Origin of the sequence: Cupriavidus sp. CuC1, assembly GCF_044627735.1 — a bacterium.
GTDB classification, from domain to species: Bacteria; Pseudomonadota; Gammaproteobacteria; order Burkholderiales; family Burkholderiaceae; genus Cupriavidus; species Cupriavidus ulmosensis.
Genome location: NZ_JBIUHC010000020.1, coordinates 1 through 90,919, shown reverse-complemented (window position 1 = coordinate 90,919; position 90,919 = coordinate 1). Strand labels below are relative to the sequence as shown.

Here is a 90,919-nt window from a genome sequence, read left to right as displayed (position 1 = left end):
GAGGCTTCCATCGCTTTCCTCGTAACTCACTTGAAGATAAGCAAATAATGCCTTATTTTTTAACACAGTAGTACTAGGAACGACGTCATCGCGGCAACGATGGCGTGCCGCAGATCCGGCGCTCCCACCGGTCCTTGACCTTGGCCTCTTCGACGGTCTGCCACTGCATATTGCTTGGCTCGTCGGCCCCGCAATGACAGAGAGGGATGACGTGGTCGACCACGTAACCCGGGCATGGCCCGGAGCGGGCACCATTGGCTGGGCAGGGATTGAGCCGCTTGAATTGCGCGACGGCGGTATGGTTGCGAGCGATTCTCCCTGACTCGTCCCGCAGCGCCGGTGAGCACGAACTTGGCGCTGGTGGCACTGCGCAAGCGAAGAGGAGGACTGGCAGGAGAAGAGCCAGCAGACGGCCATTCATCGCGTGGTCTCAAGTAGCGCGTATTGAGCACGGAGCCGCCCGCCATCAGTGTGCCGCGAAGTTCTCGACTGTAAACTTCACGAGGGCCTCGCCCGCCTTGGTAATCGCTTCATCGAACTCGCCGCCAAAGAAGCCGCTGCCGATCCGGCCCTCGACCTCGGTCTTTGCAAGCTCAGTGTCGGACGCGTCGAGGTAGCGGACCATGATAACCAGCGATCCTTCGCCGGCATTGCCTATACCGCCCCAAAACCAGCGCTGGAACTGGCTCCCAGGGTTGTGGGAGATGAAAGTGTAGACAATGCGCAAGTCACCTCCGCGCTTGAAGGCGTCTTTCTCATACAGCCCCGTCTCGACCACGGATCGGAATTTTTCGGTGACGGCCGCTGGCACTGTCACCGTCGCCTTGTTCTCGACGAGCTCGGCCCGCTGAAATTGGTTGGGTCGCTTGATGGGCTCGATGACCAAGGTTCTCGCTGTCCCGCACCCCACAAGGAGCAGCACGAGGCAGATAATCTGTAAGCGCTTCATTGGCGGATTCCCCTCTATGAAACTGCCCGCTGCGAGGCTGCAAATGACGGACGATCAGCCGACAGTAAGCAGTAAGCAGTAAGCAGTAAACACCTGGGGAGCGCGGTCGAGTAGATGGGTATGTGCGCCAGCGCACGTAAAGCAGAACACCCCCGCCCATGCGCTCGTCATCGAGCTTGCGACACGATAGCCGTGGCCCTCCCGACCGTCGAGGCGAAGGAAACAGGCTGTGGTGACCCAGACGGGCGCGACGCTCTACCGACTGGGGCTGAATGCGCGGGTAATCGCGGCGCTCAATCAGTGAGGCGACATGGCTCAGCGACCACGGCCACCTCGGCCGCCGTGGCGTCCCCCGCCATGACCACCGCCGCTGAAGAAAACCGCACCGCCATAAAATCCAGGCCACCAACCGTAGTTGTAGTAGGGGCCGTAGGGGTAAGCGGGATAGTAAGGCTCATAGGGATAGGCGCCGTAGGCTGGGTAGCTGTAGCCATAGCCATAGCCATCATAAGCAGGCACTACCACGCAGCCGGTCAGCAACAAGGCCGCACAGATTGTGAAGTTTCTAACACAGGCGCTCATCGCCGCCTCCTGGCGCGTTTGAGCAGTTAGACAAGAATTTCCACTGGCGATTCCGAGCGTGAGCCGATCCGGCGGCGACGGGTAAAGCGTGTGCAAGCCATTCCCGTATTCTGAAGTCCGTAAGCAACAAAAAGCCCGCCGGTGGCGGGCTGGTTGCCTACCCCTACTTCTTGTGGTGGACCAAGCGGTCCCACCAGTAGTGAAGCGGGTGCGCGTGTTCAGGGTAGAGCGGCGACTTGTGAAAGAACTCAGCCCTGACGGCGAAAATGTACAGGGCAACAATCACGGCCGCCAGGATGAATGCGGCAAGCATGGTGACCTCCTGACAGAATGACGACCTACCTTGTATTTTAGGCCGCGGCCAACAGGCCGGGAAAATCACGCGTCGAGCAGCCCCGAGCCGATTGCCCCATCGTGGCGGACAGGTATGTCATCCGCCACTCCTGTCCGGGTTTGACGGCGCCTTGCCAACCTTGGGCAATCGTGGCAAAGAAGGCACTCAGACAGGGGTAGCGACGAGCTAAAAGTGTATGAGATTGTGTATGCATCGATGAAATCCGACCCCAACCCTTACCTGCCTTGGTCTTCCAGTCAGTTTTCGATTCCTCTCTTCTGCACCATAAGATTCAAGCACTTAGCCCAACCTGTCCGGTTGGGCTTTGTTGTTTCTGGGGTTCATGTAGCCACCATGCAGCCATCGGTACAGGATTTTCGATCCATGTAGCTAGCGCGTGGCCAGCCTCAAACCCGCCCCCCTTGAAGCGATCCCGTCGAATCTTAAGGGAAGCGGTTACCTTCGGATACGCTCGCCTTTTCATTACATCACGGATAGCGAAGTCGTACATCGGCTTCGAAGAAGCCATCCTTGCAGGAACATGCCGGTCCCATATTTGTCCGGATTCCTGCGCCGCCATTCCTTGGTACCATCCAGCCGCGGACTCGCACGTGCCAAGGTGCGCGCGTCGCTCCCTGCAATGCAATCCATGGAGATCATGCTGTGCAATACAAAAAGATGCTGGCAGCAGTGGCCTGCCTGATATCAGCGGCTTGCACGACGCCCGCGCCATCCGCCAGCCGACAGATGTCGACCTATGACAGCAACACCGAATACACGGTGGAGTACGTCGCGGACGGTTTCACCCTCATGGTCAACTATCGCTATCCGCAGTTCTTCGTGCGCTCCAGCGCGGCGGAGGCGGCATGCAAGTCAGCGCTGACCAGCGTGGCCAACAGCCTGGCCGAGCGCCGGCAACGGCAGCTCGAGCCAGTCAACGAGCAACGCATCCAGGTCGCCACCAGCAGGACCTGGTCTGGCAAATTCGCCACCTGCTCTGCCTCCGCGCCGATAGCCTGGAAGCGCTGACACCGGGGCGACAGGCCCGTTTGGGACGGCACCCAGCTCATAGGTATGCGCACCCGAGGGCAGCCCTCTGGAATGGCGTCAATGCGTCGACGATGGAGCGCTGCAGATCCTGCGCTCCCGTCTGTCCTTGACCCTGGCCTCCTCGACGGTCTGCCATTGCAGATTACCTGGCTCGTCGGCACCGCAATTGCAAAGAGGAATGACGTGGTCGACAACGTAACCGGACTAAGGTCAGGCCGAGCGCCGCGGTGAAGGAGTGCGGCGAAAGTTCATGCCCTTGTCGAAGGTCGGTGCGACACGCTACGGGCTGAGCCTGAATGAGCGCGACACGGCTCAGCGGCCACGGCCACCTCCGCGGCCGCCGTGGCGTCCCCCGCCATGGCCACCGCCGCCGAAGAAAACCGCACCGCCATAAAATCCAGGCCACCAACCGTAGTTGTAGTAGGGGCCATAGGGGTAAGCGGGATAGTAAGGCTCATAGGCGCCGTAGGCCGGGTAACCGTAGCCATAGGCATCATAAGCAGGCACTACCACGCAGCCGGTCAGCAACAAGGCCGCACAGGTTGTGAGGTTTCTGATACATGTGCTCATCGCGGCCTCCTGGTGCGTTTGACCAGTTAGACACGAATCTCCGTTGTCCTAGATCGCCATCCATCTTCACTCGCTCTCAGCGCAAGACGCTGGCAAAGCGGCCACGCGTTCCCCCACACAGCCCGCGTTACGTAACGCGTAACACCGCCGCGCCATCCTCCCCGCGCGGCGGCCCACAGCGCCCGCCCCCGCCCCGCCCTAGCCAGATCGCCCGCAATCCCTTATCTGGCACCGCTTCCAGCCTGATCGTACCCACCTCGCGCCACGACTGCAGCGCGCCAGCAAGCGCCATCGGCCCTATGGCACGGCGATTGCGCTAGTCCTTGTCATTCACGCGCGAGCGAGCAGCGCCGCGCTGGATCCGGCCAAGCATGGCGCGCCCGTCCGGCAGGCGGGTGCACATGCTGCAGGCCAGGCGAAGCACGACAACAACGACACGGCAGGCAACGCGTGCGCATCGACGGCACGGCGCCATGCCGCTGCTACGCGGGAAACCCTGTCGACTGCCCCATGGACCGACTGGGGCTTGCATGACGGGCAACGACGAATGGGGAATCAAATGACATCAGTTTTCAGCAGTGAAGAGTTGGACGCGTATTTCTCTTCGTACGCCGGCATGGAGGGAGGGAACATCGGCGCGGCTGTCTGGATATGCGACAAGGAGCCGCACCTGCTTGCGTCTTCGCCGGGTGCCTCGCTGGTACCGGTGCATGAGCCGCCTGCCTGGGACAGCGCATTCCGCGAGCGCCACCGGCACGACATGCCGCGCTGGCAAACGCACCAGCGCCTCGCCCGCATCATGGCGGCGACGCGCGCGGCAACGCTGCGTGAAACCATGCCGGGGCTGGACTGGCGCGGCTACTTCGACCAGTACCTTTACGCGCCGCACGGCTGGGAGTTCAAGGTCAACCTCTACCCCCTGCCCAAGCCGCAGCAGATGGACCTCTCGCAGATCGAGGCCTTTCGTCGCAACCCGTGCCTCAGCCCGAGCTGGCGCTATGTGGAATTCTGCCGCCAGGGTGGGCGCTTCCGCTTTATCGCGGAGCAGCGCCGGCGCATGCGCCCCAAGGTGATTCTCTGCACTGGAAAGGCCGAGGAGGAGGAATTCCTGCTGGCGTTCGGCTTCCAGGGCGTGCCCTGCTCGGAGCATCACCTGCAGCCGGCGGACCTGGTCAAGACACTGCGCGTGTATTCGCACGAGGGCACCCACCTGGTCATCTGCCCGAAGGTGGGCGGGCCGACCGGCATCAACTCGGACACGCTGCTGGATGCGATGGGCGCCTTCCTGTCGGTCTGGCTCGACGCATCGGATTTTCCGGACATGCGCGTGCAAGGCATGCGTGCTGAGCCATCCAATTGCACCGCGCACCTGGCCTGGTGTGCAATGGCGCACGGGCAGGCGAATTCGGCCAGCGCGTCTCCCGCATGACCCGAGCGCCGCGGCGCACCCCTGCCCGCATCGTCGAACGCGTGTTCGCCTGATCGCGCTATGTCCTGGGCTGCCGCCTGGCAGCCGCCAGCGGCATCTAAACCCTCCCCCCTGCCTGCGCAAGCTCGCGGAACGTCCCGTGTTACCGGGACGTTGACATTCGCTTGCCCTCCAATCCCCTCCATAGGCTTACGGCATTCGATTGATTGAATAGCCCGCGCCGAAGCACCAGACTGGTAACACGACAAATATAACGCCGGCCCGCCAATCCAATTGGCCGCCGGGATCGATGACGAACCGGCCGCGCAGTAGACGGCACGCGTTCGCACTTGCCACGCAACCGGGGAACACCATGCACACCGCCGCCACCTAGGGCCGCCGGCGCCACGCCGGACTCGCGCAGGATGGCTGCGCCCACGCGCCGATTCGCGTCGCGTCCAGCCAGCTCCCAGCCAAGACAATCGACAAGGAAGCGGCCATGGATGCTTATCCAGTTCCTGGCGCGGCGAGGTATCGCCTTTTTCCGCGCAAGCTCCTGATGGTGTTTGCGCTAGGCGCATCCCTGTGGGCCGTCACCGCCCGCGCGGATGACAGCACACCGCCAGACACGCCGGCAGATTCGGCGAAGGCTACGGCGACGCCCGCCTTCAGCCCGCAGGTCTGGCTGAACGCCGGGTTTTTCTCGTACCACTTCAATCATGCGGCGCACTACAACGCGGCCAACTGGGGCGTGGGCGCCGATGTCCGCGTCACCGAGGATTTCACCGTGTCCGCGGGCGAATACCGCAACAGCATGCGCCACCACTCCACCTACGCCAGCGTCACCTGGCAGCCCTTGCATCTTGGCCCGGTGCGGATTGGCGCGACGGCGGGCGCGGTGCGGGGGTATCCGGATGTCAATCATGGTGGCTGGTCGCCGATGGCGGCGCCGGTGATCAGCATCGAGTACGGGCGCGTGGGTGCGAACCTGCTCTATGTGCCGACGATGCGGGGAAAGGTGGATGGCTGCATCTCGCTGCAGATCAAGATCCGGGTCTGGTAAGCGATTCCCGTGACGCAACGGCGGGGGGCAAGAAAGGCCGGGCAAAAAAAATAGCGCCACATGCGAGAGCATGCAGCGCTACGGAAAGAGGACCAAGGGATTAGGCCCTCATCGGGAATACCACCCCCGGGGAGAGAGCGGTATCTGGTTACTGTAGCGAGCGGGCTCGCTTCGACCTATCAGCCATTTCCTAATGCACGCTGAGAAATTTCCGCAAATCCCTTCCGGCCCGGCTTATGGCTTGAACGTATCGCCCAGCACCACGCCTTCACGGCGCGGATCGGCCCCGCCGACCAGCGCCGTCGACCCGCCCACGGTGGTGCGGATGATGGCGCTCAGGCCGCTCGACTGTGCCGTCACGTTGACCACGTGGCCGAGCCCGCGCAGGCCCTTGACCAGCGGGTCGTTGTCGCCGGCCAGGCCGCCGGCCGGCTTGGTGGCATCCACGTTGGGATGCTCGCCACCGACCATCATGCCGCTTGCGGCGCTGTTCGAGCCACCGAAGTCGATCATCGACACGGCCTGCTGCGCGTCCATCTTCCAGTCCAGCACGCCCACCAGGGTCTTGGCTACGTACTGGATGATGCTGGCGCCGCCCGGCGAGCCGGTGGTCATGTAGAAGTCGCCGCGCGAGCCGTCGGCGTTGCGCTTGAACACCAGCTTGGGCGCCATCGAGCTGCGCGGGCGCTTGCCCGGCTGCACGCGGTTGGCGATGGGCGTGCCGCCGGCATCGGCGGGGGCCGCGTTGAAGTCGGTCAGCTGGTTATTGAGCAGGAAGCCGTTGGTGAAGTGATACGAGCCGAGGCCCGCTTCGATGGTGGTGGTCATCGAGACGACGTTGCCGTACTTGTCGGTCAGCGACAGGTGCGTGGTGCCGTGCTCGTTGATGATCGACGGCGCGAGCGGCACGGCGCCGAGGTCGCCCGCGGCGACCGGCAGCGTCATGGAACCCACCGTGCTGATGAGGTCCGCCCGCTTGCGCAGGTAGGGCTTGTTCAGCATGCTCTCCCAGCTGCCGCCCGGCAGGCCGATGAAATCCGTGTCGGCCACGTACTTGTTGCGGTCGGCATAGGCCAGGTTGCCCGCCTCGGCCATCAGGTGGACGCCGAGCACGCTCGGGCGGCCGCCGTTCTTGTCCATGTTCGACGGCGCGTAGCGCGACATCTCGTAGTTCTCGATAATGCCCATGATCTGCGCCACCGCGATGCCGCCGGAGGACGGCGGCGGCATGCCGCAGATCTCGTACTCGCGGTAGGTCGTGCAGACCGCCGCGCGCTTCTTGGCGACGTAGCTCTCCAGGTCGGCCACGGTGGTCACGCCCGGCGTGGCGGTCCCACCGTACGTGGTCTGAATCTTGTTGACGATTGCCTGGGCGATCGGGCCATTCTTGTAGAAGGCGTCGGCGCCGCCGGTGGCGACCGCGCTGAACACATTGGCCAGCGCCGGGTTCTTGATGATGGTGTTGACCGCGCGCGGGGTGCCGTCGGCGTTGAGGAAATATCCGGCCATCTCGGCATCGCGCTTGATGCTGGGGGCCGTGACCGGGTTGCTGACCGCCGAGGCGATCGCGGCAGCCATGCGGGGCGGAATCGGGAAACCATCGGTCGCCAGCTTGATGGCGGGAGAGAACAAGTCCTTCCAGGCCAGCTTGCCGTGCTCGCCGTGCGCCAGCTCCAGCACGCGCAGCGTGCCGGGCGTGCCGATGGAGCGGCCGCTGTGCGTCGGGTTGGGCGCCGGCAGGGTCTGGTCGGCGGCGGACTTCCATTGGATATAGTTGCCGTCGGCGGCGGCCGGCGCCATTTCACGCCCATCGTAGGCGGTGACCTGCTTGGTGGCCGCGTCGTAGTACATGATGAAGGAGCCGCCGCCGATGCCGGACGATTGCGGCTCGACCAGGTTCAGCACCATCTGCGCCGCTACCGCGGCGTCCACCGCCGTGCCGCCGTTCTTCAGCACGTCGCAGGCGGCCTTGGTCGAGACCGGGTTGTTGGTCACCGCCATATAGGTCTTGGCGTAGACCGTGTTCTTCGGTGCATAGCCGGTGGCGATTTCCGGGGCGTTGGGGTCGCCCGGCAGCACCACGGCTTCGCCGCCGGTGGTGCCGTTCAGTTCGCAGCCTGCGACTACAGCGGGCGTGGTCGATGCCGGGGTGGTAGCGATGGGATCGTCGCCGCCGCAGGCACCCAGGGTCAGCGCCAGCGAAGCGAGCGCGATGGCGCTCAGCCGGGTCGGGGTGAAGCAGGTGGCGACCGGATGCATAGGCGAGGTCACCGCTTCGTGAGCAGTCTTTGGCATGTTCTTCCTGTCTTATGTTGAGGCTTCAGAAAATCGACGCTTCCCTCGTCGATCGCCGCAATCGCTGTTGATGGGGAGCGGTTGTGACGAAGAATCAACATAGACCTGCCATTTGCGATACTGAATAGCTACATGTCTGAATTTACAGACAAGTGAACGTGGTTCATACTTGGGAGTGCTGCAAGATGCGCATCAAGCCGTCGGCGGCATTGCCGCCGCCTCCCAAGTCACTTCCCGTCCACCCCAAGCAGCGCAACCGTGCAGGCCAGTCCGTCCATGCGTCCCGCCGCATCGATCGCGCTTTCCAGTTCGCTGAAGGCAAAGGTCTCCACCTGCACGGCATCCAGCGCTAACTGACCCGAGGCTGCCAGTGCCACCAGGGCGAGGTAGTCGGCGCTCTCATACATGAAATGGCCGATCAACTCCCAGTTATTGCGCAGCATCTCGCCATAGGGAATCGGCAGCGGCACCTGCATGCTGCCCATCAGCACCAGCCGCCCGCCACGCCGCAGGCTCTTGAGCGCCGCGAGCGTGGCGCTGGCATCGCTCGCCTGCCCGACCATATCGAAAGCCAGGTCGACCCGGCCGCCCGCGGCGGCTCGGATCGCTCTAGCGTCCGCGTCGGCATCGCCATGCAGGATCACCGGCACCACCCGGCTGCCACCGAGCGCGGCCAGCCGTTCCAGCGGCGCCGCGCGCCGCCCCAGCGCGATGACCCTGGCCGCGCCCATGGCGAGCGCCGCCATCACCGCCGCGCTGCCGAAGTACCCGCTGGCGCCATTGATGGCTACCGTCTCCCCCGCCTGCAGCCTGCCGCGGCGCAAGCCGCCGAAGGGCACGATGAACTTGGCCAGCGTCGCCAGCCGCGCGGCGCTCAGGTGCTCCAGCCCGTGCAGCGGGATCAGGGTCGAGGCCGGCAACTCGGCCAATTCACGCAGCGTACCGTGGGGGAAAGCAGCGAGCATGGCGGCGCTGCCAGCGCTGATGCCGGTCAGGCCGACCAGGATCTGCTCGGGCTCCGGCCCGGCTTCGCTGCTGCGCCAGAGCGGATTCACGGCGACCCGCTGGCCAACCACCAGCGATTGCACGCCCTCGCCCACTGCGGCGATACGGCCGATGCCATTGGTGCCGGGGCTAAAGGGCCCCGGCGGGTACGCGTAGGGCAGCGTGCCTTGCAGGTACGCACGGGTGTAGCTCAAGAGCGGCACCGCCTCCATCCGCACCACAACCGCGCCCGCGCGCGGCTGCGGCGCGGGCACATCCCGGAGTGCCAGGGCTTGTCCGGGCTGGTCGAGCATCCAGGCCTTCATGTTGATCTGGTTCAGGGCCGGGTTCGGGTCCGGCTTCAAATTCATGTCCTGGTCCATGTCGTTGTCCTCCGATGAAATGGCACGCCGATGCGCGAGCACGATTGCACTCTAGGCACCGCCGACCTATCTTTTAAATCAATTACTGATATCCGACCTATCAAAATGATTGATCTCAGAGGCATCGACCTGAATCTGCTGGTCTCGCTGGATACGCTCCTGGCGGAATGCAATGTCACGCGGGCCGCGGCACGCCTGCACCTGACGCAGCCCGCGGTTTCCACCCAGCTGGCGCGCTTGCGGCATGTCTTTGGCGACCCGTTGCTCATCCCCACGGAAACGGGCCGCGGCATGACGCCGACGGCGCTGGCCATCGCGCTGGCCGAGCCGCTGCATGCGGCCCTGAAGAACCTGGAATCCGTGGTGCGCCACCGCGCGGCGTTCGACCCGCTGACGGATACGCGGCGCTTCGTGGTGGCGGCTAGCGACAATGCCATCGCCGTGCTCGGGCTACGGCTGATGGAGAGCTTGTCGGGAATGGCGGGCCAGGGTGTGCAGATGGCGTTCGTAGCGGCGGATCCCGCCACCATCGGCGCCAGGCTGGAGCTTGGCGAGGTGGACCTGCTGATCGGCTCCGAGCGGATGGTGGCGCCGTCGATGAAGGCGAGGAAGCTGCTCGACGAGCGCTTCGTGATGGTCCAGCGCAAGCACCATCCGCGCGGCAAGCGCCCGCTGGACCTGGATGCGTATTGCGCACTGGATCACGTGCTGGTGTCGACCAGCGGCGGCAGCTTCCACGGCTACATGGATGAGCAACTGGAGGCGCTGGGGCGGCGGCGCAAGGTGGTGCTATCGGTGCAGACCTTTACCCTGGTGCCCGAACTGCTCAGCCACAGCCACTACGTGGCCACGTTGCCCCGCCGGCTGGCGCAACGCTACGGCGACCGGCTGGACGCCTTTGCACTGCCCGTCGAGGCGAACGGGTTTTCCCTGTTCGCGGCATGGCACCCGCGCAACCACGCCGACCCGGCGATCCTCTGGCTGCGCGAAAGGATCGCCGGCGTGGCAGATGCGGCCGGGGTGGATTGAAGCGCGGCTCAGGCGGCCAGCACCTCGGCCTCGAGCATGCTGCTGATGGCGGCTTCCAGGGTCACCAGGGCGGCGGTCTTGGGCAGGCAGCAGCAGATGCCGTAGCCCATCTCCGGCGGCGGCATGTGCAGCCACATATTGTCCGACAGCAGCAGCACCCGCTGGGCGGGCAGCATGCCGCGCAGCTTGCGCAGCAGGCGCCAGCCGCTGGTCACGTCCTGCGGCATGCCAAACACCAGCAAGCCGGCCTCGCGGATCGTCGTTCCGTGCATCGAGAGATCGTCGGGATCCGCGCCATCCACCTGTTCCACGCCTGGCATGCTCTCCAGCATGCGGGTCAGGCCGAGGCGCAGCAGCGCACATTCGTCGATCACCACCGCCTTGAGCGGCGCGGTGCCGTGCGACGCCAGCGGCAGCCTGGCAACCTGCCGCGTCGACATGGCCGATGGCACGCCCGACGAGACACCTCGCGAGGTGATGCTGTCTACGCCTGCCCGGCTGGTGAGTGCCATGTCCATGATTCCTCCCTTTGTTTTTGGAACGGCGCCAGCGGGGACGCCTGACAGGGTACGGTGCAAGGCACGTGCCAGCCGCCGGCGCGGGCCCTCGCGCGGAGCGGGGCAGGCCGCTCGGCCTTACTGGGCAAGGGATTGCCGCTTGCGCGGGAAGCGGGCGCCACGGCCCCGGAGAGGCCGCGGCGTGTTACGCGTCACGTAACGTGTTCCGCGTACTGTTCCGCATACCGTTCCGCATCACATTGCGCATCTCGTTGCGCACGGCGGATGCAAAACCGCCGCGCAAAAGCGCGGCGGCGGGCGTGTGATGGGAAGCAGGGTGGCTCAGACCAGCGCGATGCGGTCCTCCACCAGCCGGATATGGCCGCCCGGCTTGTCCTCCATGATCTTCATCGACTTTGGCCCGATATGCAGGCTGCACCCGCCGTGGATACGCCGGCTCACCTCGATCACCGCCTCGGGAGACGGCCGTAGCTGCTCGGCAAGCTTGGCCAGCCTGGCGTCGAGTGCAATCGAGTCGCGGGTGAGCTTGAACAGCGTGGCGCGCGCCTTCTCGCGCAGGTCGCCGACGGCTTTCTCGGGATTCTTGGCGAAGAAGCTGACCAGCTGCTGCACCTTGGCCTGCTCGGTCTCGAGCTGGCGGCGCTGGGCCTCTACCTCGGCCTTCTCGGTCTCGGCATAGGGATTGGTGCCCACCTGCACGGTGGTGGCGGTGCCTGCGGAGGCGCCAAGCGTGGCGGTGCGCACGGCCAGTTGCGCACGGCAGCGCCCGCCGGTGATGTTGCCCTGGCCATCCTTGGGGCTGCCGGCAACGATGCTGCGCCCGGCGGCGACGTCGCTCTGGCGGATACCGCTTTCAACCTTGACCTCGGTGCCGGCCTCGACCACCGCGCTTTCGATGAAGCGCGCATGCACAGAGCCCTTGCAGGTCACCCGCGCCAGCGCGACGGCGCTGTCGGCGCCCTGCTGCGCGGCCTGATGCGTGCCCTCGGCCTTGCCGATGATGCCGCCCTTTACCACCACATTGCCGCCCGCCTCCACATGGGCAGCCTCGATGGTGCCGCTGACGATGACATCGCCGGTCACGCGCACGGTCATGCCGGTCTTGATATCGCCGTTGACGCGCAGCGTGCCGTCGAAGGTGATGTTGCCGGAGTGCATGTCCACAGCTGCCACATCGACCACCGGGCTCACCGATGCGCCCTGCGCCAGCAAGGCCGGCGAGCCTGAGATCGTGGCCACCAGCACCTCGGGATCGGCGGGATCGGGCGCCACGCCGGTCAGGCCGTCCGCGAACGGCGGATCGGCGGCCGGCACGGCGGGCACGACCTTGCCGAAGACATCGACACCGTCGCTGCCCTGGCGGGCCGGGATGCGCCGCATCAGCGGCGTGCCGGGATTCACCAGCAACAGCGTGCCCAGGTCGCGCAGGTCGATGCGGCCGCTTTCGTCCTCGGCCACCAGCGGCTTTGGGGGGGCCAGCAGGCTCTCGAAGCGCGCGGGCGTGCCGGGCAACGGCGCGCGTCCCGTGGCAATCTCCAGCCCATCGCAATAGCCCGCCTCGACCGCTCCGCGCAGGGCCACACTGTCCGGTTCGGCTTTGACGCCGCGCTCGGCCAGCGCGGCACGGATTTCGTCCCGCGTCACCTCGCGCCCGCCCTGCGGCGGCAGCAGGTTGAGCCGCACGCTCAGGTTGTCGCTGCTGACGCTGAGATCGAAATAGCCGTCCGTCAGCTCGCCGATCAGCGCCTCCACGGATGCCCCCTCGGTGGCGCGCTGGCATTGCGCGAGAAAGGTGCCGATCGCGGCGGTGTCCAGTTTCGCGTCTGCCCAGCCGCCACCGGCCAGCGCCTCTTGCAGCGCGGCGCGGTCCGGTGCCATCCGGCCCGGCGTGACGGCATATGCCGCGCGCAGCTGCCTGGCGCTGTCATCCAGACTGACCTGCAAACCGCCGGCCGCTGTGTCTTGTCCCCGGTCTTCCATTCGGTTGTTCCCTTGATGGATCGTGTCCGGACGTCTCCGCCCCGTCCTCGGGTCGTCCGCAATCCCGGCCTCGGCGGTGCCGCGCCGCCGCTGCGCAATGGCGCGGCCGCCCGGTGCCCGTGGCCTGCCAGGCAGGCCCTTGAAGCCGGGGATGTCATTGATGCGCCGTGGGATCTCAGCCCCTTCTGACGCACACAACACCATCGGCCAGTTCGCGGAAAACTTGAGCCGCCGCGCCCGCCCCCAACCCACCCTCAGGGCAAACCCCGGGCGAAAAATGTACACTTCTGCCCATTGACGGAACGCCGCGCCGCAACACCAGGGGATCACAGATGATTGTGCGAGACCGCCCATCGGGACCGAGGTTGTTCCTGGTCCTGCGAGGCTCGATCCTGTCACGCATCTGGCGCGTGCTGCTGGTGAATTTCCTGGTAGCGGTTGCCGTCACCATCAGCCACGGTGCGTTCTTCCAGCACAAGGTCACGCTCACGGCCATCCCCTTCACGCTGATCGGCCTGCCGCTGGCCATCTTCCTGGGCTTTCGCAATACCGCCGCCTACGACCGCTTCTGGGAAGGCCGCAAGCTGTGGGGCGAGCTGGTGGTGCGCAGCCAGAACCTGGCACGCCAATGCTTCAGCCTGATCGCAGACAACGTGCCCGACAGCGCCGGCCATAAACCGGCGGGCCTCAACGACGCGCGCGTGCGCATGATTTCCCGCACGATTGCCTATGCCTACGCGCTGCGCAACCGTTTGCGCGGCACCAGCGCCGCCACCGGCCTGGACCCCGCCTGGCTGCGCCCGGCGGAGCTTGCCGAGCTGCAGCGCAGCACCAATGCGCCCGCCTTGCTGATGATGCGCATGGGCGAGGACCTGGGCCAGTGCGTGCGGCAGCACCGCGTGGAGCCCTGCCTCGCCGCCGGCATCGACGGCACCTTGTCGGCCATGGTGGCCACGGCGGTGGCGTGCGACCGCATCCACAGCACGCCCATCCCTTTCTCGTACACGCTGCTGCTGCACCGTACCGCCTACCTGTATTGCTTCTTGCTGCCGTTCGGGCTGGTGGATACCATCGGCTTCGTCACGCCCGTCGTGGTGGCCATCGTGGCGTACACCTTCTTCGGCCTGGATGCGCTGGGCGATGAACTGGAAGAGCCGTTCGGCACGCGCGCCAACGACCTGCCGCTCGATGCGCTCTGCCGCACGATCGAGATCGGCATGAAGGAAGCGATGGGCGAAACCGAGCTGCCACCGCCGCTCGAACCGGTGGATTACTGCTTGCTTTAGGCGGCCTGGCAAGACTGCGCCAGCGTGCGCCGGTTGCGCCACTCGCCCGAGCAAGCGCGACTTTCGGTAAACTGCCGCTGTACCGGCGCAGCGTCGTCCGGCTTTGGCGCACGCCTCACCGCTTTTCCCCAGGTTCCAGACATCCCAGATGGCCCAGAAGTCCCCGGCGTCCAAGACGCCCGCCGCACCGGCGTCCAGCCCCCACGAAATCCGTCCCGGCCAGTCCATCGAGCTGCTCAAGGCGCTGCATATCCTCACGCGCGACGGCAAGATGAACCAGGACAGCCGCCGCAAGCTCAAGCAGGTCTACCACCTGTTCCAGTTCATCGAGCCGCTGCTGCAGGATCTCAAGCAGGATCACCCCGACGTGACGCTGGTCGACCACGGCGCCGGCAAATCCTACCTCGGCTTCATCCTGTACGACCTGTTCTTCAAGGAGCGGCTCGACCAGTCGCACATCTACGGCATCGAGACGCGCGAGGAGCTGGTGCGCAGCTCGCAGGAGCTAGCCAGCCGGCTGGGTTTCAAGGGCATGTCGTTCCTGAACCTGTCGGTGGCGGACTCCATCACGTCGGATCAACTGCCGCCCACCATCGACATCGTCACCGCACTGCACGCCTGCAACACGGCCACGGACGATGCGATCCGCTTCGCGCTGGAAAAACGCGCCAAGTACATCGTGGTGGTGCCATGCTGCCAGGCCGAGGTGGCCGGCGTGCTGCGCAAGCACAAGGGCCAACTGCTGGCCGGCAATCCGCTGACCGAGATCTGGCGCCATCCGCTGCATACGCGCGAGTTCGGCAGCCAGGTGACCAACGTGCTGCGCTGCCTGCAACTGGAGGCCCACGGCTACCAGGTCAGCGTGACCGAACTGGTGGGCTGGGAGCACTCGATGAAGAACGAACTGATCATCGCGCAGTACAAGGACCTGCCGCGCCGCCGCCCGGCCGAGCGGCTGGGTGAAGTGCTGCGCACGCTGGGACTGGAAGAGATGGAATCGCGCTTCTATACGCAGGACCATGCTGGCGAGCCGGCAGCCGCGGCTGCCGGCTGAGGCGTTCCCGAGCCCGCCTCCACGCGCCGCCGATGCGGCGCGTTTTTTATTGCCCGGCCTATTACCCAGCCTATTACCCAGCCTATTACCCAGCCTATTACCCGGCCTATTGCCAGATTTATTGCCCGCCGGCCTCGGTCATCAGCCTGCGCCAGCCGTCATGGCCGAGGCGGCGCATGGTTTCCTGGTTGCGCTCGTAGATGTCCGACGCATCGGGAAAGGCCGCCACGGCCCGTGCGATGCTGTCTTCGCGCAGCAGGTGCAGGATGGGGTAAGGCGCGCGGTTGGTGTAGTTCTCGATGTCGTCCGGCTCGCTGCCGCCGAACTCGTAGTGCGGATGGAAGCTCGCAATCTGCAGGACGCCCGCCAGGCGCAGGCTCTTGAGCAAACGCTCGGCGAAGTAGAGGAAATCGTTGTAGTCGAGAAACTCCGCCAGCGCATGCGGCACGATCAGCAGGGTCGTGTCGATCTCGGCGGGGTCGGCCTCGGCCAGCATGCGCAGCTCGGTCTCGAGATCGGTCAGCACGCCCTCGGTATCGGTGGCATCGCTCACCGCATAGCGGATCTGCCGCTTCACGTGCACAGCCTTTGCGAAAGGGCACAGGTTGAGGCCGATCACCGCGCGCTCCAGCCATTGCTGGGTAGCGTCTATGACGGACTGGGTGGATGGCGAAGCGGTGGGCATGGCGATGAGTGGCGGCGCTAAACCGCTATTTTAGCCTCCCGCCCAGGCACGCCAAAGCCGCTCAGCGCCGCGGCCCGTAGATCTGCTTGGCCAGCGCCTCGGCCTGGCGCATGGCCGCATCGCGCTCGGCCGTGCCCAGCTTGCCGCAGACGTACTCCAGGTTGGCGGTATCCAGGTCGGTGACATGGCGCTCGCCGGACAGCACGATCACCTTGCGCCACATGCAGGCCTTGACGCGGTCGCGCTCCAGCCCGAGGCAGCCGGACTGCAGGCAGTACGACAGGTTGCGCTGCGACAGGAAATCACCCTTCATCGCCTTTTCCTGCAGCCCTTGCGCGGTCTCCTGCGCGAGCGCTGGCTGCATGGCGGCCAGCAGGCTCAGTAGCACCGGCACGAGGGCGCGCGCGGCGGATCGAGGCAATGAGAAAGTGGACGACAGGGACATGGACAGATGCAGCAAACCGGTGGCGCGCGCGAAATAGGCAAAGGGGCCATCTTAGCAGCCCCCCGCCTGAGCCCCGGCGAAGGGCCGACCTATATAATCCGATCCGCCGCAGGCAGCATCTCCACGCGGCCAGCATTCCCCGATCGACTGCGTTTCCCCGGATTCAAGCCATGCCCTCTTCCACCGCTTCCGCCTCCACCGCCAGCGTCGCCGTCATCGGCGGCGGGCCGGCCGGCCTGATGGCGGCCGAAGTGCTGGCGGCGCGTGGATTGCGCGTGGACGTGTACGACGCCATGCCCTCGGTCGGCCGGAAATTCCTGATGGCCGGCCGCGGCGGCATGAACCTCACGCATTCCGAAGCGGCACAGCCCTTCCTCGGGCGCTATGGCAAGCGCAGCGCGCAGATCGCGCCGCTGCTGGCTGGCTTCGATCCGCAAGCGCTGCGCGACTGGGTGCACGGGCTCGGCATCGAGACCTTCGTCGGCAGTTCGGGCCGCGTCTTCCCCACCGACATGAAGGCCGCGCCGATGCTGCGCGCGTGGCTGCATCGCCTGCGCGAAGCCGGCGTGCAGTTCCATATGCGGCATCGCTGGCGCGGCTGGGAGGATGCATCGGGCAAGCTGCGCTTTGCCACGCCGGATGGCGAGCGGCTGGTTCATGCCGATGCCACGGTGCTGGCGCTTGGCGGCGGCAGCTGGGCGCGCCTGGGCTCCGACGGCGCATGGGTACCACTGCTGGCAGCACGCGGGGTGGACATCGCCACTTTGCGCCCCGCCAACTGCGGCTTCGACGTAGCCTGGAGCGAGCACTTCCACACGCGCTTTGCCGGCCATCCGTTGAAAGCCGTGGCCCTCGGGCTGCGCGACCGCGATGGCGTGGAGCACTATCGCCAGGGCGAGTTCGTCATCACCGCCGGCGGTATCGAGGGCAGCCTGGTCTATGCATTGAGCGCGCCAATGCGCGACCTGCTGGAAGCCACCGGCGCGGCTACGATCCATCTCGACCTGGCGCCGGGCCTGTCTGCCGAACGCGTGGCCGAAGCGGTGCAGCGCCCGCGCGGCGCGCGCTCGCTGTCGAGCCACCTGCAGAGCAAGCTGGGCATCACCGGCGTGAAGGCCGGGCTGCTGCGTGAGTGCTTGTCAAAGGAGGAATTTGCCGATCCCGCGCGGCTGGCGGCGGCGATCAAGGCGCTGCCCTTGCGCCTGCTGCGCGCGCGCCCGATCGATGAAGTGATCAGCAGCGCGGGCGGCGTCGCGTTCGAGGCGATGGACGCGCATCAGATGCTGCGCGCCGTGCCGGGCGTGTTCTGCGCCGGCGAAATGCTGGACTGGGAGGCGCCCACCGGCGGCTACCTGCTGACCGCCTGCTTTGCCAGCGGGCGCGCGGCCGGGCTGGGGGCTGCGGCCTGGCTGGAAGCTGCCAGGCCTGCCGCAGGCTAAAACCCGTTCAGCCCGCCTTGCCGTTGACGATGCTCAATGCCACGGCCTCGGCCACTTCGATGCCATCGATGGCCGCGGAGTAGATGCCGCCCGCATAGCCGGCGCCTTCGCCGGCCGGGTACAGGCCTTCCACGTTCATGCTCTGGTAGTTATCCTTGCGGCGGATGCGCAACGGCGATGACGTACGCGTTTCCACGCCGGTCAGCACCGCGTCATGCATGGCAAAGCCAGCGATCTTCTTGTCGAGTTCGGGCAGCGCTTCGCGGATGGCTTCGATGATGTAGTCGGGCAGCGCGGTGGACAGGTCCGTCGGCGTGACGCCCGGCTTGTACGAAGGCTCGACCGAGCCCATCGCGGTGGAAGGCCGGCGCGCGATGAAGTCGCCCACCAGCTGGGCCGGCGCATTGTAGTTGCGCCCGCCAAGCTCGAACGCGCGCTCTTCCCAGTGGCGCTGGAAGGCGATGCCGGCCAGCGGGCCGCCGGGGAAATCCTCCGGCGTGATGCCCACCACGATGCCGGCATTGGCGTTGCGCTCGGCACGGATGTACTGGCTCATGCCGTTGGTGACCACGCGGCCCGGCTCCGAGGCCGCGGCCACCACCGTGCCGCCCGGGCACATGCAGAAGCTATACACAGCGCGGCCGTTGCTGGCGTGGTGCACCACCTTGTAGTCCGCGGCACCCAGCAGCTTGTTGCCAGCGAACTTGCCAAAGCGGCTGCTGTTGATCATGCCCTGCGGGTGCTCGATGCGCAAACCCAGCGAGAACGGCTTGGCCTCCATGAACACGCCGCGCTCGTGCAGCATCTCGAAGGTGTCGCGCGCGCTGTGGCCGACCGCCAGGACGACGTGGTCGGCCTGCAGGTACTCGCCGTTGGACAGCGTCAGGCCGCGCATCTTGCCGCCCTCGATGTCGACGTCCTCGACGCGGGTCTCGAAGCGGATCTCGCCGCCGAGCGAGAAAATCTCGGCGCGCATCTTCTCCACCATGCTCACCAGGCGGAACGTGCCGATGTGCGGGCGCGCGAGGTAGAGGATGTCTTCCGGCGCGCCGGCCTTGACGAACTCGTCAAGCACCTTGCGGCCGTAATGCTTCGGGTCCTTGATCTGGCTGTAGAGCTTGCCGTCAGAGAAGGTGCCGGCCCCGCCCTCGCCGAACTGTACGTTGGACTCGGGGTTGAGCACGCTCTTGCGCCACAGGCCGAAGGTGTCCTTGGTGCGCTCGCGCACTTCCTTGCCGCGTTCCAGGATGATCGGCTTGAAGCCCATCTGCGCCAGGATCAGCCCGGCCAGCAGCCCGCACGGGCCCATGCCGATCACCACCGGGCGCAGCGTGGTGCCCGGCGCGGGCGCCTGCGCGACGAAGCGGTAGGCCATGTCCGGCGTCACGCTCCAGTTCGGCTTGCCGGCCATGCGCTTGATCGCCGCGGCTTCGTCCTTCACCGCGATATCGATGATGTAGGTGAGCTTGATATCGGAACGCTTGCGGGCATCGTGCGCGCGGCGGTACACGGTGAACCCGGTCAGGCCATCGGCCTTGACGCCGAGCTCGGCGAGGCGGGCGAGGACCACGGCCTTGAGATCGCTCTCGGCATGGTCGAGCGGGAGTTTGACTTCACTTAGACGTAGCATGGGAACCTGGAATTCTGCGGCCGGTGGGTCGGCCCTGGAAGGGGCGCTGACTGCACTCTGGTTGAGCGTCGGGCTGGCCGGACCGCAATTTTATCGTTTTTAGGGCCAGGGTCCGCATTCTCTGCCACGAGACCGCTAAATTGTGAGATCTTCCGCACCCCGGCAAGGCATTACCGTGCCCAACGCCAGCGTGCCCAACAGAACAGAACAGACCAGGAAGGAAGCAAGATGATCGACGCACTAGTCAGCGGCCGGCTCCACGGCCACGCCAGCGAGCGTACCGGCCAGGGCGGCAGCCAGTACGTGACCGCCAAGCTCAAGGCCGCGATCAACGATGGCGACACCGTCATCGTCAACGTGATCGCGTTTGCCGACAAGGTGCGCGCAGGCCTGCTGGCGCTGGAGGATGGCGAGTCGGTGGCGCTGTCGGGTAGCCTCACGCCCAAGGTCTGGACCGACAAGAACGGCGACACCCGGCCCGCCCTGGACCTGGTGGCCCATGCCATGCTGAGCGCGCACGACCACCAGGACTGACCGCCCCAAGGCGGCTGTCCCGGCCAGGCAGCCGGTCGGCTCGACCATCATCTTCATGCGCCCGGCGAAGAAGGCCATGGCCTCGACCGGCTCTGCGTCGCTGACCGTGACCACATCGTCCACCAGGCGGCGCAGCACCGGGAAGGTGAGGTCGCCAAGGTGCTGGGTCTGCGCGCCGTCGGCCAGCGTGGCGGGCACGTCGATATGGACGATCCCATCGTGTTGCTCTCCATGGATTCATGCCTGCGCCAGCCGCAGCCAGCGATTCCACCAGGGCCTTGCCGCGGGGGCCTGCAGCCGCAGCAAGGCGGCCTGACGGGCTAGCACTTCTACCCAGCCCGGCGACAGCGCCACCACGCTGCCGGCCGGCAGGCGGCGCGGCTGGCGCCAAACGGTGCCGGCCAGCCAGCGCGGCGCCTCGGTGAGTTCGATTTCGCCCTCCAGCACGCAAAGGGTCGTGCCGGCCTTGGCATGGAAGCGCAGCACGCGGCTGCTTTCCAGGTCGAGCGCCTGGGCTTGCGGCTCAGCGCCAGCCAGCATGGCGCGTGTAGGCTGTACAGGCTGGACAGTGGGGATGGTCGGGTCTGAACGATAGCTTTGCATGATGCCGGCTCCCTGGCTTTGACAGGGTTCCAGACTACCGATGCGGGCCGGGCCAAAACAGGCACACGCCAATGGCTTGTGAACCGTAACAGAGGCATGACAGACCATCTGTTACGATACAGAAGCCCCCTATCTGTATCTGTTGCGCCGGCCGCCGCCGCGTCACCATGCCGCATGGAATCCGTCCCGCTCTACCGCCAGCTTGCCCAGCACTACCTGCACGCCATTGAAACCGGCGTCCTGAAGCCGGGGGACCGCGTGCCCTCCGTGCGCACGCTCATGGAGCTGCACGGCGTGAGCCTGTCCACCGCGCTGCAGGCCTGCCGGCAGATGGAAAGCGATGGCCTGCTCGAGGCCAGGCCGCGCTCGGGCTACTTCGTGCGGCACCGCCGGCACAAGCCGCTGGCGCCGATCGAGGAGCCGGTCGCCGCGCTGCCGGACCCCGCGCAATACGTGGGCATCCATGAGCGCATTTCCGCCATCACCGCGCGCGGACGCCAGCAACCGGTCGCGGTGAACTTTGCCGGCGCCTGCGGCGCGCCCGCGCTGTACCCGGCGGAAGGCCTGCGCAATGCGGCGGCGCGCGCGCTGCGCCTTCACCCGCAACTGTTCGGCAGCGCGGCCGACGCCGGCGGCCATCCGGCCTTTCGCGCCGTGCTGGCGCGCAACGCGCTGCTCTCGCGCATCACGGTAGCGCCGGAAGATATCCTGGTGACCCACGGCTGCACCGAGGCGCTCAACCTCGCGCTGCGCGCGGTGGCGCAGCCCGGTGACGTGATTGCCGTGGAGTCGCCCACCTATTACGGCCTGCTGCAAATCCTCGAAAGCCTGGGCATGCGCGCGCTGGAGATTCCCAGCAGCCCGCAGACCGGCATCTCGCTCGAAGCGCTGGAGCTGGCGGCGCAGACCTACGACAACATCCGCGCCGTGGTGGTGGTGCCGAACCTGCAGAATCCGCTGGGCAGCATCATGCCGGACGCCAACAAGGCGCAACTGGTGGCCTGGTGCGAGGCACGCGCCATCGCGCTGATCGAGGACGACTGCTTCTGCGCGCTGGCGGACAGCGACGCGCCGCTGGCCGCCCTCAAGGCCTGGGACCGCAGCGGCGGCGTGATCCATTGCGCCTCGCTGCACAAGATCCTGGCGCCCGGCATGCGGCTGGGCTGGATCGCCGCGGGCAAGTGGCAGGCGCGCGTGGAAATGCTCAAGTACAGCCAGTCGCGGCCCAATGAGTTGCTGGCGCAGATGGCGGCGGCCGAGTTCATGGGTTCCGGCGCATTCGAGCGGCACCTGCGGCGCCTGCGCGAGCAATTGCGCAGCCAGCGCGCGCAGGTGGTGCAAGCGATTGCCGCCGAGTTTCCAGCGGGCACGCGCGCCTCCAACCCGAACGGCGGCCTGCACCTGTGGGTCGAGCTGCCGGGCTCGGTCCCGTCCGAGGCCGTGTTCGACCAGGCCATGGCGGCCGGCATCCGGGTCGTGCCCGGGGTGATGTTCTCCAACTCCAACCGCTTCGACCATTTCCTGCGGCTCAATTGCGGCACGCCGTTCACGCCGGAGATCGAGCGGGCGTTGCGCAAGCTCGCTGCGGTGGTGGCGCGCCTGGCGGACAAGCCATAGCGGCCGATGCTGGATGGCTGGCGACGGGCCTGGCGCGCCACATCCGTCGCCTCGCGCCACCATTCGCTCCTAGCATCGCGCCGTTCATCGCAGCGCGCTAGGCGGCGGCGGACCGGGCCGGCATCCTTGCGAACATTGCCGAAACCGGCAGGCCGCGCTCCAAGGAGAACAAGATGCCGCACCCCTCCCTCCCGCTCGCCATCGAGACCGTGGGCTCCGCCCTGCGCCTATGCACCGCCCGCCGCGCCGACCCGGCGCATCGCGTGGCGCGCACCGATGCCAGAGCTGGCCAGGACACCAAAGACAATGCCGCACGCACGGAGCATGACCAGGGACAAAGCAGGCTCACCCGGCTTACCGATACCATCGGCCGGGTTCCTGTCCAGACCTTGACTGAGATGACTCATGCCAACTCCGCTGCCAGCGGCAAGCTCGATGAACTACGCACCCTGGCCTTGCACCTGACCGCCGGCTCGCTGTTGCAGGCGGCCACGCTGCAATTGATCGCCGAGCAGGAAAACGCGCAGCACCGTTACGCCCCCGCGCGCATCGCCGAGCTCTCCCGCCGGGGCTGACGCGCCGGCGGGCGCCGTGTGTGGGTTTTTACGCCACACGCTATCCATTCCCTCCCCTGCTGCCCTATGCTATCGCTCGTAGCGAGCATGGCGGCGGCCCCGGCAAATCCGAGGCGGCACAAAGCCAGCCGCGCCACACGCGTGCCAGCCCTGGCCCGCGCCGAACAGGATTGGGATGGGGATAGGGATTGGGAAAAGACGCATTGATGGCAACGACCGACACGCAGCGGATCGATAACGAATACAAGGCCTTGTTCCAGCTGGCGCCAGTCTCGTTGTGGCTGGAAGACTTCAGCGCCGTGCGCGAACACTTCCAGGCCCTGCGCGCGCAGGGCGTGACCGACCTGCGCAGCCACCTGCGCGCCAATCCGGAACAAGTCGCGCGTTGCTCGGCACGGATCCGCGTGCTGGACGTGAACCAGCGCACGCTGGACCTCTTTCGCGCCGCCGACCTCGCCGATCTCGTCAATAACCTCGACACCGTCTTTCGCGACGATATGTTCGACCAGCACGTCGAGGAACTCGGCCAGCTGTGGGACGGCGGCTTGCGCTTTTCCAGCCAGACCGTCAACTACACGCTGGAAGGCAAGCGGCTGGACATCCGCCTGGATGCCACCGTCATGCCCGGCTTTGAGGCAAGCTGGGAACGCGTGCTGCTGTCGATCGAGGACATTACCGCGCGCGTGGCCACCGAGCGCGGGCTGCGCCGCAGCGAGCAATACGCGCTGGGCCTGTTCGAGCATTCGCCGGTCTCGCTGTGGGTCGAGGATTTCAGCGCGGTCAAGGTACTGCTGGATGAAGTCCGCGGTGCGGGCATCACGGACTTCCGCACCTTCCTCAACGTGCATCCGGATTTCATTTCGCGCTGCATGCAGGAAATCCGCGTGCTCGACGTCAACCAGCAAACCCTGCTGATGTTCAGCGCGTCAACCAAGGCAGAGCTGCTCTCGCGCCTGGGCGATGTGTTCCGCGACAATATGCGCATCCAGTTCGCCGAGCAGTTGATTGACCTCTGGAACGAGAAGCTCTGGCAGCAGCGCGAAGTCATCAACTATGCGCTGGATGGCCGGGCCGTGGACGTGTTCATGCAGTGGTCGGTGTTCCCCGGCTGCGAGGCGGAATGGGACCAGGTGCTGGTGTCGCTGACCGACATCACCGCGCGCAAGAAGGCCGAGGCCTATGTCGAGTTCCTGGGCAAGCACGACGTGCTGACCAAGCTCTACAACCGCGCCTACTACGAAGACGAGCTCGCGCGGCTGGGACGCAAGGGCCCGTGGCCGGTCAGCGTGATCGCGGTCGACCTGAATGGCCTGAAGCAGGTCAACGATCAGCTCGGCCACGGCGACGGCGATGCGCTCCTGCGCCGTACCGGCGAGGCGCTGAAGAAGGCCGTGGGCGATCAGGTCTGCGTGGCGCGGGTCGGGGGCGACGAATTCATGGTGCTGCTGCCGGCGCGCGACGAGCGCGGCGTGGCCACGGTGGTCGAGCAGATCCACCAGGTGGTGGAGCTCAACAACCAGTTCTATCCGGGCACCGCGCTCAGCCTGTCGATCGGCACGGCAAGCTGCAGCGCAGGTGAGCGCCTGAGCGATGCCGTCAAGCTGGCCGACACCCGCATGTACCAGGCCAAGCGCGCCCATTGCGAGGCGCTCGACGACGAGCTGGAGCGGCGGCGTCGATAGCCAATCGCCGATGTGCAAATGAAAGGGCCGGCATCAGCCGGCCCTTTCATTTTGCACGTTACAGCGTTAGAGGTACACGATCAGCGCCACGCCAGCGGCGATCAGGCCAAACTTGACCACGTAGTAAGCCGGCCGGCTCCACGCCTTGAAACGCCGGCGATACTGGCCGCCGAGCCAGACAATGCGGAACAGGCGGTTGATCATGCCGGTCTGGTCGGACTCTTCATTGGGCGAGCTCGCCGCGGTCATGACCTTGCGGCCCAGCCAGCGGTTGATCTTGCCGGCCCAGCCGAAGCGCATCGGACGCTCGATGTCGCAGAACAGGATCAGGCGGTTGCTGTCGCTCTTGTTCTCCGCCCAGTGCAGGTAGGTCTCGTCGAACACCACGCCCTCGCCATCGCGCCAGCTATGGCGCTCGCCGTCGACCTCGATAAAGCAGCGGTCGTCGTTAGGCGTGGCCAGGCCCAGGTGATAACGCAGCGAACCCGCGAACGGATCGCGGTGCGGGTTCAGCTTGCCACCGGGCGGCAGCTCGGCGAACATCGCCGCCTTCACGCTCGGCAAGCCACGGAGCAGCTCCACCGTGCGCGGGCACAGGACCTCGGCCGAGGGATGGCGGGCTTCGTACCATTTCAGGTAGAAACGCTTCCAGCCGTACTTGAAGAACGAGTTGAAACCGGCATCGTCGTTCTTGTCGGCGGCCTTGATCTTGCGCATGGCAGCCAGGGCCAGGCCTTCATCGCGAATCTCCGGCCAGGCGGCGCGGATTTTCTCGAGTTCGGGAAAGCGCTCGACGGGGATGTAGGGCGTGCGCGGCACGCCGGAGAATACATACATGAAGCAGTTGACCGGGGCCACCAGGGCCGAATGGTCGAGCAACTGGCGCCAGATGCGCAGCCTCACCTTGCCGCGGAAATGCACGTACAGGATCGCTCCCAGGTACGCCGCGACGATTATCCACTTGATCACCCGAAATCCTCCATATCAGCAGTACCGCGCGCAGTCGCTTACGCGGGCAACGCGACGGTGTCGGGGGCGAAAACCCGTAGTGTATCGAAATGGGAGGCGCCCTGCTGGATGATAACGATGCACCACATGTCGATCCATCACTTCGGATCGGCGGCACAAGCGGCCGGAGCCGCCTGCGGGCGGACTCGGCTCAGGGCGTGCCGCGGGATTGCCGGGCGATGCGGTCGATCAGCGCGTTGGCGTCATCCGGCAAACCCTGCAGCGTCAGCAGGCGCGCGTTAAGCACCATATTCTCCAGCACCAGCTTGGCGGTGGAGGCCCACATGGTAGCCAGCAACGCGTCCACCGGCATGCCGGCCGTCTCCATGGCGCTGGAGCGCTGCGCCACCAGACGGCACACCAACGCGCGCAGCGTGGCGTCGTCGAAGGGCAGATCGGCATAGTCGATCGGGTCTTCCTTCTCGACTTCCACCATCAGTTGCAGCAGCATGTCTTCGGTCATCGGCAAGCTCCCAGGAAGGCTTCAAGGGTCGGATGTTCCTGTTGATGACGCTAATCCTCGGCCCTTGCGTTGTCAATGCGCTGGCCGATCGGCACTAGCGCAATGACGCAATGACAACAGACAAGAAGGCCGGCCGCCCGCGGTTGGGACATCCGATGACTCAGGGTAAGCGATAGACAGGTCCCATCGATCGGCACTGAACAAAGCGTGTAAGCTCCAGTCTGATCATTACTACCAACCAAACACTAGAGTTCATGACCGAGCGTTTGTTATCTGCCATGCGTCAATATGCATGGTTCGGTGGTGTCAAGCACCACGTGGTCCAAGGTGTCGAAGCACTGGCCACCTTGCTCAAATCTCCCGCAGTCGCAGCCCGCGCAGTGGCTGCCATCGTCGCAGAAACCGAACAGGGCGTGCAGGTGTGGGTGTCCTACTTCGGCAAGCCGATGGACCCGCATACCCAATACGTATTCTGGCCGATGCAGCGTGCGCTCAAGCCCGCGCGACGACGCGTAGCCATGGTCCCGTTACCGCCGCAGCATCGGGATCGCCGTTAGCCTCGTTGCACAGTGAATCGCGAATGGCTGGCCGATGCCGGCGATTCGCGAGTATCAAGCCTCGGCATCCCGCCTCAACATCCCCTTCCCCGCTTCGCCCCCTCCCCCCCGTCTTCCTCATTCCCCACGTCGCCGCTCACGCGTCGGCCCAGCGTCGCAGCAGGTTGTGATACACGCCGGTCAGCCCCACCACGGCCGCGTCCTTGTGTCCCAGGGCCTGGCCGACCCGCTGGATCTGCGTATCGAGCTCGAACAGTACCGAACGCTGGCCCTCGTCGCGCACCATGCTTTGAATCCAGAAAAATGACGACACGCGCGCGCCGCGCGTAACCGGGCTGACATGGTGCAGGCTGGTGGCCGGGTACAGCACCATGTGCCCCGCTGGCAGCTTCACGCGTTGCTGCCCGTAGGTATCCTCCACCACCAGCTCGCCGCCATCGTAGTCTTCCGGCTCCGTCAGGAACAGCGTTGCAGAGAGGTCGCTGCGCACGCGGAAGTTGGTGCCGCGCAGGTGGCGGATCGCGTTATCGATATGGTTATCGAACGCATGCCCGCCCTCATAGCGGTTGAACAAGGGTGGATAGACCTTGAGCGGCAGCGCGGCCGAGATAAAGAGCGGATTGGCGCCCAGCGCGTCCTGGATCAGGTCGCCCACCTGGCGCGCCACGGGCGAGCCTTCGGGCAGTTGCAGGTTGCGCTTGGCCAGGGCCGACTGGTGACCGGAAGTGGCGTTGCCGTCGGTCCATTCCGCCGCGTCCATCCAGGCGCGGCATTGGGCTACCTGCGCCTTTGTCAGCACATCGGGGATCTGCAGCATCATGATTTCGATTACCTCGGCAAGACAGTTGGCCAGGAGCACCTTGCCGTGCCCCAGGCGAGCGCCGATTGTAAGAGAAAGCCCGCGCTCTTACAAATAAGAATCATTATCAACATCCACGTGCCTTGACCTGACGCAAGCCCTGCGCGAGGGAGCCGCCCTGTAGGCCGCGTGCCGACATGCGTCGGACATGCGGCCTACTACAATGGATTGCACCCAGCCCATTTTGCCAAGGAGACGGAAATGCCCGAACCGGTACACGACGAAGCGTTGGTCAACCTCTACCTCGAGCAGATTTCCGCCCTGTCGATCAGCGCCTTCGACGGCGCGGATGTGAACGAGGAACTCGGACAGGTAGTGCGCGAGGCCGTCGATCAGTGCGGCGCGAGCAAGACTGCCCCGGAGGGTAATAACCTGAGCGTACTGATCGAGCGCTTGACGGCGCGGTCCGAGGCAGCCGAGCGCGAAGGCCAGCCTCAGGTGCGCGACACGTTTTCGCGCGCGGCCGAACTGGCCCGGGCGCCGGCCTGAATCTCTGGCGAGCGCTGTGCGTGCGCGAGCCAGCGTGACAGTGAGCCTCCCGGCGGATCACAATCTCAAATTGCTATCGCCCGGCACCCGCCGGGCGCGATCCGTTGGTGAACCAGAAACTCCATGCACCGCGCCTTGCTCCGCTTGTTGTTAGCAGTGACCGTGCTGTGCGTGGGCGCGTGCGCCGGCTTTCCTTACTACGACCCCTACGACAGCTACACCCCCTACAACCCCTACGATACCTATGGGTTCTACGACGGCAGCGTAGTCTATCCTCCTGGCACTTACGGCTACGGGTACGGGTACGACTACGCACTGCCCTACTACGGCGGGTTCTACAGTCCCGCCTTCTACTACGGTTACGGCAGCTATCACGGTTATCGTGGCTATCGCGCCTATGGCTACTATCGCGGCCCCGGCTACCACGCGGGCGGGCCGCGATATTACGGCGGCTATCCCCACCATGCCGGCATGGCGCACGGCTACTACCATGGGGGCGGCTGGGGAGGCACGGGGGGAGCGCGAGGCGGACGCAGCGGAGGTGGAGGCGGCCGCGGGCGACGCTGAACAGCACGAGCCAGGGCGCACGCAATGCGAACTTGTCCCGGGCAATGCACGGGTTTCGAATCTTTGGAAATTTGCAGAACTTGGCCAGAACGGCCCGGAGGCTAGGTCTCGGAAGACCGGAAAGGGTCTTTGGTTGCGGGGGCAGGACTTGAACCTGCGACCTTCGGGTTATGAGCCCGACGAGCTGCCAACTGCTCCACCCCGCGTCCGAGAGGCCGGATTATGGTGGATCCTGCCGCGCATTGCAATCGCTTTGTGACGCCATCGTGAAAGGAGCCGCCACAGGACCCTGCCTTGAGCCCTGCTTTTGGCCCGCCGTCAAGCGCACCGGCCTGCGCGCGCCTCACCGTCTTCCGGCTCCAGCATGTCTTTCAGGTAACGGTTCACCTGATCCAGCGCTTCGAGCTTGGTCTCGAAGGACGCTATAACCCGCAAAGCGGCGCCTTCGCCGGCATGCACTACGGCGCACTTCCGCCTTTCCCGCAAGCAAAGGCGACACGCCCACTAGTCCGTCACCGGCCCCACGAGCTTGTCCACAAGCTGATAGGCAGCAGCAAAGGCCGCGACTTCGGCAGCGTGCCGGGTAGCAAACTGCGCGCCGTCGCCTGACAAGCGCTCGATGTCGCCGGCATCGGACGGATCCGCACCCTCCTGGCAAACGCGCACCTCGTACCCCCACTGGGCAACCTTGCCCAACGCCGGGATGCCGTTGCCTCCCGGCTTCGATACAAGCACATAGACGTCCATGCCCCGATACGCCTCCACCCGCCAGTCCGCATTGCTCATTGGATCCTCCCTGATTCTTGCCGCGAGCATGAAGCATAGCGCCTGGCGCCCTGCGCCCTCCTGAACCAGCCTATGCCGCCGGCCTCAGCCCCGCAAGACGGCACGCGCCTACATACCATGGCGCGCAGCGCGATAGCGCACGTCGCGCAAGGGGCCATCCGAATCCTCGAGGCAATGCCGGACAAACGTTAGCTGCCGCTGCAGCCCGGCGCCAGGCCCGGCCCACATCGCGCGGCCCAGCAGGTAGCTCACCGCAACCTCCTGCCAGGACGCCATCTGCGCGAAGACCTGCGACGCGGCCTGCTCGATCACGGCCCAGGCCTGCGCTTCGGTTTGCATGCCGCAGTCGTAGGCGGCCCGCGCGACATGAATCGCCCGGCTCATGTCCCAGGCCAGCACGCCGCGCGCCAGGTCGACCCGCGAGCCAAGCAGGCGGCTCGCGCGCAGGTCCGGCATGGCGCGCTCGAGATTGTCGATGCAGCGGGCCAGGCGCACCGGATCGAAGCGATCATCGAGCAGCACGATCTCCCGCTCGCGCGCCGCGCGCGGCACCGAGAACAAGATCCGGCAAACCTGCGGATACAGCGCGCGATGCCCTTCCTCGAGCAGCCACGCCAGCGTGCCCCGTGCCTCGCCTGCGGTATGGATATGCCAGTCGGTAGCCAGCAAGCCCGCCTGCGTGCGCGGATCCACGCCGGTGGCAAGGGTGCTGACGTTAAGGGTCAACCGCGCATCGTGCAAAAGGCCCACCAGCAAACTGCGCGTGCGCTCGCCGGTGGCTGGCGCTGGCTTGCCCTCGAGCGCCTGACTACAGGCGCAGCCTTGCGAGCCAGGCCGGCGCTTCGCCGCTGACGGCAACGCGGTTCGCGGCATGTCCGGCTTGCGCCAACGGCATGCGGCACCGGCCACTACGGCGAGCACGGCGGCACAGACAAACCACGGCAATGATCGCATCGCAAGACTCTCCAGAGGAAAGCGCGATCGCTCCGCCCGGCAGGTCGGGAAACAGCAGCAAGAGAGCGATCCGGTTATGAACGCGCACGGATGCGCACCGGAACAAAGATTAGCGGCAGGAAGCCCGGCGCACGATGAGACAAGTCTCAATCGCGGCCATTCCCGTCGACGCGCGGCGGAACGCCGTAGAATGGTCAGACCCGGATCCGGAAAGCAGGCGGATCCGGATCAGGAGCCGAAAGCGGAAGCGGAAATGAAAAAGAGCTTCCATTTCTGGAAGCTCTTTTCGCAATGAGTGGTGCGGCTGGCAGGATTCGAACCCACGACCCCTTGGTTCGTAGCCAAGTACTCTATCCAACTGAGCTACAGCCGCACTCGAGAAAGAAATTATAACGTACTTTTGAAGTTTGGGAACCCCCCTGCCCCACTTTTTTTGCTTTTCCCTCCGGCAGGCCGCCGCTTCCTATAATGACAGCCCCGTAGATGTGATCGGATCATGAACAAGGCATTTGTCAAAGAGTCACCCGGCGACGAGGACGACGACCTTCCCGAAGGCGCCGCCCCGCTGCCACCCGGCACCAAGAACTACATCTCGGCGCAAGGCTACCAGCGCCTGCGCGATGAACTGATGAACCTGATCGACGTGGCGCGCCCGGAGGTGGTCCAGATCGTTTCATGGGCCGCGTCCAATGGCGACCGCTCCGAGAACGGCGACTATCACTACGGCAAGAAGCGCCTGCGCGAGATCGACCGCCGCATCCGCTTCCTGACCAAGCGCCTGGAGAAGGCCGAGGTGGTGGATCCCTCCCTGCAGGGCGACAACGACCAGATCTTTTTCGGCGCCACGGTCACCTACGCCGACCAGGCGGGCGAGGAAACCACCGTGACGATCGTCGGCACGGACGAGGTCGACCTGGACAGCAACCACGTGAGCTGGATCTCGCCGATCGCGCGCGCGCTGCTCAAGGCGCGCGAAGGCGATACCGTGCCCCTGCGCACGCCGGCCGGGGTGGAGCAGATCGATATCCTGAAAGTCTGCTATCCCAAGAGGCAGGCGGAGCCGATCGCCGCCGCGCGAGCCGAAAAGCACTGAGCCCGGCTCGGCCGGGCTCAGCGCATGCGTGCGGGACGGCAGCGTCAGCCGTCGTTGCGGTCGCGGAAGATGCGGATGACGTCGGGGTTGCGCCGGAGCGCCCGCATCACGTTGGCAAGGTGCAGGCGGTTCTGCACCTGGATGATGAACTGCATGTAGGTGGCCTCCTGGTGGCCGCCTTCCTGCTGCTCCATCGCCACGTGCGCCACGTTGGCGTCCGCGGAGGTCAGGTCCGCCGCCACGCGGGCGACGATGCCCTTGACGTTGCGCACCATCACCTTGATCGACACATCGAAGGAGCGCGTGGTCTTCTTCGCCCACATTACGTCGATCCAGTGCTCCGGATCCTTGCTGTGCAGGCGCTTGGCCACCTTGCAGTCCTGCACGTGGATCTGCAAGCCCTCGCCCTTGCCCAGGTAGCCGACGATGGAGTCGCCGGGAATCGGCCGGCAGCATGACGAAAAGATCATCGACATGCCTTCGTCGCCGGTGATCGGCACCGCCGGGGCTTCTTCGCCGGAGAAGGTCTGCACGGCCGCCAGCAGCGCGCTGTCGACATCGCCGGAGAGCTCCTGCAGCAGGATCTCCATGCGCTTGGCCACCACGGCCGGCACGCGCCGCCCCAGCGCCAGGTCGGCGAAGATGTCTTCCTTGTGCTTGTTGCCGGTCCACTGCACCATGCGGTCCCACACCGACTGCGGCAGCGCCCTGAGCTCGATGCCGAGCTGTCGCGCCGACTGCTCCAGCAGGCGTTCGCCAAGCTGGATGGCTTCGTCGAGCCGGGTGGTCTTGAGGTAATGGCGAATGGCCGCGCGCGCCTTGCCGGTGCGCACGAACGCCAGCCAGGCCGGATTGGGCTTGGAGTACGGCGCCGTCACCACCTCGACGATATCGCCGCTCTTGAGCTCGGTGCGCAGCGGTAGCAGCTCGTTGTTGATCTTGACCGCCACGCACTGGTTGCCGAGGTCGCTGTGCACGGCATAGGCGAAATCGAGCGCGGTGGCGCCGCGCGGCAGCGCGCGGATATGCCCCTTGGGCGTGAACACATAGACCGCATCCGGGAACAGGTCGATCTTGACGTGCTCGAGGAATTCCTGCGAATCGCCGGTCTGGCTCTGGATATCGAGCAGCGACTGCAGCCACTGGTGCGCCTGCTGCTGGATATCGTTGGCCTGGTCGGCCTGGTGCTTGTACATCCAGTGCGCGGCCACGCCGGCTTCCGCGATCTGGTGCATGTCGCGGGTGCGGATCTGGAACTCCACCGGCGTGCCGAACGGGCCCACCAGCGTGGTGTGCAACGACTGGTAGCCGTTGATCTTGGGAATGGCGATGTAGTCCTTGAACTTGCCCGGCATGGGCTTGTAGAGCCCGTGCAGCGCGCCCATCGCCATATAGGTGTGCATCTGGGTTTCCACCACCACGCGGAAACCATACACGTCGAGCACCTGCGAGAACGACAGCTGCTTGTCGTGCATCTTGCGGTAGATGCTGTAGAGCGTCTTTTCACGCCCCGACAGCTCCGCCACGATGCCGGCATCGCCCAGCGCCTTCTGCGCGGTTTCGAGAATGCGCTTGACCACTTCGCGCCGGTTGCCACGCGCGGCCTTGACCGCTTTTTCCAGCGTGGCATAGCGGAACGGCGAACCGACCTTGAAGGACAGTTCCTGCAGTTCGCGGTACGTGGTGTTGAGACCGAGCCGATGCGCGATCGGCGCGTAGATCTCCATGGTTTCGAGCGCGATCCGCCGGCGCTTTTCCGGCGGCACGAAATCGAGCGTGCGCATGTTGTGGGTGCGGTCGGCCAGCTTGACCAGGATCACCCGCACATCGCGCGCCATCGCCAGCAGCATCTTGCGGAAGCTCTCCGCCTGCGCCTGCTCGCGGCTCTGGAATTCGAGCTTGTCCAGCTTGGTCAGGCCATCGACCAGTTCCGACACCTTGGGGCCGAATTTTTCCGCCAGCTCGCTCTTGGTGATGCCCTGGTCTTCCATCACGTCGTGCAGCAACGCCGCCATGATGGACTGGACATCGAGCTTCCAGTCGGCGCACAGCTCCGCCACCGCGACAGGATGCGTGATGTAGGGCTCGCCGCTCTGGCGATACTGGCCAAGGTGAGCCTCGTCCGAAAACTGGAAGGCTTCGCGCACGTGCGCCTGGTCCGCCGGCTTGAGGTAAGCGAGCTTTTCCATCAGCCGGGTGATCGAGATCACCTGCTGGCGCGGGGGCACTGCCGGTTGCGAGGTCGGGCCGAAGAAGTGACGGTAGGACTGCGCCAGCACTGCGTCGATGAAGAGCGCGTCGCCCGGCGACGCCTCGCTCAGCTCACTTTCGGCCGCTGCCTGGGCGGCTCTTGCCTTGCCTGCGCCCATCGCGGGCGCAACGGCCCGCTCGCCAACCACATCGTTGCCAAGCGGATCGGGAAGATTGGGAGCGCCGGTACGCGCGGTCACGCTCGACTGACCGGGCGCGGCGCGCTTGCGCTGAACGGGTGGCACTGCATCGCCACTCGCCTCACCAGGGGCTTCTCCGCGCGATCGCGCCGGCGTGGCCGTGGGGCTTGCCGTCGCGACAGGGGAGGAAGGCTGGGAGGAAGACATGTGGGCGGCTTCTGTAATCTGGCTGGTTAAGCAAGTACGCGAACAGGTACGTTAGCAGAGTCTCAATGCAAAGGTACGCGTTGCTAGGACTGGCCACCGCCGCCCGTAAATCAGGTCGGTACCTTCTTGAGCATCTCGATGCCGATCTGGCCCGAGGCGATTTCACGCAGCGCCACGACCGTGGGCTTGTCCTTGGCCTCGACCTTGGGAGTGTGACCCTGCACCAACTGACGGGCCCGGTAGGTCGCCGCGAGCGCGAGCTCGAAACGATTCGGGATGTGTTTCAGACAATCTTCGACGGTAATACGCGCCATATCAAATCCACCTCGGGACAAAACCTTATGCGATGCCGGCTATTTTACAGCACGCGGCAAGAAACGTTCCCGCCGCGCTCCGACTCAATGAATACCGAGCTCGATGAAGAGGTCGGCATGACGCGCTTTTTGCGACGAAAACCGCAGACGGGTAGCACGTATGACGCTGCGCAGCTGTTCGAGCGCCTGCTCGAAAACCTCGTTGATGATGACATAGTCCGACTCGGACGCGTGGGCCATCTCGCTGCCGGCTGCCAGCAGGCGGCGCACGATCACGTTGGGCTCGTCCTGGCCGCGCTTTTTCAGGCGTTCTTCGAGCGCTTGCAGCGACGGCGGCAGGATGAAGATCTCCATGGCGTTGGAAAAGCGCTGGTGCACCTGCTGCGCGCCCTGCCAGTCGATTTCCAGCAGCACATCGTTGCCCTGGGCCATCTGTTGCTCGATCCACACCCGCGAGGTGGCGTAGTAGTTGCCATGTACTTCCGCCCACTCGAGGAATTCGCCGCGATCGCGCGCCGCGCGAAAGGCGTCCACGGTCGTGAAGTGGTATTCGCGGCCATCCTGCTCGCCGGGACGCGGCGCGCGGGTGGTATGCGAGATGGACAGGCGAATGGCCTGGTCCTGCGCCAGCAGCGCGTTGACCAGGGTGGACTTGCCGGCGCCGGAAGGCGCCACCACCATGAACAGGTTGCCGGGGTAGGCGGTGTCGATGGCGACGTGGGACGACGTTTCACTCATGATGATTATTCTAGGTTCTGAATCTGTTCTCGCATCTGCTCGATCAGCAGTTTGAGTTCCATGGCGGCATCGGCCAGTTCTTTGGCCGCTGATTTGGAGCCAAGCGTGTTCGCTTCGCGGTTGAGCTCCTGCATCATGAAATCGAGCCGCTTGCCAACCTGCCCGCCCTTCTTGAGGATATGGCCGGTTTCGTTCAGGTGGGCCTGCAGGCGCGACAGTTCTTCGGCGATATCGATGCGGATGCCGTAGACCGTGGCTTCCTGGCGGATGCGCTCGCCGATTTCGTCGCGGCTCATCGAGGGCATGCCGCCGGGCGCGACCAGGTTGAAGGCCTCCTGCAGGCGCTCGGTGAGCTTGTCCTGGTGGTGGGCGATCAGTTGCGGGATGGTGGGCGTGAGGCGCTCGACGATGGCCAGCATGGATTCGATGCGCTCGTCCAAGGTGGCCTTGAGCGCGTCACCCTCGCGGCGGCGCGCTTCCAGCAACTGGCCCAGCGCTTCCTTGGCCGCGCCCGTCACGGCCTCGCGCAGGGCGTCCTGCGACAATTCGGGTTCCACCAGCACGCCTGGCCAGCGCAGGATCTCGCCCATGCGCAGCGAGCCCGCCTCGGTGAAGGTGCCCGCTACCGTGGCCTCGATCGAGCGGATCTGCGCCAGCAAGGCATCGTTGAGCGCCAGCGTGGTGCCGCCGGCGCCGGCATCGGCGCGCTGCAGGTTGATGCGGCATTCCAGCTTGCCGCGCGACAGCTTCGCCATGAGCATTTCCCGCAGCGCCGGCTCGAAGGCTCGGCATTCTTCGGGAGCCCGGAAAAACAGGTCGAGGAATCGCGAATTGACCGTGCGGAACTCCACCGAAACGGATGCGGTCCTGCCGGTGGGCGCGCCCTGCGCGTCCGTCAGCGGCGCCTGGCGCGTCGCCAGGCCGTAGCCTGTCATGCTGTGGATCATTGAGTAGTCTCGTGAAATGGCCATCTGGCCGCTTGGGTTCAAACAGCCTGGGGAGCCGGCAGCCCCGCAACCACGCTGGTTGAACGCCGAAAAGAGAGGCCAAAATGGCCGCTATTGTGTTCTTTACAAGTCATCGATTAGTCAGGACAATCCGGAGGCAATCAAGGTCCCGAATCCTATGACAGAGCCAAAGGGCGCATCACCTCCAAAGAGCGCACCGCTGCCCATCGGCACGCTGCTGTCCAACTATCGTATTGTAAAGAAGTTGGCCAGCGGGGGGTTCAGTTTCGTCTACCTGGCTACCGACGAGACCGGTTCCCCTGTCGCGATCAAGGAGTACCTGCCGTCGTCGCTGGCACGCCGCAAGCCCGGCGAACTGATCCCCGTGGTGCCCGAGGAAAGCGCGGCGTCGTTCCGGCTGGGGCTCAAGTATTTCTTCGAGGAAGGCCGCTCGCTGGCGAAGATTTCGCATCCCAGCGTGGTGCGCGTGGTGAATTTCTTCCGCGAGAATTCCACCGTCTACATGGTGATGAACTACGAGCTGGGCAAGACGCTGCAGGAACACATCCTGCACGCGCGCCAGCAAGGCCGCGCCAAGGTGCTGCGCGAACACTTCATCCGCAAGGTCTTCCACGACCTGATGAGCGGCCTGCGCGAAGTGCATATCCACAAGCTGCTGCACCTGGATATCAAGCCCGGCAACATCTACCTGCGCGAAGACGAATCGCCCATCCTGCTGGATTTTGGCGCCGCCCGCCAGATCCTGACCATGGAAGCGGCGCGCTTCCAGCCCATGTACACGCCGGGCTTTGCCGCGCCGGAACTGTACGGCAAGCATTCCGAACTGGGGCCGTGGACCGACATCTACAGCCTGGGCGCCACGCTCTATGCCTGCATGGCCGGCATGCCGCCCCAGGAGGCCAACCAGCGCGAGAAGGACGACCGCATGGCGGACTCCATCACGCGGCTGCGCGCCAGCTATACCAACGGCCTGGTTGACCTGGTCGAATGGTGCCTGCGCCTGACCCCGTCCGAGCGGCCGCAGAGCGTGTTCCGGCTGCAGAAGGAGTTGCGCGAACAGACCAATGCACTGGGCGAGCAGGCGGCCGCGCCCGCCGCGGCCGCCGCCGCCGAGCGCCCCCTCGCAAGCCGGTTCCTGACGCTGCTGCGCAAGCGCGAGGAACCTGCCGCGGCAATCCAGGCCAAGGAGGCCGGCTCGAGCGGCGAATAAAGCACAGAAGCGCCCTCCATGCGCCGTGTGCAGACCTCCTCCCTGCGCCACCCTCTGCCACCCTCTGCCACCATTAACAACTATGATGAGAACCGTCGCCTCGCGGCCCGCCCGCACGCTGTGCCGGTGGGGCGCGCAGATGGCGCCGCCGTCTCTCAAGAACTGACCCCCTACAGCCATCATGCGATTCTCCGTCTACCAGGAAAGCAGAAAAGGCGGCCGCCGCATCAACCAGGACCGCATGGGTTATTGCTTCACGCGGGATGCCCTGTTGATGGTGCTGGCCGATGGCCTGGGCGGCCACGCGCTAGGCGAAGTCGCCGCGCAACAAGCCTTGCAGACCCTGGCACGCCAGTTCCAGGCACAGGCCCGGCCCTCGATCCGCAATCCTGCCGATTTCCTGCAGGACACCATCATGCTGGCCCACCGGGAAATCCATCGCTACGCCGAAGCCAACCAGCTGGCCGACGTCCCGCGTACCACCGTGGTCTGCTGCCTGGTCCAGAACGGCCAGATCCACTGGGCCCACGCCGGCGATTCGCGGCTCTACCTGGTGCGCAAAGGCAATCTGCTGACCCGCACGCGCGACCACTCCAAGATCGAGAACCTGCTGCAGCAGGAGCGCGTGCTGCCGATGGAGGTGGCCAACCACCCCGAGCGCAACAAGCTCTACAACTGCCTCGGCTCGCCCAACCTGCCGCTGATCGATATCGGCGGCCCGCTGCGGCTGGAGCCGGGCGACGTGGCCCTGCTGTGCTCCGACGGGCTGTGGGGCAGCATCGAAGAGCAACTGCTAGTCGAGAAGGTCACCAGCCTGTCCGTGGTGCATGCCATTCCGGACCTGATCGAGCAGGCACTGCACAATGCCGGCGACGGCGCCGACAACACGACCGCCATCGCCATGATGTGGGAACTCGACGCCCAACTGTCCAATGAGGACTCGGTCGCCACCGAGACCCTGCCGCTCAATACGTTCACCACCTCGATCCTGGAGAACAACGGCGGCGATACCGACCTGCTCTCCGAGGAGGAGATCGAGCGCTCCATAGCCGAGATCCGCGCGGCGATCGACAAGACCAGCAATTTCATGCGCTGAGCCCGCGCAGCCGGCCCCGCCCCTGAAACCTGGGCGACCCCGGGCTAAAGTACCGCCCGCGCCGCAATGGCGCGGGAATTCGCGGTTCCCTGCGGGGGAATTGATGCCGGACGCGCACGCGCCGCCCTGCGGCGTTAAAATCCGGTCCTGAACCGATTCCCGAGAAAACCCTCACATGCGATCCAGCGGACGCGCAGCCGATGCGCTGCGCCCTATTACCCTGACCCGCCACTACACCCGTCACGCCGAAGGTGCTGTCCTGAGTGCCTTTGGCGATACCAAGGTGCTGTGCACCGCCAGCGTGCTGGCCAAGGTGCCCCCCCACAAGAAGGGCAGCGGCGAAGGCTGGGTCACCGCCGAGTACGGCATGCTGCCGCGCGCCACCCACACGCGCTCGGACCGTGAAGCCGCCCGCGGCAAGCAGACGGGGCGCACGCAGGAAATCCAGCGCCTGATCGGCCGCGCCATGCGCTCGGTGTTCGATCTGTCCGCGCTGGGCGAATTCACCATCCACCTGGACTGCGATGTGCTGCAGGCCGATGGCGGCACCCGCACCGCGGCCATCACCGGCGCCTTCGTGGCCGCCCATGACGCCGTCTCCGCCATGCTGCGCGAAGGCCAGATCAAAGCCAGCCCGATCCGCGACTTCGTTGCCGCCGTGTCAGTCGGCATGGTGGATAGCGTGGCCGTGCTCGACCTGGACTATGCCGAGGACAGCAACTGCGACACCGACATGAACGTGGTGATGACCGGCAGCGGCGGCTTTGTCGAAGTGCAAGGCACCGCCGAAGGCGTGCCGTTCAGCCGTGCCGATCTCGATGCCATGACGCGCATCGCGGAGCAAGGCATCGCCGAACTGGTGGCGCACCAGCGCCGCGCGCTGGGCCTGGCCTGATACGGTGAACGCGATGCAACGCCTGGTCCTCGCCTCCAACAACCCCGGCAAGCTCGGCGAGTTTGGCGCGCTGCTGGCGCCGCTCGGCTTCGAGGTGATCCCGCAAGGGGAGCTCGGCATTGACGAGGCCGAGGAGCCCTTCGCCACCTTCGTCGAGAACGCCCTCACCAAGGCGCGCCACGCCAGCCGCCTGTCCGGCCTGCCCGCGCTGGCGGATGACTCCGGCATCTGCGTCGACGCGCTGGATGGCGCGCCGGGCGTCTACTCGGCGCGCTACGCGCAACTGGTGGGCAAGCCGAAGTCCGATACCGCCAACAACGCGCACCTCATCTCGCAGCTGGCCGGCAAGCTCAATCGCCGCGCCTACTACTACTGCGTGCTGGTACTGGTGCGCCATGCCGAGGATCCGCGGCCGGTGATCGCCGAGGGCGTGTGGGCTGGCGAGGTGGTCGACGCGCCGCGCGGCAATGCCGGCTTTGGCTACGACCCGCACTTCCTGCTGCCGCACCTGGGCAAGACCGCGGCCGAGCTGAGCGCCGAGGAAAAGAACGCCGTCAGCCATCGCGCGCTCGCGCTCAAGGCGCTGACCGAGCGCCTGCAGGCCAGCGACCCCAAGATTGGCTGCCCATGATCCCGATCGTTCCCCTGGCGTCCACGGGCGCCAGCGTTGGCGCCCCCGCCGACACCAAGTCATTGTGGCTGCAGCCGGGCCAGCTCGCGCTGCCCGCCTCGCCCCCGCTATCGCTTTACGTGCATATCCCGTGGTGCGTGCGCAAGTGCCCGTACTGCGATTTCAACTCGCATGCCGTACCCGGCGCGGCGGACAGCCACGACATCCCGGAAGACGCCTACCTGGACGCGCTGCGCGCCGACCTGGAGCAATCGCTGCCGCTGGTATGGGGCCGCCAGGTGCACACGGTCTTCATCGGCGGCGGCACGCCCAGCCTGCTGTCGGCCGCGGGCATGGACCGGCTGCTGTCGGATATCCGCGCGCTGTTGCCGCTGGACGCCGACGCCGAGATCACGATGGAGGCCAACCCCGGCACCTTCGAGGCAGAGCGCTTCGCCAGCTATCGCGCCAGCGGCATCAACCGCTTGTCGATCGGCATCCAGAGTTTCAACGACCGCCATCTTGCCGCGCTTGGCCGCATCCACGGCGGCGCCGAAGCCCGCGCCGCGATCGGCATCGCGCTGGACAACTTCGAAAACGTCAACCTCGACCTGATGTACGCGCTGCCTGGCCAGACGCTGGCGGAATGCGCCGAGGACCTGGAAACCGCGCTGTCGTTCAACACCACGCACCTGTCGCTCTACCACCTGACGCTGGAGCCGAATACGCTGTTCGCCAAGTTCCCACCGGCGCTGCCGGATGACGACAGCGCGTATGAAATGCAGGACCTGATCGAAGCGCGCACCGCGCAGGCGGGCTACCTCCACTACGAAACCTCCGCCTACGCCCGGCCGCATCGGCAAGCGCGCCACAACCTGAACTACTGGCGCTTCGGCGACTACCTGGGCATCGGGGCCGGCGCGCACGGCAAGCTGTCATTCCCGCACCGGGTGCTGCGCCAGATGCGCCACAAGCATCCCGCCACGTATATGGCGCAGGCCATGGCCGGCAACGCGGTGCAGGAGCAGCACGATGTCGGCGCCGCCGACCTGCCCTTCGAGTTCATGCTCAACGCGCTGCGCCTCACCGACGGCGTGCCGGCCAGCACCTTCTTCGACCACACCGGCCTGCCGCTGCACACCATCAGCCGCGACCTGGCTGCCGCCGAAAAGAAGGGCCTGCTGGAGGCCGATCTCGCCACCATCAAGCCCACCGAGCTAGGCCGGCGCTTCCTGAACGACCTGCAGGAGATGTTCCTGAAAGGTTGATCTCGACGTCACGCCGCGCCCAGCAAAACGGCCACCCGAGGGTGGCCGTTTTGCTGGCGGTTTGCTCGCGTACTGGCCGCGCAGCGATGCCGCTCAGTACGGCGTCGCCATGTCGTTGGCCACCTGGACCCGGGAGCCAATGCGCAGGTTGCTGACATCGCGCTGCGTCACGGTAGCCATGCGGCCATCGTCCAGCCGCACGTTGACGCGATAGACGGTCTGGGTGCTGCTGCCGGCACGCTTCTCGATCTGGTTGCCCGCCACGCCACCCACCACCGCGCCGCCGATGGTTGCAACGGTATTGCCGGTGCCCCCGCCGATCTGGTGGCCCAGCAAGCCGCCGGCCACGCCGCCGATCACGGTGCCGAGCAAGCCCGAGCTGTTTTGCTGCGTCGTCACGGGCTCGATCGATTCGACCCGGCCATAAAGTACCGAATTCGCGGGTGCCTGGTAGGTGCTGGTGCCCGGGGGCGGGGGCGGTGCCTGGTACGCTGCTTGCTGCGGCGCACCGTAGCCACCGCCATAGCCACCACCCGGCGCCGCGCAACCCGCCAAGCCAACCACCGCGGCGGCCGCCGCCACGCTCAACAGAGTCTTGCCGTTCATTGCTTCTTCTCCTCGATTGACTGCTACTACATGGAACAGGAGGGAGCGCCCGCATGAGCGCGATTCCCCCTCACGCATGATAGGAGCATGAAACCGGATTTAAGGTTCCGCCGTGTCCGACAGACACCGACAAGCCCACAGGCATCTTCTCATGCCACCCACGTCGCGCGGCCTTGCTATAATGCGCGGCGCTGGCCATTTCGCCAGCGTCAAAGCAGCACGCAGCACGGACGGGGGCCTTCCCGGTTCGCGCTACAATGCCTGCTCTTCCTTTCGGAACCCTCCCGGAAGCGTGGCCGAGTGGTTTAAGGCAGCAGTCTTGAAAACTGCCGATGGGGTGACCCATCCGTGAGTTCGAATCTCACCGCTTCCGCCAGCACTACCCGCAAAGCCTTTATTTATAAGGGCCTCAGCCGGGACAGAGTTACTACCCACACTGCTACCCACATAGCGAAGGCTATTTTTTGCCGCGCTTTCGAGCGGGCAATTGGTCGATAGCGGCTTGGCGAGCCCGTTGACGGCTTTCCTCTTCCAGGTTCAAGCGTTCTACTAAGCTAAGCCGGCGAGTTGCCTTGCGGTCCACGGTGTAGCTGTAGTCCACGTACTCGGCCCCTGGGTCGACGTAGTAGTGGCGCCCGACCTTGACCGGCGGCGGGTAGATCTTCCCGGCCTTGATCCACAAATGCGCGTTTCGGATTGCTGGCGGCGGGTCGAAGTTCAATGCCAGCCATTTGTCGAGGCGAAGTTTCATATTGGCTGCTCCCCTTTCCGGGACGTCCATGCGAAGCTGCAGATGTGAGCCGTGGTCAGTTGCTTTCGCTACTTGTCGATGCGGTGGACCAGGCGGGGCCTCGGAATCAGTCCGTCTTCGGCATATTCCGCATTCTCGTCCACATAGTACGACCGTCCAGCCTTGACAGGAGGGGGATAGATCTTTCCGGTTCGCGCCCACAAGCGCAGGGTATCGATATGGGGCGGCGGGTCGAAGTGGCGAGCGGCCCAGGCTTTGAGTTTGATTCGCATCGGTGGCTCCAAGTCGCAGGATCGCGCGAATATCCAGGGCCGATACTATCCGGCTTTGGGACTGGAGACGGTGACCAACCCCGCGCCAAAGAAAAAGCCCGCAAGGCGCGAACCGTGCGGGCGTTCAATGCAGGTGGGACTATCTATTGCGGTCTACCCATGGGGCAGCAAAGCCTAGCGAGAGCGTTGGAGATCGGCCGCCAACGTGATCGACTTGGAGTAGAGCACTTCGGACATTAACTCAATCCCGCCCAAGAGCGCAGCGCGCGTGTTTGTCGTCAGGGGGAGGCGGCCCGGGTTGCTCGAGATATTCTCCTCCACCGTTGATACAGCAAGAATGCGTGCCGTGGCGCAAATGGCATCCAGCCCGGCGAGGATCTTGGACAGGTCCACTGCGGGCGGGCCAGTCACCCCGGCGTCGGCAGCTTCGGTCTCGGCGAGGTCATGCATGCGGTCGTAGTAGGTGGACTCGCTCATTGCAGTTCTCCCGACAGTTGACGCAGATCGGAGGCCAGGTCCGTGGCGAGCCACAGCACGTTGTTCTGGATCTCCGCTGAGTAGCGCGTGAATTGATCGTGCCCTTCACCGGAGATGAGAAAGAGCAGTGCGTGAAGCTGAGCGGCCTTCTTGCCAATGAAGTTGGACAGGGGGAGGCTTTCAGTGCAGGTGGAGTAGGCAGGCGTGAAGTTTGAGGCTTCCGTGTCGTGAGGGGAGGTAGATGCGGCTAGTGTGTTCATTGCGCGCCTCCCGCAACCAGTTCGTCAAAATCATCGCGCAACATGTCAAACATGACGCGCAGGTTCTCTTTGCTGTGGTCGGTCAACAGCTCAAAAGCCTCCCGGCCATCGGCGAACATGAAGTTGGCCAGCGCACTCAATTGGGCCACCACGGCTGGCAGGCGAACGTTAGGGGCGTTCATTGCGCACCTCCCGCCACCGCCAGTTGCTGAAGCCCAGCATTGAGCCGGTCGAACGCTTGACGCAACTCGGCCTTGCATTGCTCGGTCAGCGAGTCGAAGGCGTCGCCGTCTGGGTCGAACATGAACTCGGCCATGTCGGTCATTTGCCGAAGGACGACGGGAAATTGATCGGGGTTGGATTGCTCAGAACGAGCGGGGGTACTAGCACGCATTGCGGCCTCCTTGGACGGTGTACAAACCCGCGTCCTACCGGCCAAGATAGGGGTGGCGGGCGCATGGCGGGGTTGGCCGACCGGCGTCCAAGGGAACCGGCATACCCGAAGGTATCCCCACCAGCACCCGCCGTTGAAAACGGCGCGCGAAGGCGAGCACGCACAAAAAAAGCCGCGAGGCGGCTTGTGCGCCTTGGAACAGTCGAGCGGCCAAGCCCGGTCGTTGCTGTTTCAACGACGGCGCCAGCATAGCACTGCTGTTCCTTCAACTCAACACGGATTGTGCGCCAAGTCGAAGGCGGAGTGCATCGGGGAAGGCTGCCGGACCGTGCGCTACCACACTCAGCCCGCGCGGAGACAGTCATGGCTTGATCTCCAGGATCAGATACGACTTGGGGTTGCTCGGGTCGGTCATGACCAATCCTGTGCCGGCGCGGATGGCATACCTTCCCTGGCCTGCATGCATGAGCGACGCCTTGGGCAGTTGGGACACGAACTGCGCGAGCGGGATGGCCGTCTTGCCGGAATAGACCACCCCACCTGGCACCTGCGGCGCGAGGTCGGCAGCCTTGATGGCGGCAATGCGATCGTCAAAGGTGTCCTCTTGCATGCCGTACGGAAGTGGGATCTTGCTGCCGTTCTTCGTGATGATGCCGCCGGTTGCCAGGTTCACTGCATACTTGATGCCGTCCTTCGTGTCACCGGAGGCGGTGAGCCCGGTCTTGATCAGATAGGCAGCGTCGATCCACTGATCCTCCACCTCCTTGGTTGCCCCAGCCCCACGAATTTTCTCGGCGATCTCGGCGCGCCAGCCGGTCTCCTTCATGTTATCGATCTTGACGATGCCGTCCCTCAGTGCCTGCTCCCCCTTCAGGATCCACTCGGAGGTGAGTCTGCCGGTTGTCGTGTGCGAATTGGCATAGGCCATGGCCATTCCGAGCGTCTTGTCCTTATCGCCCATCTGCTTGGCCAGGTCGGAAACGCGGTCCATGTTCCCTGCTGAAGCACCGAGAGAGCCAAGCGCGGATGCCTGTTGATCCAGTGGCAGCGCACGGATGATCTTGCCAGTCTGTTGCGCCTCTTCCGGCTGCAGCGGGGACTCTCGCCGGCCAGTCCACCGCTCCACTACATTGATGGCGCCCATCCGCTGAGCAACTAGCTGTTGAGCTGATGGCACATCCGTGATCTGAACCAGCGGCGCGCGCTCAATTACGCCTCGCTCTTGAGCCGCCTTCCATGGGTTCTGCTTAGCGTCACTGTCAATCGCAGCGTCCATCCTATCCATGCGGTCCAGCAAACTCTGGGTCGCCGGGTCGGTCCCCTGGCCCTTTGTCGCCCCGGGCGCGCGCATGCGCTCGAGTTCGGCTTTTCGCACCGGTGAGGACAGCGAGGCAAACCGCGCCAGCTCGCCCTGCGATTTAACCAATTCCTGCACCGCTGGCGCATAGCCGGTGCCCGCTGCGATATCCGATAGCTGGCTTATGTAGTCGAGCGAAAGATAGCGCCCGCTCAAGGCGAGGTCTGAGGCGGCCTTGTAGGCGTCCCCAGCCTTGTCCTCGCGCGCTTGCTGCTCACGTATCGCCTTCTCCTGCGCACGGTCACCAGCCGCCTGTATGCCGTTCTCGTAGCCGTAGGCCTTGGTGATCAGCGCCGAGCGCTTGGCCGGGTCGAGCATATCGCCGTGTTCGCCTGCTATGCGCTCCCGCAAGGTGCGAATGGCACTGATATCGCCGGCTTGCGCAGCGTGCTCCAGCGCGCCCGAGGCAGCGGAGTAGGGAAGCTCCTTGTGAGCATACTCAAGAAGCTTGTTCCGCAACTCGGGCCCCACATCCGGCATGGTTTGCACGATGGAATTGAGCGCAATCCCAACCTTCGTTGGCTCCCTGTTAACGAAATTGATCCATGTGTCGATTGTGTTCTTGGTGGTATTTACCCGGTCGTTCTTCGTCGCATTAGCCTCGAACGCAATGGCTTGCGGGGCGAGTTGCTTGAAGAGCGAATTCAAGCTCTGCTGTCTATACTGCCGCTCAAGTGGCGTCTGAGTATTCGACAGTGAGTCGTCCTGATACTTCTTGAAGGCATCCAAGAATGTCTGCGTGTAACCGGTGGCTCCGCCGACCGCGCTCGCTTGACTATCCTTCATCCACTGGGACCAATGAGAGTAGTCCTGCGCATCATCATTCCCGGCGCGCACCTTGGCGTTCTGTTCGGCCTGCTCGCGCAGTATCTTGGCCTCGACCGTCTCCTGAGTAGTGATCCCCTGCCCTACTTGCTGCAGGCCCTGGCCGACGTTCTGGAGCGCCTGGCCGATGGATGGCGAAACCGGATTGCCCTCGGCGCGCGGAAGCGGTGCGCCGCCGCCGACATTGATCTGCTGGTTATAGAGTGGAATTTGCATGGTGTTCAGTTCTCCAAGTGAAGATGCAGTAGCGGCGGCGAGGACGTCTCCGGCGCTTCGTCCCCCAGGTGCAAATGGATTTGCAGCGCCGGCCGCGGCCCACCTTCTTCCCTATAAAGTCCGAGGTGCTTCTCCAGCGCGGTGAGCGACGCGGCCTTGTCGGAGAGCTTGAGCTTCGTGATCTTCCCGCGTTCAGCCTCGAAGCCGGCCACGGCAGCCGCGGTGTCGTCGTCAAGCTGATGAATGCCCAGCGGCTTGCCCTTCGCGTCAACCAACTTACGCGGATCGAGGAACGCCAGCCGGGCCCGCTCCAGCAACACGCGCTCCGCGGTGATCTCCAGCTTGTTGAGCAGCCTGCCCATCTTGGCGTCGATGGCGGCCTTGATGAGCGGACTGGCCAGCATGCGCGCCGCTGTGACGTGCGCAGAGCCCTTTGCATAGCCAGCACGCAAAGCAGCCTGCGTTGCATTTGAGTCGGCCAAGTACTCGGCGACGAACCTTTCTTGTTTCGGAGTCAGTTTCTTCATTGCGATTCCCTCGGTAGATCACGGCCTCGCAGCCATTCCATTACCCGTTTCACTTCCATCACCTCGTCCAGGTCGTAAAGAATGCGCCGGCCCTGACGCACAGGGCGCGGCCGGTAGGTTTTCTCACGCGTGCGACCGATCAAACCGTTGATGCTCAGATTGAGCAGATCAGCAGCTTCTTGGCGACTGATCAGCATGTCGTTACCTCTTACCGCGGTACAGGCGCGCAGCGTGCTCGATGATCTGGCGCACCACGACCGGATGCGAACCCGCTCCGCTTTCGTCCAACATCCGGCGCACTCCGGGGCGGGCCTTGTCCAGTTCGTCCACGAACCTGCGCCCGAGCGCGACCATCGAATCCGTGTTCGCACCGTAGGCTTGGTTAAGTTCCGCCATCGTCTTTTGTCCCATCAGGCCAATGTCCGCATCCTGGCGGGGCTGGGTGGCGAGCTGCGCCACGGCGCCGAAGATCTGTTGCGCGATACCCGCGGGCATCTTGCCGACGTGGAATACTTCCTGAGTCCACGCCAGTTCCTCGATGGACATGACGTCCGGGTTAGGCAGTTCGAACCGATAATCGAGCGGCTTCTCAGGCGGCCCGAAGCCGGGGTCCAACTGAACGCCTGCGAACGGGTCGACAACGGGCCCAGCAGCCTCGCGGTGGCCCTGCTGAGGTGTAGCCGATGGGGTAGCAGCCTGCTGCCAGCTCGTGAGGGCTGCATCGGCCTGTTCGCGCGTCATCTCACCGCGTGACACGAGGTCGTCTGCCCTTCGCCTCATGAAGTCGTCCGCCGCAGCGGCCTGACTCGGTGTCTGTGGTGGCTCTTGGGCGTTCAGGGCAGCCACGTCTGCCGCAATCATTGCGTCGGCGTCGGCCCTGGTGGCCGTGCCTGCAGCCACCGCGCCGTCGGCGAGCGTTCGAATCTCTGCTTCGTTCATCATGAGGTCACCTTTTCAGCTTGAATGCGTTTCGCCATGAGCATCACGCACAGGTCGTCGGACACATTCACCAAATCCGGCCTGGTGCGAGCCACGTGCGCCGACGATGCCCCGCCTGGCGAGCTCAATCGGCCATCAGTAGCGCCGAAGAGGTACATCTCGATCGCAGTACCCAAGCCCGCCTGCGTCATCATGAGCGGCCGGGAATCGGGCTTCGCGGGCAGGGATTGATAGGCCTGCTCGGTCAGCTCCAGCAATTCCCCGAACCGGTCGGCAACTTGATCCAGCAATCGCTGCAGTTCGGTGGCCTTCTCGACGCGACGTCGCAGCAAGCGATGCGCGATCTCCCATCGCATGTCCAGGTCGCCTTGTGCCCTTGCCAGTTCGGCGGCGGTCAACTGCGCGCGGGCAGCAGCGAGCGCGGCGCGAACATCAGCCACATTCGCCTCCGCTTCCGCCACCCTGTCGCGCGACTTCTGCAGCCCCGTGTCATCGCTCCGGCTCAGAAGCTCCATCGCCTGTGCGTTGTGGCGATCTGACTCCGCCACCGCGGCTGCCTCTGCCGACTTCAGCTCGGCCTCCAACTCGGTCACGCCGACTCGGATCTGATCGACGGTTTGCGGATCACCGGAAAGCAGCTCTCGAATGCGCTCCATGAGGGACATAACTCTCTCCTAAAAGGGTAAAGGTGGGGGTAGATGCGTGGGTAGGACACTAAGCGGCATGCTCGAATCTCCCGCAAGCCCGCTATGGGTAAGGCTTTGCTGGATACACGTAGACGGAAGCAGCGTCCGTCGAACTTCATTGGACCTGCCTGTATGGGTGGGGCCTCCCCATGACCAAGCCCGAGCTGATGCGCCGCCGCCAAGCATCGACATCCGCTCTTGCGTCGCGAAAGGGAAGCCCCATGGAAACATTGCGCCCGCCTGATCAGTGAAGATTGCGGCACTTATTGCGCGATCGGCCAGGCTGCATTCGCGAGCCCTTGGCTTCGATGACGCGGCTGTAGCTCTGCACCCCAGACGCCGGCACGGGGACCGTCGACGAGGCCGGCTGCTCAAGCAGCGCGCGATAGCGGATCTTGAGCGCAGCGATCTCGGCATCGACCGCCAACCGCATGATCTCCGACAGCACGGACGGGTCGAGCGCAGAGCCTGGTGCTCCGGTGACAGGATTCTGCGGCGCTGGTACGGCCACGGCCCCTGCCTGCCTGCGACGCGATTCCTTAGCTTCTCTTAGCCTTTTGCTCATCGCGTTGCCCCTATGCCAGGTCATCGAGCGAGTCGTCCAACGGATCGCGGCCACCGCGAGGCATTTCTGCCTGCCCCGGCTTTCGCTCGCCCGCTTCTGCGGCCGCCTTTCGCTTGCGGGCGACGTGATAGGCCATGAGGACCTTCTGCGCGACCATGCTGACGCTCGGCCTCACCGAACCGTCGCGGGCCTGGTACGTGCCGATCTTGAGCGTCCCAGCAAGCGAGACGCTATCGCCATCGTCAAGCGCGAGAAGCGCCGCCTTGGCCGAGTCGCTGAAGGCCACGACGTTGACGAACAGCCCTTCGCCTTCTCCGTCTGCTGCGCGGACATTTGCGGAAACGAACGTCTTACCGGATGACGACCGCCGTTCCTCGGCCGCCTTGAAGAGCTTTCCGCCTACCAGGGCATCAATCATTTCCTTCCTCCATGAGGTGCATTTCCGGGACGGACACAGGGCGAGACACAAGGACACACCCTCTAAAGAGGTGGTGTGTCTCCTGTGTCTTGTGTCCTGAGACACATTTGTGACCCTGTGTCCGGTTGTGTCCGTTGTGTCTTTTCATCATTTCACCCATAGCCAACCGTCATTCAGGGCGTACACCCCGCGGGCCATCATTGCCTCAATCGCCCGTCTGGCAAGGGGTTTACGGCGTTTAACCTCGCACGTCAGGGCCTCGCCCGCGCACTGGATCGCGTCTTCCAAGAGGACACAAGGACGGCCGAAGGGGCTGTGTCCTTTCCCGAAGTTGGAGGACACAACTAGCCGTTTTTTGATGGCCTCAAAAACGAGCTGTTGTGTCACCCCTTGCGGCTGCGGCGGTACCCATTTCTCGGAGTCTTCGGCGGCCTCGACAACGCAGCTGGTAACCGGCTCGCCGTCCTCTTCCTTGCCCAGTTCGACCGGAACCAGCTTGAAAGCCTGCTGCTCGCCATCCTCGCCATCCTTGGACTTGGCAAGGGACCACTCGCGGCGGCTGTCTGTCCGCGCTACTTCGATGGCAGCATCTAAGGCCGCATACAGGCTGCTATGCCCGCGCATTCCCTTCGAGCCATCCTTTCCGGTGTGATGTACGAGCAGGACTACGCCACCAATGCGGCGCTGCAAATCCTTGCAGGACTCGATAAGCTCGCCCATGTCCTTGCTGGAGTTCTCGTCGGCCCCCGGCGCGGCGCGGTTCAGTGTGTCGACCACCAGCAAGCCATCACGGCCACCAGCGGCAAGTACAGCGGCGGCGAGGTCGGCAATGTCCTCTGTTTGACGCAGGTCGAGAGGCTGCGTGATGAAGCGGAGGCGCCTCGATAGCGCTCGCCCGTTGTGCTCGCCCCACGCCTGGGCACGTTTGCCCATGCCGCGCTCGCCTTCCAGGGCGCAATACGTGACAGGCGCAGCAGACACCCGCCGCCCGAACCAATCCGGCGCACCGTCTGCGATGGCGGCGCACAGGTCCAGCGCCAGGAAGGATTTGCCCGAGCCAGACGGGCCATACAGGGCGGCCAGACCATCGGCAGGCAGCACACCACGCACCAGCCAGCGCAGCGGCGCCGCGTTCATCAAGTCGCCGGCTGATTGAAGTCGGTAGCGCATGGGCGGCGTCTTGGCGGCCTGCAGCAGTTCTGCCAGGGCTTCGCTATCGTGCTCTGCCTCGTAGTCGTTGGCGTCGTAGTTGTCAGGCTTGTCCGCGGGCAACTCCACCCACGCACCGCCGACTTCGCGGGCGATGGCATCGGCTTTGTCCTCTTTGCCACGGTCCGCCACGAACACCAGGCGCGCATCGGGGAAGCGCTCGCGCAGCACACGGCCCACGGCAGGGAAACGACCGCATCCAAACGCGACGACGGCCGCGGCGTGATAGTCGGCACGCGCCACGGACCACGCTTGCCCAATGCCCTCGCAGACGTAGATGCGGCCATCGGCAGTGATTTCCCCGACCACGAACAGACCAGAGCCAAAGGATGCGCCCGGGGCGTTCAGCTTGTCGCCAGTGCCCGGAGGTGGGATGTATTGGACCGTGAGCAGTTCGCCATCCAGCGAGCGAACCGGCACGGCCAGGCAACCGGCTACAGCCTGGCCCCTGATGGTCAGAGGGTCACCCTGGGGGACGATGCGCAGCCCGTCGGGCGTGCCGCGCTTGGCTGCGATGTAGGGATGCTCTGCCCCGGCAGGCGCGTAGCCTTCAAAGGCCGCAGCAAGGTCAATGCGGGGCTTCTGCTCGGCCTGCGGCTTCGCTTGCGCTGCGGGCTTAGGATTCAATGCGCGCGCCGCCTGCGTGCCGTTCTGATGCGTCTGCGAGTCGTGCCAGCCAGCCGCCTGCGCCATGTGAAACAGCGTCGCGGCCTTGATGCCGCCCTCGGGCTTGATGCCGCGCCAGACGGAACGGGCTTCGCGTTCACCGCAGTAGTTGGCGCCCGTCGCACACCAGTCGATCCATGTGGATTCGTCCAAGCCGGCGCTATGGGCGGCCATACCGGCACGAATCCACGTGGAACGGTCACAGGACGCATCCAAGTGGAACAGCGCTGATCGGGCGCGATCGATCTCACTTAGCATGCCGCGCCCTTATGCTGCGACGAGCTTGCGGGACTCTTCTATGCGCTCGTCTACCCACCCCTGCACGACATCAGACGGCCATGCAACAGCGCGCTCTCCGATGCGGATCGGAGGCGGGAATTTTCCTTCGGCGATGTCTTTGTAGATCGAGGCGCGCGACCGGCCAGTAGTGGCGATTACTTCCGGAAGGCGCAGCAAACGGCGATTTTGGTTCATGTTCAATCTCCTTAGAGCGCATCGGCGCTAGCGAGAACATGAACAACAGTTTGGGTAGATGACCCCCAATAGAAAATGACCGTACACGTGCAGCGCCTAGGCGCTCGTCTGCAGAACCTATGCGCTGCACGTGTAGGGCTTAGAAATCCCCTTGAATCCACCCCCTCGCTGTAGATACCGCCACGTTGTGCTTGGGTGCCTCGGCTGCTGCACACGCGTCCTTCGTCCGGTATTCGCCGGATTTCCAAGCGGCGCGAACGACCTCTTTCGCAGAGCGATTTTTTTTGTGCTTCGCGTTTGCCATATGCGCCACGCGCTGAGCGACTGCATCCTTCTTCTTCTCGTCATATTCGGCCTGGATTTTCGCCGCCACGCCGATTTGCGCTATGCGCAAGAGTTCCAGGATGGTATGCAGTGAATAGCTCTCGTGACCGGTAGCCTTCTCGATTGAATCGAACGTGGCAAAGTCCGATTGAAGCTCAGCCCACAGAGATGCGGCAACTTCCTGGGCCTCCACGAACTGACTCAGGCCGGCCACGGCTTCTGCCATCTCAGCCTCAGTAGATGGTCCAGTGCAGTCGACGGTCAGGTGATTCGGACCGACCGACGTTCTAACGATTTTTCCCATTGCGCCCTCACGCAAAGACCCTTGAGAGGAGTCGCGCCAGCCGGGTAAGGGGGCCCGGTCTTCGGGGATCAGCCTAGGCGCGACAAGCCATTATGTCGCAGATCCGCTGCAGGCCGGCGTCAAGCCGCAGCGGCGCGAATTGGAATTACTGCCGCGCCCTTGCCCGAGCTGGCGCAGTGCTTCGCCCATTCGTTCATGAGTCGGCGGCGCTTCTCGAACAAGTCGCCGCGGCGGTAGGCGGCCTCTACCTTGTCGCCAACGGCGTGGGCCAGAGCTGCCTCGGCGACTTCGCGCGCGTAGTTGGTGCGCTCGGCAGCCCAGTCGCGGAACGTCGACCGGAAGCCGTGTGAGGTCAAGTCTTCCCGTTCCATCCGCTTCAAGAGCGCGAGCATGGCCATGTTCGATAGAGGCTTGTCAGCCTTTCGGCCGGGAAACACATAATCGCCCGTGCGCGTCGCCTGCGTTGCCGCGATGACCTTGAGCGCCGCCGGTGAGAGCGGCACGCGGTGCTCGCGCTTGCCCTTCATCCGCTCGGCCGGTACGGTCCAAACCTTCGCCTCCAGGTCAAACTCTTCCCACCTGGCGCCGATCACCTCGCCGGTGCGCGCCGCGGTCAGGATCAGGAATTCCAGCGCGAGCGCCGCGATACCAGCTTCCGCGCGCACCGCCTGCACGAACGCGCCCATCTCGTCGTAAGGCAGCGCAGCATGATGCTTCACCGCGCGCACCTTCGATCGCGCCGGCAGCAACGCCTCAAGGTGCCCGCGCCACCGGGCCGGATTCTCCCCCCGCCGTAAGCCGCGGACCGTCGCCCAGTCGAGAATCGACTCGATACGGCCACGCAGGCGGCTGGCCGTCTCCGGCTTCTCGTTCCACATCGGTTCGATGACGCGCATCACCAGAGCCGTATCGATACTCTGGACGGGCAGCGTGCCGAACACGGGCTGGGTGTACGTGGCAATGGTGTTCTCCCACTGGCTGACGTGCTTGTCGTTCCTCCAGCCCGCTTTGTGGGCACCGATGTAGGCCGTGGCGCAAGCGTCAAACGTCATCGCCTTGGCGGCCTCCAGCCGGCTTTCGTCCCGGACAGCCTTGCGGGCCTCGATGGGGTCGATTCCGTCCACCAACTGCCGGCGGCATTCTGCTGCCCTGCCCCGCGCGTCGGCCAGGCTCAGCGCATTGAGCGAGCCCAGCCCCATCTCCCTGGCGCGACCCTGCAACTTGAACCGGAAGATCCAGGACTTCGTGCCGGCCGGCGAGACTTGCAGATAGAGTCCTCCGCCGTCCGCGTGGTATCCCGGCGCCTTCAGCTTGGAGACCCCTACTGCCGACAGCGTATGAATGGTGCGCCCCGCCTTGGTTGCCATGCTCTACCCCCATCTCTACCCACACTCGATTGCTGGATTCTAGTGGCAGCAAATGGATGTTGCAAGATGCGATATGCCGCAAAGCACCGCTACACAAGGGGTTCAGGAAGCCTCTTAGGATGATGCTAGAAGAATTTGGATGCCAGTTTGGCGGACACCGCTTCCGCCAGAATTTTTCTCCGCGGCGCAGCCGTTGCTCCGTTGCTTGTGGGAATTATCCTCACAACGATTCAGACGCTTCCCGACAGTACTGCAACCCGTTACGCGATAGATTGGCGGCTCCCCCTCAAGACATCGCCACACGGAGCCGCAGTGCTAGACCTTATCGTAATGACCCTTGGCATCGTGGCGCTCGCGCTGATCATCCACAAGTGCAGCCATCTCGGCTGAATCGGTCTGCACTGCGCGGTTCATCCTGGCTCGGCCGGCGCCGTCAGCAAGCGATACGCCTGCTCCTGCGTAATGCCCAGCCGGTAGTGCCGGGCCAGCATGCGCGCGAAGTGATGTGCGGCGCCCGGCTCGCAGTGCCTGAGTTGCTCGCGGTAGGCCTCCAGCTCGAAACGCAGCCGCCAGCGCGGGCTCGCCAGGTAGAGCACGCCCATCAGGCCGCACCAGCGCCAGAACTGCCGCACATGCACCTTCTCATGCTCGATCAGCGCGTGGCTCACGCCGGGCCGCACCAGGATCAGCGGCCCCGGCGCGAAGCCGTCGAACCCGCGCGGAATCAGCCATCGGGACCTGGTCTCGATCAGCAGGCAGAGGGGCGATTTGCAAAAGCGGATCATGGCCGGGGTCGAAGGCGCGCATCGATGAACATAAACCAAGCCTATCAGGTCGCGCCGGCCCGCGCCTGAACCCAAATCCGCCCGTCCGCACCAAATAAAAACGCCCCACCGCCGGCGGGGCAAAGAGCAATGCGTGGGCGCAAGCCGCGCTTAGTCGATGCTGATCTTGCCGGCTTCGATCACGCCCTTCCAGCGCTGGAGTTCCTGCTTCTCGAACTGTTCGAACTGCTCCGGCGTATTGGCGACCACCTCGAAGCCGTTCTCGGCCAGCTTCTGGCGCATCTGCGGCTCGCCCAGCGAGCCGACCAGCGCGGCATGCAGCCTGGCCTTGACGTCCTTGGGCAGCCCGCGCGGCGCGGCCACGGCTTGCCACGAATACACGTCCACATCCTTCACGCCGCCCTCCGCCATGGTGGGCACGTTCGGCAGCACCGCCGAGCGCTTGTCGCCGGTCAAGGCCAGCGCCTTGAGCTTGCCGCTGCGGATATGCTGGAGTACCGCGTTCACGTTCTGGAACGAGACGTCCACCTGGCCGGCGAGCAGGTCGGAGATGGCCGGCGCCCCGCCCTTGTAGGGAACGTGAAGCCCGTCGGTGCCGGATTTTTGCCAGAACAGCGCGGCCGTCAGATGGTCCGACGAACCGGCGCCGGAGCTGGCGAACGCCACCTTGCCCGGATTCTTCTTCATGTACGCGACCAGTTCCTGCAAGTTCTTCGCGGGGAAATCAGGCTTGGTGACCAGCACGTTGGGCGCGCGCACGGCCACCGTCAGCAGGTCGAAGTCCTTGGCCGGGTCATAGCCCAGGTTCCTTTGCAGGAACGGGTTCACGGCATAGACGCCGATCGATGCCACCAGCAAGGTGTAGCCATCGGCAGGCGCGCGCTTGACCATGGTCGCGCCGATGGCTCCGGTTGCGCCCGGGCGATTGTCGATCACGAACGGCTGGCCCAGTTTTTCATTGAGCGGCACCGCCAGCATGCGCGCGATGGTGTCGGTGGAGCCGCCCGCGGGGAACGGCACCACCACGGATACGGCCTTCTGGGGCCATGCCGGCGCGGCGGCCGCGGTGCTGGTCACGGCGCCTGCGGCGGCCAGTGCCATCATGGTGGCCAGCATGGCCGCGGCAAGCCGGCCGAACTTGCGCCGCGCGGGTGCGGCAAGCGTGCCGGCGGTAGCGGGCCGGGCGTATGGTTTGTTCATGGTTGTCTCCTGGTTTTTGCTGGTTTTTTCGTTGGCTTCTAGTATTCGTGCCGGGCCAGGGATGCCGCTCACCGGACCATGCAGGGCGCCTTGTTGTTGAAGGTCCAGCCCGGGATCAGGAACTGCATGGCGACGGCGTCGTCGCGCGCACCCAACCCCATGTTCTTGTAGCGCTCGTGCGCCAGCGCCAGTTGCTCCATATCGAGCTCGACGCCCAGGCCCGGCTCGGTCGGCACGGCCACCTTGCCATTCTCGATCTTCAGCGGCGCCTTGGTCAGGCGCTCGCCGTCCTGCCAGATCCAGTGGGTGTCGATGGCGGTAACGCGGCCCGGCGCGGCGGCGGCCACGTGGGTGAACATGGCCAGCGAAATATCGAAATGGTTGTTGGAGTGCGAGCCCCAGGTCAGGCCCCACTCGGCGCACATCTGCGCCACCCGCACCGAGCCCTGCATGGTCCAGAAATGCGGATCGGCCAGCGGAATGTCCACGGATTGCAGGCGCACCGCGTGGCCCATCTGGCGCCAGTCGGTCGCGACCATGTTGGTGGCGGTGGGCAGGCCGGTGGCGGTACGGAACTCGGCCATGATCTCGCGGCCCGAATAACCGTCCTCCGCGCCGCAAGGATCTTCGGCATAGGCCAACAGGCCATGCTTGTCGCGGCACAGGCGCACGGCTTCGGCCAGCGACCACGCGCCGTTGGGGTCCAGCGTGATGCGCGCCTTGGGGAAGCGCTCGGCGAGCGCCAGGATGGCTTCCATCTCTTCGTCGCCGCGCAGCACACCGCCCTTGAGCTTGAAGTCGTTAAAGCCATAGCGCTCATAGGCAGCCTCGGCCAGCCGTACCACGCCCTCGGCGTTCATCGCGGCTTCATTGCGCAGGCGGAACCAGTCGTTGTCGGCCTCGGGCTCGCTGCGGTAGCCGAGCGTGGTGCGGTTACGGTCCCCGATATAGAACAGGTAGCCCAGCATCTCCACGGCATCGCGCTGCTGGCCTTCGCCCAGCAGCGCGGCCACCGGCACGCCCAGATGCTTGCCCAGCAGGTCGAGCAGCGCCGCCTCGAGCGCAGTGACCGCGTGAATGGCGATGCGCAGGTCGAAGGTCTGCAGGCCGCGGCCACCCGCGTCGCGGCTGGCAAAGGCGGTGCGCACGCGATTGAGCAGCGCCTGGTGGTTCCCGATCGACTGGCCGACGAGGAGTTCGCGCGCGTCGTCCAGCGTCTGGCGGATGGCTTCGCCGCCCGGCACCTCGCCAACGCCGGTATTGCCCGCGCTGTCTTTCAGGATGACGATATTGCGGGTGAAGAACGGACCGTGCGCGCCGGACAGGTTCATCAACATGCTGTCGTGGCCGGCCACCGGCACTACGGTCAGCTCGGTGATCACGGGGGTGCCTGCCACGGGCGCGGCGGAAAGGGACGATTGGGCCATGTTGAACTCCAGCGGGAAGAGCGGCTCGCCGCGTTGGCTGCCGGCCCTTGCAGTTGTCTCGGTTTGGATGCGCCGGCTGCTGCCGGATCCTGGTGTGCGGTGCTTCCCAGTTCCCGATGCGGCTGCTATAGCCCATGTAGCGGGAGACACCTGTTATCGGTCGTCATATGACTTACGACGCAGTATAATGAGGCCATTGCGATCCGGTCAAGCCCCAGCCCATCACCATGTCAAACCCGATGTTTGCCTCCACCCCCCCGCTGCGGCGCCGCGGCCGCACGCTTGCCGAAGAGGCGGTGAGCAACCTGAGCGAGCGCATCCAGCAAGGCCAGCTCAAGCCGGGCGACAAGCTGCCGACCGAGTCCGAGATCATGGCCGCGCTCGGCGTCAGCCGCACCGTGGTGCGCGAAGCGCTGTCGCGGCTGCAGGCCAGCGGCCTGGTGGAAACCCGCCACGGCATCGGCACCTTCGTGCTGGCGCGCAGCGCGGAGAACGGCTCGCCGTTTCGCATCGATCCCGCCACCATGGGCACTGCCATGGACGTGCTGGCCATGCTGGAATTCCGCGTCAGCCTGGAAGCCGAGGCGGCCAGCCTGGCAGCATCGCGGCGCAGCGACGAGCAACTGACGGCAATGCGCGGCGCGCTCGATGAGCTCAAGCGCACGGCGGCGGGCGGAGACGATTCCGTCGGTGCCGATTTCGAGTTCCACCTGCTCATCGCGCGCGCCACCGGCAACCGCTACTTCACGGACATCATGGGCCACCTCGGCACCATGGTGATCCCGCGCAGCCGGCTGCATGTCAGCGCCCAGGAGCGGGAGCAGTACCTCGAGCGCGTCAATATCGAGCACGAGAATATCTTTGACGCCATCGAGCGGCGTGACCCCGAAGGCGCCAAGGCTGCCATGCGCATGCACCTGACCAACAGCCGCGAGCGGCTGCGCAAGGCATCGGCGGCGGTGGAAGCCGGCTAGGGCCGGGCTCCCGCATCATCCCGGCGGAGTCCGGGATTTCTTGCTTGCCCGACAAGCGCCTCGTGTTGTAGGATGTCTTACAATAATGCACAGCGAGGCCATATCCCCATTTATGCGTCCCGCGTGTTCGCCCGGGGCCACATCAGCGCCGCCTCAAGCGCAAGCTACGGCGCGCTCCCACTTGATCGCAGTTGAAAAGCAGGAAACGCTCATGACCATTACCGGCGAAATGCTGATCGGCGCCAGCGCTGTGCGCGGCACCACCAAGATCCTCCATGCCACCAACCCGGCCACGGGTGAAGTCCTGGCACCGGAATTCCATGGCGGCGGCGCCGCCGAGGCCGAGCGTGCCTGCGCGCTGGCCGAAGCCGCATTCGACACCTACCGCAACACCTCGCCGGAAACCCGCGCCAGATTCCTGGAGTCGATCGCCAGCGGCCTGGAGGCCCTGGGCGATACGCTGATCGAGCGCGCCCACGCCGAGAGCGCATTGCCCATCGCGCGCCTGCAGGGCGAGCGCGCCCGCACCGCTGGCCAGCTGCGCCTGTTCGCCAGCGTGCTGCGCGATGGCCGCTGGCAATCCGCCACGCTCGACTCAGCCCTGCCGGAACGCACGCCACCGCGCCCCGACCTGCGCCTGCAGAAAATCGCGGTTGGCCCGGTGGCGGTGTTCGGCGCCAGCAATTTCCCGCTCGCGTTCTCCGTGGCGGGCGGCGATACCGCGTCCGCGCTGGCGGCCGGTTGCCCGGTCGTCGTCAAGGCGCACTCGGCCCACCTCGGCACCTCCGAGCTGGTCGGGCGCGTGATCCAGAAGGCCGTGGCCGACGCAGGCCTGCCCGAAGGCGTGTTCTCTCTGCTGGTAGGCGCGGGCGTTGCCGTGGGCACGTCCCTCGTCGCGCATCCGTCGATCCAGGCAGTAGGCTTCACGGGCTCGCGCAGCGGCGGCCTGGCGCTGGTGCACACGGCCAACAACCGTCCCCAGCCGATCCCCGTCTACGCGGAAATGAGCAGTATCAACCCGGTGTTCCTGCTGCCGGCAGCCCTGGCTGCCCGCGGCGCGCAGATCGCGCGCAACCTGGTGGATTCGCTGGTGATGGGCGTGGGCCAGTTCTGCACCAACCCCGGCCTGCTGCTGGCGGTGGAAAGCCCGGCGCTGGACATGTTCCGCCAGGGCGCGATTGCCGCGTTGGCGGAGAAAGCCGCCGCCACCATGCTGACGCCCGGCATCAGCCAGGCCTATGACAACGGCGTGGCCCAGCTCAGCGATATCGAAGGGCTGCGCCGCATCGGCAGCGGCCAGGCCGCCAGCGGCCCCAACCAGGCCCGCCCCGCGCTGTTCGAAACCACGGCGGAGCGCTTTCTTGCGGACCACCGCATGGAAGCCGAAGTGTTTGGCCCGTCCTCTGTGCTGGTCGTCTGCCGCAATCACGCGGAAATGCTGGCGGTTGCGCGCCGCCTGGAAGGCCAGCTCACCGCCACCGTGCAAGCGGATGCGGCGGACCGTGCCGAAGCCGGCAGTCTGCTGACCGTGCTCGAGCGCAAGGCCGGGCGCGTGCTGTTCAACGGCTATCCGACGGGCGTGGAAGTATCGTACGCGATGGTGCACGGCGGCCCGTTCCCCGCCACGTCCGACACGCGCGCCACCTCGGTGGGCGCATCCGCCATCGAGCGCTTCCTGCGCCCGGTGTGCTACCAGAACGTGCCGGCGGAACTGCTGCCGCCCGCGTTGCAGGATGGCAACCCGCTGAACGTGTGGCGCCTCACCGACGGGCAGCTGGCCCGCGGCTGAGTTCGCATACGCCGCGATAAGAAAGCCGGAAATTCCGGCCCCAGACTGCTGACAAAGCCGGCTCTGCGTTGTCGTGCTCCCCTCTCCCGCGCGCGGGAGAGCAACCGTGTCGAGTGGGGGCGGGGGAGAGGGCGGGTCTTGGATGTGGCGTTGGCTCTCGGATGCCTACTTGTTCACCATCCGTGCTGCTTCGCTGCAAATTCAACTGCTTAACGTCAAAATCGGCTTTTCTCTCCCCGGCCCTCTCCCCCTGAGGGGAGCGGGAGAGACAGCCGTCGTCATGGCGCGCGGCTTTGGCCCGTTCGCGGCTTCGGCTAATGCTCCAGGTTTGTCAGCGAGCTGGGGCCGGAAATTCCGGCCCGCTTTCTCTTTGGCACTTGCCATGCGCTACGCCGCAACGCGCTCGATGGCAGCCGGCGCCTGCGGCGGCTGAATCACCGGCGCGTTCCCGCGCGAGCGGCCCGAGCTGAGATAGTCGGCGATCGACTCCTGCGTGACTTCGCCAAGGTAGACGCCATCGGCATCCACCACCGGCAGCCAGCTGGTGTTGTGCTGGTACATGCGCGAGAGCACGATGCGCAGGTGCTCATCGAACGCCGCGGTCGCCATGAACGGCCGCATCGCGTCCGCGCACACGCCCTGCCCCGCGCGCGCATCGCGCCGCGTGACGTAGCCCAGCGCGCGCTGCGCGTCGTCCACCACCGGCAGGTGACGCACATCGGCCTCGTCCATGATGGCGAAGGCCTGCGCCAGCGGCATGCCGGGGCTGCAGGTCTGCGCCATGGTGGCGGCATCGCCGGCGCGCACCAGCAGCAGGCGCTTGAGCGTGTTGTCGTGGCCGATGAAGGCTTGCACGAAATCGTCGGCCGGACGTGCCAGCAGCGCGTCGGGATGATCGAACTGCACCAGCTTGCCGCCGCGGAACACGGCCACGCGGTCGCCCAGCTTGATGGCCTCGTCGATATCATGCGAGACCATGATCACGGTCTTGCCGAGCTGGCGCTGCATCAGGAAAAACTCGTTCTGGATGCTCTCCCGGTTGATCGGGTCCACCGCGCCGAACGGCTCGTCCATCAGCAGCACGGGCGCGTCCGCCGCCAGCGCGCGGATCACGCCGATGCGCTGCTGTTGCCCGCCCGAGAGTTCGCGCGGATAGCGCGTGAGCATCTTGTTGGGATCGAGCTGCACCATCGACATCAGCTCGCGCGCCCGCTCGCGGCAGCGCTTCTTGTCCCAGCCCAGCAGGCGCGGCACCACCATGATGTTCTCCTCGATGGTCATGTTGGGGAACAGGCCGATCTGCTGGATCACGTAGCCAATCTTGCGGCGCAGCGTGACTTCGTCCACACGGGTGGTGTCCTCGCCGTCGATCAGCACCCGGCCGGAGCTGGGTTGGATCAGGCGGTTGATCATCTTGAGCGTGGTGGTCTTGCCGCAGCCCGAGGGACCGAGGAACACGCAGATCTCGCCCTTGGGCACCGTGAGCGAAACGGCATCGACGGCGCGCACTTCGGCGCCGTCTTTTTGCTTGAAGGTCTTGGTGAGTTGGTCGAGTTCAATCATGTTCAGCGAATTCCTTTCGGTGTCAGCGCCCGCTGCAACCACTGCAGGCAGGCATCGGCCACGATGGCGAGCACGCTGACCAGCACCGCGCCGATCGCCAGCTTGCTCATGTTGCTCTGGTTGATCGCTTGCAGGATCAGCACCCCGAGGCCACCCGCGCCGATGATGGCGGCAATGGTGGCCACACCGATATTCATCACCACGGCGGTACGCACGCCGCCGAGGATGACGGGCACGGCCAGCGGCAGGTCCACCAGCCGCATGCGCTGCCAGGTGGTCATGCCGATGCCGCGGCCGGCTTCCTGGATGCCGTCGTCGACATTGGTGAGCGCTACGCAGGTATTGCGCATGATCGGCAGCAGCGAATAGAGGAACAACGCGGTCACCGCCGGCACGTAGCCAAGTGCGTGGCCGAAGCGCGCGAAGATCGGGATCATCAGTCCGAACAGCGCGATCGACGGCAAGGTCAGCACGATGGTGGCCAGCGTCAAGAGCGGCGTGGCGAGAAAGCGGAAGCGCGCGCACAGGATGCCCAGCGGCACGCCGACGACGATCGCCAGGCCCACCGCTGAGCCCACCAGCGCCAGGTGCTGGCCGGTGAGCTTGAGCAGGGTCGGCCAGCTGTGTTGGAGGTAAGTCAGCAAGTCCATGCGGCCCTCCTCAGATCAGGCCGTGGCCGCGCAGGAATTCCTGCGCCACCTTGTCGACCGGTTGCTGGTCGATGTCGACCTTGTAGTTCATCTCGGTCATGGTCGCGTTGTCGAGCTGGGCCGACAGCGCGTTGAGCAGGCCCGCGAGCTCGGGATGCGCGTCCAGTGTTGCCTTGCGCACCACGGGTACCGCGTTATAGGCCGGGAAGAAGTGCTGGTCGTCTTCCAGCAGCACCAGGTCGAAGCCCTTGACGCGGCCGTCGGTGGTGTAGACCAGGCCCAGCTCGACCTGCTCGTTCTTCAGCGCCGTGTAGACCAGGCCGGGATCGAGCTGGATCACGTCGCGGCGCGAGAACGGCAGCTTGTAGAGCGTCTTGAGCGGTTCCAGCCCGTCGGGACGCGCGGCAAACTCCATGTCGACCGCGAACGGATGGGCGGTGCCCTCGCCGGCGGCGCGCATCTTCTCGGCGAAGGCCGACAACGTGGTCACGCCAGCGGCTGCGGCGCGCCTTCTCGGCATCGCCAGCGCATAGGTGTTGTTGATACCGGAGGCGTCGAGCCATATCAGGCCGCGCGCGGCGTCGAGCGTCTTGACGCGCGCATAGCTTTCCTCGGCGCCGAGCTTTTCCTCGACCTTGTTGAACACGATCAGCGCCGTGCCAGTGTAGTCCCACACCACATCGAGCTGGCCGCTTTCCATCGCCTGGCGCATCAGCGTGCTGCCAAGGCCCGCGGTCAGCTCGGTGGCGAGGCCTTTGGCCTGCAGGTACTGCGTGGTCATCGACGACAGGATCATCTGCTCGGTGAAATTCTTGCCGCCGACGCGAACGGTGTCGGCGTGCGCCGGCAGCGCCAGGGCTGCCACGGCGGCGAGCACGGCCACGCTCGCCAGCATGCGTGCGTGGCCACGGGCCGCGCGGCCCGCGTGGGCCAGCGCGCTTGTGATGAAATGCATCGGGTTCTCCTTCATGTTCTGTGCGCCCATCTGTGCCTTAGCGCGCCAGCCCGCGGCGGCGCAGGTAGCAATAACCGGCGGCGGCGAACAGGCCGTCGAGGGCGAGTGCCAGCAGCGCGGTGGCCGAGGCGCCCAGCAACAGCAGGGGCTGGTTGTTCAGGTAGATGCCGGGGAAAATCAATTCGCCCAGGCTGTTGGCGCCGATCAGGAAGGACAGTGGCACCGTGCCGACATTGATCACCAGGCTGATGCGCACGCCCGCCAGGATCACCGGCAGCGCATTGGGCAGCTCGACGCGGAACAGGCGCTGCGTGGCGGTCATGCCAAGGCCGCGCGCGGCCTCGATCAGTGCCGGGGAGACGCCGCGCAAGCCCTCGCAGGTATTGCGCACGATCGGCAACAGCGAAGCCAGCCACAGCGCCAGGATGGCGGGACGCTCGCCGATGCCAAGCACGGCCAGGGCCAGCGCCAGCACCGCCAGCGACGGCACGGTGTTGCCGATATTGAAGATCTGCATCAGGCGGTCGGCCCAGCGGCGCATGCAGGGCCGGCTCAGGCCGATGCCGGCCGGGATGCCGGTGGCCAGCGCCAGCGCCATGGACCACGCCACCAGGCGCAGGTGGTCGGCCACGTCGTACCACAGGCGGTCCTGATATTGCAGGATGGCATCCACGCCGATCCACGTGACCAGACCGGCCAGCGCGGCAAGCGTGAGACATCCCCAGGCCAGCGCCTGTACGGATTGCTTGGACATATTCCCCTCTGTCCGCATGCCGAATGTGGGCACGAAACGCCACATCCGGATTGACGGACGAACTAAGCGGGCTCGGGCGGGTGCAAATGGGGGCCGCCGGCCCTGACTAGATTGCCTTGCCCGCCATGACCGGCAGATGAGCCGGTGGACGGACGCCGGGTTTCACGCTGTAGAGCGGGAAACCCAATTGAAGGGACACCGTGCCAGTAAAGGCGGGAGTCCCGGGAGCGGCGCAACCCGCTGCAAGGTGCAGGAACGGGAGGCCAGTGGCAGCGCAAATTTGGTGGTTCCGACGCGCCGCCGGATCAATCGGCCGGTGCCACGCTTGGGAAGGCAAGGGGTTGGGGCGGCACTCGAAAACGCCTACCCGGGCCCTGCCTGCCCGACACGCCGACATGATTACGCGGCATCGGATGACAACGAGAGCGCTATTATACCTATTTTCATCGATCTTGTCTCCATCACGCTCCCCTTGCGTTTTCACGCCGTTTTCTGGCTGCCTTTATCAGGCTTCGCCTGACATCTCGGCGCCACGCGCGTTGTTCCAAAAATGACACACCGAGCGAGGTCGACCGTGCCATGGGCAGAACAATCTTTTGCCCGGATGCCCTCTACCGGTTCTGGCCCAAACCCTTAAATTACGAGGGTAGCCTTTGGGGCCGCGCGCCATTGCCGCCACCCCCAGCCAACAGGAGATCGATCATGGAACAACGCACTACCGCCCCCACCGTCCCAGCCACCGCCACGGAAACCGTGCAGCGCTCGCGCGCGGTCGATCGCGTGGTGCGCGGCATCGCCACCTCGGACGGCGCCGGCGTCAAGCTCACCCGCGTGCTCACTCAGAACCTGCAGCGCCGCCTGGACCCGTTCCTGATGCTGGACGCGTTCGGCACCGATAGCCGCGACGACTACATCGGCGGCTTCCCCGACCACCCGCACCGCGGCTTCGAGACCATCACCTACATGCTGGCCGGGCGCATGCGCCATCGCGACAGCGCCGGTAATGAGGGCCTGCTGGAAAACGGCGGTGCGCAATGGATGGTGGCCGGCGCCGGCGTGGTGCACTCGGAGATGCCCGAGCAGGAAGACGGCCGCATGGAAGGCTTCCAGTTGTGGCTGAACCTGCCCGCCGCGGACAAGATGACGGCGCCCTGGTACCGCGACCTGCCGGCCTCCGCCGTGCCCACGGTAGCACTGCCGGGCGGCGCTACGGTGCGCGTGCTGGCGGGCGCCTCGCACGGTGTGGCTGGCGCAGTCACGCGCCCGGTCACGGAGCCGCTTTACCTGGACGTGTCGTTGCCGGCGGGGCAGACCTTCTCGCAAGCGCTGCCACAAGGGCATAACGCCTTCCTGTACACCTATCGCGGCGAAATCGCGGTCGGCACCGGCAACAACGCCGCCGTGCTGGAAGCGCAGCGCATGGGCGTGCTGGACAATGCCGCCGGCGCCGACGGGGTCAACGTCACGGCCACGGCCGATGCACGCTTCCTGCTGATCGCGGGCAAGCCGCTGGGCGAGCCGATCGCGCAATATGGGCCGTTCGTGATGAACACCCAGGAGGAGATCTACCAGACCCTGGCCGATTTCCGCGAAGGCCGCTTCAACCAGATCGCGGTCAGCAACGGCGCCTGACACGCCGCAAGCCATCGGGGGCGGCATCGCGCCGCCCCCGTTCCGGCATAGGCCGGGGCGTCCTGCCCCGGCCACCGATTTCCTCCCCTTCCACGCTCCTTCCGCCCCTCCCGCTTTCCGCAAATTTCTCGCCGGTTTCGCGCCCATCGGCCATGCTGGCCGCCCTCGGCAGCCCAGCCGCCCACGCCCCCGCCCGAAACGCCCGGCATGCGACTTGCAACCTGCTTGTATCCGTTGCGGGGCCGAGAAAACTGGCCTGATCAGGTCGTCCAAACCCCGCACACTTATATAATCCAAGGTTAATAAACGGCATCACCGACCAGTGATGGTTGCTGCAATGCGTAACGGCGATCCTGCCCCACGCACTGCAGGAGGTGCTGCCTGATACGAACATTGATCCACGTTGCTGCCATAACAACCCGAGCCGCCTCAGTGACCTTAAGCACAACCCCAAGGCTGGCGCTTGCCCATATCAGCAAGCGCTACCCCGGCGTGACCGCCAACGACGACGTGTCCCTCGTCGTCGCCCCCGGCGAAATCCACGCCGTGCTCGGCGAGAACGGCGCCGGCAAGTCCACCCTGATGAAAATCATCTTTGGCGCGGTCAAGCCGGACGCTGGCGACATGCACTTCAACGGTGCACCCGCCGCCATCCATAATCCGCACGACGCACGGAACCTGGGTATCGCGATGGTGTTCCAGCACTTTTCGCTGTTCGATACGTTGACCGTGACCGAAAACATCGCCCTTGGCCTGCCCCGGGGCAGCAAGGCGGGGGCCGGCAGCCCGCACGCGGGCACCAATATGAAGCAGCTGGCCGACCAGATCCGTGAGACTGCCCAGCGCTATGGCTTGCCGCTGGAGCCGAACCGCCATGTGCACACCTTGTCGGTGGGCGAGCGCCAGCGCGTGGAAATCGTGCGCGCGTTGCTGGCCAAGCCGCAACTGCTGATCCTGGACGAGCCGACCTCGGTGCTGACCCCGCAGGCGGTGCAGACGCTCTTCATCACGCTGCGCCAGCTCGCCGCGGAAGGCACCAGCATCCTGTACATCAGCCACAAGCTCGACGAGATCCGCGAGCTGTGCCATAGCGCCACCGTGATGCGCATGGGCCGCGTCACCGGCGTGTGCGATCCGCGCCAGGAAAGCGCGGCCTCGCTGTCGCGCCTGATGATCGGCGGCGAGCCGCCGCGCGAGGCGCGCGTGCAGACCGAGCCAGGCGCCTGCCGGCTGGCGGTGCGCGAACTCTCGCTGCCGCGCGCGCATGCGTTTGCGACGGAGCTCTCCGGGATTTCGCTGGACCTGCGTGCCGGCGAAATCGTTGGCATCGCCGGCGTGTCCGGCAACGGCCAGCAGGAATTGCTGGCGGCGCTGTCGGGCGAGGACGTGCGCGCCGCGCGCGACGCCATCACGCTGGATAACAAGCCGGTGGGCAAGCTGGACGCGCGCCAGCGCCGCCGCGCCGGGCTGGCCTTCGTGCCGGAGGAGCGCCTCGGCCGTGGCGCCGTGCCCGGCATGAGCCTGGCCGCCAACATCCTGCTGTCGCACCAGTCCGCGCCCTATGTGCGGCGCGGCATGATTTCGCCCAAGGCAGCTGCCAGCCTGGCGCAAGCCGTGATCGGCCGCTTTCGCGTGAAGGCAAATGGGCCCGACGCGCTGGCCAAGAGCCTGTCGGGCGGCAACCTGCAGAAATTCATCGTCGGCCGCGAGATCGAAAGCGGCCCGAAGGTGCTGATCGTGGCCCAGCCCACCTGGGGCGTGGACGTCGGCGCAGCGGCACAGATCCACAACGAGCTGCTGGCGCTCAAGGCCACCGGCTGCGCGTTGCTGGTGGTGTCTGAAGAGCTGGATGAACTGTTCGCCATCTGCGATCGCCTGCACGTGATCGCCAAGGGCCGGCTGTCGCCGTCGATCCCCACCCAGGACGCCACGCGCGAGCAGGTGGGCCTGTGGATGAGCGGCCTTTGGGAAGGTGGCCCTGGCGGGCGGCGCGAACAAGAGGAGGCCTTGCTCCATGGCTGATTTCCTCCTTCGTTCGCCGGTATCGCTGGCACCGCGCGGGCTGCCCTCGCGCCGCATGGCCTATGCCTCGCCCTTCATCGCGCTGGCCTTGACGCTGGCCTTCGGCGCCCTGCTCTTCCTGCTGCTCGGCAAGGATCCGGTCGCCGCGCTCAAGGTGTTCCTGGTCGACCCGCTCAAGGACCGCCGCGCCATTGGCGAGGTACTGCTCAAGACCGTGCCCCTGGTGCTGTGCGCGCTCGGGCTTTCGGTGTGCTACCGCGCCAATATCTGGAACATCGGTGCTGACGGCCAGCTCATCGTCGGCGGCATCTTCGCCGGCGCCACCGTGCTGTACTTCGACGTGCCGGGCAATGGTGTGAACGGCACCGTGGTGCTGGTGCTGGCCTCGCTGGCAGGCGTGGCCGGCGGCATGTTCTGGGCGTCGCTCACCGCCGCGCTCAAGGACAAGTTCAACGCCAACGAGATCCTGGTGTCGCTGATGCTGACCTATATCGCGCAGCAGTTGATGCTGTACGTGGTCAACGGGCCGCTGAAGGATCCCAACGGCATGAACTTCCCGCAGTCCAAGGTGTTCTCCTCCGAGTTCCTGCTGCCTAACCTGATGTCGGGCTCGCGCCTGCACGCAGGCTTTGTGGTGATGCTGGTGCTGGTGGTGCTGATGACCGTGTTCATCTTCCGCAGCTTCGCGGGCTACCGCCTGCAGGTGGGCGGCACCGCCCCGGCGGCGGCGCGCTATGCCGGCTTCTCGGCGCGCCGCTCGCTGTGGAGCGCGCTGATGATCTCCGGCGGCACGGCCGGCCTGGCGGGCGCGTTCGAGGTAACCGGCCCGATCGGCCAGCTGCTGCCCTCGATCTCTCCCGGCTACGGCTTCACCGCGATCATCGTGGCCTTTGTGGGCCGCCTGCATCCGGTGGGCACCGTGTTTGGCGGCATCGTCATGTCGCTGTTCTATATCGGCGGCGAAATGGCCCAGTCGCGCCTGGGCCTGCCTTCGGCGCTTGGCTCGGTGTTCCAGGGCATGCTGCTGTTCTTCCTGCTGGCCAGCGATACGCTGATCGACAACCGCCTGCGCTGGCGCGCCAAGGCCGCCTGAGCGAGAGCCCACAAGACATGGAACAACTAGCCCCTCTTATCGCCACGGCGATCAACGCCGGCACGCCGTTGCTGCTGGCGGCGCTTGGCTTGCTCATCAACGAACGCGCCGGCGTGCTCAACCTGGGCGCCGAAGGCATGATGCTGGTGGCCGCGGCGTTCGGCTTCATGGTCGGCTACCAGACCCAGTCGCCGCTGATCGGCTTTGCCGCCGGCGCGCTGGCCGGCATGCTGATGGCCACGCTGTTCTCGTGGCTGGCGCTGGTGCTGGCCACCAACCAGGTGGCCACCGGCCTGGCGCTGTCGATCTTCGGCACCGGGCTGTCCGCCTTCATGGGCCAGCGCTTTGTCGGCTTTGCCATGCCGTCGCAGGCCAAGTCGATTCCCTGGCTGGCCGACATTCCCTTCTTCGGGCCGGCCTTCTTCCAGCAGCACTGGATGGTGTATTTCAGCTTGTTCCTGTGCGGCGCGATCATGTGGTTCCTGTTCCGCACGCGCGCCGGGCTGACGCTGCGCGCGATTGGGGAGTCGCCGGAATCCGCGCATGCGCTGGGCTACCCGGTGCGCCTGATCCGCTTTGGCGCGCTGCTGTTCGGCGGCGCCTGCTGCGGGCTCGCCGGCGCCTACCTGTCGCTGGTGTACACGCCGATGTGGGTGGAGAACCTGGTGGCCGGGCGCGGCTGGATCGCACTGGCGCTGACCACCTTCGCCACCTGGCGCCCGGGCCGCGTATGGGCCGGGGCGTGGCTGTTCGGCGGCGTCACCATCCTGCAGTTTTACCTGCAGGGCATTGGCGTATCGGTGCCGTCGCAGATCCTGTCGATGCTGCCGTATGCGGCGACCATCGTCGTGCTCGCGCTGATCTCGCGCAACCCCGCGTGGATCCGCCTGAACATGCCGGCCTCGCTTGGCAAGCCGTTCCGCCCCGGTGCCGCCTGACCGATCCTGTTGCCGTGCCTGCCCGGCGCCGTGCCGGGCAGCGCCGCGTTTTCGTTTTTATTTAGTTTGTCAAAAGTCCGTCAGAGACTCCAGGCTTAAAGCCCTCGTTGTTCAGAGCCACAGTTGCAACCTTAGTCAAAACATCGGTACTCAGTACCCCGGTCATTACAAGGAGAAATCATGATCGTCACGCGCAGGAAAACCCTTGCCGCACTGGCTGCCACCGCCGTGCTGGCTCTCGCGGGCTGCGGCAAGAAAGAAGCCGAAAAACCGGCGCAAAGCGCGGCTGGGGCCTCCGCTCCCGTCGCCGAGCAGAAGGCCGAGCCGCTCAAGGTCGCCTTCGTCTACATCGGCCCGGTCGGCGATGCCGGCTGGACCTACGCCCACGACGCCGGCCGCAAGGCCGTGGAAGAAAAGTACGGCGACAAGGTGAAGACCTCCTTCGTCGAGAACGTGCCCGAATCCGCCGCCGATGCCGAACGCGTGTTCCGCGACCTGGCCGCGCAAGGCAACAAGCTCATCTTCGGCACCACCTTTGGCTACATGGAGTCGATGCTCAAGGTCGCCAAGGAATTCCCGGACGTGAAGTTCGAGCACGCCACCGGCTTCAAGACCGCCGAAAACCTCGCGCAATACGACGTGCGCACCTATGAAGGCGCTTACCTGGCTGGCGTGGTCGCCGGCAAGATGAGCAAGACAGGCAAGATGGGCGTGGTGGCATCGGTGCCCATTCCCGAGGTAATCCGCAACATCGACTCGTTCACCCTGGGCGCGCGCAGCGTCAATCCCAAGGCTACCGTGAAGGTGGTGTGGGTGAACAAGTGGTTTGATCCGGGCAAGGAGCGTGAAGCCGCTACCACGCTGATCGGCCAGGGCGTGGACATGCTGATGCAGAACACCGACTCCGCCGCCGTGGTGCAGACCGCGCAGGAAAAGGGCGTGTACGCCTTCGGCTGGGACAGCGACATGAGCAAGTTCGGCGAGAAGGCCCACCTGGCCGCCTCGGTGATCTCGTGGGGCGTGTACTACAACAAGGTGGTCGGCGACGTGCTGGCAAACCAGTGGAAGAACAGCACCACGTGGTGGGGCGTCAAGGAAGGCATGATCGACCTGAAGGGCTTCAACGCCGTGGTGCCGGATGACGTGAAGGCACTGGTGGAAGAGCGCAAGAAGGGTGTGGTCGACGGCTCCGCGCCGATCTGGAAGGGTCCGCTCAAGGACAATACCGGCAAGGAGCAGCTGACCAAGGACCAGGTCGCCGACGATGGCTTCCTGCATGGCATCAAGTTCTACGTGGAAGGCGTGGAAGGCAAGATCCCGGGCTGATCGCCAGTAGCGCTTGAAGCAGTTGCCGGCAGTCCGCACTCGCGGGCCTGCCGGCACGGTGGCGGGGCGATTCTCCGGCCCCGCCACCTATCCTGGATGCCCTTCGCGTCACCCCTCCCCTGCCTGAAATCCCCGCGGAACTTGAAGCGCCCAAGATCGGCCCAAGCTATCTGCGAGTGGCGCAATCGGCCACGCCGTTTGATCGCGCTTCATCGCGCTCGATCACACTAGTGGCATTTGCGATAAGTGAAGGAGGCCTCTCATGTGGAAACGATTTTCAGCACTGTGGACCCTGGTGCGGCGCGATGGCCGCCTGCTGTGGTACGCGCTGCGCCATCCCGACGCCCCGCGCTGGCTGCGCCCGGCCGCCTTCGGCCTGGTGCTCTATGCCATTTCGCCGATTGACCTGATTCCCGACTTCATCCCTGTCGTGGGCCTCATGGACGACGTGGTGTTGATCCCGCTAGCAGTGCACTTCATCCTCAGGTGCCTGCCGCCGCATGTGCTGCGGCAGGCCGAGGCGCGCGCCGGCGCCCAGACGGTGCGAGCCCGCTAGCCCCGCCGGGCAGGCGCGCACCAGGCTCAGGGCAGCAGGACGGTCGTGCCGGTGGTCTTGCGGCCTTCCAGGTCGCGATGCGCCTGTGCCACATCCGCCAGCGCATAGCGTTGGCGGACTTCAATCTTCACCCGGCCGCTGGTCACCATCTCGAACAGCTCGGCCGCCATCGGCTCCAGCAGTTCACGGTGGACCACATAGGTCATCAGCGTCGGCCGCGTGATGCGCAGCGAGCCCTTGTTGCCCAGCACGGACAGATCGAACGGCGGCACCGGGCCGGATGCGTTGCCGAACATCACCATGGTGCCGCGCGGTTTCAGGCAATCCAGCGAGCCGTTGAAGGTGTCCTTGCCAACCGAGTCGTAGACCGCGGCGACGCCCTTTCCGCCGGTAATTTCCTTGACCTTGTCGACGAAGGATTCGCGCGTGTAGACGATGGTGTGGTCGCAGCCATGCGCGCGCGCCAGCGCGGCCTTCTCATCACTGCCGGCGGTGCCGATCACGGTGGCGCCCAGCGCCTTGAGCCACTGGCTGGCGATCAGGCCAACGCCGCCCGCGGCGGCGTGCAGCAGCACGGTATCGCCGGCCTGCACGCGGTAGCTGTCACGCACCAGGTATTGCGTGGTCAGGCCCTGCAGCATCATCGCCGCGCCCTGCTCGAACGAGATGGCATCCGGCAGGCGCACCACGATATCGGCCGGCATGACCCGCACCTGCGCATAGGCGCCCGTGGGACGGCCGGCATAGGCAACACGGTCGCCCACGCTCAGGTGCTTCACGCCATCGCCAACCGCCTCCACCACGCCGGCGCCTTCCATGCCGAGGCCGGCCGGCAGCGGCTGCTTGTACAGCCCGGTGCGGAAATACACGTCGATGTAGTTGAGGCCAACCGCCTCGTGCCGCACGCGCACCTCGCCGGGGCCGGGATCCCCGACCTCGACGTCGACCCACTGCATCACCTCCGGGCCGCCGGTCTCGAAAATGCGGATGGCCTTGCTCATGTCTCGCTCCTTTCCAGTTGATGCGTTGTTGGTATGTGTTGATGCGGAAGTACGCCGGCTGAAGCGGCTTACTCCGGATACAGCCGCCGCAGCTCCGCGATCAGCAGATCCGCGGTGGCCACATTGGTGGCGCAGGGCACGTTGTGCACGTCGCAGGCGCGCACCAGGGCATTGATATCGGGTTCGTGCGGTTGCGGCGTCATCGGGTCGCGCAGGAAAATCACCACGCCCACGCGGCCTTCGGCCAGCTGCGCGCCAATCTGCAGGTCGCCGCCCCACGGGCCGGAGAGCATGCGCGTCACCGTCAGGCCGATTTCGTCGCTCAGCCGGCCGCCCGTGGTGCCGGTGGCGAGCAGTTCACAGCGCGACAGGAAATCGCGATGGCGGCCCGCAAAGGCCACGATGTCGTCTTTCTTGTGGTCGTGCGCAATCAGCGCAATACGAGGGGGAGTCATCGGCATCATCCTGGCCAATCAGAGAAAGGCCGGGCCGGCATGGCCCGGCGGGAAAACGCCCGCGGCGCGGCACGGCTGCCAGGCCGCCCGCGCGCCGCGGATTGGGTGCGGCAGTCGTTCAGAACGTGCCGGGGTAGGCGCCGCCGTCGAGCAGCACGTTCTGCCCGGTCATGTACGCGGCGTGGCGGCTGCACAGGAACGCGCAGGTGGCGCCGAACTCGGCCGGCTCGCCAAAGCGGCGGCTCGGGTTCTGCGCGGCGCGGCGCTTCGAGACTTCCTCGATCGACAGGCCGGCCTGCCTGGCGCCGCCTTCCATGGTCTTGTAGAGTCGGTCGGTATTGAACGGGCCGGGCAGCAGGTTGTTCACCGTCACGCCGTGCTGCGCCACTTCGCGCGCCAGGCCGGCGACAAAGCCGGTCAGGCCCGAGCGCGCGCCGTTGGACAGGCCGAGCACATCGATCGGGGCCTTCACGGCGCCGCTGGTGATGTTGACGATGCGGCCCCATTTGCGCGCGATCATGCCGTCCACGGTGGCCTTGATCAACTCGATCGGGGTCAGCATGTTGGCGTCGATCGCCGCGATCCAGGCGTCGCGGTCCCAGTCGCGGAAATTGCCCGGGGGCGGGCCGCCCGCGTTGTTGATGAGGATGTCCAGGTCGCCCAGCTTGGCGACGGCTTCCAGCGCCAGCTTTCGCCCTGCCGGGGTGGTGATGTCGGTGGCGACCGCCATCACGCGCCGGCCGTGGCGCGCGCGCAGGTCCGCCGCCGCCTTTTCCAGCGCCTCGGCGCCGCGCGCCACGATCACCACATCCACGCCTTCGGCAGCCAGCGCGTCGGCGCAGGCAAAACCGAGGCCCTTGCTGGCGCCACACACCAGCGCATGCTTGCCGCGCAATCCTAGATCCATCTCATCGACTCCTTGTGTCATCGAGGCGGCCACCCGCCTGCTTGTTGTCCTGCGCATCCATCGCGCTGCCGCCGCGCCCTGCTGCCCTGGCAGTGCCTTTGCCGCTGCGCGCCGACAGCAAATATATCCCGCCCATGACCAGCGCGCTGCCGGCGAGCTGCACGCCGGTGATCGGCTCGCCCAGCAACCAGAAGCCCAGGAACAGGGTCGAGACCGGTCCGAGCATACCCGCCAGCGATGCCATCGGCGCGCCGATGCGCGCCACCGCCACCATCGTCAGCGACACCGGCAGCACCGTGCAAAACACCGAATTGGCAAGCGAAAGCCACATCACGGGCGCAGGCTGCAGCAACTCCGCCAGCGGGCGGCGCAGCACCAGATATTGCACCACGCAGCAGGCGGTGGAAACGCACATCGCATAGGCTACCAGCCGCAACGAACCGATGCGCTGCACCAATTCGTCGGACGCGATCAGGTAGACGCCGTAGGTCAGTGCGCTGCCGAGCACCAGCGCGGCGCCGAGCCACACCTGGCCGCCGCTCACGTCGAGATCATGCGCGAAAACCAGCACGATGCCTATATAGGCCAGCGCCAGGGACAGCCACTGCCGCATGCTGATGCGCCGCTTGAACAGCACGGCGCTGGCCAGCAGCACGAAGGACGGCGTCAGGAACAGGATCAGCCGCTCGAGCCCGGCCGTGATGTATTGCAGGCCGAGGAAGTCGAGGAAGCTGGACAGGTAGTAACCGATGATGCCGAGGAACACGATGCGGCCGCGATCGGCCCAGGACAGCGCCGGCAGGCGCCGCGACTGCCACCAGCCGATCGCCATGAACAGCGGCACGGCAAACAGCATGCGCAGGCTGATGACCATGACCGCATCGACCTGGTAGCGGTACATCAGCTTGGCGACGATCGCCTTGCCGGAAAAGAGGATGGCGCCGACGGCAGCCACGGCCAGGCCGGCGCGCTGCGATGCCGGCTCGGTGGCAGGCAAGGAGCGGGAAAGTTGGGATGCAGACAAGGGAGAAGCCGGATAGTGGGGCCCCGCGCCGCTGGACGCGGGCGGCCCGCCAGGGACGCGAGCCATTGTATTCGAAAAGAGGCAATTGCATCCGATGCGCATTGTGCTGCGTACAGGTGTTGGGCGACGTGCCCCAACCTTCCCTTTGAAGGAACCATCATGCAACGCGGCTTTCGCTATGTGGGATGGCGCACCTTCACGCCGTGGCCGCCCGGCTAAGCTCTGCCCAGTAGAGTCGCGCGCTGCGGGCCGCCGTGTGCCGCCCGCAGCCCTGGCGAGCCGGAACCGGGAGACTGGTCGTGGATGGCACGGACCGAAGCAGACAATACGATGTGCTGGACCTGATCCGGGCGCTGGCCGCGGGCCTGGTCTGCCTTGGTCATATCCGGGCGCTGGTCATCGTCGACTATGGCGCGAGCGGCCCGCATGGCGGTGCGGCCGGCGTAGCGCTGCAGCTGTTCTACGCGCTTTGCAGCGTCGGCCACGAATGCGTGATCGTGTTCTTCCTGCTCTCGGGCTACCTGGTGGGCGGCACCGTGCGCCGCAAGATGACGCGTGGCGACTGGTCCTGGCGCAGCTACCTGGCCGACCGCATGACACGGCTATGGATCGTATTGCTGCCCGCGCTGCTGCTCGGCCTGTTCTGGGACAGCGCAGGGATCCACCTGGCGTGGGGACCGTTCTACCAGGGCACCGAGGGCAACGCGGTCCAGCAGATCGGTATCTCGCAGAACCTCGGCGCCGGGGGATTTGTTTGCAACGCAGCCTTCCTGCAGACCCTTGCCTGCCAGACCTACGGCTCCAACGGGCCGCTGTGGAGCTTGGCCAACGAGTTCTGGTACTACCTCTGGTTCCCTGCGCTATACGGCGCCTGGCACCTGCGCCGCACGCCGCAGGTGTTGCTGTGCGTATTGGCGGCGCTGGTCACGATGGGGTTGTTCCACGGCCTGGTCGAAGGCTTTTTGTACTGGCTGCTGGGCGTGCTGGCGCAAGCCCTGGAGCCGCGGCTGGCGAAGGTGGCGGCGATCGCTCGGCGCAGGTGGCTGGTGCTGCCGGCGTTGCTGGTTTTCCTCGCCGCCATTGCGCTCGCCAAGCATCGGCCATACGCCGACGCCGCTGTCGCGCTGGGCTTCTTCGTGCTGCTGCTGACCGTGTTGTCGACGCGCATCCGTATCGGCCCCGCTGGCTTGTCGCGCCTGGCTACGGTGGCGTCCGGGTTCTCATACTCGCTCTATCTCACGCATTTCCCGCTGGCCCTGTTCATCGCCGCGGCCCTGGTCAAGGTCCGCCAGCCCGTCGGCGCCGGCAGCCTTGGCCTGGTGGCGCTGATCCTGGTGGGCTGCTATGCCTATGCCTTCGCCGTGTACTGGGTATTCGAGCGCAATACGCGGCGCGTGCGCGACCTGCTTGGCCGCCCGGCGCTGCCGGCGGCGGAGCGCGGGCAGAATATCTAGCGCGAGCCGCCACGCTCTTGCCTCGCTTGCCAGCCTGCCCTGAGGGCAACCCTGGCAGCCATCCTGAAACTGCCGTAAGCTCGCCGGTCGGCGCGTCACACGCGCGCCGCATAAGAAAAACCAGGAGCATTCATGACGGCAGCACCCCTCGCTACGCTTTCCTCGCGCATTCACGTTCCAGTCGACAAGCAAACCGCCGCCCGCCCGCTGATGATGGCCGCCGCCGCGGTTGCCGCGCTCGCATGCGGCTGGCTGCCATCGGTCGCCAACGCGGCCGAATACCCCGTCAAGCCGATCCGCTTCATCGTGCCTTACGCCGCGGGCGGCACCACCGACCTGGTGGCGCGCACAGTCGGCCAGAAGGTGGCGGAGAAACTCGGCCAGCCCGTGGTGGTGGAGAATCGCCCCGGTGCGGGCGGCAATATCGGCATGGAAGCGGTCGCCAAGGCCGCGCCGGACGGCTACACCATCGGCTTCGGCGCCATCTCGACCAATGCGCTGAACCCGCATATCTACAAGCACGTGCCGTTCGACCCGCGCAAGGATTTCACCGCGGTCAGCCTGCTCGGCACCTCGACCATCGTGCTGGAAGTCAACAACAGCCTGCCGGTGAAGAACGTGGCCGAACTGGTCAGCTACGCCAAGGCCCATCCCGGCCTGACCTACGCCACCGCGGGCACCGGCACGTCCATGCACCTGGCGGGCGCGATGTTCTCGCAGATGACGCAAACGGGCCTGACCCATGTGCCATACAAGGGCAGCAGCCCGGCCATCAACGACATGCTCGGCGGCCACGTGCAGGTGATGTTCGACAATCTGCCCGCCTCGCTGCCGCACATCCAGGGCGGCAAGCTGCGCGCGCTGGCCGTGGCCGGCAAGAGCCGCTCGCCGGCGCTGCCGAATGTGCCAACGCTGGCCGAGGCCGGCCTGGCGGGCTACGCCGTCGAGCCGTGGTTCGGCGTGTACGGCCCGGCCGGGCTGCCCGCGCCGGTGGTGCAAGCGCTCAATGCCGCCTTCGTCGAGGCGCTGGGCAACGTGGACGTGAAGGACAAACTGGTGCAAGCGGGCTTCAACCCCAAGGGCTCGAGCGCGGCGGACCTGCAGTCGCTGACGCTGTCCGAGTACGAGAAATTCGGCAAGGTCGCCAAGAGCGCCAGCATCTCGGTGGATTGAGCGCACGCGGGGCTGCGCGCTTGCGGCGGGAGGATCGCCGGGGGCGGGCAGCACCGCATCCATTACAATCCGGCTGCAACGGGCCCTCGCGCCCACTCCAGCCGCCTACCCGCCATGAAGCAAGATCCCCGTTTTCCCAAGCTGTACATCCTCGATCACCCGCTGATCCAGCACAAGCTCTCCCATATGCGCGACAAGGACACCTCCACGCGCACGTTCCGCGAGCTGCTGCGGGAGATCACACTGCTGATGGGCTATGAAATCACGCGCGACCTGCCGCTGACCACGCGCCGCATCGAAACGCCGCTGGTGGAGCTGGACGCGCCGGTGATCGCCGGCAAGAAACTCACCATCGTGCCGGTGCTGCGCGCCGGCGTGGGCATGAGCGACGGCCTGGTCGAGCTGATTCCCTCGGCCCGCATCGGCCATATCGGCGTCTACCGCGACGAGCAGCACCGCCCGGTGGAATACCTGGTGCGCCTGCCCGACGTGGAAGACCGCAGCTTTATCCTGTGCGACCCGATGGTCGCCACCGGCTACTCCGCCGCGCATGCGGTGGATGTGCTCAAGCGCCGCGGCGTCAAGGACGATGCGATTACGTTCGTGGCGCTGGTAGCAGCGCCGGAAGGCGTCGAAGTGTTCCAGAAGGCACACCCCGGCGTGAAACTGTTTGTCGCCTCGCTGGACAGCCACCTGGACGAGCACGCCTACATCATCCCGGGCCTGGGCGACGCGGGCGACCGGCTGTTCGGCACCAAGAACTGAGTGTTCCCTGCCTGTCCGGGCCTTCGTCTGCGCCCGGCTTGACCGGCCTCAATCCCGCCGGCCGCGGCTCTCCCTAGACTATCGGTATCGGCAGAGGCACACCGTCCGGTGTGCCTCGCCTGACCTGGGAGACCCACATGGCAGCCTTGAAGATCCTGTTTTCGACCCCCACCGGGCTGATGAGCCTGGCCGTCATTGCCTTCATCATCGGCATGGGCTGGTTCTTCATCCGGCTGTTCCTGCGCTAGATGCGGGAAGACGAGGCAGCGGCGCGACGTCGCTGAGCCCTCCCCCCGCCTACTTCTTCTTGCCCGAGCCTAGCAAGCTGCCCAGCACGCCGCGAATCAGCTCGCGCCCGACCTGCGAGCCCACCGTGCGCGCAGCCGACTTGGCCATCGACTCCAGGATGGAGTCGCCACGCCCGGTCTTGCCGGTGCCCTTGGTCAACCCGCCGAAGATCTCGCCCGCCTGGTCCAGCCAGCCGCCGCCCTGCGCGGGCTCCGGCTGGCCTGCCGTGGGCACGGGCGCGGGTGCGCCGCTGCCGGCAGCGGTGGGAGAAGACGCAGGAGCGGCGGCACGGCCCTTGAGCTTCTCGTAAGCCGACGCGCGATCGATGGTCTGCTCATAGGTACCCGCCACCAGCGAGCTGGCCAGCAACTGCTTGCGCTCGTCGTCGGTGATCGGGCCGATCCGGCTGCCGGGCGCCAGCACCCAGGCGCGCTCGGTGATGCCGGGGATGCCTTTGGCGTCGAGCAGCGACACCAGCGCCTCGCCCACGCCGAGCTCCCCGATCGCCTTCTCCAGATCCAGCCCCGGCTTGGCCCGCATGGTGGTGGCCGCCACCTTGACGGCCTTCTGGTCGCGTGGCGTGAAGGCGCGCAGCGCATGCTGCACCCGGTTGCCGAGCTGGCCCAGCACGGTATCGGGGATGTCGACGGGATTCTGCGTGACGAAATACACGCCAACGCCCTTGGAGCGGATCAGCCGCACCACCTGCTCGATCTTGTCGAGCAGGGCCTTGGGCGCGTCGTTGAACAGCAGGTGCGCCTCGTCGAAAAAGAACACCAGCTTGGGCTTGTCGAGATCGCCCGCCTCGGGCAGTTTCTCGAACAGCTCCGACAGCAGCCAGAGCAGGAAGGTGGCGTAGAGCTTGGGCGAATTCAGCAGCTTGTCGGCAGCCAGGATGTTCACCACGCCCTGCCCGTTCTCGGTCTGGATGAAGTCATCCAGGTTGAGCATGGGCTCGCCGAAGAACACGTCGGCGCCTTGCGACTCCAGCGCCATCAGCCCGCGCTGGATAGCCCCGATCGAGGCCGCAGAGATATTGCCGTATTCGGTGGTGAACTGCCCGGCGTTGTCGCCCACGTACTGCAGCATGGCGCGCAGGTCCTTGGCGTCGAGCAGCAGCAGCCCACTGGCGTCGGCGATGCGGAAGACCAGGTTGAGCACACCCTGCTGGGTGTCGTTGAGCTCCAGCATGCGCGACAGCAGCAGCGGCCCCATATGTGAGACCGTGGCGCGCACGGGATGGCCCTTTTGCCCGAACACATCCCACAGCGTGGTGGGGCAGGCGCCCCACACCGGCTCGGGCAGGCCGAGCTCGGCCAGGCGCGCTTTGAGCTTGTCGGAGAGCTTGCCCGGCTGGGAAATGCCGGTCAGGTCACCTTTGACGTCGGCCATGAAGACCGGCACGCCCAACCGGGAGAAGCCCTGGGCCAAGCTTTGCAGGGTCACGGTCTTGCCGGTGCCGGTGGCGCCGGTGATCAGGCCGTGCCGGTTGCCCATCTCGGGCAGCAGGGCAAGTTCCAGCTCGGCGTTCTTGGCGATGATGATGGGTTCGGCCATGGTCTCTCTGGTTGGCAAGCCGCGCGGCGCATTCGCCGCGACCGTCCCCGCCTTTCCCGGCGGCTCCCGTGATCGGGAGGCCAGCGGCGGCGGGGCCGCGTGATAAAATGCTGGGCTGATTATAGCCAGCCCCCAGGCCGGCTCACAGACACATAAACCACCCGGCGCGCCGCCAGCGAGCATCCGTTGCCCGCCCGGCACAGCCGGCGCGCAACGCCAAGGCACGCGCGTCAAACATTTTCCGCTGCGGAGAGAATCATGGCCGGTCACTCAAAATGGGCCAATATCAAACACAAGAAGGCCGCGGCTGACTCCAAGCGCGGCAAGGTCTGGACCCGCCTGATCAAGGAAATCACCGTCGCCGCGAAGCTCGGCGGCGCTGATCCCGACTCCAACCCGCGCCTGCGCCTGTCCATGGACAAGGCGATGGATGCGAACATGCCCAAGGACAACATCCAGCGCGCCATCCAGCGCGGCGTGGGTGGCCTGGAAGGCGCCAACTACGAAGAAATCCGCTACGAGGGCTACGGCCTGGCCGGCGCGGCGATCATCGTCGACTGCCTGACCGACAACCGTACCCGTACCGTGGCTGAAGTGCGTCATGCCTTCTCCAAGAACGGCGGCAACATGGGCGCGGAAGGCTCGGTGGCGTTCATGTTCACCCATTGCGGCCAGTTCCTGTTTGCCCCCGGAACGGCCGAGGACAAGCTGATGGAAGCGGCGCTGGAAGCCGGCGCCGACGACGTGGTCACCAACGACGACGGCTCGATCGAAGTGCTGTGCCCGCCCAACGATTTCGGCGCGGTCAAGGCCGCGCTGGAAGCCGCGGGCTTCAAGGCCGAGATGGCCGACGTCACGATGAAGCCGCAGAACGAAGTCAGCTTCACCGGCGACGACGCCGTCAAGATGCAAAAGCTGCTCGACGCCCTGGAAAACCTGGACGACGTGCAGGAAGTCTTCACCAACGCGGTGATCGAGGAGTAAGGCGGGGATCGGGTAAGACCTCGCCTCACGGCGGCAGCGCGGCTCGATAAGCCATTGCTGCCGCTTTTCGCATTTCGCATGCGTCATTTTTTCTGGCAGTAGATCATGAAAGTATTGGTTGTCGGCTCGGGTGGTCGTGAACACGCGATGGCCTGGAAATTGGCCCAGTCGCCCAAGGTGCAGGTGGTGTACGTGGCGCCGGGCAACGGCGGCACCGCGCTCGACAAGCGGCTGCAGAATGTTCCCCTGACCGATCCGGCAGTGCTCGCCGCCTTTGCCGAGCGCGAAGGCGTGAGCTTCACGGTGGTCGGCCCCGAGGCGCCGCTGGCGGCCGGCATCGTAGATATCTTCCGTGCCAAGGGCCTGCGGATCTTCGGCCCGACGCAAGCGGCGGCCCAGCTGGAATCCTCCAAGGATTTCGCCAAGGCTTTCATGCAGCGCCACGGCATCCCGACCGCCGCCTACCAGACCTTCAACGACGCCGCCGCGGCCCACGCGTATATCGACGCGCAGGGCGCGCCGATCGTGATCAAGGCCGACGGCCTGGCCGCCGGCAAGGGCGTGGTGGTTGCCGCCACGCTGGAAGAAGCGCACGCCGCGGTCGACATGATGCTGGCCGACAACCGCCTCGGCGACGCCGGCGCGCGCGTGGTGATCGAGGAATTCCTCGAGGGCGAGGAAGCCAGCTTCATCGTGCTGGTGGACGGCAAGAACGTCCTGGCACTCGCGACCAGCCAGGACCACAAGCGCCTGCTCGATCACGACGCCGGTCCCAATACCGGCGGCATGGGCGCGTACTCGCCGGCCCCGGTGGTCACGCCCGCGCTGCATGCACGCGCGCTGCGCGAGATCATCATGCCGACCGTGCGCGGCATGGAAAAGGACGGCATCACCTACACCGGCTTCCTGTATGCCGGCCTGATGATCGACAGCGAAAGCAACCTGAAGACGCTGGAATTCAACTGCCGCATGGGCGACCCGGAAACCCAGCCGATCCTGGCGCGCCTGAAGACCGACCTGGTCGATGTGATGGAGCACGCCGTCAACGGTAAGCTCGACGAGATCGAACTGGACTGGGACCGCCGCACCGCGCTGGGCGTGGTGATGGCCGCCTTTGGCTATCCCGATGCCCCGCGCAAGGGCGACACCATTACCGGCATCCCGGCCGAGACCGACGACAGCGTGACCTTCCACGCCGGCACCACGCTCAAGGATGGTGTGCTGCTGACCACGGGCGGCCGCGTGCTGTGCGTGGTCGGGCTGGCCGATACCGTCAAGGCGGCGCAGCGCGCGGCTTATGGCGCGGCCGAGAAGATCCACTTCGATGGCATGCAATACCGTACCGACATCGGCTACCGCGCCATCAAACGGTAAAGGGCGAATAGATCTACTGCGCGGCCCATGGCGAGCCCTGCGGTGCTCGCCATGGGCCGCTCGCTACGATTTCTTCGCCCCTTTCGACACGCCGGAACAGAATTCCCCGAATCCGGCCAAGCGTTGCCTCAGCCAGTACAATCATGACATCGCTATGACGGCCGGGCAGGTTGACTGACCTGCCCGGCCGTCACCGCTCCGGCCCACCCGCCCGCATACCATGATCGATTCCCAGGCAGTCCGTGCCTATCTGCTCGGTCTGCAAGACCGTATCACCGACGCTGTCGCCGCCATCGACGGCAAGGCGTTTTCGACCGATGCCTGGGAGAAGCCGCCCACCGAGCGCCTGCGCGGCAGTGGCCGCACCCGTATCCTGGAAGGCGGCGCCGTGATGGAGCGTGCCGGCGTGGGCTTCTCGAATGTGCGGGGCGATGCCCTGCCGCCGTCGGCCACCGCCAACCGGCCTGAGCTGGCCGGCCGCGGCTTCGAGGCGATGGGCGTCTCGCTGGTGTTCCACCCGCGCAACCCCTTTGTCCCGACCGTGCATATGAACGTGCGCTGCCTGCTGGCGGTGAAGGAAGGCGCCGAACCGGTCTGGTGGTTCGGCGGCGGCATGGACCTGACGCCGTATTACGGCAACGCTGGCGATTGCACGCACTTCCACGCCACCTGCCGCGACGCCCTCGCCCCCTATGGCGATGACCTCTATCCGCGTTTCAAGCAATGGTGCGACGAGTATTTCTTCCTCAAGCACCGCGGCGAAGCGCGCGGCATTGGCGGCATTTTCTTCGATGACTTCTCCGCGCTCGGCTTCGAGCGCAGCTTTGCCATGATGCAGTCGGTCGGCGACGCCTTCCTCGACGCCTACCTGCCGATCCTGCAGGCGCGCAAGGACATGCCTTATGGCGAGCGCGAGCGGGAGTTCCAGGCCTACCGGCGCGGCCGCTATGTGGAGTTCAACCTGGTGTTCGACCGCGGCACGCACTTCGGGCTGCAATCGGGCGGACGCAGCGAGTCGATCCTGATGTCGATGCCGCCGCTGGCCAGCTGGCGCTACGACTGGCAGCCCGAGCCGGGCAGCGCGGAGGCCGCGCTGTACACGGACTTCCTGCCAGTGCGCGAGTGGGCCTGACGGCAACCCCATGGCACACCACATCGCACGATCGCTCACCGCCAACGCGGCAGACGCAGCAGGCTCGACCAAGAGCAACCGCCCCTACCGCCTCGGCATTCTCGGCGGCACCTTCGATCCGCCCCACATCGGCCACGTTGCACTCGCCCGCCTGTGCATCGAACATCTCGAGCTCGACGAGCTGGTCTGGATTCCGACCGGCCAGTCGTGGCAAAAAGGCGACGACGTCACCCCTGCCGCCGATCGCCTCGCCATGACCGAGCTGGCCGCGCAGGCGTTGTCCGACACCCGCGCGCTGGTCCATGCCAGCCGTATGGAAGTCGATCGCGCCGGCCCCAGCTACACCGTTGATACCGTGCATGAACTGCGCGAGCACTATGGCCCCAACGCCTCGCTGGCGTGGCTCATGGGCGCCGACCAGTTGCTGCGCCTGCACACCTGGCATGGCTGGCAGGAACTGTTCGCGCACGTCCACCTTTGCGTGGCGACACGGCCCGGTTTCGACCTCGGGGAACTGGACGGTCCGGTGCGCCAGGAGCTCGCAGAACGGCGTGCGTCCACCGACCTGATACAATCCATGCCCTCCGGCCGCATGTGGATCGACCAGACGCTAGCCGTCGACCTCTCCTCCACCGCCCTACGCCAACGCCTGGCTGCCGGACAACCGGCAGATGACCAGCTGCCGTCCGGCGTGGCACACTACATCGCGAGCCGCGGCCTGTATCGGCCGACGCAGTTGGATCTGCCCATCCCGGCCCGCCCCCAAACCGATCTCAGCTGAACTGAAAAAAGCACCATGGATATTCGCAAACTGCAACGCGCCATCGTCGACGGCCTCGAAGATGTCAAAGCGCAGGACATCAAGGTGTACGACACCACCCACCTGACCGAGCTGTTCGACCGGGTGGTGATCGCCAGCGGGAGCTCGAACCGCCAGACCAAGGCGCTGGCCGCCTCGGTCCGCGATACCGTCAAGGACGCCGGCGGCCATATCGTTGCGGTGGAAGGGCTGGAAACGGGCGAATGGGTGCTGGTCGACTGCGGCGACGCCGTCGTCCACATCATGCAGCCGCAGCTGCGCATGTATTACAACCTGGAAGAACTCTGGGGTGACAAGCCGGTACGCCTGAAGCTGTCCACGGCCAAGAAGGGCCTGGCCAAGGCCAGCGAGCCGATCGACGGCGAAGACGAAGACGAGGCACCGGTCGTGCGCACCGCGCGCCGCGCCACCGGCCTGCGCCCGGCACTGGCCCGCCTGCCCGAAGGCATGAAAGAGCCTTCGCCGCCGCTTGGCCACGAAGATACGGACCCGGACGCCATCGCCACCAACCGCGCCCCGACCGTGCAAAAACGCCTGACCAGCGCGCTGGGCTCGGCACCGGCACGCAAGGCACCGGCCAAGACGGGCGCACCGCGCAAGACCGCAGCCGGCACCGGCGTGGCACGCAAGACCGCCACCAAGACGGCTGCGACCAAGACTGCCACCAAGGCACCGGCCAAGACGGCGGCCGCGAAGGCTCCGGTCGCGCGCAAGCGCACCACCCGCTCGGCCTGAGCCGGACCGGCCCGCTTCCCGCCATGCAGTTGTTGATCGTGGCCGTTGGACACAAGATGCCCGGCTGGATCGAAACGGGATTCGCGGAGTACGCGAAGCGCATGCCGCCCGAGCTGCGCATCGAACTACGCGAGATCAAGCCCGAGACGCGCTCCTCGAGCAATAACGCCACCACCGTGATGCAACGCGAGGCGGCCCGCATCGAGGCGGCGCTGCCCAAGCAATGCCGCATCGTGGCGCTCGACGAGCGCGGGCGTGACCTCACCACGGTGCAGCTCGCCGCCCAGCTGGGCGACTGGCAGCGCGAAGGCGGCGACGTCGCCTTCCTGATCGGCGGCGCCGACGGCCTCGATCCCGCCCTGAAGGCCCGCGCGCAAACCCTGCTGCGCCTGTCCAGCCTGACCATGCCGCACGGCATGGTGCGCGTGCTGCTGGCAGAGCAGCTCTATCGCGCCTGGTCGGTCACCCAGAACCACCCCTACCACCGCGCCTGAAACCAAGCGCGCCTGGGTCACGCACCGGGCGAGGCCGCGGGTACAATGCGACCGAAGCGGCGCATGCGCTGCAGCCGCATTTGGCATGCCCTATCCCCGGATCCTTCCCGACTGCCCTGCCGTGACCCATACCTTCCTCTATCTCGCCTCCCAAAGCCCGCGCCGGCGCGAGCTGCTGACCCAGCTTGGCGTCGCCTACGAACTGCTGCTGGCCGACGGCGATGAAGACGCCGAGGCGCTGGAAATCGTATTGCCTGGCGAGAGCCCGGACGACTACGTGCAGCGCGTGTGCGCCCTCAAGGCCGAAGCCGCACTGCGCCGGCGCGAGCGGCGCGCCCTGCCCGACGCCCCCATCCTGACCTCGGACACCACCGTCTGCCTGGGCGGCGAGATCCTCGGCAAGCCCGCCGACGACGCCGATGCCGCCCGCATGCTTGCCGTCCTGTCCGGGCGCACCCACCGTGTGCTGAGCGCGGTAACCGTGGTCTCTGCGCTGGGCCAGCGCCATGCGCTGTCGGTTTCCGAGGTGAGCTTTCGCACCATGACCGCCAACGAGATCGCGGCCTACGTCGCCAGCGGCGAACCGGCCGGCAAGGCCGGCGCCTATGGCATACAGGGCCGCGCCGCCGAGTTCGTCGAGCGAATCGACGGCAGCTATTCGGGTATCATGGGTTTGCCCCTGTTCGAGACGGCTTCGCTGCTCAGACAGGCCCATCTGCGGTTCTGAGAACCCCGCCGCCGCCCATCCGTTCCCGCTTCAGGCTGCTGCCACCCTGGCCACGGCAGCGCCCACGGGAGGCATGGCAGCACAATGCGGACAACCACCTGGCCGGTCAGCCGGCGACGAGTTTCATCCACTATGACTGAAGACATCCTCGTCAACATCACACCGCAGGAAACACGCGTGGCCATCGTGCAGCAGGCCGCCGTGCAGGAACTCCACGTCGAGCGCACGCTGTCGCGCGGGCTCGTCGGCAATATCTACCTCGGCAAGGTCGTGCGCGTGCTGCCCGGCATGCAGTCCGCCTTCATCGATATCGGGCTGGAGCGCGCCGCCTTCCTCCACGTCGCCGACATCTGGCACCCGCGCGACCCGGACAAGAACGCCAATGCCGCGCCGCTGGCCATCGAGAAGACGCTCTACGAAGGCCAGGCCCTGATGGTCCAGGTCATCAAGGATCCCATCGGCACCAAGGGCGCGCGCCTGTCCACGCAGGTCAGCATTGCCGGGCGCACCCTGGTCTACCTGCCGCAGGACCCGCACATCGGCATCTCCCAGCGCATCGAGGGTGAGGTCGACCGCGAAGCCCTGCGCGCCCGCGTGCAGGGGCTGGTGCCGGCGGATGAGCGCGGCGGCTTCATCGTGCGCACCATCGCCGAGGAATCCAGCAACGAAGAGCTCGGCAACGACATCGCCTACCTGCGCAAGATCTGGGCCTCGATCCGCCAGAACGCCACCACGCTGCCCGCGCCCAGCCTGCTCTACCAGGACCTCAACCTGGCCCAGCGCGTGCTGCGCGACTTCGTCAACGACGCCACCAACGTGATCCAGGTGGATTCGCGCGAGAACTTCCAGAAGCTGGTCGAGTTCGCCCAGGAGTACACCCCCGCGGTGCTGCCGCGGCTGTCGCACTACACCGGCGAGCGCCCCGTCTTCGACCTCTTCAATATCGACGCCGAGATCGAGAAGGCGCTGTCGCGCCGGGTCGACCTGAAGTCCGGCGGCTACCTGATGATCGACCAGACGGAGGCCATGACCACCATCGACGTCAACACCGGTGGCTACGTCGGCGCGCGCAACTTCGACGACACGATCTTCAAGACCAACCTGGAAGCGGCGCACACCATCGCGCGCCAGCTGCGGCTGCGCAACCTGGGCGGCATCATCATCATCGACTTCATCGATATGGAGAACACCGAGCATCGCGACCAGGTGCTCTCGGAGCTCAAGCGCGCGCTGTCGCGCGACCGCACCCGCATCACCGTCAACAGCTTCTCTCAGCTCGGGCTGGTGGAGATGACCCGCAAGCGCACGCGTGAATCGCTGGCGCACGTGCTGTGCGAGCAGTGCCCCGTGTGCACGGGCAAGGGCCAGGTCAAGACGCCGCGCACGGTCTGCTACGACATCCTTCGCGAGATCATGCGCGAGTCGCGCCAGTTCAACCCGCGCGAGTTCCGCATCCTCGGCTCGCAGCACGTGATCGATTTGTTCCTGGAAGAAGAAAGCCAGCACCTGGCCATGCTCGGCGACTTCATCGGCAAGCCGATCTCGCTGCAGGTGGAATCGACGTTCCACCAGGAGCAGTACGACATCATCCTGATGTAATCGAGGACAGCATCAGGCGCCGCCCGCGGCCGCCTGATGCTGCGCAGCCCCCTCATTCAGGAGTCCCCGGAACAGGCGCGCCAGGTTGGGCGGCCCAGCGCTTCCATCACTTCCGGCTTGTTCGAAAAATACTGGTGGAGTGCCGATGCTGATGCCGGCCACCTCGGCGATCCGGCTGGCGCTCAAACCCTCCAGCCCCTCCTGCCCCTCCGTGTCCAGGAGACGGATGGTCGACTCAAATATGCGTTCCAGGTTCTCCAGGGACCGCGGCTCGGCTGGCTGGAATATGTCCTGAATACGCCGTCCGCGCACCGGGTCCATCACGCCGCCAACGTCGAATACCTGGATGCCAACTTCGGCGGCGTGCTGATCGTCTTCGACAGGCTCTTCGGACAGGGCCACACCACCGAAGCGCTTCGCCGTCAGGTCGCTCTCTTCGGCACCCTTGCCTCGGCGGGCGGCGGCGCTGCGCCGAAGTAGCAAGAGCGGTGCGCGTGCGCACGCTTTCCTCTCGCCTTCCTTGCCCTATCCGCTATAAATATGGAGACAGGTGCCGGCATTCAGATTGCCTCGCGGGCGCCGGGCGCAAGGAGTCACCATGAAGAACAAGCGCTTGCTGTTGTGGCCGTTAGCTGCCGTCTTGGCGGCATGCACGGTGACACTGCCTCCTCCCTCCCCGCCAGCTGCGCGCGTACCCGCGACACAAACTGCCCCCGCCCCCGTGGCGCGGGAACGCGCCACGCCCATTCCACCGCACGACATCGATATCGCCGCCGATTGCCAGCGTACGGAGGAAGACGGCTTTCGCGAGGATGCGCATATGCGGGTGGCCAGCAACGATGTGCGCAGCCTGAGCTGGAAGCTGTGGGTGGGCCGGCATGGCTCCTGCCATTTCGATCTCACGGAGTTCCGCCAGGTGCGCAAGACCCCGCATATCGAACTGCGGGCGATCGATGGCAGCGGCTGCACGCTGATGGTCTGGCAGGACCCGCGGCGCGTCACGCTGGCGCATGCGCATTGCGAGCAGCATTGCACCCCGGGCATCTATGAGCAGGCCTGGCCGGTGCTGTTCGACCCGCGCAGCGGCGCGTGCGCGCAGATCCGCTAGCGCTGCCCGGCTGGTGACGGCAAGCGCGGCTCAGCGCTCGCGCAGGCGCGCGGCCGCGCGTGTCAGTGGCTTGGCCAGCACGGTGGTGGCCAGCGCCATCAGCAGCAGGCCGGAGAAGGCCGTCATGCCGATCAGCCCTGCCTCTAACAAGATGCCCAGCACCACCACTTCCATCAGGCCCTTGGTCTGCACCAGCGCGCCCAGCATCCAGGCCTCGCGCCGCGGCAGGCCGGCCAGGCGCGCCGGCAATGCGGTCCCGACCACCTTGCTGGCCACCGCGACCACGGTGCACAGGCCGAACACCAGCAGGGTCTCCTCGCCACCCATGGCGATGTCGGTACGCAGCCCGGTCATCAGAAAGAAGAACGGCATCAGGACCACTACGGTGGCAGGCTCGAGCTGGCGCCGGAGCTCGCCGGCCGCATCGCGCGGCAGCACGACGCCCGCGAGGAAGCCGCCGAGGATGTAGTGCAGGCCGATCGATTCGGAGATCAGCGCCGAGCCGAAGATCAGCACCGCGACCAGCGCCAGGCGCGCATCAACGGCGGCCATCCGCGGCAGCATGCGCGCCAGCAGCGGACGTACCAGCCACAGCATCGCACCGACGTAGGCGAGTCCAAGCAGCGCCAGGCGCAGGAAGTCGTAGGACGACGAACGGCCTGCGCTGGCGAGGATGGCCGACAGCACCAGCCAGATGGCCGCATCGCTGAAGGCGGCGCAGCCGACCGCCAGCTGGCCGGGCACGGAGTCGGACAGCTTCATTTCACGCAGGATCGCCCCCAGCACCGGCAGTGCCGTTACCGCCATGGAAACGCCCACGGCGAAGGCGAATTGCCAGGCGGATGCCGCTTGCCCGACTGCACCCGGCGTAGCGTAGGCCAGCCAGGCCCCGGCTGCCGTGCCGAGCGCGAACGGCACCAGCACGTTGCCCAGCGCGGCCGCCATCGCAATGCGCCGCATCCCTTGCTGCTGCGCGCCGCCGATATGAAGCCGGAGAGGAAGGCAAACAGCACCACCGCCAGCCATTGCAGCCCGGAGAGCGCGGCTAGCTGCGCCGGCCCGAACAGGGCCTGCCAGCCTTGCGGCCACAACGCGCCAAGCAGGGACGGCCCGAGCAGGATGCCGCCCACGATCTGCATGGCCACCAGCGGCACGATGCTGCCGATGCGCAGCCCGCGCCACCGCAGGAACGGCGTGCCGACCACCAGGCAGGCCTGGGCAAAGAAGAGCGAGACGGGATTCAAGGCGACGGGCGGATCGAGAGAAGTGGAACAAGGAGGTGGGCGCGGCAGGCGCCCACCATGCGTGCATCCAGAGGCGCTACTTAGCCTTCGGCACGCGCCCCATCAGGTAGAACTCTTCGTTCGGCCGCATGCTGATGGTGTTCGCCATGCGATTGGAAAGGCTGAAGAAGGCGGTGATGGCAGCGATATCCCAGGCGTCCTCATGGCTGAACCCATGCTTGGCCAGCACCGCGAAATCGGCGTCGCCAACCTCGGCCGAGGCCTCGCAGACCTTGAGGGCAAAATCGAGCATCGCGCGCTGGCGCGGCGTGATGTCGGCCTTGCGGTAGTTGACCGCCACCTGGTCGGCCAGCGTCGGCTTCTTCTCGTAGATGCGCAGGATGGCGCCGTGCGCCACCACGCAGTAGAGGCACTGGTTGGCGCCCGAAGTGGCTACCACGATCATCTCGCGCTCACCCTTGGAGAGGCCGCCTGTAAGTTCTCAATAACCCGGGGCAGCCCCGCTGGGGCTTCTCGCGGCAGGACCATCTTTCCCAGAGGCTGGTCATGTTGGATCGAAGCGCTGCCGAACCAGCTTGTTCGATCCTATTCTCAAGCGACCATGTGACGA

General features: G+C 65.7%; 92 protein-coding genes, 4 tRNA genes and 4 pseudogenes. 43 read left to right on the top strand and 57 right to left on the bottom strand.

Annotation, left to right across the window (positions count from 1 at the left end; genetic code table 11):
• Nucleotides 1-466: 466 nt before the first annotated feature.
• The 3 genes from ACGLHR_RS11685 to ACGLHR_RS11675 form a co-directional block, all read right to left on the bottom strand.
• Nucleotides 467-949: a hypothetical protein gene (locus ACGLHR_RS11685; protein ID WP_318235040.1), complete on the bottom strand. Its 483-nt coding sequence runs from the start codon at nt 947-949 to the stop codon at nt 467-469.
• A gap of 315 nt (nt 950-1,264) precedes the next feature.
• A complete protein-coding gene (locus ACGLHR_RS11680) occupies nt 1,265-1,531 on the bottom strand; it encodes a hypothetical protein (RefSeq protein WP_400093932.1) in 267 nt (88 codons plus the stop codon).
• A gap of 163 nt (nt 1,532-1,694) precedes the next feature.
• Nucleotides 1,695-1,844: a hypothetical protein gene (locus tag ACGLHR_RS11675; protein ID WP_318235038.1), complete on the bottom strand. Its 150-nt coding sequence runs from the start codon at nt 1,842-1,844 to the stop codon at nt 1,695-1,697.
• A 684-nt stretch (nt 1,845-2,528) separates the two neighbouring features.
• Here ACGLHR_RS11675 and ACGLHR_RS11670 point away from each other — a divergent pair.
• A complete protein-coding gene (locus ACGLHR_RS11670; protein WP_318235037.1) occupies nt 2,529-2,894 on the top strand; it encodes a hypothetical protein in 366 nt (121 codons plus the stop codon).
• A gap of 333 nt (nt 2,895-3,227) precedes the next feature.
• Here the strand turns inward: ACGLHR_RS11670 and ACGLHR_RS11665 are convergent, their stop codons facing one another.
• On the bottom strand, nt 3,228-3,485 hold the full coding sequence (locus tag ACGLHR_RS11665; RefSeq protein WP_400093930.1) for a hypothetical protein: 258 nt from the start codon (nt 3,483-3,485) through the stop codon (nt 3,228-3,230).
• 559 nt (nt 3,486-4,044) lie between these two features.
• Here ACGLHR_RS11665 and ACGLHR_RS11660 point away from each other — a divergent pair.
• Both ACGLHR_RS11660 and ACGLHR_RS11655 read left to right on the top strand, forming a co-directional pair.
• Complete coding sequence (locus tag ACGLHR_RS11660; RefSeq protein ID WP_400093928.1) at nt 4,045-4,914, top strand: transcriptional regulator; 870 nt, start codon at nt 4,045-4,047, stop codon at nt 4,912-4,914.
• A gap of 478 nt (nt 4,915-5,392) precedes the next feature.
• Nucleotides 5,393-5,956: a hypothetical protein gene (locus ACGLHR_RS11655; RefSeq protein WP_400093927.1), complete on the top strand. Its 564-nt coding sequence runs from the start codon at nt 5,393-5,395 to the stop codon at nt 5,954-5,956.
• Between the two features lie 234 nt (nt 5,957-6,190).
• Here the strand turns inward: ACGLHR_RS11655 and ACGLHR_RS11650 are convergent, their stop codons facing one another.
• Both ACGLHR_RS11650 and ACGLHR_RS11645 read right to left on the bottom strand, forming a co-directional pair.
• Nucleotides 6,191-8,215, bottom strand: coding sequence for a gamma-glutamyltransferase family protein (locus ACGLHR_RS11650; RefSeq protein ID WP_400093941.1), 2,025 nt, complete (start codon nt 8,213-8,215; stop codon nt 6,191-6,193).
• Nucleotides 8,216-8,478: 263 nt separating this feature from the next.
• The gene (locus tag ACGLHR_RS11645) at nt 8,479-9,561 is read right to left on the bottom strand and encodes a zinc-binding dehydrogenase (protein WP_400093940.1); all 1,083 of its coding nucleotides are present in this window, start codon (nt 9,559-9,561) and stop codon (nt 8,479-8,481) included.
• Between the two features lie 162 nt (nt 9,562-9,723).
• Between ACGLHR_RS11645 and ACGLHR_RS11640 the strand changes: the two genes are divergently transcribed.
• The gene (locus ACGLHR_RS11640) at nt 9,724-10,647 is read left to right on the top strand and encodes a LysR family transcriptional regulator (protein WP_400093926.1); all 924 of its coding nucleotides are present in this window, start codon (nt 9,724-9,726) and stop codon (nt 10,645-10,647) included.
• A gap of 8 nt (nt 10,648-10,655) precedes the next feature.
• On the opposite strand, the gene ACGLHR_RS11635 is transcribed toward ACGLHR_RS11640, so the two are convergent.
• Entirely contained in the window at nt 10,656-11,159 is a 504-nt protein-coding gene (locus ACGLHR_RS11635; RefSeq protein WP_400093924.1) for a DNA-binding response regulator, read from the bottom strand.
• Nucleotides 11,160-11,486: 327 nt separating this feature from the next.
• Nucleotides 11,487-13,145 (bottom strand): DUF342 domain-containing protein, encoded by a 1,659-nt coding sequence (locus tag ACGLHR_RS11630; RefSeq protein WP_400093922.1) that lies wholly within the window; start codon nt 13,143-13,145, stop codon nt 11,487-11,489.
• A gap of 332 nt (nt 13,146-13,477) precedes the next feature.
• Here ACGLHR_RS11630 and ACGLHR_RS11625 point away from each other — a divergent pair.
• Nucleotides 13,478-14,425 (top strand): annotated as a pseudogene (locus ACGLHR_RS11625) (bestrophin family protein); the annotation flags it as partial.
• Here the strand turns inward: ACGLHR_RS11625 and ACGLHR_RS11620 are convergent.
• Nucleotides 14,376-14,479 (bottom strand) — tRNA-OTHER (locus ACGLHR_RS11620). The pseudogene ACGLHR_RS11625 and the gene ACGLHR_RS11620 sit on opposite strands and share 50 nt — an antisense overlap.
• Before the next feature lie 100 nt (nt 14,480-14,579).
• Here ACGLHR_RS11620 and ACGLHR_RS11615 point away from each other — a divergent pair.
• Nucleotides 14,580-15,485 (top strand): class I SAM-dependent methyltransferase, encoded by a 906-nt coding sequence (locus tag ACGLHR_RS11615; protein ID WP_400093921.1) that lies wholly within the window; start codon nt 14,580-14,582, stop codon nt 15,483-15,485.
• Nucleotides 15,486-15,603: 118 nt separating this feature from the next.
• On the opposite strand, the gene ACGLHR_RS11610 is transcribed toward ACGLHR_RS11615, so the two are convergent.
• Both ACGLHR_RS11610 and ACGLHR_RS11605 read right to left on the bottom strand, forming a co-directional pair.
• On the bottom strand, nt 15,604-16,170 hold the full coding sequence (locus tag ACGLHR_RS11610; RefSeq protein ID WP_400093920.1) for a DUF1415 domain-containing protein: 567 nt from the start codon (nt 16,168-16,170) through the stop codon (nt 15,604-15,606).
• A gap of 61 nt (nt 16,171-16,231) precedes the next feature.
• Nucleotides 16,232-16,615 (bottom strand): hypothetical protein, encoded by a 384-nt coding sequence (locus ACGLHR_RS11605; RefSeq protein ID WP_400093918.1) that lies wholly within the window; start codon nt 16,613-16,615, stop codon nt 16,232-16,234.
• Between the two features lie 170 nt (nt 16,616-16,785).
• Here ACGLHR_RS11605 and ACGLHR_RS11600 point away from each other — a divergent pair, with 170 nt between their 5' ends.
• Nucleotides 16,786-18,054 carry a TIGR03862 family flavoprotein gene (locus tag ACGLHR_RS11600; RefSeq protein ID WP_400093917.1) on the top strand — a complete coding sequence of 423 codons (1,269 nt, stop codon included), beginning with the start codon at nt 16,786-16,788 and terminating at the stop codon, nt 18,052-18,054.
• Nucleotides 18,055-18,061: 7 nt separating this feature from the next.
• Here ACGLHR_RS11600 and ACGLHR_RS11595 read toward each other — a convergent pair whose 3' ends face one another.
• Nucleotides 18,062-19,684 carry an NAD(P)/FAD-dependent oxidoreductase gene (locus ACGLHR_RS11595; protein ID WP_400093915.1) on the bottom strand — a complete coding sequence of 541 codons (1,623 nt, stop codon included), beginning with the start codon at nt 19,682-19,684 and terminating at the stop codon, nt 18,062-18,064.
• A gap of 228 nt (nt 19,685-19,912) precedes the next feature.
• Between ACGLHR_RS11595 and ACGLHR_RS11590 the strand changes: the two genes are divergently transcribed.
• Nucleotides 19,913-20,218, top strand: coding sequence for a single-stranded DNA-binding protein (locus tag ACGLHR_RS11590; protein WP_318234802.1), 306 nt, complete (start codon nt 19,913-19,915; stop codon nt 20,216-20,218).
• A 9-nt stretch (nt 20,219-20,227) separates the two neighbouring features.
• Here the strand turns inward: ACGLHR_RS11590 and ACGLHR_RS11585 are convergent.
• A pseudogene (locus tag ACGLHR_RS11585) lies at nt 20,228-20,431 on the bottom strand (pyridoxal-phosphate dependent enzyme); the annotation flags it as partial.
• Between the two features lie 24 nt (nt 20,432-20,455).
• Nucleotides 20,456-20,821 carry a hypothetical protein gene (locus ACGLHR_RS11580; RefSeq protein ID WP_400093913.1) on the bottom strand — a complete coding sequence of 122 codons (366 nt, stop codon included), beginning with the start codon at nt 20,819-20,821 and terminating at the stop codon, nt 20,456-20,458.
• A 174-nt stretch (nt 20,822-20,995) separates the two neighbouring features.
• On the opposite strand from ACGLHR_RS11580, the gene ACGLHR_RS11575 reads away from it, so the two are divergent.
• The 3 genes from ACGLHR_RS11575 (at nt 20,996) to ACGLHR_RS11565 (ending at nt 24,695) form a co-directional block, all read left to right on the top strand.
• Complete coding sequence (locus tag ACGLHR_RS11575) at nt 20,996-22,438, top strand: PLP-dependent aminotransferase family protein (protein ID WP_400093911.1); 1,443 nt, start codon at nt 20,996-20,998, stop codon at nt 22,436-22,438.
• Between the two features lie 173 nt (nt 22,439-22,611).
• Nucleotides 22,612-23,013 carry a hypothetical protein gene (locus tag ACGLHR_RS11570; protein WP_400093909.1) on the top strand — a complete coding sequence of 134 codons (402 nt, stop codon included), beginning with the start codon at nt 22,612-22,614 and terminating at the stop codon, nt 23,011-23,013.
• 206 nt (nt 23,014-23,219) lie between these two features.
• The gene (locus ACGLHR_RS11565; RefSeq protein ID WP_400093907.1) at nt 23,220-24,695 is read left to right on the top strand and encodes a diguanylate cyclase domain-containing protein; all 1,476 of its coding nucleotides are present in this window, start codon (nt 23,220-23,222) and stop codon (nt 24,693-24,695) included.
• A 66-nt stretch (nt 24,696-24,761) separates the two neighbouring features.
• On the opposite strand, the gene lpxO is transcribed toward ACGLHR_RS11565, so the two are convergent.
• The gene (lpxO, locus tag ACGLHR_RS11560) at nt 24,762-25,664 is read right to left on the bottom strand and encodes a lipid A hydroxylase LpxO (RefSeq protein WP_267605931.1); all 903 of its coding nucleotides are present in this window, start codon (nt 25,662-25,664) and stop codon (nt 24,762-24,764) included.
• A gap of 190 nt (nt 25,665-25,854) precedes the next feature.
• Nucleotides 25,855-26,166, bottom strand: coding sequence for a hypothetical protein (locus tag ACGLHR_RS11555; protein ID WP_267605930.1), 312 nt, complete (start codon nt 26,164-26,166; stop codon nt 25,855-25,857).
• Nucleotides 26,167-26,420: 254 nt separating this feature from the next.
• Here ACGLHR_RS11555 and ACGLHR_RS11550 point away from each other — a divergent pair, with 254 nt between their 5' ends.
• Nucleotides 26,421-26,723, top strand: a complete 303-nt coding sequence (locus ACGLHR_RS11550) for a hypothetical protein (protein ID WP_267605929.1) — start codon at nt 26,421-26,423, stop codon at nt 26,721-26,723.
• 136 nt (nt 26,724-26,859) lie between these two features.
• Here the strand turns inward: ACGLHR_RS11550 and ACGLHR_RS11545 are convergent, their stop codons facing one another.
• Nucleotides 26,860-27,543 carry a Fe2+-dependent dioxygenase gene (locus ACGLHR_RS11545; RefSeq protein WP_267605928.1) on the bottom strand — a complete coding sequence of 228 codons (684 nt, stop codon included), beginning with the start codon at nt 27,541-27,543 and terminating at the stop codon, nt 26,860-26,862.
• A gap of 240 nt (nt 27,544-27,783) precedes the next feature.
• Between ACGLHR_RS11545 and ACGLHR_RS11540 the strand changes: the two genes are divergently transcribed.
• Together ACGLHR_RS11540 and ACGLHR_RS11535 are read left to right on the top strand one after the other, a co-directional pair.
• Entirely contained in the window at nt 27,784-28,071 is a 288-nt protein-coding gene (locus ACGLHR_RS11540) for a hypothetical protein (protein WP_318234807.1), read from the top strand.
• Nucleotides 28,072-28,194: 123 nt separating this feature from the next.
• A complete protein-coding gene (locus tag ACGLHR_RS11535) occupies nt 28,195-28,638 on the top strand; it encodes a hypothetical protein (RefSeq protein WP_400093905.1) in 444 nt (147 codons plus the stop codon).
• Nucleotides 28,639-28,768: 130 nt separating this feature from the next.
• Here ACGLHR_RS11535 and ACGLHR_RS11530 read toward each other — a convergent pair.
• The 4 genes from ACGLHR_RS11530 to ACGLHR_RS11515 all read right to left on the bottom strand — a co-directional run bounded on the left by ACGLHR_RS11530 (nt 28,769) and on the right by ACGLHR_RS11515 (nt 30,751).
• Nucleotides 28,769-28,844: transfer RNA gene (locus ACGLHR_RS11530), tRNA-Met, on the bottom strand.
• Between the two features lie 298 nt (nt 28,845-29,142).
• Nucleotides 29,143-29,424 (bottom strand): hypothetical protein, encoded by a 282-nt coding sequence (locus ACGLHR_RS11525; RefSeq protein WP_318234808.1) that lies wholly within the window; start codon nt 29,422-29,424, stop codon nt 29,143-29,145.
• Nucleotides 29,425-29,532: 108 nt separating this feature from the next.
• A complete protein-coding gene (locus ACGLHR_RS11520) occupies nt 29,533-30,378 on the bottom strand; it encodes a DUF1266 domain-containing protein (RefSeq protein ID WP_400093903.1) in 846 nt (281 codons plus the stop codon).
• Between the two features lie 296 nt (nt 30,379-30,674).
• Nucleotides 30,675-30,751 (bottom strand) — tRNA-Arg (locus tag ACGLHR_RS11515).
• Between the two features lie 123 nt (nt 30,752-30,874).
• On the opposite strand from ACGLHR_RS11515, the gene greB reads away from it, so the two are divergent.
• Nucleotides 30,875-31,471, top strand: coding sequence for a transcription elongation factor GreB (gene greB, locus ACGLHR_RS11510; RefSeq protein ID WP_400093901.1), 597 nt, complete (start codon nt 30,875-30,877; stop codon nt 31,469-31,471).
• A gap of 44 nt (nt 31,472-31,515) precedes the next feature.
• Here greB and ACGLHR_RS11505 read toward each other — a convergent pair whose 3' ends face one another.
• From ACGLHR_RS11505 to ACGLHR_RS11490, 4 genes are all read right to left on the bottom strand, one after another.
• On the bottom strand, nt 31,516-33,921 hold the full coding sequence (locus ACGLHR_RS11505) for a bifunctional (p)ppGpp synthetase/guanosine-3',5'-bis(diphosphate) 3'-pyrophosphohydrolase (RefSeq protein ID WP_318234830.1): 2,406 nt from the start codon (nt 33,919-33,921) through the stop codon (nt 31,516-31,518).
• A gap of 257 nt (nt 33,922-34,178) precedes the next feature.
• The gene (gene rpoZ / locus ACGLHR_RS11500) at nt 34,179-34,382 is read right to left on the bottom strand and encodes a DNA-directed RNA polymerase subunit omega (protein WP_006162413.1); all 204 of its coding nucleotides are present in this window, start codon (nt 34,380-34,382) and stop codon (nt 34,179-34,181) included.
• Between the two features lie 84 nt (nt 34,383-34,466).
• The gene (gene gmk, locus ACGLHR_RS11495; RefSeq protein ID WP_267605924.1) at nt 34,467-35,120 is read right to left on the bottom strand and encodes a guanylate kinase; all 654 of its coding nucleotides are present in this window, start codon (nt 35,118-35,120) and stop codon (nt 34,467-34,469) included.
• Between the two features lie 5 nt (nt 35,121-35,125).
• The gene (locus ACGLHR_RS11490; RefSeq protein WP_400093898.1) at nt 35,126-36,067 is read right to left on the bottom strand and encodes a YicC/YloC family endoribonuclease; all 942 of its coding nucleotides are present in this window, start codon (nt 36,065-36,067) and stop codon (nt 35,126-35,128) included.
• A 178-nt stretch (nt 36,068-36,245) separates the two neighbouring features.
• On the opposite strand from ACGLHR_RS11490, the gene ACGLHR_RS11485 reads away from it, so the two are divergent.
• The 5 genes from ACGLHR_RS11485 (at nt 36,246) to hemW (ending at nt 41,167) form a co-directional block, all read left to right on the top strand.
• Nucleotides 36,246-37,298 carry a serine/threonine protein kinase gene (locus tag ACGLHR_RS11485; protein WP_400093897.1) on the top strand — a complete coding sequence of 351 codons (1,053 nt, stop codon included), beginning with the start codon at nt 36,246-36,248 and terminating at the stop codon, nt 37,296-37,298.
• Nucleotides 37,299-37,479: 181 nt separating this feature from the next.
• A complete protein-coding gene (locus ACGLHR_RS11480; protein ID WP_400093895.1) occupies nt 37,480-38,394 on the top strand; it encodes a PP2C family protein-serine/threonine phosphatase in 915 nt (304 codons plus the stop codon).
• A 175-nt stretch (nt 38,395-38,569) separates the two neighbouring features.
• Nucleotides 38,570-39,289, top strand: a complete 720-nt coding sequence (gene rph / locus ACGLHR_RS11475) for a ribonuclease PH (RefSeq protein WP_400093893.1) — start codon at nt 38,570-38,572, stop codon at nt 39,287-39,289.
• A gap of 13 nt (nt 39,290-39,302) precedes the next feature.
• Nucleotides 39,303-39,920, top strand: coding sequence for an RdgB/HAM1 family non-canonical purine NTP pyrophosphatase (gene rdgB / locus ACGLHR_RS11470; protein ID WP_400093892.1), 618 nt, complete (start codon nt 39,303-39,305; stop codon nt 39,918-39,920).
• Entirely contained in the window at nt 39,917-41,167 is a 1,251-nt protein-coding gene (gene hemW / locus ACGLHR_RS11465) for a radical SAM family heme chaperone HemW (RefSeq protein WP_400093890.1), read from the top strand. Before rdgB ends, hemW begins: the two co-directional genes overlap by 4 nt.
• Nucleotides 41,168-41,260: 93 nt before the next feature.
• Here hemW and ACGLHR_RS11460 read toward each other — a convergent pair whose 3' ends face one another.
• Complete coding sequence (locus ACGLHR_RS11460; RefSeq protein WP_400093888.1) at nt 41,261-41,773, bottom strand: glycine zipper 2TM domain-containing protein; 513 nt, start codon at nt 41,771-41,773, stop codon at nt 41,261-41,263.
• 286 nt (nt 41,774-42,059) lie between these two features.
• Between ACGLHR_RS11460 and ACGLHR_RS11455 the strand changes: the two genes are divergently transcribed.
• Nucleotides 42,060-42,149, top strand: a tRNA-Ser gene (locus tag ACGLHR_RS11455).
• Between the two features lie 81 nt (nt 42,150-42,230).
• Here the strand turns inward: ACGLHR_RS11455 and ACGLHR_RS11450 are convergent.
• From ACGLHR_RS11450 to gudD, 20 genes are all read right to left on the bottom strand, one after another.
• Entirely contained in the window at nt 42,231-42,524 is a 294-nt protein-coding gene (locus ACGLHR_RS11450) for an excisionase (RefSeq protein WP_400093887.1), read from the bottom strand.
• Nucleotides 42,525-42,592: 68 nt separating this feature from the next.
• Complete coding sequence (locus ACGLHR_RS11445; protein WP_400093885.1) at nt 42,593-42,796, bottom strand: excisionase; 204 nt, start codon at nt 42,794-42,796, stop codon at nt 42,593-42,595.
• A 174-nt stretch (nt 42,797-42,970) separates the two neighbouring features.
• Complete coding sequence (locus ACGLHR_RS11440) at nt 42,971-43,273, bottom strand: hypothetical protein (RefSeq protein ID WP_400093883.1); 303 nt, start codon at nt 43,271-43,273, stop codon at nt 42,971-42,973.
• A complete protein-coding gene (locus ACGLHR_RS11435; RefSeq protein ID WP_400093881.1) occupies nt 43,270-43,533 on the bottom strand; it encodes a hypothetical protein in 264 nt (87 codons plus the stop codon). The genes ACGLHR_RS11440 and ACGLHR_RS11435 overlap by 4 nt, the downstream gene beginning before the upstream one ends.
• Nucleotides 43,530-43,715: a hypothetical protein gene (locus ACGLHR_RS11430; RefSeq protein ID WP_400093879.1), complete on the bottom strand. Its 186-nt coding sequence runs from the start codon at nt 43,713-43,715 to the stop codon at nt 43,530-43,532. The genes ACGLHR_RS11435 and ACGLHR_RS11430 overlap by 4 nt, the downstream gene beginning before the upstream one ends.
• The gene (locus tag ACGLHR_RS11425) at nt 43,712-43,927 is read right to left on the bottom strand and encodes a hypothetical protein (RefSeq protein ID WP_400093878.1); all 216 of its coding nucleotides are present in this window, start codon (nt 43,925-43,927) and stop codon (nt 43,712-43,714) included. The genes ACGLHR_RS11430 and ACGLHR_RS11425 overlap by 4 nt, the downstream gene beginning before the upstream one ends.
• 361 nt (nt 43,928-44,288) lie before the next feature.
• The gene (locus ACGLHR_RS11420; RefSeq protein ID WP_400093876.1) at nt 44,289-46,325 is read right to left on the bottom strand and encodes a hypothetical protein; all 2,037 of its coding nucleotides are present in this window, start codon (nt 46,323-46,325) and stop codon (nt 44,289-44,291) included.
• A gap of 5 nt (nt 46,326-46,330) precedes the next feature.
• Entirely contained in the window at nt 46,331-46,852 is a 522-nt protein-coding gene (locus ACGLHR_RS11415; protein WP_400093875.1) for a terminase small subunit, read from the bottom strand.
• Nucleotides 46,849-47,049: a hypothetical protein gene (locus ACGLHR_RS11410; protein ID WP_400093873.1), complete on the bottom strand. Its 201-nt coding sequence runs from the start codon at nt 47,047-47,049 to the stop codon at nt 46,849-46,851. The genes ACGLHR_RS11415 and ACGLHR_RS11410 overlap by 4 nt, the downstream gene beginning before the upstream one ends.
• A gap of 4 nt (nt 47,050-47,053) precedes the next feature.
• Nucleotides 47,054-47,794, bottom strand: a complete 741-nt coding sequence (locus ACGLHR_RS11405) for a hypothetical protein (protein ID WP_400093872.1) — start codon at nt 47,792-47,794, stop codon at nt 47,054-47,056.
• Nucleotides 47,791-48,456, bottom strand: coding sequence for a hypothetical protein (locus tag ACGLHR_RS11400; RefSeq protein ID WP_400093871.1), 666 nt, complete (start codon nt 48,454-48,456; stop codon nt 47,791-47,793). The genes ACGLHR_RS11405 and ACGLHR_RS11400 overlap by 4 nt, the downstream gene beginning before the upstream one ends.
• 265 nt (nt 48,457-48,721) lie before the next feature.
• Nucleotides 48,722-48,988 carry a hypothetical protein gene (locus tag ACGLHR_RS11395; RefSeq protein ID WP_400093870.1) on the bottom strand — a complete coding sequence of 89 codons (267 nt, stop codon included), beginning with the start codon at nt 48,986-48,988 and terminating at the stop codon, nt 48,722-48,724.
• 64 nt (nt 48,989-49,052) lie between these two features.
• Nucleotides 49,053-49,460 carry a single-stranded DNA-binding protein gene (locus ACGLHR_RS11390; protein WP_400093869.1) on the bottom strand — a complete coding sequence of 136 codons (408 nt, stop codon included), beginning with the start codon at nt 49,458-49,460 and terminating at the stop codon, nt 49,053-49,055.
• A gap of 147 nt (nt 49,461-49,607) precedes the next feature.
• Nucleotides 49,608-51,593 (bottom strand): AAA family ATPase, encoded by a 1,986-nt coding sequence (locus ACGLHR_RS11385; protein ID WP_400093867.1) that lies wholly within the window; start codon nt 51,591-51,593, stop codon nt 49,608-49,610.
• 9 nt (nt 51,594-51,602) lie between these two features.
• Nucleotides 51,603-51,809, bottom strand: a complete 207-nt coding sequence (locus ACGLHR_RS11380; protein ID WP_400093865.1) for a helix-turn-helix transcriptional regulator — start codon at nt 51,807-51,809, stop codon at nt 51,603-51,605.
• 139 nt (nt 51,810-51,948) lie between these two features.
• Nucleotides 51,949-52,359: a hypothetical protein gene (locus tag ACGLHR_RS11375; RefSeq protein ID WP_400093864.1), complete on the bottom strand. Its 411-nt coding sequence runs from the start codon at nt 52,357-52,359 to the stop codon at nt 51,949-51,951.
• A gap of 197 nt (nt 52,360-52,556) precedes the next feature.
• Nucleotides 52,557-53,804 carry a tyrosine-type recombinase/integrase gene (locus ACGLHR_RS11370; protein WP_400093863.1) on the bottom strand — a complete coding sequence of 416 codons (1,248 nt, stop codon included), beginning with the start codon at nt 53,802-53,804 and terminating at the stop codon, nt 52,557-52,559.
• 410 nt (nt 53,805-54,214) lie between these two features.
• Nucleotides 54,215-54,589, bottom strand: coding sequence for a hypothetical protein (locus tag ACGLHR_RS11365; RefSeq protein ID WP_400093861.1), 375 nt, complete (start codon nt 54,587-54,589; stop codon nt 54,215-54,217).
• Between the two features lie 150 nt (nt 54,590-54,739).
• The gene (locus ACGLHR_RS11360; protein WP_400093938.1) at nt 54,740-55,693 is read right to left on the bottom strand and encodes a Bug family tripartite tricarboxylate transporter substrate binding protein; all 954 of its coding nucleotides are present in this window, start codon (nt 55,691-55,693) and stop codon (nt 54,740-54,742) included.
• Between the two features lie 164 nt (nt 55,694-55,857).
• Nucleotides 55,858-57,216, bottom strand: coding sequence for a glucarate dehydratase (gene gudD / locus ACGLHR_RS11355; protein WP_400093860.1), 1,359 nt, complete (start codon nt 57,214-57,216; stop codon nt 55,858-55,860).
• A gap of 227 nt (nt 57,217-57,443) precedes the next feature.
• Between gudD and ACGLHR_RS11350 the strand changes: the two genes are divergently transcribed.
• Nucleotides 57,444-58,190 (top strand): FadR/GntR family transcriptional regulator, encoded by a 747-nt coding sequence (locus ACGLHR_RS11350; RefSeq protein ID WP_400093859.1) that lies wholly within the window; start codon nt 57,444-57,446, stop codon nt 58,188-58,190.
• Nucleotides 58,191-58,401: 211 nt separating this feature from the next.
• Nucleotides 58,402-59,979, top strand: coding sequence for an aldehyde dehydrogenase (NADP(+)) (locus ACGLHR_RS11345; protein WP_400093857.1), 1,578 nt, complete (start codon nt 58,402-58,404; stop codon nt 59,977-59,979).
• Between the two features lie 387 nt (nt 59,980-60,366).
• Here the strand turns inward: ACGLHR_RS11345 and ACGLHR_RS11340 are convergent, their stop codons facing one another.
• The 4 genes from ACGLHR_RS11340 to ACGLHR_RS11325 all read right to left on the bottom strand — a co-directional run bounded on the left by ACGLHR_RS11340 (nt 60,367) and on the right by ACGLHR_RS11325 (nt 63,901).
• On the bottom strand, nt 60,367-61,542 hold the full coding sequence (locus ACGLHR_RS11340; protein WP_400093855.1) for a betaine/proline/choline family ABC transporter ATP-binding protein: 1,176 nt from the start codon (nt 61,540-61,542) through the stop codon (nt 60,367-60,369).
• Between the two features lie 2 nt (nt 61,543-61,544).
• A complete protein-coding gene (locus tag ACGLHR_RS11335) occupies nt 61,545-62,192 on the bottom strand; it encodes an ABC transporter permease (RefSeq protein ID WP_400093853.1) in 648 nt (215 codons plus the stop codon).
• Nucleotides 62,193-62,202: 10 nt separating this feature from the next.
• The gene (locus ACGLHR_RS11330) at nt 62,203-63,087 is read right to left on the bottom strand and encodes a glycine betaine ABC transporter substrate-binding protein (RefSeq protein ID WP_400093936.1); all 885 of its coding nucleotides are present in this window, start codon (nt 63,085-63,087) and stop codon (nt 62,203-62,205) included.
• Nucleotides 63,088-63,184: 97 nt separating this feature from the next.
• The gene (locus ACGLHR_RS11325; RefSeq protein WP_400093851.1) at nt 63,185-63,901 is read right to left on the bottom strand and encodes an ABC transporter permease; all 717 of its coding nucleotides are present in this window, start codon (nt 63,899-63,901) and stop codon (nt 63,185-63,187) included.
• Nucleotides 63,902-64,603: 702 nt separating this feature from the next.
• Between ACGLHR_RS11325 and ACGLHR_RS11320 the strand changes: the two genes are divergently transcribed.
• The 6 genes from ACGLHR_RS11320 to ACGLHR_RS11295 all read left to right on the top strand — a co-directional run bounded on the left by ACGLHR_RS11320 (nt 64,604) and on the right by ACGLHR_RS11295 (nt 71,468).
• Nucleotides 64,604-65,533: a pirin family protein gene (locus tag ACGLHR_RS11320; RefSeq protein WP_318234821.1), complete on the top strand. Its 930-nt coding sequence runs from the start codon at nt 64,604-64,606 to the stop codon at nt 65,531-65,533.
• A gap of 432 nt (nt 65,534-65,965) precedes the next feature.
• Complete coding sequence (locus ACGLHR_RS11315; RefSeq protein WP_318234822.1) at nt 65,966-67,555, top strand: ABC transporter ATP-binding protein; 1,590 nt, start codon at nt 65,966-65,968, stop codon at nt 67,553-67,555.
• Nucleotides 67,548-68,648, top strand: coding sequence for an ABC transporter permease (locus tag ACGLHR_RS11310; protein ID WP_400093850.1), 1,101 nt, complete (start codon nt 67,548-67,550; stop codon nt 68,646-68,648). Before ACGLHR_RS11315 ends, ACGLHR_RS11310 begins: the two co-directional genes overlap by 8 nt.
• Before the next feature lie 17 nt (nt 68,649-68,665).
• On the top strand, nt 68,666-69,586 hold the full coding sequence (locus ACGLHR_RS11305; protein ID WP_043344569.1) for an ABC transporter permease: 921 nt from the start codon (nt 68,666-68,668) through the stop codon (nt 69,584-69,586).
• Between the two features lie 180 nt (nt 69,587-69,766).
• On the top strand, nt 69,767-70,912 hold the full coding sequence (locus tag ACGLHR_RS11300; protein WP_400093849.1) for a BMP family ABC transporter substrate-binding protein: 1,146 nt from the start codon (nt 69,767-69,769) through the stop codon (nt 70,910-70,912).
• 262 nt (nt 70,913-71,174) lie between these two features.
• Nucleotides 71,175-71,468: a YkvA family protein gene (locus ACGLHR_RS11295; protein ID WP_400093848.1), complete on the top strand. Its 294-nt coding sequence runs from the start codon at nt 71,175-71,177 to the stop codon at nt 71,466-71,468.
• Nucleotides 71,469-71,494: 26 nt separating this feature from the next.
• Here ACGLHR_RS11295 and ACGLHR_RS11290 read toward each other — a convergent pair whose 3' ends face one another.
• The 4 genes from ACGLHR_RS11290 to ACGLHR_RS11275 form a co-directional block, all read right to left on the bottom strand.
• The gene (locus tag ACGLHR_RS11290) at nt 71,495-72,469 is read right to left on the bottom strand and encodes a quinone oxidoreductase family protein (protein ID WP_400093847.1); all 975 of its coding nucleotides are present in this window, start codon (nt 72,467-72,469) and stop codon (nt 71,495-71,497) included.
• 68 nt (nt 72,470-72,537) lie between these two features.
• The gene (locus tag ACGLHR_RS11285) at nt 72,538-72,924 is read right to left on the bottom strand and encodes a methylglyoxal synthase (RefSeq protein ID WP_006162443.1); all 387 of its coding nucleotides are present in this window, start codon (nt 72,922-72,924) and stop codon (nt 72,538-72,540) included.
• A gap of 118 nt (nt 72,925-73,042) precedes the next feature.
• On the bottom strand, nt 73,043-73,831 hold the full coding sequence (locus tag ACGLHR_RS11280; RefSeq protein ID WP_400093846.1) for an SDR family oxidoreductase: 789 nt from the start codon (nt 73,829-73,831) through the stop codon (nt 73,043-73,045).
• 1 nt (nt 73,832) lies between these two features.
• Nucleotides 73,833-74,855, bottom strand: coding sequence for a DMT family transporter (locus tag ACGLHR_RS11275; protein ID WP_400093845.1), 1,023 nt, complete (start codon nt 74,853-74,855; stop codon nt 73,833-73,835).
• A gap of 299 nt (nt 74,856-75,154) precedes the next feature.
• Between ACGLHR_RS11275 and ACGLHR_RS11270 the strand changes: the two genes are divergently transcribed.
• The 4 genes from ACGLHR_RS11270 to ACGLHR_RS11255 all read left to right on the top strand — a co-directional run bounded on the left by ACGLHR_RS11270 (nt 75,155) and on the right by ACGLHR_RS11255 (nt 78,495).
• The gene (locus ACGLHR_RS11270; protein WP_400093843.1) at nt 75,155-76,309 is read left to right on the top strand and encodes an acyltransferase family protein; all 1,155 of its coding nucleotides are present in this window, start codon (nt 75,155-75,157) and stop codon (nt 76,307-76,309) included.
• A 213-nt stretch (nt 76,310-76,522) separates the two neighbouring features.
• Nucleotides 76,523-77,482: a Bug family tripartite tricarboxylate transporter substrate binding protein gene (locus ACGLHR_RS11265; protein ID WP_400093934.1), complete on the top strand. Its 960-nt coding sequence runs from the start codon at nt 76,523-76,525 to the stop codon at nt 77,480-77,482.
• Between the two features lie 114 nt (nt 77,483-77,596).
• Nucleotides 77,597-78,247, top strand: coding sequence for a uracil phosphoribosyltransferase (gene upp / locus ACGLHR_RS11260; protein WP_400093842.1), 651 nt, complete (start codon nt 77,597-77,599; stop codon nt 78,245-78,247).
• Between the two features lie 137 nt (nt 78,248-78,384).
• Nucleotides 78,385-78,495, top strand: coding sequence for a DUF3149 domain-containing protein (locus ACGLHR_RS11255; protein ID WP_400093840.1), 111 nt, complete (start codon nt 78,385-78,387; stop codon nt 78,493-78,495).
• A 49-nt stretch (nt 78,496-78,544) separates the two neighbouring features.
• Here ACGLHR_RS11255 and ACGLHR_RS11250 read toward each other — a convergent pair whose 3' ends face one another.
• Nucleotides 78,545-80,092: a helicase HerA-like C-terminal domain-containing protein gene (locus ACGLHR_RS11250; RefSeq protein WP_400093839.1), complete on the bottom strand. Its 1,548-nt coding sequence runs from the start codon at nt 80,090-80,092 to the stop codon at nt 78,545-78,547.
• A gap of 258 nt (nt 80,093-80,350) precedes the next feature.
• Here ACGLHR_RS11250 and ACGLHR_RS11245 point away from each other — a divergent pair, with 258 nt between their 5' ends.
• The 10 genes and pseudogenes from ACGLHR_RS11245 (at nt 80,351) to ACGLHR_RS11200 (ending at nt 89,065) form a co-directional block, all read left to right on the top strand.
• Entirely contained in the window at nt 80,351-81,076 is a 726-nt protein-coding gene (locus ACGLHR_RS11245; protein ID WP_267605899.1) for a YebC/PmpR family DNA-binding transcriptional regulator, read from the top strand.
• Nucleotides 81,077-81,181: 105 nt separating this feature from the next.
• Nucleotides 81,182-82,450 (top strand): phosphoribosylamine--glycine ligase, encoded by a 1,269-nt coding sequence (gene purD, locus ACGLHR_RS11240; RefSeq protein ID WP_400093837.1) that lies wholly within the window; start codon nt 81,182-81,184, stop codon nt 82,448-82,450.
• A gap of 220 nt (nt 82,451-82,670) precedes the next feature.
• Entirely contained in the window at nt 82,671-83,582 is a 912-nt protein-coding gene (hemF, locus tag ACGLHR_RS11235) for an oxygen-dependent coproporphyrinogen oxidase (RefSeq protein WP_400093836.1), read from the top strand.
• Nucleotides 83,583-83,592: 10 nt separating this feature from the next.
• Entirely contained in the window at nt 83,593-84,363 is a 771-nt protein-coding gene (locus ACGLHR_RS11230; RefSeq protein WP_400093834.1) for a nicotinate-nucleotide adenylyltransferase, read from the top strand.
• Nucleotides 84,364-84,378: 15 nt separating this feature from the next.
• Complete coding sequence (gene rsfS / locus ACGLHR_RS11225) at nt 84,379-85,137, top strand: ribosome silencing factor (RefSeq protein ID WP_400093832.1); 759 nt, start codon at nt 84,379-84,381, stop codon at nt 85,135-85,137.
• 23 nt (nt 85,138-85,160) lie between these two features.
• A complete protein-coding gene (rlmH, locus tag ACGLHR_RS11220) occupies nt 85,161-85,631 on the top strand; it encodes a 23S rRNA (pseudouridine(1915)-N(3))-methyltransferase RlmH (RefSeq protein WP_043344552.1) in 471 nt (156 codons plus the stop codon).
• Between the two features lie 85 nt (nt 85,632-85,716).
• Nucleotides 85,717-86,358, top strand: coding sequence for a Maf family protein (locus ACGLHR_RS11215; protein ID WP_400093830.1), 642 nt, complete (start codon nt 85,717-85,719; stop codon nt 86,356-86,358).
• A 132-nt stretch (nt 86,359-86,490) separates the two neighbouring features.
• Nucleotides 86,491-87,957, top strand: a complete 1,467-nt coding sequence (gene rng, locus ACGLHR_RS11210) for a ribonuclease G (protein WP_318233373.1) — start codon at nt 86,491-86,493, stop codon at nt 87,955-87,957.
• Between the two features lie 264 nt (nt 87,958-88,221).
• Nucleotides 88,222-88,437: pseudogene (locus ACGLHR_RS11205) on the top strand (sterol desaturase family protein); the annotation flags it as partial.
• Nucleotides 88,438-88,555: 118 nt separating this feature from the next.
• Nucleotides 88,556-89,065, top strand: a complete 510-nt coding sequence (locus ACGLHR_RS11200; protein ID WP_400093828.1) for a hypothetical protein — start codon at nt 88,556-88,558, stop codon at nt 89,063-89,065.
• Between the two features lie 30 nt (nt 89,066-89,095).
• Here the strand turns inward: ACGLHR_RS11200 and ACGLHR_RS11195 are convergent, their stop codons facing one another.
• Together ACGLHR_RS11195 and ACGLHR_RS11190 are read right to left on the bottom strand one after the other, a co-directional pair.
• On the bottom strand, nt 89,096-90,025 hold the full coding sequence (locus tag ACGLHR_RS11195; protein ID WP_400093826.1) for a cation:proton antiporter: 930 nt from the start codon (nt 90,023-90,025) through the stop codon (nt 89,096-89,098).
• Between the two features lie 360 nt (nt 90,026-90,385).
• Nucleotides 90,386-90,781 (bottom strand): annotated as a pseudogene (locus ACGLHR_RS11190) (peroxidase-related enzyme); the annotation flags it as partial.
• Nucleotides 90,782-90,919 lie beyond the last annotated feature (138 nt).

Excerpts from the sequence above, each read along its gene's own strand:
- ACGLHR_RS11215 (WP_400093830.1), top strand. The coding sequence starts at position 85,717 with ATGCCCTATCCCCGGATCCTTCCCGACTGCCCTGCCGTGACCCATACC.
- ACGLHR_RS11570 (WP_400093909.1), top strand. The coding sequence starts at position 22,612 with ATGCCGCACCCCTCCCTCCCGCTCGCCATCGAGACCGTGGGCTCCGCC.
- ACGLHR_RS11280 (WP_400093846.1), bottom strand. The coding sequence starts at position 73,831 with ATGGATCTAGGATTGCGCGGCAAGCATGCGCTGGTGTGTGGCGCCAGC.
- gmk (WP_267605924.1), bottom strand. The coding sequence starts at position 35,120 with ATGAGTGAAACGTCGTCCCACGTCGCCATCGACACCGCCTACCCCGGC.
- ACGLHR_RS11365 (WP_400093861.1), bottom strand. The coding sequence starts at position 54,589 with ATGATCCGCTTTTGCAAATCGCCCCTCTGCCTGCTGATCGAGACCAGG.
- ACGLHR_RS11665 (WP_400093930.1), bottom strand. The coding sequence starts at position 3,485 with ATGAGCACATGTATCAGAAACCTCACAACCTGTGCGGCCTTGTTGCTG.
- ACGLHR_RS11410 (WP_400093873.1), bottom strand. The coding sequence starts at position 47,049 with ATGCTGATCAGTCGCCAAGAAGCTGCTGATCTGCTCAATCTGAGCATC.
- ACGLHR_RS11325 (WP_400093851.1), bottom strand. The coding sequence starts at position 63,901 with ATGTCCAAGCAATCCGTACAGGCGCTGGCCTGGGGATGTCTCACGCTT.
- ACGLHR_RS11450 (WP_400093887.1), bottom strand. The coding sequence starts at position 42,524 with ATGAAACTTCGCCTCGACAAATGGCTGGCATTGAACTTCGACCCGCCG.
- ACGLHR_RS11265 (WP_400093934.1), top strand. The coding sequence starts at position 76,523 with ATGGCCGCCGCCGCGGTTGCCGCGCTCGCATGCGGCTGGCTGCCATCG.
- ACGLHR_RS11375 (WP_400093864.1), bottom strand. The coding sequence starts at position 52,359 with ATGGCAGAAGCCGTGGCCGGCCTGAGTCAGTTCGTGGAGGCCCAGGAA.
- ACGLHR_RS11645 (WP_400093940.1), bottom strand. The coding sequence starts at position 9,561 with ATGAAGGCCTGGATGCTCGACCAGCCCGGACAAGCCCTGGCACTCCGG.
- rpoZ (WP_006162413.1), bottom strand. The coding sequence starts at position 34,382 with ATGGCGCGTATTACCGTCGAAGATTGTCTGAAACACATCCCGAATCGT.
- ACGLHR_RS11550 (WP_267605929.1), top strand. The coding sequence starts at position 26,421 with ATGACCGAGCGTTTGTTATCTGCCATGCGTCAATATGCATGGTTCGGT.
- ACGLHR_RS11430 (WP_400093879.1), bottom strand. The coding sequence starts at position 43,715 with ATGAACGCCCCTAACGTTCGCCTGCCAGCCGTGGTGGCCCAATTGAGT.
- ACGLHR_RS11425 (WP_400093878.1), bottom strand. The coding sequence starts at position 43,927 with ATGCGTGCTAGTACCCCCGCTCGTTCTGAGCAATCCAACCCCGATCAA.
- ACGLHR_RS11635 (WP_400093924.1), bottom strand. The coding sequence starts at position 11,159 with ATGGCACTCACCAGCCGGGCAGGCGTAGACAGCATCACCTCGCGAGGT.
- ACGLHR_RS11370 (WP_400093863.1), bottom strand. The coding sequence starts at position 53,804 with ATGGCAACCAAGGCGGGGCGCACCATTCATACGCTGTCGGCAGTAGGG.
- hemF (WP_400093836.1), top strand. The coding sequence starts at position 82,671 with ATGATCGATTCCCAGGCAGTCCGTGCCTATCTGCTCGGTCTGCAAGAC.
- ACGLHR_RS11445 (WP_400093885.1), bottom strand. The coding sequence starts at position 42,796 with ATGCGAATCAAACTCAAAGCCTGGGCCGCTCGCCACTTCGACCCGCCG.
- ACGLHR_RS11285 (WP_006162443.1), bottom strand. The coding sequence starts at position 72,924 with ATGACTCCCCCTCGTATTGCGCTGATTGCGCACGACCACAAGAAAGAC.
- ACGLHR_RS11440 (WP_400093883.1), bottom strand. The coding sequence starts at position 43,273 with ATGAGCGAGTCCACCTACTACGACCGCATGCATGACCTCGCCGAGACC.
- ACGLHR_RS11405 (WP_400093872.1), bottom strand. The coding sequence starts at position 47,794 with ATGATGAACGAAGCAGAGATTCGAACGCTCGCCGACGGCGCGGTGGCT.
- ACGLHR_RS11600 (WP_400093917.1), top strand. The coding sequence starts at position 16,786 with ATGCCCTCTTCCACCGCTTCCGCCTCCACCGCCAGCGTCGCCGTCATC.
- ACGLHR_RS11480 (WP_400093895.1), top strand. The coding sequence starts at position 37,480 with ATGCGATTCTCCGTCTACCAGGAAAGCAGAAAAGGCGGCCGCCGCATC.
- ACGLHR_RS11250 (WP_400093839.1), bottom strand. The coding sequence starts at position 80,092 with ATGGCCGAACCCATCATCATCGCCAAGAACGCCGAGCTGGAACTTGCC.
- ACGLHR_RS11590 (WP_318234802.1), top strand. The coding sequence starts at position 19,913 with ATGATCGACGCACTAGTCAGCGGCCGGCTCCACGGCCACGCCAGCGAG.
- ACGLHR_RS11640 (WP_400093926.1), top strand. The coding sequence starts at position 9,724 with ATGATTGATCTCAGAGGCATCGACCTGAATCTGCTGGTCTCGCTGGAT.
- ACGLHR_RS11580 (WP_400093913.1), bottom strand. The coding sequence starts at position 20,821 with ATGCAAAGCTATCGTTCAGACCCGACCATCCCCACTGTCCAGCCTGTA.
- ACGLHR_RS11230 (WP_400093834.1), top strand. The coding sequence starts at position 83,593 with ATGGCACACCACATCGCACGATCGCTCACCGCCAACGCGGCAGACGCA.
- rdgB (WP_400093892.1), top strand. The coding sequence starts at position 39,303 with ATGCAACGCCTGGTCCTCGCCTCCAACAACCCCGGCAAGCTCGGCGAG.
- ACGLHR_RS11540 (WP_318234807.1), top strand. The coding sequence starts at position 27,784 with ATGCCCGAACCGGTACACGACGAAGCGTTGGTCAACCTCTACCTCGAG.
- ACGLHR_RS11320 (WP_318234821.1), top strand. The coding sequence starts at position 64,604 with ATGGAACAACGCACTACCGCCCCCACCGTCCCAGCCACCGCCACGGAA.
- ACGLHR_RS11675 (WP_318235038.1), bottom strand. The coding sequence starts at position 1,844 with ATGCTTGCCGCATTCATCCTGGCGGCCGTGATTGTTGCCCTGTACATT.
- ACGLHR_RS11360 (WP_400093938.1), bottom strand. The coding sequence starts at position 55,693 with ATGATGGCACTGGCCGCCGCAGGCGCCGTGACCAGCACCGCGGCCGCC.
- ACGLHR_RS11305 (WP_043344569.1), top strand. The coding sequence starts at position 68,666 with ATGGAACAACTAGCCCCTCTTATCGCCACGGCGATCAACGCCGGCACG.
- ACGLHR_RS11335 (WP_400093853.1), bottom strand. The coding sequence starts at position 62,192 with ATGGACTTGCTGACTTACCTCCAACACAGCTGGCCGACCCTGCTCAAG.
- rsfS (WP_400093832.1), top strand. The coding sequence starts at position 84,379 with ATGGATATTCGCAAACTGCAACGCGCCATCGTCGACGGCCTCGAAGAT.
- ACGLHR_RS11555 (WP_267605930.1), bottom strand. The coding sequence starts at position 26,166 with ATGACCGAAGACATGCTGCTGCAACTGATGGTGGAAGTCGAGAAGGAA.
- ACGLHR_RS11655 (WP_400093927.1), top strand. The coding sequence starts at position 5,393 with ATGGATGCTTATCCAGTTCCTGGCGCGGCGAGGTATCGCCTTTTTCCG.
- ACGLHR_RS11310 (WP_400093850.1), top strand. The coding sequence starts at position 67,548 with ATGGCTGATTTCCTCCTTCGTTCGCCGGTATCGCTGGCACCGCGCGGG.
- ACGLHR_RS11245 (WP_267605899.1), top strand. The coding sequence starts at position 80,351 with ATGGCCGGTCACTCAAAATGGGCCAATATCAAACACAAGAAGGCCGCG.
- ACGLHR_RS11525 (WP_318234808.1), bottom strand. The coding sequence starts at position 29,424 with ATGAGCAATGCGGACTGGCGGGTGGAGGCGTATCGGGGCATGGACGTC.
- ACGLHR_RS11390 (WP_400093869.1), bottom strand. The coding sequence starts at position 49,460 with ATGATTGATGCCCTGGTAGGCGGAAAGCTCTTCAAGGCGGCCGAGGAA.
- greB (WP_400093901.1), top strand. The coding sequence starts at position 30,875 with ATGAACAAGGCATTTGTCAAAGAGTCACCCGGCGACGAGGACGACGAC.
- ACGLHR_RS11380 (WP_400093865.1), bottom strand. The coding sequence starts at position 51,809 with ATGAACCAAAATCGCCGTTTGCTGCGCCTTCCGGAAGTAATCGCCACT.
- ACGLHR_RS11195 (WP_400093826.1), bottom strand. The coding sequence starts at position 90,025 with ATGCGGCGCATTGCGATGGCGGCCGCGCTGGGCAACGTGCTGGTGCCG.
- ACGLHR_RS11490 (WP_400093898.1), bottom strand. The coding sequence starts at position 36,067 with ATGATCCACAGCATGACAGGCTACGGCCTGGCGACGCGCCAGGCGCCG.
- ACGLHR_RS11460 (WP_400093888.1), bottom strand. The coding sequence starts at position 41,773 with ATGAACGGCAAGACTCTGTTGAGCGTGGCGGCGGCCGCCGCGGTGGTT.
- ACGLHR_RS11345 (WP_400093857.1), top strand. The coding sequence starts at position 58,402 with ATGACCATTACCGGCGAAATGCTGATCGGCGCCAGCGCTGTGCGCGGC.
- ACGLHR_RS11685 (WP_318235040.1), bottom strand. The coding sequence starts at position 949 with ATGAAGCGCTTACAGATTATCTGCCTCGTGCTGCTCCTTGTGGGGTGC.
- ACGLHR_RS11400 (WP_400093871.1), bottom strand. The coding sequence starts at position 48,456 with ATGTCCCTCATGGAGCGCATTCGAGAGCTGCTTTCCGGTGATCCGCAA.
- ACGLHR_RS11255 (WP_400093840.1), top strand. The coding sequence starts at position 78,385 with ATGGCAGCCTTGAAGATCCTGTTTTCGACCCCCACCGGGCTGATGAGC.
- ACGLHR_RS11420 (WP_400093876.1), bottom strand. The coding sequence starts at position 46,325 with ATGCAAATTCCACTCTATAACCAGCAGATCAATGTCGGCGGCGGCGCA.
- ACGLHR_RS11300 (WP_400093849.1), top strand. The coding sequence starts at position 69,767 with ATGATCGTCACGCGCAGGAAAACCCTTGCCGCACTGGCTGCCACCGCC.
- ACGLHR_RS11350 (WP_400093859.1), top strand. The coding sequence starts at position 57,444 with ATGTCAAACCCGATGTTTGCCTCCACCCCCCCGCTGCGGCGCCGCGGC.
- upp (WP_400093842.1), top strand. The coding sequence starts at position 77,597 with ATGAAGCAAGATCCCCGTTTTCCCAAGCTGTACATCCTCGATCACCCG.
- ACGLHR_RS11295 (WP_400093848.1), top strand. The coding sequence starts at position 71,175 with ATGTGGAAACGATTTTCAGCACTGTGGACCCTGGTGCGGCGCGATGGC.
- hemW (WP_400093890.1), top strand. The coding sequence starts at position 39,917 with ATGATCCCGATCGTTCCCCTGGCGTCCACGGGCGCCAGCGTTGGCGCC.
- ACGLHR_RS11680 (WP_400093932.1), bottom strand. The coding sequence starts at position 1,531 with ATGAGCGCCTGTGTTAGAAACTTCACAATCTGTGCGGCCTTGTTGCTG.
- gudD (WP_400093860.1), bottom strand. The coding sequence starts at position 57,216 with ATGGCCCAATCGTCCCTTTCCGCCGCGCCCGTGGCAGGCACCCCCGTG.
- rng (WP_318233373.1), top strand. The coding sequence starts at position 86,491 with ATGACTGAAGACATCCTCGTCAACATCACACCGCAGGAAACACGCGTG.
- ACGLHR_RS11565 (WP_400093907.1), top strand. The coding sequence starts at position 23,220 with ATGGCAACGACCGACACGCAGCGGATCGATAACGAATACAAGGCCTTG.
- ACGLHR_RS11545 (WP_267605928.1), bottom strand. The coding sequence starts at position 27,543 with ATGATGCTGCAGATCCCCGATGTGCTGACAAAGGCGCAGGTAGCCCAA.
- ACGLHR_RS11630 (WP_400093922.1), bottom strand. The coding sequence starts at position 13,145 with ATGGAAGACCGGGGACAAGACACAGCGGCCGGCGGTTTGCAGGTCAGT.
- ACGLHR_RS11610 (WP_400093920.1), bottom strand. The coding sequence starts at position 16,170 with ATGCCCACCGCTTCGCCATCCACCCAGTCCGTCATAGACGCTACCCAG.
- ACGLHR_RS11415 (WP_400093875.1), bottom strand. The coding sequence starts at position 46,852 with ATGAAGAAACTGACTCCGAAACAAGAAAGGTTCGTCGCCGAGTACTTG.
- rph (WP_400093893.1), top strand. The coding sequence starts at position 38,570 with ATGCGATCCAGCGGACGCGCAGCCGATGCGCTGCGCCCTATTACCCTG.
- ACGLHR_RS11615 (WP_400093921.1), top strand. The coding sequence starts at position 14,580 with ATGGCCCAGAAGTCCCCGGCGTCCAAGACGCCCGCCGCACCGGCGTCC.
- ACGLHR_RS11535 (WP_400093905.1), top strand. The coding sequence starts at position 28,195 with ATGCACCGCGCCTTGCTCCGCTTGTTGTTAGCAGTGACCGTGCTGTGC.
- ACGLHR_RS11650 (WP_400093941.1), bottom strand. The coding sequence starts at position 8,215 with ATGCATCCGGTCGCCACCTGCTTCACCCCGACCCGGCTGAGCGCCATC.
- ACGLHR_RS11385 (WP_400093867.1), bottom strand. The coding sequence starts at position 51,593 with ATGCTAAGTGAGATCGATCGCGCCCGATCAGCGCTGTTCCACTTGGAT.
- ACGLHR_RS11660 (WP_400093928.1), top strand. The coding sequence starts at position 4,045 with ATGACATCAGTTTTCAGCAGTGAAGAGTTGGACGCGTATTTCTCTTCG.
- ACGLHR_RS11575 (WP_400093911.1), top strand. The coding sequence starts at position 20,996 with ATGGAATCCGTCCCGCTCTACCGCCAGCTTGCCCAGCACTACCTGCAC.
- ACGLHR_RS11340 (WP_400093855.1), bottom strand. The coding sequence starts at position 61,542 with ATGATTGAACTCGACCAACTCACCAAGACCTTCAAGCAAAAAGACGGC.
- ACGLHR_RS11520 (WP_400093903.1), bottom strand. The coding sequence starts at position 30,378 with ATGCGATCATTGCCGTGGTTTGTCTGTGCCGCCGTGCTCGCCGTAGTG.
- ACGLHR_RS11595 (WP_400093915.1), bottom strand. The coding sequence starts at position 19,684 with ATGCTACGTCTAAGTGAAGTCAAACTCCCGCTCGACCATGCCGAGAGC.
- ACGLHR_RS11200 (WP_400093828.1), top strand. The coding sequence starts at position 88,556 with ATGAAGAACAAGCGCTTGCTGTTGTGGCCGTTAGCTGCCGTCTTGGCG.
- ACGLHR_RS11330 (WP_400093936.1), bottom strand. The coding sequence starts at position 63,087 with ATGCTGGCGAGCGTGGCCGTGCTCGCCGCCGTGGCAGCCCTGGCGCTG.
- purD (WP_400093837.1), top strand. The coding sequence starts at position 81,182 with ATGAAAGTATTGGTTGTCGGCTCGGGTGGTCGTGAACACGCGATGGCC.
- ACGLHR_RS11435 (WP_400093881.1), bottom strand. The coding sequence starts at position 43,533 with ATGAACACACTAGCCGCATCTACCTCCCCTCACGACACGGAAGCCTCA.
- ACGLHR_RS11485 (WP_400093897.1), top strand. The coding sequence starts at position 36,246 with ATGACAGAGCCAAAGGGCGCATCACCTCCAAAGAGCGCACCGCTGCCC.
- rlmH (WP_043344552.1), top strand. The coding sequence starts at position 85,161 with ATGCAGTTGTTGATCGTGGCCGTTGGACACAAGATGCCCGGCTGGATC.
- ACGLHR_RS11605 (WP_400093918.1), bottom strand. The coding sequence starts at position 16,615 with ATGTCCCTGTCGTCCACTTTCTCATTGCCTCGATCCGCCGCGCGCGCC.
- ACGLHR_RS11290 (WP_400093847.1), bottom strand. The coding sequence starts at position 72,469 with ATGAGCAAGGCCATCCGCATTTTCGAGACCGGCGGCCCGGAGGTGATG.